At 42.9% G+C, this 115,343-nt stretch carries 111 protein-coding genes and 2 pseudogenes (1 of these 113 cut by a window edge); 73 read left to right on the top strand and 40 right to left on the bottom strand.

All coding sequences use genetic code 11. The annotated features are described in order from the left end of the window. The first annotated feature begins 106 nt into the window (after positions 1 to 106). The 29 genes from gmk (at position 107) to GUY17_RS01785 (ending at position 30,216) form a co-directional block, all read left to right on the top strand. Positions 107 to 730 (top strand): guanylate kinase, encoded by a 624-nt coding sequence (gmk, locus tag GUY17_RS01925; protein ID WP_162022135.1) that lies wholly within the window; start codon positions 107 to 109, stop codon positions 728 to 730. Positions 731 to 790: 60 nt separating this feature from the next. Then, positions 791 to 1,069, top strand: a complete 279-nt coding sequence (rpoZ, locus tag GUY17_RS01920; RefSeq protein ID WP_011635854.1) for a DNA-directed RNA polymerase subunit omega — start codon at positions 791 to 793, stop codon at positions 1,067 to 1,069. A 13-nt stretch (positions 1,070 to 1,082) separates the two neighbouring features. Continuing rightward, positions 1,083 to 3,191, top strand: a complete 2,109-nt coding sequence (gene spoT / locus GUY17_RS01915; RefSeq protein WP_011635853.1) for a bifunctional GTP diphosphokinase/guanosine-3',5'-bis pyrophosphate 3'-pyrophosphohydrolase — start codon at positions 1,083 to 1,085, stop codon at positions 3,189 to 3,191. A 33-nt stretch (positions 3,192 to 3,224) separates the two neighbouring features. Then, a complete protein-coding gene (locus GUY17_RS01910; RefSeq protein WP_011635852.1) occupies positions 3,225 to 3,608 on the top strand; it encodes a RidA family protein in 384 nt (127 codons plus the stop codon). A gap of 231 nt (positions 3,609 to 3,839) precedes the next feature. Continuing rightward, positions 3,840 to 5,495: an AMP-binding protein gene (locus GUY17_RS01905; RefSeq protein WP_101084973.1), complete on the top strand. Its 1,656-nt coding sequence runs from the start codon at positions 3,840 to 3,842 to the stop codon at positions 5,493 to 5,495. A 140-nt stretch (positions 5,496 to 5,635) separates the two neighbouring features. After that, positions 5,636 to 6,565: a calcium/sodium antiporter gene (locus GUY17_RS01900; protein ID WP_101084972.1), complete on the top strand. Its 930-nt coding sequence runs from the start codon at positions 5,636 to 5,638 to the stop codon at positions 6,563 to 6,565. Positions 6,566 to 6,785: 220 nt separating this feature from the next. Next, positions 6,786 to 7,466, top strand: a complete 681-nt coding sequence (locus tag GUY17_RS01895; protein ID WP_162022134.1) for a tetratricopeptide repeat protein — start codon at positions 6,786 to 6,788, stop codon at positions 7,464 to 7,466. 77 nt (positions 7,467 to 7,543) lie between these two features. Then, positions 7,544 to 8,638 (top strand): sensor histidine kinase, encoded by a 1,095-nt coding sequence (locus GUY17_RS01890; protein WP_162022133.1) that lies wholly within the window; start codon positions 7,544 to 7,546, stop codon positions 8,636 to 8,638. After that, complete coding sequence (locus GUY17_RS01885; protein ID WP_162022132.1) at positions 8,635 to 9,243, top strand: DNA-binding response regulator; 609 nt, start codon at positions 8,635 to 8,637, stop codon at positions 9,241 to 9,243. The genes GUY17_RS01890 and GUY17_RS01885 overlap by 4 nt, the downstream gene beginning before the upstream one ends. Positions 9,244 to 9,383: 140 nt before the next feature. Then, positions 9,384 to 11,459 (top strand): ATP-dependent DNA helicase RecG, encoded by a 2,076-nt coding sequence (recG, locus tag GUY17_RS01880; RefSeq protein ID WP_101085354.1) that lies wholly within the window; start codon positions 9,384 to 9,386, stop codon positions 11,457 to 11,459. Positions 11,460 to 11,858: 399 nt separating this feature from the next. Further along, positions 11,859 to 12,746 carry a DUF3014 domain-containing protein gene (locus GUY17_RS01875; protein ID WP_162022131.1) on the top strand — a complete coding sequence of 296 codons (888 nt, stop codon included), beginning with the start codon at positions 11,859 to 11,861 and terminating at the stop codon, positions 12,744 to 12,746. A 248-nt stretch (positions 12,747 to 12,994) separates the two neighbouring features. Beyond that, the gene (locus GUY17_RS01870) at positions 12,995 to 13,774 is read left to right on the top strand and encodes a beta-ketoacyl synthase chain length factor (RefSeq protein WP_162022130.1); all 780 of its coding nucleotides are present in this window, start codon (positions 12,995 to 12,997) and stop codon (positions 13,772 to 13,774) included. Beyond that, entirely contained in the window at positions 13,767 to 14,621 is an 855-nt protein-coding gene (locus tag GUY17_RS01865; RefSeq protein ID WP_162022129.1) for a 1-acyl-sn-glycerol-3-phosphate acyltransferase, read from the top strand. The genes GUY17_RS01870 and GUY17_RS01865 overlap by 8 nt, the downstream gene beginning before the upstream one ends. Before the next feature lie 27 nt (positions 14,622 to 14,648). Next, positions 14,649 to 14,903, top strand: a complete 255-nt coding sequence (locus GUY17_RS01860) for a phosphopantetheine-binding protein (protein ID WP_101084965.1) — start codon at positions 14,649 to 14,651, stop codon at positions 14,901 to 14,903. An 8-nt stretch (positions 14,904 to 14,911) separates the two neighbouring features. Next, positions 14,912 to 15,160: an acyl carrier protein gene (locus GUY17_RS01855; RefSeq protein ID WP_101084964.1), complete on the top strand. Its 249-nt coding sequence runs from the start codon at positions 14,912 to 14,914 to the stop codon at positions 15,158 to 15,160. Then, positions 15,160 to 15,711 carry a hypothetical protein gene (locus GUY17_RS01850; protein ID WP_162022128.1) on the top strand — a complete coding sequence of 184 codons (552 nt, stop codon included), beginning with the start codon at positions 15,160 to 15,162 and terminating at the stop codon, positions 15,709 to 15,711. Before GUY17_RS01855 ends, GUY17_RS01850 begins: the two co-directional genes overlap by 1 nt. Next, positions 15,704 to 17,071 (top strand): AMP-binding protein, encoded by a 1,368-nt coding sequence (locus GUY17_RS01845; RefSeq protein ID WP_162022127.1) that lies wholly within the window; start codon positions 15,704 to 15,706, stop codon positions 17,069 to 17,071. The genes GUY17_RS01850 and GUY17_RS01845 overlap by 8 nt, the downstream gene beginning before the upstream one ends. Then, a complete protein-coding gene (locus GUY17_RS01840) occupies positions 17,064 to 17,456 on the top strand; it encodes a thioester dehydrase (protein ID WP_162022126.1) in 393 nt (130 codons plus the stop codon). The genes GUY17_RS01845 and GUY17_RS01840 overlap by 8 nt, the downstream gene beginning before the upstream one ends. Beyond that, positions 17,453 to 19,273, top strand: coding sequence for a glycosyltransferase (locus GUY17_RS01835; RefSeq protein ID WP_162022125.1), 1,821 nt, complete (start codon positions 17,453 to 17,455; stop codon positions 19,271 to 19,273). The genes GUY17_RS01840 and GUY17_RS01835 overlap by 4 nt, the downstream gene beginning before the upstream one ends. 4 nt (positions 19,274 to 19,277) lie before the next feature. Then, positions 19,278 to 20,840: a histidine ammonia-lyase gene (gene hutH / locus GUY17_RS01830; RefSeq protein WP_162022124.1), complete on the top strand. Its 1,563-nt coding sequence runs from the start codon at positions 19,278 to 19,280 to the stop codon at positions 20,838 to 20,840. Continuing rightward, entirely contained in the window at positions 20,841 to 21,272 is a 432-nt protein-coding gene (locus GUY17_RS01825; RefSeq protein WP_162022123.1) for a thioesterase family protein, read from the top strand. Further along, positions 21,272 to 22,123 carry an outer membrane lipoprotein carrier protein LolA gene (locus tag GUY17_RS01820; protein WP_162022122.1) on the top strand — a complete coding sequence of 284 codons (852 nt, stop codon included), beginning with the start codon at positions 21,272 to 21,274 and terminating at the stop codon, positions 22,121 to 22,123. Before GUY17_RS01825 ends, GUY17_RS01820 begins: the two co-directional genes overlap by 1 nt. Further along, the gene (locus GUY17_RS01815) at positions 22,123 to 24,531 is read left to right on the top strand and encodes an MMPL family transporter (RefSeq protein WP_162022121.1); all 2,409 of its coding nucleotides are present in this window, start codon (positions 22,123 to 22,125) and stop codon (positions 24,529 to 24,531) included. The genes GUY17_RS01820 and GUY17_RS01815 overlap by 1 nt, the downstream gene beginning before the upstream one ends. Next, on the top strand, positions 24,521 to 25,789 hold the full coding sequence (locus GUY17_RS01810; protein ID WP_162022120.1) for an NAD(P)/FAD-dependent oxidoreductase: 1,269 nt from the start codon (positions 24,521 to 24,523) through the stop codon (positions 25,787 to 25,789). The genes GUY17_RS01815 and GUY17_RS01810 overlap by 11 nt, the downstream gene beginning before the upstream one ends. Further along, positions 25,779 to 26,399 (top strand): DUF3261 domain-containing protein, encoded by a 621-nt coding sequence (locus tag GUY17_RS01805; protein ID WP_162022119.1) that lies wholly within the window; start codon positions 25,779 to 25,781, stop codon positions 26,397 to 26,399. Before GUY17_RS01810 ends, GUY17_RS01805 begins: the two co-directional genes overlap by 11 nt. 106 nt (positions 26,400 to 26,505) lie before the next feature. Then, positions 26,506 to 27,708 carry a beta-ketoacyl-[acyl-carrier-protein] synthase family protein gene (locus GUY17_RS01800; protein ID WP_162022118.1) on the top strand — a complete coding sequence of 401 codons (1,203 nt, stop codon included), beginning with the start codon at positions 26,506 to 26,508 and terminating at the stop codon, positions 27,706 to 27,708. Between the two features lie 4 nt (positions 27,709 to 27,712). Next, complete coding sequence (locus tag GUY17_RS01795; protein ID WP_162022117.1) at positions 27,713 to 28,204, top strand: hotdog family protein; 492 nt, start codon at positions 27,713 to 27,715, stop codon at positions 28,202 to 28,204. Between the two features lie 63 nt (positions 28,205 to 28,267). Beyond that, positions 28,268 to 28,993, top strand: a complete 726-nt coding sequence (locus GUY17_RS01790) for a 3-ketoacyl-ACP reductase FabG2 (protein WP_011635828.1) — start codon at positions 28,268 to 28,270, stop codon at positions 28,991 to 28,993. Beyond that, the gene (locus GUY17_RS01785) at positions 28,990 to 30,216 is read left to right on the top strand and encodes a beta-ketoacyl-ACP synthase (protein ID WP_162022116.1); all 1,227 of its coding nucleotides are present in this window, start codon (positions 28,990 to 28,992) and stop codon (positions 30,214 to 30,216) included. Before GUY17_RS01790 ends, GUY17_RS01785 begins: the two co-directional genes overlap by 4 nt. A gap of 67 nt (positions 30,217 to 30,283) precedes the next feature. On the opposite strand, the gene GUY17_RS01780 is transcribed toward GUY17_RS01785, so the two are convergent. From GUY17_RS01780 to GUY17_RS01755, 6 genes are all read right to left on the bottom strand, one after another. Next, a complete protein-coding gene (locus tag GUY17_RS01780) occupies positions 30,284 to 31,786 on the bottom strand; it encodes a methyl-accepting chemotaxis protein (protein WP_101084950.1) in 1,503 nt (500 codons plus the stop codon). An 8-nt stretch (positions 31,787 to 31,794) separates the two neighbouring features. After that, on the bottom strand, positions 31,795 to 32,406 hold the full coding sequence (locus tag GUY17_RS01775; protein ID WP_162022115.1) for an SCO family protein: 612 nt from the start codon (positions 32,404 to 32,406) through the stop codon (positions 31,795 to 31,797). Positions 32,407 to 32,665: 259 nt separating this feature from the next. After that, complete coding sequence (locus GUY17_RS01770; protein WP_101084948.1) at positions 32,666 to 33,259, bottom strand: FMN-dependent NADH-azoreductase; 594 nt, start codon at positions 33,257 to 33,259, stop codon at positions 32,666 to 32,668. 153 nt (positions 33,260 to 33,412) lie between these two features. Further along, the gene (locus GUY17_RS01765; RefSeq protein ID WP_101084947.1) at positions 33,413 to 33,907 is read right to left on the bottom strand and encodes a thioesterase domain-containing protein; all 495 of its coding nucleotides are present in this window, start codon (positions 33,905 to 33,907) and stop codon (positions 33,413 to 33,415) included. A gap of 69 nt (positions 33,908 to 33,976) precedes the next feature. Continuing rightward, positions 33,977 to 34,414 carry a D-aminoacyl-tRNA deacylase gene (gene dtd, locus GUY17_RS01760; RefSeq protein ID WP_101084946.1) on the bottom strand — a complete coding sequence of 146 codons (438 nt, stop codon included), beginning with the start codon at positions 34,412 to 34,414 and terminating at the stop codon, positions 33,977 to 33,979. 150 nt (positions 34,415 to 34,564) lie between these two features. Continuing rightward, positions 34,565 to 35,536 carry a virulence factor BrkB family protein gene (locus GUY17_RS01755; protein WP_162022114.1) on the bottom strand — a complete coding sequence of 324 codons (972 nt, stop codon included), beginning with the start codon at positions 35,534 to 35,536 and terminating at the stop codon, positions 34,565 to 34,567. Positions 35,537 to 35,641: 105 nt separating this feature from the next. Between GUY17_RS01755 and GUY17_RS01750 the strand changes: the two genes are divergently transcribed. After that, on the top strand, positions 35,642 to 35,866 hold the full coding sequence (locus GUY17_RS01750) for a hypothetical protein (RefSeq protein WP_101084944.1): 225 nt from the start codon (positions 35,642 to 35,644) through the stop codon (positions 35,864 to 35,866). Between the two features lie 63 nt (positions 35,867 to 35,929). Continuing rightward, positions 35,930 to 36,577, top strand: coding sequence for a DUF2959 domain-containing protein (locus tag GUY17_RS01745; protein WP_011635819.1), 648 nt, complete (start codon positions 35,930 to 35,932; stop codon positions 36,575 to 36,577). 114 nt (positions 36,578 to 36,691) lie between these two features. Here GUY17_RS01745 and GUY17_RS01740 read toward each other — a convergent pair whose 3' ends face one another. From GUY17_RS01740 to glnA, 4 genes and pseudogenes are all read right to left on the bottom strand, one after another. Continuing rightward, positions 36,692 to 37,162, bottom strand: coding sequence for an Lrp/AsnC family transcriptional regulator (locus tag GUY17_RS01740; protein WP_101084943.1), 471 nt, complete (start codon positions 37,160 to 37,162; stop codon positions 36,692 to 36,694). 192 nt (positions 37,163 to 37,354) lie between these two features. Then, a complete protein-coding gene (locus tag GUY17_RS21260; protein WP_162022113.1) occupies positions 37,355 to 37,903 on the bottom strand; it encodes a type II secretion system protein in 549 nt (182 codons plus the stop codon). 44 nt (positions 37,904 to 37,947) lie between these two features. After that, positions 37,948 to 38,526: pseudogene (locus tag GUY17_RS21135) on the bottom strand (diguanylate cyclase). 104 nt (positions 38,527 to 38,630) lie between these two features. After that, complete coding sequence (gene glnA / locus GUY17_RS01720; RefSeq protein ID WP_101084941.1) at positions 38,631 to 40,040, bottom strand: glutamate--ammonia ligase; 1,410 nt, start codon at positions 40,038 to 40,040, stop codon at positions 38,631 to 38,633. A 480-nt stretch (positions 40,041 to 40,520) separates the two neighbouring features. Here glnA and typA point away from each other — a divergent pair, with 480 nt between their 5' ends. The 6 genes from typA (at position 40,521) to GUY17_RS01690 (ending at position 47,826) form a co-directional block, all read left to right on the top strand. Continuing rightward, positions 40,521 to 42,332, top strand: a complete 1,812-nt coding sequence (typA, locus tag GUY17_RS01715; protein WP_101084940.1) for a translational GTPase TypA — start codon at positions 40,521 to 40,523, stop codon at positions 42,330 to 42,332. Between the two features lie 457 nt (positions 42,333 to 42,789). Continuing rightward, positions 42,790 to 43,101: a pyrimidine/purine nucleoside phosphorylase gene (locus GUY17_RS01710; RefSeq protein WP_011635813.1), complete on the top strand. Its 312-nt coding sequence runs from the start codon at positions 42,790 to 42,792 to the stop codon at positions 43,099 to 43,101. A gap of 130 nt (positions 43,102 to 43,231) precedes the next feature. After that, the gene (locus GUY17_RS01705) at positions 43,232 to 43,756 is read left to right on the top strand and encodes a DUF4124 domain-containing protein (protein ID WP_162022110.1); all 525 of its coding nucleotides are present in this window, start codon (positions 43,232 to 43,234) and stop codon (positions 43,754 to 43,756) included. 139 nt (positions 43,757 to 43,895) lie between these two features. After that, entirely contained in the window at positions 43,896 to 44,933 is a 1,038-nt protein-coding gene (glnL, locus tag GUY17_RS01700) for a nitrogen regulation protein NR(II) (RefSeq protein ID WP_101084938.1), read from the top strand. A gap of 36 nt (positions 44,934 to 44,969) precedes the next feature. Continuing rightward, positions 44,970 to 46,382 carry a nitrogen regulation protein NR(I) gene (glnG, locus tag GUY17_RS01695; RefSeq protein ID WP_101084937.1) on the top strand — a complete coding sequence of 471 codons (1,413 nt, stop codon included), beginning with the start codon at positions 44,970 to 44,972 and terminating at the stop codon, positions 46,380 to 46,382. A 214-nt stretch (positions 46,383 to 46,596) separates the two neighbouring features. Beyond that, entirely contained in the window at positions 46,597 to 47,826 is a 1,230-nt protein-coding gene (locus GUY17_RS01690; RefSeq protein WP_162022109.1) for a sensor domain-containing diguanylate cyclase, read from the top strand. A gap of 115 nt (positions 47,827 to 47,941) precedes the next feature. Here GUY17_RS01690 and GUY17_RS01685 read toward each other — a convergent pair whose 3' ends face one another. Then, complete coding sequence (locus GUY17_RS01685; protein WP_162022108.1) at positions 47,942 to 49,318, bottom strand: GntP family permease; 1,377 nt, start codon at positions 49,316 to 49,318, stop codon at positions 47,942 to 47,944. 139 nt (positions 49,319 to 49,457) lie between these two features. Here GUY17_RS01685 and GUY17_RS01680 point away from each other — a divergent pair, with 139 nt between their 5' ends. After that, positions 49,458 to 49,970: a gluconokinase gene (locus tag GUY17_RS01680; protein ID WP_162022107.1), complete on the top strand. Its 513-nt coding sequence runs from the start codon at positions 49,458 to 49,460 to the stop codon at positions 49,968 to 49,970. A 74-nt stretch (positions 49,971 to 50,044) separates the two neighbouring features. Here the strand turns inward: GUY17_RS01680 and GUY17_RS01675 are convergent, their stop codons facing one another. Continuing rightward, positions 50,045 to 50,914: a cation diffusion facilitator family transporter gene (locus GUY17_RS01675; protein ID WP_101084934.1), complete on the bottom strand. Its 870-nt coding sequence runs from the start codon at positions 50,912 to 50,914 to the stop codon at positions 50,045 to 50,047. Positions 50,915 to 51,115: 201 nt separating this feature from the next. Further along, positions 51,116 to 51,607, bottom strand: a complete 492-nt coding sequence (locus tag GUY17_RS01670) for a Spy/CpxP family protein refolding chaperone (protein ID WP_162022106.1) — start codon at positions 51,605 to 51,607, stop codon at positions 51,116 to 51,118. A gap of 275 nt (positions 51,608 to 51,882) precedes the next feature. On the opposite strand from GUY17_RS01670, the gene GUY17_RS01665 reads away from it, so the two are divergent. The 3 genes from GUY17_RS01665 (at position 51,883) to GUY17_RS01655 (ending at position 55,513) form a co-directional block, all read left to right on the top strand. After that, the gene (locus GUY17_RS01665; RefSeq protein WP_254439852.1) at positions 51,883 to 53,310 is read left to right on the top strand and encodes a thioredoxin family protein; all 1,428 of its coding nucleotides are present in this window, start codon (positions 51,883 to 51,885) and stop codon (positions 53,308 to 53,310) included. Positions 53,311 to 53,426: 116 nt separating this feature from the next. After that, positions 53,427 to 54,113, top strand: a complete 687-nt coding sequence (locus tag GUY17_RS01660; protein ID WP_059745835.1) for a response regulator — start codon at positions 53,427 to 53,429, stop codon at positions 54,111 to 54,113. Further along, positions 54,113 to 55,513, top strand: a complete 1,401-nt coding sequence (locus GUY17_RS01655; protein WP_162022104.1) for an ATP-binding protein — start codon at positions 54,113 to 54,115, stop codon at positions 55,511 to 55,513. Before GUY17_RS01660 ends, GUY17_RS01655 begins: the two co-directional genes overlap by 1 nt. Positions 55,514 to 55,772: 259 nt before the next feature. On the opposite strand, the gene GUY17_RS01650 is transcribed toward GUY17_RS01655, so the two are convergent. After that, entirely contained in the window at positions 55,773 to 55,931 is a 159-nt protein-coding gene (locus tag GUY17_RS01650) for a YqaE/Pmp3 family membrane protein (RefSeq protein WP_011635799.1), read from the bottom strand. 317 nt (positions 55,932 to 56,248) lie between these two features. Here GUY17_RS01650 and GUY17_RS01645 point away from each other — a divergent pair, with 317 nt between their 5' ends. From GUY17_RS01645 to GUY17_RS01635, 3 genes are all read left to right on the top strand, one after another. Next, positions 56,249 to 57,625 (top strand): mechanosensitive ion channel family protein, encoded by a 1,377-nt coding sequence (locus GUY17_RS01645; RefSeq protein ID WP_162022103.1) that lies wholly within the window; start codon positions 56,249 to 56,251, stop codon positions 57,623 to 57,625. Positions 57,626 to 57,875: 250 nt separating this feature from the next. After that, the gene (gene trmL / locus GUY17_RS01640; RefSeq protein ID WP_059745837.1) at positions 57,876 to 58,340 is read left to right on the top strand and encodes a tRNA (uridine(34)/cytosine(34)/5-carboxymethylaminomethyluridine(34)-2'-O)-methyltransferase TrmL; all 465 of its coding nucleotides are present in this window, start codon (positions 57,876 to 57,878) and stop codon (positions 58,338 to 58,340) included. Then, positions 58,340 to 58,678 (top strand): DUF2956 domain-containing protein, encoded by a 339-nt coding sequence (locus GUY17_RS01635; protein ID WP_101084929.1) that lies wholly within the window; start codon positions 58,340 to 58,342, stop codon positions 58,676 to 58,678. Before trmL ends, GUY17_RS01635 begins: the two co-directional genes overlap by 1 nt. A 29-nt stretch (positions 58,679 to 58,707) precedes the next feature. On the opposite strand, the gene GUY17_RS01630 is transcribed toward GUY17_RS01635, so the two are convergent. From GUY17_RS01630 to GUY17_RS01600, 7 genes are all read right to left on the bottom strand, one after another. Next, entirely contained in the window at positions 58,708 to 59,271 is a 564-nt protein-coding gene (locus GUY17_RS01630; RefSeq protein ID WP_162022102.1) for a hypothetical protein, read from the bottom strand. Positions 59,272 to 59,512: 241 nt separating this feature from the next. Next, on the bottom strand, positions 59,513 to 60,964 hold the full coding sequence (locus GUY17_RS01625) for a pitrilysin family protein (protein ID WP_162022101.1): 1,452 nt from the start codon (positions 60,962 to 60,964) through the stop codon (positions 59,513 to 59,515). Then, positions 60,961 to 62,289 (bottom strand): pitrilysin family protein, encoded by a 1,329-nt coding sequence (locus tag GUY17_RS01620; protein WP_162022100.1) that lies wholly within the window; start codon positions 62,287 to 62,289, stop codon positions 60,961 to 60,963. The genes GUY17_RS01625 and GUY17_RS01620 overlap by 4 nt, the downstream gene beginning before the upstream one ends. 86 nt (positions 62,290 to 62,375) lie before the next feature. Next, positions 62,376 to 63,683, bottom strand: coding sequence for an amidohydrolase (locus tag GUY17_RS01615; protein WP_162022099.1), 1,308 nt, complete (start codon positions 63,681 to 63,683; stop codon positions 62,376 to 62,378). 124 nt (positions 63,684 to 63,807) lie between these two features. Further along, positions 63,808 to 64,452, bottom strand: coding sequence for a class I SAM-dependent methyltransferase (locus tag GUY17_RS01610; RefSeq protein ID WP_162022098.1), 645 nt, complete (start codon positions 64,450 to 64,452; stop codon positions 63,808 to 63,810). A 43-nt stretch (positions 64,453 to 64,495) separates the two neighbouring features. After that, complete coding sequence (locus tag GUY17_RS01605) at positions 64,496 to 64,879, bottom strand: hypothetical protein (RefSeq protein ID WP_174839620.1); 384 nt, start codon at positions 64,877 to 64,879, stop codon at positions 64,496 to 64,498. A 5-nt stretch (positions 64,880 to 64,884) separates the two neighbouring features. Beyond that, positions 64,885 to 65,496: a tRNA-uridine aminocarboxypropyltransferase gene (locus GUY17_RS01600; protein WP_162022097.1), complete on the bottom strand. Its 612-nt coding sequence runs from the start codon at positions 65,494 to 65,496 to the stop codon at positions 64,885 to 64,887. A gap of 101 nt (positions 65,497 to 65,597) precedes the next feature. Here GUY17_RS01600 and GUY17_RS01595 point away from each other — a divergent pair, with 101 nt between their 5' ends. After that, positions 65,598 to 66,563, top strand: a complete 966-nt coding sequence (locus GUY17_RS01595) for a putative porin (protein ID WP_162022096.1) — start codon at positions 65,598 to 65,600, stop codon at positions 66,561 to 66,563. A gap of 81 nt (positions 66,564 to 66,644) precedes the next feature. On the opposite strand, the gene GUY17_RS01590 is transcribed toward GUY17_RS01595, so the two are convergent. Continuing rightward, positions 66,645 to 67,850, bottom strand: a complete 1,206-nt coding sequence (locus GUY17_RS01590) for a multidrug effflux MFS transporter (protein WP_101084920.1) — start codon at positions 67,848 to 67,850, stop codon at positions 66,645 to 66,647. A 126-nt stretch (positions 67,851 to 67,976) separates the two neighbouring features. On the opposite strand from GUY17_RS01590, the gene GUY17_RS01585 reads away from it, so the two are divergent. The 4 genes from GUY17_RS01585 to GUY17_RS01570 all read left to right on the top strand — a co-directional run bounded on the left by GUY17_RS01585 (position 67,977) and on the right by GUY17_RS01570 (position 70,930). Further along, positions 67,977 to 68,960 (top strand): LysR family transcriptional regulator, encoded by a 984-nt coding sequence (locus GUY17_RS01585; protein ID WP_101084919.1) that lies wholly within the window; start codon positions 67,977 to 67,979, stop codon positions 68,958 to 68,960. A gap of 121 nt (positions 68,961 to 69,081) precedes the next feature. After that, positions 69,082 to 69,399, top strand: coding sequence for a hypothetical protein (locus GUY17_RS01580; RefSeq protein WP_162022095.1), 318 nt, complete (start codon positions 69,082 to 69,084; stop codon positions 69,397 to 69,399). A gap of 310 nt (positions 69,400 to 69,709) precedes the next feature. Continuing rightward, complete coding sequence (locus GUY17_RS01575; RefSeq protein ID WP_162022094.1) at positions 69,710 to 70,048, top strand: hypothetical protein; 339 nt, start codon at positions 69,710 to 69,712, stop codon at positions 70,046 to 70,048. Between the two features lie 243 nt (positions 70,049 to 70,291). Continuing rightward, entirely contained in the window at positions 70,292 to 70,930 is a 639-nt protein-coding gene (locus tag GUY17_RS01570) for an SDR family oxidoreductase (protein WP_162022093.1), read from the top strand. A gap of 797 nt (positions 70,931 to 71,727) precedes the next feature. Here the strand turns inward: GUY17_RS01570 and GUY17_RS01565 are convergent. The 5 genes from GUY17_RS01565 to GUY17_RS01545 form a co-directional block, all read right to left on the bottom strand. Beyond that, positions 71,728 to 71,961, bottom strand: coding sequence for a hypothetical protein (locus tag GUY17_RS01565; protein WP_162022092.1), 234 nt, complete (start codon positions 71,959 to 71,961; stop codon positions 71,728 to 71,730). Continuing rightward, complete coding sequence (locus tag GUY17_RS01560; protein WP_011635781.1) at positions 71,958 to 72,335, bottom strand: hypothetical protein; 378 nt, start codon at positions 72,333 to 72,335, stop codon at positions 71,958 to 71,960. Before GUY17_RS01560 ends, GUY17_RS01565 begins: the two co-directional genes overlap by 4 nt. Positions 72,336 to 72,716: 381 nt before the next feature. Next, on the bottom strand, positions 72,717 to 74,564 hold the full coding sequence (locus GUY17_RS01555; protein WP_162022091.1) for an SLC13 family permease: 1,848 nt from the start codon (positions 74,562 to 74,564) through the stop codon (positions 72,717 to 72,719). 245 nt (positions 74,565 to 74,809) lie between these two features. Continuing rightward, entirely contained in the window at positions 74,810 to 76,318 is a 1,509-nt protein-coding gene (locus tag GUY17_RS01550) for a tetratricopeptide repeat protein (protein WP_162022090.1), read from the bottom strand. A 32-nt stretch (positions 76,319 to 76,350) separates the two neighbouring features. Next, positions 76,351 to 77,073 (bottom strand): hypothetical protein, encoded by a 723-nt coding sequence (locus tag GUY17_RS01545; RefSeq protein WP_101084911.1) that lies wholly within the window; start codon positions 77,071 to 77,073, stop codon positions 76,351 to 76,353. A gap of 170 nt (positions 77,074 to 77,243) precedes the next feature. Here GUY17_RS01545 and GUY17_RS01540 point away from each other — a divergent pair, with 170 nt between their 5' ends. After that, positions 77,244 to 77,807, top strand: a complete 564-nt coding sequence (locus GUY17_RS01540; RefSeq protein WP_162022089.1) for a DUF2780 domain-containing protein — start codon at positions 77,244 to 77,246, stop codon at positions 77,805 to 77,807. 125 nt (positions 77,808 to 77,932) lie between these two features. Beyond that, positions 77,933 to 78,382 (top strand): TerB family tellurite resistance protein, encoded by a 450-nt coding sequence (locus GUY17_RS01535; protein ID WP_162022088.1) that lies wholly within the window; start codon positions 77,933 to 77,935, stop codon positions 78,380 to 78,382. An 11-nt stretch (positions 78,383 to 78,393) separates the two neighbouring features. Here the strand turns inward: GUY17_RS01535 and yjeH are convergent, their stop codons facing one another. Further along, positions 78,394 to 79,677, bottom strand: a complete 1,284-nt coding sequence (gene yjeH, locus GUY17_RS01530; protein ID WP_101084908.1) for an L-methionine/branched-chain amino acid transporter — start codon at positions 79,675 to 79,677, stop codon at positions 78,394 to 78,396. Positions 79,678 to 79,850: 173 nt separating this feature from the next. On the opposite strand from yjeH, the gene GUY17_RS01525 reads away from it, so the two are divergent. Next, on the top strand, positions 79,851 to 80,279 hold the full coding sequence (locus tag GUY17_RS01525) for an Lrp/AsnC family transcriptional regulator (protein ID WP_101084907.1): 429 nt from the start codon (positions 79,851 to 79,853) through the stop codon (positions 80,277 to 80,279). Between the two features lie 48 nt (positions 80,280 to 80,327). On the opposite strand, the gene GUY17_RS01520 is transcribed toward GUY17_RS01525, so the two are convergent. Next, on the bottom strand, positions 80,328 to 81,161 hold the full coding sequence (locus GUY17_RS01520) for an HDOD domain-containing protein (protein ID WP_162022087.1): 834 nt from the start codon (positions 81,159 to 81,161) through the stop codon (positions 80,328 to 80,330). Between the two features lie 220 nt (positions 81,162 to 81,381). Here GUY17_RS01520 and menD point away from each other — a divergent pair, with 220 nt between their 5' ends. From menD to menE, 4 genes are read left to right on the top strand one after another with little or no spacing between them, the layout of a single operon-like run. Beyond that, positions 81,382 to 83,121, top strand: a complete 1,740-nt coding sequence (menD, locus tag GUY17_RS01515) for a 2-succinyl-5-enolpyruvyl-6-hydroxy-3-cyclohexene-1-carboxylic-acid synthase (RefSeq protein ID WP_162022086.1) — start codon at positions 81,382 to 81,384, stop codon at positions 83,119 to 83,121. Further along, on the top strand, positions 83,121 to 83,933 hold the full coding sequence (menH, locus tag GUY17_RS01510) for a 2-succinyl-6-hydroxy-2,4-cyclohexadiene-1-carboxylate synthase (protein WP_162022085.1): 813 nt from the start codon (positions 83,121 to 83,123) through the stop codon (positions 83,931 to 83,933). The genes menD and menH overlap by 1 nt, the downstream gene beginning before the upstream one ends. A gap of 2 nt (positions 83,934 to 83,935) precedes the next feature. Beyond that, on the top strand, positions 83,936 to 85,030 hold the full coding sequence (gene menC, locus GUY17_RS01505) for an o-succinylbenzoate synthase (protein WP_162022084.1): 1,095 nt from the start codon (positions 83,936 to 83,938) through the stop codon (positions 85,028 to 85,030). Beyond that, positions 85,030 to 86,622, top strand: a complete 1,593-nt coding sequence (menE, locus tag GUY17_RS01500) for an o-succinylbenzoate--CoA ligase (protein ID WP_101084902.1) — start codon at positions 85,030 to 85,032, stop codon at positions 86,620 to 86,622. Before menC ends, menE begins: the two co-directional genes overlap by 1 nt. A gap of 256 nt (positions 86,623 to 86,878) precedes the next feature. Here the strand turns inward: menE and rpoH are convergent, their stop codons facing one another. The 4 genes from rpoH to ftsY all read right to left on the bottom strand — a co-directional run bounded on the left by rpoH (position 86,879) and on the right by ftsY (position 91,414). Beyond that, positions 86,879 to 87,736, bottom strand: a complete 858-nt coding sequence (gene rpoH, locus GUY17_RS01495; protein ID WP_011635768.1) for an RNA polymerase sigma factor RpoH — start codon at positions 87,734 to 87,736, stop codon at positions 86,879 to 86,881. A gap of 244 nt (positions 87,737 to 87,980) precedes the next feature. Continuing rightward, positions 87,981 to 88,946 carry a permease-like cell division protein FtsX gene (gene ftsX, locus GUY17_RS01490; protein WP_101084901.1) on the bottom strand — a complete coding sequence of 322 codons (966 nt, stop codon included), beginning with the start codon at positions 88,944 to 88,946 and terminating at the stop codon, positions 87,981 to 87,983. Further along, on the bottom strand, positions 88,943 to 89,632 hold the full coding sequence (gene ftsE, locus GUY17_RS01485; protein WP_101084900.1) for a cell division ATP-binding protein FtsE: 690 nt from the start codon (positions 89,630 to 89,632) through the stop codon (positions 88,943 to 88,945). The genes ftsX and ftsE overlap by 4 nt, the downstream gene beginning before the upstream one ends. Positions 89,633 to 89,635: 3 nt before the next feature. Beyond that, positions 89,636 to 91,414: a signal recognition particle-docking protein FtsY gene (gene ftsY, locus GUY17_RS01480; RefSeq protein WP_162022083.1), complete on the bottom strand. Its 1,779-nt coding sequence runs from the start codon at positions 91,412 to 91,414 to the stop codon at positions 89,636 to 89,638. Positions 91,415 to 91,595: 181 nt separating this feature from the next. Here ftsY and rsmD point away from each other — a divergent pair, with 181 nt between their 5' ends. Both rsmD and GUY17_RS01470 read left to right on the top strand, forming a co-directional pair. Further along, a complete protein-coding gene (gene rsmD, locus GUY17_RS01475) occupies positions 91,596 to 92,195 on the top strand; it encodes a 16S rRNA (guanine(966)-N(2))-methyltransferase RsmD (RefSeq protein ID WP_162022082.1) in 600 nt (199 codons plus the stop codon). 4 nt (positions 92,196 to 92,199) lie between these two features. Next, positions 92,200 to 92,499 (top strand): DUF1145 domain-containing protein, encoded by a 300-nt coding sequence (locus tag GUY17_RS01470; RefSeq protein ID WP_101084897.1) that lies wholly within the window; start codon positions 92,200 to 92,202, stop codon positions 92,497 to 92,499. Between the two features lie 81 nt (positions 92,500 to 92,580). On the opposite strand, the gene GUY17_RS01465 is transcribed toward GUY17_RS01470, so the two are convergent. Further along, complete coding sequence (locus tag GUY17_RS01465; RefSeq protein ID WP_162022081.1) at positions 92,581 to 93,144, bottom strand: NapC/NirT family cytochrome c; 564 nt, start codon at positions 93,142 to 93,144, stop codon at positions 92,581 to 92,583. A gap of 783 nt (positions 93,145 to 93,927) precedes the next feature. Between GUY17_RS01465 and GUY17_RS01460 the strand changes: the two genes are divergently transcribed. From GUY17_RS01460 to GUY17_RS01435, 6 genes and pseudogenes are all read left to right on the top strand, one after another. Beyond that, entirely contained in the window at positions 93,928 to 94,698 is a 771-nt protein-coding gene (locus tag GUY17_RS01460) for a PepSY domain-containing protein (RefSeq protein ID WP_162022080.1), read from the top strand. Further along, complete coding sequence (locus tag GUY17_RS01455) at positions 94,698 to 95,423, top strand: hypothetical protein (protein WP_162022079.1); 726 nt, start codon at positions 94,698 to 94,700, stop codon at positions 95,421 to 95,423. Before GUY17_RS01460 ends, GUY17_RS01455 begins: the two co-directional genes overlap by 1 nt. A 183-nt stretch (positions 95,424 to 95,606) precedes the next feature. Further along, the gene (locus GUY17_RS01450) at positions 95,607 to 96,053 is read left to right on the top strand and encodes a CopL family metal-binding regulatory protein (protein ID WP_162022078.1); all 447 of its coding nucleotides are present in this window, start codon (positions 95,607 to 95,609) and stop codon (positions 96,051 to 96,053) included. 104 nt (positions 96,054 to 96,157) lie between these two features. Next, a pseudogene (locus GUY17_RS01445) lies at positions 96,158 to 96,373 on the top strand (heavy metal-binding domain-containing protein); the annotation flags it as partial. A 197-nt stretch (positions 96,374 to 96,570) separates the two neighbouring features. After that, positions 96,571 to 98,079 (top strand): efflux RND transporter periplasmic adaptor subunit, encoded by a 1,509-nt coding sequence (locus GUY17_RS01440; RefSeq protein ID WP_162022077.1) that lies wholly within the window; start codon positions 96,571 to 96,573, stop codon positions 98,077 to 98,079. An 11-nt stretch (positions 98,080 to 98,090) separates the two neighbouring features. Beyond that, on the top strand, positions 98,091 to 101,225 hold the full coding sequence (locus GUY17_RS01435) for an efflux RND transporter permease subunit (RefSeq protein ID WP_101084892.1): 3,135 nt from the start codon (positions 98,091 to 98,093) through the stop codon (positions 101,223 to 101,225). Positions 101,226 to 101,313: 88 nt separating this feature from the next. Here the strand turns inward: GUY17_RS01435 and GUY17_RS01430 are convergent, their stop codons facing one another. From GUY17_RS01430 to plsB, 5 genes are all read right to left on the bottom strand, one after another. Then, entirely contained in the window at positions 101,314 to 101,580 is a 267-nt protein-coding gene (locus tag GUY17_RS01430; protein WP_162022076.1) for a hypothetical protein, read from the bottom strand. Continuing rightward, a complete protein-coding gene (locus GUY17_RS01425; RefSeq protein ID WP_059745865.1) occupies positions 101,577 to 101,840 on the bottom strand; it encodes a hypothetical protein in 264 nt (87 codons plus the stop codon). Before GUY17_RS01425 ends, GUY17_RS01430 begins: the two co-directional genes overlap by 4 nt. 231 nt (positions 101,841 to 102,071) lie before the next feature. After that, positions 102,072 to 102,848 carry a VOC family protein gene (locus tag GUY17_RS01420; RefSeq protein WP_162022075.1) on the bottom strand — a complete coding sequence of 259 codons (777 nt, stop codon included), beginning with the start codon at positions 102,846 to 102,848 and terminating at the stop codon, positions 102,072 to 102,074. Positions 102,849 to 102,991: 143 nt separating this feature from the next. Continuing rightward, positions 102,992 to 104,248 carry a tryptophan permease gene (gene mtr, locus GUY17_RS01415; RefSeq protein ID WP_162022074.1) on the bottom strand — a complete coding sequence of 419 codons (1,257 nt, stop codon included), beginning with the start codon at positions 104,246 to 104,248 and terminating at the stop codon, positions 102,992 to 102,994. Then, positions 104,248 to 106,671, bottom strand: a complete 2,424-nt coding sequence (plsB, locus tag GUY17_RS01410; protein ID WP_101085352.1) for a glycerol-3-phosphate 1-O-acyltransferase PlsB — start codon at positions 106,669 to 106,671, stop codon at positions 104,248 to 104,250. Before plsB ends, mtr begins: the two co-directional genes overlap by 1 nt. Positions 106,672 to 106,935: 264 nt before the next feature. On the opposite strand from plsB, the gene lexA reads away from it, so the two are divergent. The 6 genes from lexA (at position 106,936) to GUY17_RS01380 (ending at position 113,076) form a co-directional block, all read left to right on the top strand. Beyond that, positions 106,936 to 107,550: a transcriptional repressor LexA gene (gene lexA, locus GUY17_RS01405; RefSeq protein WP_059745867.1), complete on the top strand. Its 615-nt coding sequence runs from the start codon at positions 106,936 to 106,938 to the stop codon at positions 107,548 to 107,550. Beyond that, a complete protein-coding gene (locus GUY17_RS01400; RefSeq protein ID WP_162022073.1) occupies positions 107,547 to 108,053 on the top strand; it encodes a cell division inhibitor SulA in 507 nt (168 codons plus the stop codon). The genes lexA and GUY17_RS01400 overlap by 4 nt, the downstream gene beginning before the upstream one ends. 394 nt (positions 108,054 to 108,447) lie before the next feature. Beyond that, on the top strand, positions 108,448 to 110,034 hold the full coding sequence (coxB, locus tag GUY17_RS01395; protein ID WP_162022072.1) for a cytochrome c oxidase subunit II: 1,587 nt from the start codon (positions 108,448 to 108,450) through the stop codon (positions 110,032 to 110,034). A gap of 9 nt (positions 110,035 to 110,043) precedes the next feature. Next, positions 110,044 to 111,639, top strand: a complete 1,596-nt coding sequence (gene ctaD, locus GUY17_RS01390) for a cytochrome c oxidase subunit I (protein ID WP_101084886.1) — start codon at positions 110,044 to 110,046, stop codon at positions 111,637 to 111,639. Between the two features lies 1 nt (position 111,640). Next, a complete protein-coding gene (locus GUY17_RS01385; protein ID WP_162022071.1) occupies positions 111,641 to 112,204 on the top strand; it encodes a cytochrome c oxidase assembly protein in 564 nt (187 codons plus the stop codon). Further along, the gene (locus GUY17_RS01380; RefSeq protein ID WP_162022070.1) at positions 112,201 to 113,076 is read left to right on the top strand and encodes a cytochrome c oxidase subunit 3; all 876 of its coding nucleotides are present in this window, start codon (positions 112,201 to 112,203) and stop codon (positions 113,074 to 113,076) included. Before GUY17_RS01385 ends, GUY17_RS01380 begins: the two co-directional genes overlap by 4 nt. 16 nt (positions 113,077 to 113,092) lie before the next feature. On the opposite strand, the gene GUY17_RS01375 is transcribed toward GUY17_RS01380, so the two are convergent. After that, on the bottom strand, positions 113,093 to 113,311 hold the full coding sequence (locus GUY17_RS01375; protein ID WP_041412724.1) for a DUF2909 domain-containing protein: 219 nt from the start codon (positions 113,309 to 113,311) through the stop codon (positions 113,093 to 113,095). On the opposite strand from GUY17_RS01375, the gene GUY17_RS01370 reads away from it, so the two are divergent. The 3 genes in view from GUY17_RS01370 to GUY17_RS01360 are tightly spaced (at most 56 nt apart) and all read left to right on the top strand, a layout consistent with a single transcriptional unit that may run on beyond the window. Then, positions 113,259 to 114,086 carry an SURF1 family protein gene (locus GUY17_RS01370; RefSeq protein ID WP_162022069.1) on the top strand — a complete coding sequence of 276 codons (828 nt, stop codon included), beginning with the start codon at positions 113,259 to 113,261 and terminating at the stop codon, positions 114,084 to 114,086. The genes GUY17_RS01375 and GUY17_RS01370 overlap by 53 nt on opposite strands. Before the next feature lie 56 nt (positions 114,087 to 114,142). Then, on the top strand, positions 114,143 to 114,694 hold the full coding sequence (locus GUY17_RS01365) for a hypothetical protein (RefSeq protein ID WP_162022068.1): 552 nt from the start codon (positions 114,143 to 114,145) through the stop codon (positions 114,692 to 114,694). Further along, positions 114,694 to 115,343: the 5' portion of a heme A synthase gene (locus tag GUY17_RS01360; protein WP_101084880.1), read on the top strand. 331 nt of this gene lie beyond the right edge of the window; only the first 650 of its 981 coding nucleotides appear in the window; it begins with the start codon at positions 114,694 to 114,696; the stop codon falls past the right edge of the window. The genes GUY17_RS01365 and GUY17_RS01360 overlap by 1 nt, the downstream gene beginning before the upstream one ends.

Below are 115,343 nucleotides of genomic sequence, written 5' to 3'. Positions count from 1 at the left end.
ATTTTAGACACAATACCAATATCTATCATTGCGCTAGCATAACCCTACAGTTAACGAGTATAATATTAAGCTTTCTTAATGAATAATCGGATGAGAAACCCTTTTTATGAGCACTCGTGGAAATCTTTTTATTGTGTCAGCCCCTAGTGGCGCAGGTAAATCATCACTTATATCAGCACTATTAAAAGATAAACCCAGCGATAAACAGGTTTCAGTGTCACATACGACCCGCAAACCTCGTCCAGGCGAAGTCGATGGCCAACATTATCATTTTATTACTGTGGAACAATTTAAAGCACTAATTACCCAAAATGCCTTTATTGAATGGGCCGAAGTTTTTGGCAATTTTTATGGCACTTCCAAGCTCGTCATCGAACAAACATTAGATAAAGGCATCGATGTATTTCTTGATATTGATTGGCAGGGCGCAGAACAAGTAAAAAAATTAATGACAACGGCGATTAGAGTGTTTATTTTACCGCCGTCTAAAGCTGAGCTTGAACGTCGTTTAACTGGCCGAGGTCAGGATAGTCAGCAAGTGATTGATTCGCGCATGGCACAAGCCGTTTCGGAAATGTCACATTATGCGCAATACGAATTTATAATTGTAAATGACGATTTCGATAACGCGCTAGCCGATTTAAGCGCCATTATTCGCAGTCAAAGGCTAACCTGTGCTAGTCAGCAGCATGCGCAAAATGATATGATTGTTGATCTCTTGGCAGATTAATTGTCATAGTGTACAATTTTGCGTCATTTTTTCCCATAGATAACACTGGAGTTTCAACACATGGCTCGCGTAACTGTAGAAGACGCCGTAAATAAAATCGGCAACCGTTTTGATATGATCCTGGTTGCAGCGCGTCGTGCACGCCAAATCGCCGTCCAAGGTAAAGAACCTATGGTTGATGAGATGAATGATAAACCAACGGTTGTCGCTTTACGTGAAATCGAATTAGGTTTAGTCACCTCAAACACTTTAGATGCTGATGAGCGCCAAACTGTTCGTGAACGTGAAGCAGCTGAAATTGCCGCTGTCGCAGCCATTGCAGAAGGCCGCGTTTTATAAGGAGTAGCGCCACTTGTATCTGTTTGAAGGTCTAAAAGAGTCAGCATCCAGCTATTTAGAGCCGGATCAAGTAGAATTACTCAAGCAGGCCTATTTGGTTGCGCGTGATGCCCACGAAGGGCAAATGCGCACAAGTGGCGAGCCTTATATTACCCATCCGGTTGCGGTTAGCCGCATCTTGGCAGACATGCGTCTCGATCACGAGTCGCTTATGGCTGCCTTGCTTCATGACACCATCGAAGATACTCCTGTCACCAAAGAAGAACTCACAGAGTTATTTGGTGTGGCGGTTGCAGAACTGGTGGAAGGTGTTTCAAAGCTTGATAAAATCAAGTTTCGTGATAGAAAAGAAGCCCAAGCGGAAAATTTCCGTAAAATGATGATGGCAATGACTCAAGATATTCGAGTTATCCTCATCAAGTTGGCTGACCGAACTCACAACATGCGCACACTGGGCTCACTTCGCCCTGATAAACGTCGTCGTATTGCTCGCGAAACCCTAGAAATCTACGCCCCAATAGCTAACCGATTAGGTATTCACAATATCAAAATCGAACTTGAAGACTTAGGTTTTCAAGCCTATTACCCTATGCGACATAGAGTGATACGTGATGTTGTCAAAGCAGCTCGTGGGAATCGTAAAGAATTAATTAACAGTATTGAAGTGGCCATTGAAACACGCCTTGAAGAAGCTGGGATCCCCACTAAAGTCAAAGGTCGTGAAAAAAACCTCTATTCGATTTATCGAAAAATGCGCAGTAAAGAACTGCAATTTCAAGAGGTCATGGATATCTATGCGTTCCGAGTTATCGTTGACTCTATTGATACCTGCTATCGCGTGCTCGGCGCTATGCACGGATTATACAAGCCGCGACCAGGACGTTTTAAAGATTATATCGCTATTCCCAAAGCCAACGGTTATCAATCATTACACACATCATTATTTGGCCCTCATGCGGTTCCTGTTGAAGTGCAAATTCGCACTGAAGAAATGGATCAAATGGCCGACAAAGGTGTTGCTGCGCATTGGATGTATAAAAACAATACCGATACGGCTCAACAAAGCACTTCTCAAGTTCGTGCTCATAAATGGATGCAAAGTTTGCTTGAGTTACAGCAAAGTGCAAGCAGCTCATTTGAATTTGTTGAAAACGTTAAAACTGAATTATTCCCTGAAGAAATCTACGTTTTTACCCCTGAAGGTCGTATCTTAGAATTGCCGGTCAATGCCACTGCCGTCGATTTTGCCTACGAAGTGCATACTGATGTGGGCAATACCTGTGTTGGCGCACGCGTCAATCGTCAAGCATACCCGCTGAGCCAACCATTAATTTCAGGGCAAACAGTCGAAATCATTACCGCAAAAGGTGCTCGCCCTAATGCTGCATGGTTAAACTTTGTCGTAACGGGTAAAGCTCGTGGTAAAATTCGTCAAGTATTAAAGAGTCTTAAAGGCGATAACGCTATCGCATTAGGTAAGCGTTTACTAAACCATGCCTTAGGTGATACTAAGCTTGAGACCATTCCGGCTGAATTACTTGAGAAAGTGATCAAAGAAACCAAACACACATCTTTAGACTCGCTGCTAGCAGATATTGGCTTAGGCAATGCCATGAGCATTGTGATTGCCCAGCGCTTGGTTGGTGAGCAGTTTGATTCGCAAGATAGCAATAAAGAAAAACCACAAATGCCAATTCGCGGTGCTGAAGGTATGTTGGTCACTTACGCCAATTGTTGTCGCCCAATTCCTGGTGATGCCGTCATCGCCCATGTAAGCCCAGGCAAAGGTCTGGTAGTACATATGGAAAGCTGTGCCAATATTCGCGGCTATCAAGGCGAACCTGATAAGTATATTTCAGTGCATTGGGATAACGTAGAAGGCGCAGAATACCAAGCAAATCTACGGGTTGAAATTGTTAACCATCAAGGTGCATTAGCAAAAATCACTTCTATCATCGCATCTGCTGGATCTAATATTCATAATCTCAGTACCGAAGAACGTGATGGCCGAGTGTATTTGATTAATTTACGTATTTCAGTTAAAGATCGTGTTCACCTTGCAAACGTTATGCGCAGAATACGTGTTTTACCTGAAGTATTACGCACCTCGCGTAACCGCTAGTCACTGATAACTATTAAAGAGAGCACGCACACTATGGCCGAAAAAATTATCATCGCAACCGACAAAGCTCCACAAGCTATTGGCACTTACTCACAAGCAGTTAAAGTCGGCAGTACCGTTTATCTTTCAGGTCAAATTCCGTTAGATCCAAAAACCATGACCATGGTAAGCGATGATTTTGCAGAACAAGTCGTACAAGTGTTCGAAAATTTGACCGCTGTATGTGAAGCAGCAGGTGGAAGAATGAGTGACATCGTTAAGCTCAATATCTTCTTAACCGATTTATCTCATTTTGCCACTGTAAACGAAATTATGAGTCGTTACTTCCAACAACCTTATCCAGCTCGTGCCGCTATTGGCGTCAAAGAGTTACCAAAAGGATCATTGGTAGAAATGGATGGAATAATGGAAATATAAGTACAACTGTATGATATTTTCTTAAGGCGCCTAGGGCGCCTTTTTTATTACCTATGACTTTTTCAAAGTAGAGTATTTGCTCAATATATATTGTTTATTCAGTAGATTCTGCTAACGTGTTTATAGTGTTATCTTGCACACATACTGTGCAATTGTTTGCGCCAGCGCACAAAAATGGCCATACTAAATTTATAGAGACCCACAATAACAATAAAGAACATGGAAGCGTCGATGGAAAATTTAATTAAAACTCCTGTTGAGATGTTGTCTCATTGGGTAGATACGCAAGGTGACAAAGTTTACCTTCGCCAGCCGATTGACGGTAAATATGTTGATTTCACATGGCGTGAAGTTCAGCAAAAGATGCAACAAATTGCAGGTTCACTGCGTCATTTAGGTTTAGAACGTGGCGATAAAATTGCTGTGTTGTCGAAAAACTGTGCCGAGTGGTTTATTGTCGATTTAGCATTAATGTACGGTGGTTACATTAGTGTGCCGGTGTATCCAACTGCTAATGCAGAAACTATTCGTTATGTACTTGAACATAGCGGCGCTAAAGCCATTTTTACCGGTAAACTCGATCATTGGGCTGAACAAGAAGCCGCTGTTGGCGGTGAAATTCTCCGTTTAGCCATGCCATATGACACCATGCCAGCACAATATCATTGGGATCACTTGTTAAAGCTGGGTCAGCCGCTCGTTGACGAGCCGTTCCCAACTGCAGATCAAGTCATGACCCTGATTTACACCTCAGGTTCAACCGGCAAACCCAAAGGCGCGATTCAAAGCTTTACCAGTTATGGCTGGGCGTGCGAAGCGGTGATTCGTGATTTACAAACCAATACTACTGACCGACTATTATCGTACTTACCGCTAGCACACATTACCGAACGTGTGGCTATTGAAGGCTCGTCATTTTATTCAGGGGCAACGGTTTCTTTTGTAGAAAGCCTCGACTCATTTGTTGATGATATTCAACGCTGTCGCCCAACGGTGTTTTTCTCGGTACCGCGTTTATGGACAGTATTCCAATTAAATATCATCAACAAGATTGGTGAGAAAAAACTCAAAACCTTACTCAAACTGCCCATCATTAGCAGTATTGTTAAGCGTAAAATTAAGAAAGGTTTGGGACTCGACCAATCTCGCTTGAACGGCTCAGGCTCAGCACCCATCCCACCATCATTGATTCAATGGTATTACAGCATTGGCATCGATATTTGTGAAGCGTGGGGAATGACCGAAAACTGTGCTTACTCGATAATTAACTTCCCATTCAACGCCAAGAAGATCGGCACGGTTGGCCGGCCAGTTGAAGGCTGCTTAGTACGTCAAACTGAAGAAGGTGAGTTATTAGTTAAAAGCCCAGGCTTGATGAACGGTTATTACTTACAAGAAGAAGCCACCGCCGCAGCATTTACTGAAGATGGCTTTTTCCACACTGGCGATTTGTGCGAAATTGACGCAGACGGTTACATCGACATTACCGGCCGCGTTAAAGACAATTTCAAAACCTCAAAAGGTAAGTATGTTGCTCCAGTGCCGATTGAACGTAAATTAGCTCAGGACACTCATGTAGATTTAATTTGTGTTATCGGTTCAGGCTTACCACATCCGGTCGCGTTAGTGCAGCTTTCAGAAGGTTCAAAACTTCAGCCTCGCGAAGAAGTAAGAACATCGTTAAAAGAGACTCTCGATGGTGTTAATCCACATTTAGAGTCACACGAACATGTTGATGCCATTATCGTTGTTAATGATGAGTGGACCATTGAGAATGACGTGTTAACCCCGACGTTAAAAATTAAACGTCACGTACTTGAAAAAGCGTTTACCGCCAAAGTAGACGGTGTTCGCGGCGCCAAAGTACGTTGGGAAGACGAGTTGTAATAATCAGCTAACGATTATCTATCTTCAAAAAATACACGCAATATGCGTGTATTTTTTTGACATATTCTGTCAATATACCCGCCATTAACTATGCAGCGTTAACAATATCGTTGTACACCATTTATTAGGCAGAAACTCGAATGTTCATTGCGTTATCCATTATCGGCGGTTTTATTATTTTAACCATTGGCGCTGAAGCACTTGTGCGCGGAGCCAGTGCCGTAGCGCTACGTTTGGGCATTGCCCCACTTATTATTGGCTTAACCATTGTGGCATTTGGTACCAGCGCCCCTGAATTAGCCGTTAGTGTTAAATCAGCATTAGCAGGTAATCCAGGTATAGCCTTAGGTAATGTCGTCGGCTCCAACATTGTCAACATTGGTTTAATTCTAGCTATCACCGCTCTTATTCGCCCTATTACAGTGCAATCTCAAATGGTGAAGCGCGACATCCCTATCATGATTGCCGCTTCAGTATTAATGTGGTTTTTGCTGCTTGATGGTGAAGTGAGCTTTATCGACGGTGCCATTTTATTCAGCGCGCTTGTTGGCTATTTAGTTTTTAGTTATGTTAGTGCCAAAAATAACCCAGAAGATCTGGATGTTGATGCCAGCCCACAACACCCTGGCTTATCTATCGCATTAATCATTGTTGGTATCGCGATGTTAGTTGGTGGTGGCATATTATTTGTTGATGGTGCCGTCGATTTAGCCAAACAGTTTGGCATTAGCGAAGTCATCATCGGCTTAACCATTGTGGCTATTGGTACCAGTATGCCAGAGCTTGTCACCTCGGTGATGGCAGCTCTTAAAGGTCAAAGTGACATTGCCATCGGTAATGTTGTTGGATCAAATATTTTCAACGTACTCGGTATTTTAGGCGCAACAGCATTAATCCACCCAGTTTCCGCGGCCGGATTTAACGAAATCGATTTTATCGCCATGTTGATCTTCGCGTTCATGGTATTACCGTTTGCTTGGAGTGGCTTACGTATTGGTCGCCGTGAAGGTAGTGTTCTGTTAGCTGGTTACCTTGGCTACACCAGTTATTTAGTGATGCAAGTGGTTTAAGTTAGCGGAAATATTACTCACAATAAAGACCGAATATTGATTCGGTCTTTTCATAAAAAATGCTAAATATTCACTCATATTTAACAAGCCCTACTGAAAATAAATGACATTTGTCATCTTCAATTGATGACCTTTGTGTCTAAGAATAACCTTCGCCTATCGCCATACTACACCTATCCCAACAACATCTTGATTGGGGGAAACGTAAATGGAGATAGCCATGAAAACCTTACTACTGATCACCAGCTTAACCTTAGTCAGCCACACTAGCTTTGCTTACATTAGCGATATTGATGCTGCAGCAAATACCATGAACATCACTGAACTAAGTCAATACAGTGAACAGGCTATTGATTATGAAAAAGCCTATGCTGATTATCGCCTAGCCATTACAGCCAACATCATCGGCCAACGTCAACTCGCTACAGATTCATTAAACAATGCCCAGCACACATTAGAATCCCTTTTAGTCCAAGATCCATCTGCAGACCAACAAGCTCTACTTGCTGCGGTATACGGAATGCAAATCTCGTTTGATAATAGCAAAGGTGCCGTATTAGGAATGAAAACAGCGCAATTATTACAACAAGCAAGCGATCTCGAACCTAACAATCCGCGAGTCAGCCTAGTGCGAGCAATTAATGCATTTTATACCCCAAGCGTATTTGGTGGCGGCCTCGACAAGTCACAAACATTAGCAACCCAAGCAATTAGTCAATTTGAGCAGCCTTGTAACGAAATCTGTTGGGGACATGCAGAAGCCTATACTTGGCGCGGACTAGCGAAACAGGAACAAGGCGACTTAAAAGGTGCTTTACAAGATTGGCAAACCGCCACTGAGGTTGACCCTCAGTATGGATGGGCAACATATCTGTTAAACCAACAAACAGTAAAGCAGTAATCGACCAGTTAATTATTACTAGCATAGGTTTTAGTTAGCGCGCAGTTACTCTATGATTAACTGCGCTAGGAGGCACAATGACATCATGTTTATCATCTAATAATGAAAAAAGTTACGAGCAAAGAACCGCTTGGGTTTACCTCATAAACTTAGGTTTTTACTTTATCCCCTTGTATTTCATGGGCGGTCAATGGTTAAAGATTACGATTGCGATCGGATTATTAGTGCCCTTTATTATTGGTTATTTCTGGGCTTATAACAGTAGCAAAGAGCAAGCCCTCAAACCCATTGGGTTAATGTTTTTCACAGCAATAGCGTCGTCATTCGTCAGCAGTGGTGCAATATCACTATTCAGTTTTTGCTGCTTCTTTGTTGGTTTTTTCTACTCACTTCGCACTGCTATATTGAGTTTTATCGGACTGAGTATTTTGCTTTTAGTCATCGATATCAGCATGGGTTACTCAGGCTACTTTTTTACTTTTTATGGTATGGGAATTTGCTTAGGTGTCGGAGTGTTTGGTGTGATTGAACAAAATCGCCAACGAATAAAACGCCAGCAACAACAATCAAAAGATGAAGTCGCCAATTTAGCCACCGCATTAGAGCGCGAACGTATTGGCCGCGATTTACATGATGTTATGGGACATCACTTAGCCGCCATCGCCTTAAAAGCAGAACTGGCAGACAAGCTCATTACCTCAGGTAAAATCGACCAAGCGCAACTGCAAATTCATCAAGTTAGCGTGATAACTCGAGACTGTTTAAGCCAAATTCGCCACACGGTATCGGGTTATAAACATCAAGGGTTAACCCAAACGTTAAACACCTTAGCCATCACGTTAAGAGATAACGCTATTGCTGTCAGCATAGAAGGCACATTCCCTAAACTCAGTGAACTCATGGAATCGCAAATCAGCTTGCTACTAACTGAGTTGATTAATAACACCATAAAACACAGCCAAGCGACACATTGCACCTTGTGTATTGAAACAAGCCAAGACTGGCTCAAACTCAACTTTATCGAGAATGTGCCGGTTAAAATCATCACCAAAGGCAACGGATTAACAGGCATTCAAGAGCGAGTAAGCTTGCTACATGGCACAATCGACTATCAATTAATTCCCCATTATAAAGTGAGTATCCAATTGCCACTAAGTGAGCCCGTTAGATGAAAATTCTATTAGCCGAAGATCAAGCGATGGTAAGAGGCGCCCTCGCCGCGTTGCTCACATTAGCGTGTGATAGCTTAAATGAAATAGAGATTGTCGAAGTCGAAGACGGCGATAAAGCGATGCAACAACTTAAAACAGATTCATTTGACCTGTTGCTCACCGACATTGAAATGCCTGGAAAATCAGGTTTAGAGCTGAGCCAATGGTTACAACAACAGCGCAGCCAGACCAAAGTGATTATTTTGACCACCTTTGGTCGAGCAGGTTATATCAAACGCGCATTAGAATACGGTGTCGGTGGTTTTTTATTAAAAGACGCTCCGTCTGATGACTTAATTAATGCGATTAAACAAGTGATGGCGGGTAAACGGGTTATCGATCCAGAATTAGCTTTTACCGCTATTGGTGAAATAGACCCTCTCAACGACAAAGAAAGACGTGCATTGCGCCTGGCAAGCGAAGGCTTATCAACCAGCGATATTGCCAGTCAGTTGTTTATTGCAGAAGGCACAGTACGAAACTATTTATCGGAAGCCATCAGCAAACTCAATGCCAGTAACCGAATTGATGCTGCCAGAATCGCCAAGCAAAAGGGTTGGTTGTAATTAACGGCTTAATATTGCCTTGTATTCAAAGTCTGCTAAGATACCTTAAACATCTGTATATAATTACAGTGATTCGAGATTGATAGCTTGAAATCGCTATGGTTTTTACATATTTGATAATCAATTTAGGTAAGCACAATTTGCTACGACTGGATCTTGTTCCGATCACCGACCTTAAAGGCGTTGCTAAAAAGGTTGCGGAAAAACTGGCTAAGTTAGGTATTAAAACAGTACAAGATGTACTGTTTCATTTACCGCTGCGTTATGAAGACCGTACGCAAATCCATCCTATTGCCGCATTACCTCCTGGCAGTTATGGCACCATCGAAGCAGAAATTCAGTCGACTCAAATCATGCAAGGTCGGCGGCGCATGTTAGTGTGTAATGTCCGTGATCACAGCGGAATGATGAGCCTGCGGTTTTTTAATTTCTCGATGGCGCAACGTAACGCCATGGAAAATGGTGCCAGCATTCGGGCTTACGGTGAAATACGCCGCGGCAATCATCATAAAGAAATTGTTCACCCAGAATATCAAATTATTCATCCTGGTGAATCGGTCACATTAAGCGACACGCTGACGCCTATTTACCCGACAACTGAAGGGGTAAAACAAGCCAGTTGGATAAAATTGACAGAGCAAGCCTTAGCGATGTTAGACCAGGGTGGATTACCCGAGTTGCTTCCCAGTGGATTACAACCAAACAATATTAGCCTGCGTGATGCACTGCATATTTTGCACCGTCCCCATAGCTCGGTGTCCCCTTTTGAATTAGAACAAGGTCAACATCCGGCACAACAAAGATTAATCCAAGAAGAACTGCTGGCGCATAATCTGAGTATGTTACAAATACGCCAGCGCAGTAATCAAGATGCCGCGGTGCCAATGCCTGCTACCGGGCAATTGTTAAGTCCTTTTTTAGCACAACTGCCCTTTAAGCCAACAGGAGCACAGCAACGAGTTGTCGCCGAAATCAACCAAGATCTTCAGCATCCAACACCCATGATGCGTTTAGTTCAAGGCGACGTGGGTTCAGGTAAAACCTTAGTGGCAGCACTGGCGGCATTACAAGCAATTGAAAACGGTTACCAAGTGGCCATGATGGCACCTACTGAGTTATTGGCTGAACAGCACGCAGCTAATTTTGCAACTTGGTTTGAACCACTTGGACTAAAAATCGGCTGGCTGGCGGGTAAACTCAAAGGTAAAGCCAGAACCCAATCCCTTGAAGATATTGCCTCTGGTGCGGCACAAATGGTCATCGGTACTCATGCGATATTTCAACAAGCGGTGGTGTTTAACAAGCTGGCATTGATCATTATTGACGAACAACATCGTTTTGGGGTTCATCAACGCTTAGGATTACGAGAAAAAGGCGTCAGCCAAGGTTTTCATCCACACCAGCTAATCATGACGGCCACTCCGATCCCACGAACTTTAGCCATGACAGCTTATGCAGATTTAGACACCTCAGTAATTGACGAGCTTCCTCCAGGACGCACCCCTGTGACAACGGTTGCGATTGCCGATAGCCGTCGTGAGCAAGTGATTGAGCGAGTCAAACAAGCTGCATTACACGATAATCGCCAAGCTTATTGGGTATGTACGTTAATTGAAGAATCTGAGGTGCTTGAATGCCAAGCTGCAGAAGACACCGCAGCTGAACTCACCATTGCACTACCTGAGCTCAAAATTGGCTTAATCCATGGCCGAATGAAAAGTGCTGAAAAGCAGGCGATTATGGCGCAATTTAAAGCGGGTGAGTTGAACTTATTAGTCGCGACTACCGTCATAGAAGTCGGTGTAGATGTAGCCAATGCCAGTTTAATGATTATCGAAAACCCTGAACGATTAGGCCTAGCACAGTTGCACCAGTTAAGAGGCCGAGTAGGCCGAGGTGCTATTGCTAGCCATTGTGTATTACTTTATAAAGCGCCACTGTCACAAACCGCCACTAAACGTTTAGGTGTGCTGCGCAGCAGTAATGATGGCTTTGTAATTGCTCAAAAAGACTTAGAAATTCGAGGGCCAGGTGAAGTGCTTGGCACCAAACAAACCGGTTTGGCAGATCTTAAAATAGCTGATCTAATACGTGATCAACATTTAATTGCCCCAACCCAAAAATTGGCATCACACGTTTACCAGCAAGTGCCTCAAAACGTAGATGCTATCATTCAACGCTGGATAGGTGATAGACAGCAATATGTCCAAGCTTAAATAGATCTTAATATATTGTTCATTATCATCAGTTATCACTAGACAAGTCTGCTGAATATTGCAGAATGGTATACTAATCGTATTCGTTATCTGGTCGTGCAGCGGGAATTCAAATGGCTGTAATCAGGCGAAGGTTTGAAAGCATAGCCATTTTACGTTGAAAGGCTGCAACGCAGAGTTAAGTAATTAGAAACCCGTCCTTCGGAAGCGTTTCAAGCATTCAAGTACTGCGTTGCATTAACTTAAAAGGGAACAACCATTCCTATATTAATACGCCTTGAATTGAAAATCTTGAGACGCTCTGAACGGTTAAGATAACTGATGTGATTGATATTATGCAGTATTTTTCGACTCCACCAAGATATTTATATCGATTAGCAATAACCCCAAGGAATTGAAATGCAAGTTAATGAAGAAGACCGAATTACCCCACAAGCCGCTGAGAAACCAGGGTCTAACATGCTATTAATCGCTATCGCGGTAATCGCCCTGTTAGGCGCAAGCAGTTATTTCTATTTTACCAGTGATGACACTGAAGAATTTGAACCGGTTGTTATCACTCCAGTTGAGCTGCCAGAGTCAGTTCCAGAGACACCAATAGAACAAACGCCTATTGAAGAACCGCAAAACATTACCACCACAGATGATGTAGTACCCGCAGGAGACTCTGAAACATCTACGGAAGCTGTAGTTGCAGAACCACTTCCTGCATTAGCTGAGTCTGATGATTTTGTTGAAGCAAAAACATTAGCTATAGCCAACGGTATGAAAATAGCGCCGATGATCTTGAAAAAAGATATTGCCCGCCAATTTGTGGTGTTTGTTGATAACCTAGCCCAAGGCGATATTGTGCGTAAAGCTAGCCCGTTAAAAGGCCCTGACACGCAATTTACCGTGAGTGAAATAACCAACAAAACATATCTTAATCCAGACGGTTATCATCGCTATGATTTGTATGCTAATTTTATAGCAGGCTTGAGTGAAAAAGACTTAGTGACTACTTACACTGAGTTAAAACCACTATTTGCCGAAGCCTTTACTGAACTCGGTTACAGTGATATTGATTTTGATAAGCGTATGCAACAGGCTTTTAGCATGATTGCTAGCGCGCCCATTATTGAAGACCCTATTGAGTTATCGTCAATCAGTGTTAACTATAAATATGTCGATCCAAACCTTGAAGCATTACCTAATGCTCAAAAATTGTTGATCCGTATGGGGCCTGACAACACGCGAAAAATTAAAGAAGCTGTCAAAAAATTGCAACAAAGCTTTGCGAACAAATAAGCTTTTACATCAAGCGGTAAAGCTATTTTAGTAAGCTATCTGTTATCAGCGCGACGGTTACCGTCGCGCTTTTTTATTTAATGGTCACTTTGTTGAATTAACAATCAGCTATTAGGCTTTTTCGTCCATACAGCTTCTTATCTACATTAACTTAGGTGTACAATTAGCAAGGTTAACGAATATTCATTATTACATAATTATTGTTAACACTTAGAAAAGGATAGCCAAGCCGTTATAGAGGGAATGTAGTGCATTTAGAATTTGAGCTTCTATCATGGGGCGCATGGTCGCCGGACTTTCAGACACCTGAGAGTTGGCTACAATGGCAGCAGCCTAACAGCAACCCGTCACCTAAGTCTGACTCGCCAGCATTGAAGCATATTCCTGCTATGCAACGTCGTCGCTTTAGTCGCTTAACCAAAATGATGCTTACGGCGGCATACCAATGCCAACCACAGAATAATTGTCGCAGTATTTTTTCATCTCGCCATGGAGAGCTCACGCGCACCTTGGGCTTGCTCAAAGATATCACTCAAAAACAGGCGTTATCGCCAATGGCTTTTAGCCAATCCGTGCACAATACTGCCAGTGGAATTTTTGGTATTGTTAATAACAATACCGCTTCGTCTACATCGATTGCCGCTGGAGAACAAACTCTCACTCAAGCACTCATTGAAGCCTACGCGCAATTAGCGCAATCGCCACAACCAGTATTAGTTGTTTTTGGTGATGATCCGGTTCCACCGGTATACAGTGAGTTTACTCACGAAGTCGAGCTGCCCCTGGCCTTAGGTTTGTACCTCGCGCCATTCAATAGCCGTGCCCAACAAGCTAAAAAACAGCTTGCAGACATCGTTTTACAACCTGCATCAGCTCAGCGAATAACCCTTAGCGTATCTGATCATCCGCTCGACAATCACAACCAAAACAACATCAGCTTGAGCGAATTAATTCACCATATTGCTAGTAAAAAGCATATCCAAGGTAAATTATGCCATTGGTATTGGTCGCTTGAACATCATGCCTAATCAACAACATACAGCACAAGCTGCTGACACTATTGAGCAAAAAAAAGCCTCAGCCCCAAAACTCAGCGGTTTACGTTATATACCTCGCTGGGTTGGTGGTGTGTGTTGTTATATTGCTTTTGGTTTAGGCGGCTTGTTGAGTTCATTAACTATTTTACCGCTATTACGATTTTGGCCGGGCGAGAAAACAGTGCGCGTAGCTCGGGCCCAAAAAGCCGTCAGCTGGATGTTTAAAGCATTTGTTGCCATGCTCAGTTTTGCTGGAGTGATAGCGGTGAGCACCAAAAATATTGAGGCACTACAGCAAACTAAAGGAAAAGTGGTCATCGCTAATCATCCGACATTAGTGGACGTGGTGGTATTGATTAGTCTTATGCCAAATGCGGGCTGTATTGTAAAACAAAGCTTATGGCGTAATCCGTTTATTCGCGGCGTGCTCGCCAGCGCTGGTTACATCCCTAATCGTGGCGCCGATTGGCTATTACATGACTGCCAACAAGTGCTGCGCACCGATACTAATCTGATTATTTTCCCCGAGGGTACCCGAACATTAACCGGTAATATTGTTAACTCCTTTGCGCGTGGCGCCGCCAATATTGCCTTGCGCACTAAAACCGATATTTTACCAGTGGTGTTACGTACTGATGTTGCAGGCTTAACCAAGCAACAATCTTGGTACCAAATTCCACGGCAAACCATCAATATGTCAGTAGAAATTGGCACAAGCATGTCATACCTGCTGTATGATGCTAAACAAGGTAATGAAGCCAAAATGGCTCGACAGCTGACGCGCGACTTACAGCAATTTTACCTTGATACACTTAAACAGCCTATCAAGTCACATTGATAGCCATACTTATAAGAAAGACAAAAAATGAACTTACACAATCAAATAAAACAACTGATCATTGATTGCTTAGATCTAGAAGATGTCACTGTCGATGATATAGAAACCGATGCGGCCTTATTTGGCGAAGGTCTGGGCTTAGACTCGATCGACGCACTTGAATTAGGCTTAGCAATTAAGAAAGAGTTTGATGTCAAAATTGAAGCCAACTCTGATGCGACTAAAGCACACTTTTTCAGTGTTGCTAGCTTAGCTAGCTTTATTGAATCTCAACGTGTTTAGGAGTCAGCATGCAAAATCGTGAACAAATCCTTGAGATGCTAAGTGGCATTTTAATTGATGAATTTGAAATAGAGGCAGCAGATATCACGCTTGAAGCTTCTTTGTATGAAGATCTAGATTTAGACAGCATTGATGCGGTAGATTTGGTGATTAAATTGCAACAGCTGACGGGTAAAAAAATTCAGCCAGAAGCATTTAAAACCGTGCGCACAGTCAATGATGTCGTTGATGCCATAGAAGGCTTAATAAAAAGCTAATGCGGTTAATCCTGCAGATTATTACGACCTTGGTGATTATTGCTTACCCTATTGCGGTGTACTTTGGTTTGCAGTATTTACCACCAGGCACAATCGCTTTGCTGCTGTGTTTGTTATTATTGCTACGGTTTATGGTCACTAAGCAGCAAGTAAAATCCATGACATTGCCAATACTGGTGGGCATAGGATTAACCGCGGCCAGTTTCATTACTCAACGTAACGACTGGTTACTGTTTTATCCGGTGGTGATAAATCTGAGCATGTTGGGATTATTCAGTTATTCACTGATTAATGGTCCAAGCATGATTGAGCGCTTGGCACGTTTAAAAGAGCCGGATTTACCAGACTCAGCTATACCTTACTTACAAACCATCACTAAACTTTGGTGTGGGTTATTTGTTGTTAATGGTGCTGTGGCTGCCTATACCGCCATAGCAACAAGCATTGAAATATGGACGCTTTACAACGGACTGATCGCATACCTGCTTATGGGGTTGCTGCTCAGTGGTGAATGGATTTATCGTCGCTTTTGGTTGAAAAAACATGAATAAGCTTTTACTCAATTGGTTATCAACAGGACCTGCCACGCAGCAGTTAATCAGCTTTGACCATCATGACATCATGACGGGATCGTTGTTTTGCGCGCAAGTGGCCCACTTACATGCTCAGCTGATTCAAAGTGATGCTCAGCGCTGGCTGCTTGCTGCAAAGCACAGTGACTTATTTGCCGCTGGTTTATGCGCAGCCTTGTTAGCCGGTAAACAAGTGATATTGCCTGCCAACACCCAAAGCGGCACCTTGAGTGAGCTCAACCATGAGTTTGATGCCATTATTGCCGACACGCCGTTATGTGAGGTGCGTGAGTATATCGCGCTCAAAAAAGAACTCAGTTTACCCGCAGCAACTTGGCCTAAAACCAAGTCATTAGGTGAATTAGTGTTATTCACCTCGGGCAGTAGCGGCCTGCCTAAAGCGATCAAAAAAACACTGCAACAACTGGATGCAGAAGTCAGTATTCTTGAGCAAACATTTGCCGAACATTTGCCTCATTGTTCAGTGGTATCGACGGTTTCACATCAGCATATCTATGGTTTATTGTTTAAAATTTTGTGGCCTTTGGCCGCGAGTCGAGCATTCTTAAGTGAACAAATCGACTTTCCAGAAACCTTAAGCTACTACTTGGCCATCATGCCAAATTTGTGTTTAATCAGTAGTCCAGCTCAATTGACCCGCTTGCCTGATGCACTCGAAAATCAAAAACAACAACGTATCCCAAGCTTAATTTTCAGCTCTGGTGGTCCGTTAAACTTTGATGCAGCCCAGGCAGTTAAACAATGCTTTAATCAATTACCTATTGAAATATTTGGCAGCACTGAAACCGGCGGTATTGGATATCGACGCCAACAGCAACCCATGCAACCATGGCAAGCATTTATCCAAGTGAATGTCGATATGGACCCGCAAGATGGCGCGCTGATGCTGCAGTCTGTTTATTTAGACAATCCAACTCAATGGTTAAAATGTGATGACAAAATTGAACTGTTAGATGATGGCCAGTTCCGTTTATTGCATCGCCTTGACCGCATTGTAAAAATTGAAGAAAAACGCTTATCGTTAGCGCAAGTGGAGCATTTACTGCAAACTCATCCTTTTGTTAGCGAAGCGGCCGTCACGGTTTTAGAACAACCGCGCACCATGCTAGGTGCTGCAGTCTGTTTAAGTGAATTAGGCCAGCAAACACTCAAAGCGGAAGGGAAATTAGCGGTTAATAATGCCTTAAAAAACCATTTATTGAGCCAGTTTGAACGCATCACCCTACCACGACGCTGGCGTTACCCTGCACACTTGCCACTCAACAGCCAAGGCAAGCGTACCCAAGCAGAAATTGTCGCTTTATTTAGTCATGATTAAGTCAGAATTACCGCATATTGTTAGCCATGAAGGCGGTAACAATCTCTATCAATGGCGTTTATTTGTCAGTGCAGATTTAGCCTTTTTCGATGGCCATTTTCCTCAGCAAGCCGTATTACCAGGTGTCACTCAATTAGATTGGGCGGTCAAACTTGGCTGTGAGGCGTTTGGTTATTCAGCCCAAGTGGCCACATTAGAAGTGCTTAAATTTCAGCAACTCATTTTGCCCGACACCTATGTTGATTTGGTCATTGAACATCAGCCTCAAAAAGCAAAACTGATCTTTAGCTATCGGGATCAAGATAAACGGTTTGCCTCTGGCCGTATTGTGCTTAAGCCAGCAGTAGTGACTACTGCGCCGACAGTCAATGAGATCGCCTCATGAAACTAGCCTTGGTTATTCCCAATTACAATCATCATATTGCCATTGAACAAACCTTAACTGACTTGGCAAAATTCAATCTGCCTTGTTATTTGGTTGATGATGGTAGTCAAGATGAAACCCGTTATATTTTACAAGCCATGGCAGAAAAATTTAGCTGGGTAACGCTCATTAACCATCCTTTTAATCGTGGTAAAGGTGCGGCAGTAACCAGCGGCCTACGCCAAGCTTACCGCGATGGTTTTAGCCATGTATTACAGGTTGATGCTGATGGACAACATAATTTAGACGATATCCCGTTAATGATATCGACTGCAGAACAACAGCCACAGGCATTAATATCTGGCCAACCGATTTATGATGACTCGGTGCCTAAAGGGCGTTTATACGGGCGTTACATCACCCATTTTTGGGTATGGGTTGAAACCTTAAGTTTCGACATTCAAGATTCTATGTGTGGTTTTCGGGTTTATCCATTAGAGGCTACCGAACAGTTATTAAGCCAGCATGCACTGGGTGAGCGGATGGACTTTGATATTGAAATCATGGTCAAACTGCACTGGCAAGGCACTCCAGTGGTTCATGTGCCGACCAAAGTCATCTACCCAGAAGACGGTATTAGCCACTTTCAAGGCTTGCAAGACAATGTACGCATTAGCTGGATGCACACTAAGTTATTTTTTGCTATGTTGACTCGCTTGCCACAAATTCTGAATAAAAAAAGCCCCCATCAACATTGGTCATCAATGGGAGAACGTGGCAGTTATTGGGGCATAAAATTACTGGCAGAATGCTATAGATTAGGCGGCCACTGGTTGTGCCGAGCCATTATGTATCCGGTTATTGGTTATTTTTTTCTAACCGGTGCTTCTGCTCGTCACGCGTCGATGAATTTTCTTACCCGAGTGCAGCAACAAGTTCCAGATCATCCAGATTTACATCAACCCACCCATTGGCGCGACAGTCTAAATCACTTTATTGCTTTTGGTAATGCAGCTCTGGATAGGATCGATGCCTGGTGCGACCGCATCAAACTCAATCAAGTCGATTTTAACGATCGTCATATTCTGGCAAACCAAGTGGCTTCCGGTCGAGGAGCCGTACTAATTGTGTCGCATTTAGGTAATTTAGAGTTATGTCGTGCGATTTCAATCCACCAGCAGAAAGTGAAAGTCAACGTTATGGTGTTGACTCAACACGCCGAAAACTTTAACAAAGTATTACAACAGCTAAACCCACAAAGTAGCCTTAATCTTATTCATGTTAATGAACTTGATCCCAGTACTTCTATGCTGTTACAGCAAAAAATTGATATGGGCGAAATAGTGGTTATTGCAGCCGATCGCACCTCATCAAACAGCCAAGGTCGGGTGGTTTACCTGCCCTTTCTCGGTCATGAAGCGCCGTTTCCCCAAGGACCATTTATTCTTGCTAGCTTGTTAAATTGTCCGGTTTACACCATGTTTTGCATTCGCCAACAAGGCCGTTATAAAGTACATGTCGAACACTTAAGCGATAGCTTAAAAGGCCCGCGAGCAGGGCGCATTGCACGCTTAACTGATGCAATGAAATTGTACAGTCAGCGCTTAGAGTATTTTGCCAAACAGGCACCATTGCAGTGGTTTAATTTTTACGATTTTTGGCATAAAGACGAGTTGATTGATCGTCCACTGTCGCGCTCCGCTACTGCTGTCAATACGGTTACAGCACCTAATACTAGTAGTGCACCTAATACTGGTAGTGCACTTAATACAAGTGCTGCGTCAAATACAAATACTGCACCCGCTAACAGCACCACTTCACCTAGTCAGGATAACTAATTCAATGAGCAACACTTCTTCACCGTCATCAGCCGCCGAAAAAACGGTGCATTTAGGCCAAAGCTACCTAAGTCTTGAACAAGTGGTCGCAGTCGCCAAGGGCGCAACGGTCAAACTGGCGGATGCTGCAGACTATGTTGAATATATTCAAAAAGGCGCCCGTTTCATCGACAGTTTGCTGCATGAAGAAGGCGTGGTATATGGCGTCACAACAGGTTACGGCGACTCCTGCACAGTCAATGTCAGCTTAGACTTAGTCCATGAATTACCACTGCATTTAACCCGTTTTCATGGTTGTGGTTTAGGTGATGTATTCAGCCCAATGCAAGCCCGCGCGATTATGGCTTGCCGCTTAAACTCATTGGCTGTGGGTAAGTCAGGTGTCAGTTATCTGCTACTGCAGCGCATTGAATGGCTACTCAATAATGATATTACCCCGGTAATTCCTCAAGAAGGTTCGGTTGGCGCCAGCGGCGATTTAACCCCGCTATCTTATCTTGCCGCAGTACTTGTTGGCGAACGTGAGGTGATATACCAAGGTAAACGCCAAGCGACCAAAGATGTTTATCTGAAATTCGGCATAATGCCATTAACCCTGCGCCCTAAAGAAGGCCTCGCGTTAATGAATGGCACCGCGGTGATGACAGCACTCGCCTGTTTAGCCTATGACAGATCGCAGTACTTAACTCGCTTATCAAGCCGTATTACTGCCATGGCATCGTTAACGCTTAAAGGCAACGCAAATCATTTTGATGAAATTTTGTTTGCCGCCAAACCCCACCCAGGACAAAACCAGATTGCCAGTTGGATCCGCGAAGACCTAAACCATCATGCGCATCCACGTAATTCTGACCGTTTACAAGACCGCTATTCTATACGCTGTGCACCGCACATCATTGGCGTACTGCAAGATGCTTTACCCTTTATGCGTCAGTTTATTGAAACCGAACTCAATAGCGCTAACGACAATCCGATTGTCGATGCCGAGGGTGAACATATTCTCCATGGCGGTCACTTTTATGGCGGCCACATTGCCTTTGCCATGGATGCGATGAAAAATGCAGTAGCCAATATCGCCGATTTAATTGATCGTCAAATGGCTTTAGTTATGGACCCTAAATTCAACAATGGCTTACCGGCTAATTTATCTGCTGCAGAAGGCGAACGCCGAGCCATTAACCATGGTTTTAAAGCGGTACAAATCGGTGTTTCGGCTTGGACTGCTGAAGCATTAAAAAACACCATGCCTGCCAGTGTGTTTTCTCGCTCAACAGAATGCCACAATCAAGACAAAGTGAGCATGGGCACCATTGCCGCCCGCGATTGTATGCGGATATTGCAACTGACAGAACAAGTCGCTGCCGCCGCATTACTGGCCATGAGCCAAGGTATTCAGCTGCGGGTGATACAGAAAGAATTGGACCCTAATTCGCTAACACCTTCACTTGCCACCACACTGGCTCAAGTCAGTGAAGATTTTGAACTGCTAACCGAAGACCGTCCATTAGAAGCAGTACTACGCCAAACAGTAGACAAAATTCAACTGGGTCTGTGGGAGGTGTGTTAAATGAAAGGTTTATTACTCACAGAAATGGAAATGGTGATCCCGTTTCACGATGTCGACTCGATGGGCATTACTTGGCACGGTAATTACTTACGCTATTTTGAGGTTGTGCGTTGTCAATTACTGGATAAACTCGGTTATAACTATCGCACTATGCAAGAGTCCGGTTATGCATGGCCCATTGTCGATGTGCAAGTAAAGTATGTTAAAAGCAGCACCTTTGACCAAAAAATCAAGGTTATCGCCACCATTGTTGAATGGGAAAACCGCTTACGTATTAACTATCAAATTGTTGATGCCGACACCAACGCGCGCATCACCAAGGGCTATACCATTCAAGCCGCGGTTGAGATTGCTACCCAAGAATTATGCTTTGTTACTCCTGAAGTGTTTCAGCAAAAAATTCGCCCATTACTCGATGCGAGCCAAGTGTAATGAGTGCCCGCAGCAGAGTAATTGTTAGACTTTTTACTAGCCTATTTATTCGCGTATTGGCGCGAGTAAGCAGCATCATTATGCTGTGTTGCCTGTGTATAGCAGCCACCTCGGCTAGCGAACATCCACCAGCAAGCAATAATCAAACACTTACTCCAGAGCTGACACAGCCAAAGCCTCAAGCTCTGACCAAAGGTCAATTAGCAGATATTCAGGCGTTGTATACTCAACCAGCCAGCACAGAAGCCCTCAGCGCGCTAGCGCAGCAACTGAATCTACAACTAGATACTCGTGGTCAGTTTGTTCAATTACGCCATTTACAGGTGCTTAAAAAGCCCTTACTCAGCCAAGGACAGTTTATATTTAGTCCAACGCAAGGATTGGTATGGCAGCAGCAACGTCCGTTCAACACCTTGATGGTGCTTAAAGATCAGCAGTTGATCCAACAAAACAGCCAAGGCAAAATTCAACACTTTAGTTCTGGGGCTAATGGCAACCCGATTGCACAGCAATTACCGCGTTTATTACAAGCCATTATGGCGGGCGATATTGCTGCTTTAAGTGCCGATTTCAACTTATTTATGCCTGCAACTCAGTTAGCAACTCAGCCCGAAACTCAACCCGAAAATAGGTCATGGCAACTGGGCCTGCAAGCTAAAGACCCACAAGTGCAATCGTCTATGGGTAACATTACCCTCAGCGGCGATACGCTTATACGTTCATTAATCATGATCAGTAACCAAGCGGATGTTCGCGACTATACCCAAATTCAATTTACCCAGACCCAACAAGGGCAACTGAGTGAAGCTGAACTGGCGCTTTTTAGTCTTGGAAATGAGTCCGCTAAATAATGCAGCCCATATCGCTAACCGCGTTGTTATCTCCTATTGGGCGTTTTGTCTTATGGGTATTATTGCTACTGACAATGTTAGTCACTGGCTTAATACAATGGCAACAGGGCGCGCATATTCAAACTGATATTTTGGCGATGTTGCCGCATTTACAACAAGACAAACTCACTGAAACAGCATTAAACAGAGTTGAACAGCAACTCGCTAACCAAGTGTATATTGCAATAAAAGCCGATGACGACAACCAAGCTATCAGTGCCGCACAGCAACTGATGGATGCACTAGATAAACAGCCACAACAGCCCTTTATTCACATTCGTAGCGGCGCGGATGATCATCTGCAAGACTTGGCTAAAGTGTATTTCGAACATCGCTTTACCCTACTCACTACCGAGCAAGCTAAAGCGATTGAAACAGATAATTGGCGCCAACTGCTTAACGCGGCCCAAAATCAACTTTATAGCGCATTTGGTTTTGCCAACAGCCAGCTGCTCAGCAATGATCCGTTACTGATGTTTCCAGCCAACTTACTGGCGTTATCACCTAATAGTGCACTGCGTAGCCAACAAGGCATTTTACTCACCGATACTACCGATGGTGTGGCTGCGATTATCATGGCCAAAGGGCGCGACAGTGCTTTTAGCCCGACCGCTCAGCAACAGCAAATTCAAGCATTAGATGCTGCATTTAGCCAAGTGACTCTGCATGTCCCCGATGTCAGTTTCCTTAAAGCTGGTGCGCTTTTTCATGCGATTGCCGCCACCGAATCAGCCAAACAAGAAATCAGCCGAATTGGCTTAATTTCCATGTTAGGGATCATCTTATTAGCCTGGTTGGCCTTTCGGTCGATTATGCCGTTATTTGCCGCACTACTGACGTTAACCACTGGGGTGGTGTTTGCGTTTGTCGCCACCTTAAGTATTTTCGGTGAGTTGCACTTACTCACATTAGTGTTTGGCACCAGCTTAATTGGTGTCGCCATTGATTACAGCTTTCACTTTTATTGTGAAAAACAAGCTCACCCTAATAACAACGCCAGTGACACTTTAAAGCAGATTTTTCCGGCGCTCACTCTCGCACTTGCTACCAGTGCCAGTGCCTTTATCGCCATTGGCTTTACGCCATTCCCGGGAATGCAACAAGTGGCCGTATTTTGTGCTGCTGGGTTAATTGGTGCATACCTAACGTTGTTATTGGTGTTTCCATTACTGGGTAACCATGCGCTTAAACCAACGCCAGGATTAACCCTCGCCCAAGGTTATTTGGCGCTATTACAACGTATTTTCACCCCGAATAAATTGTGGCAAAAAATAGCTATAGCGGCTTTGCTCATTGGTTTGGCAACAATATTGTTTTTCGGTTTGTCACAAACGGATTCTAACGATGATATTCGTCAGCTACAGCAAAGCCCTGAAGCCATCACCACCGAAGAGAACCAACTACGGCAACTGCTCAGCGGCGGCACCGATAACCAATTTATTTTAGTCAGTGGTCCCAATGAACAAGCTTTATTACAAACGTTAGAGCAACTGACACCAGTACTGGATAAAGCCATAACTGATGCTGAGTTAGACCAAGCTATCAGTCTCAGCCGCTTTATGCCCAGCATTGCCAAACAACAACAACACTATCAGTTACAGCAACAGCTTTATGGGCAACATTTAGACGAGATAATCAGTGAAATGGGTCTCGATGACAATATAAACACCAGTCTAATGGCACAACTTAATCAAGCCGAATCACAATGGTTAACCCCAACCATGGTACTAGCCCAAGCCAATGATGATTTACAGACGTTATGGCTTGGCGCGATCACAACAACCGATCAAACCCAGCAATTTGGCGCCATAGTATTACTCGGTGGCATCCACTCATTAGCCTCTCTTGAACAACGATTGACTGAGCATGAATGGCCTTTAGGGCAAGTTCGGTTAATCGATAAGGTCGGTGATATATCCCATTTAATGGGCAAGTATCGCCAACTAACATTACAGCTATTGATGTGGGTATTTGCTTTAGCCAGCCTACTGTTTAGCATTAAATACGGTATTAAGTTGGCATTCGCTATCGTCGCTGTCCCCGCTTTATCAGTACTGCTCACGCTAGCTTGTTTAGGGCTTGTCGGCTCGAGCATTAGCTTGTTTCACGCCTTAGCGCTTATTTTGGTGTTAGGCATTGGTATCGATTACAGCCTATTTTTTGCCGAGGCCAAGCACACCAGTCGCGGAGTGATGATGGCAATCTTTATGTCAGCCTGTTCAACACTATTAGCTTTTGGTTTACTGGCGCTGAGTCAAACCCATGCTATTCACTTTTTCGGTTTAACGCTTCTTTTTGGGATCAGTTTTTCATTTTTACTGGCACCGTTTATTTCATTTATTACTAGGAAAACTGTAAATGCCATCTAGTCATTCACATACAGTCAGCAACATGGACGTTGACGTTGCCATCATTGGTGCAGGCCCTTCTGGCGCCATTGCCGCAAGCCTTTTACGCCAACAAGGTCATCAGGTTGTTGTTATTGAAAAACAGCATTTTCCACGTTTTTCGATTGGCGAAAGTTTACTGCCTTGTTGTATGCAATTTCTCGAACAAGCAGGCATGCTGGACGCCGTTAATCAGGCTGGATTTCAATTTAAAAATGGCGCAGCATTTCAACACCAAGGGCGATACACCACCTTCGACTTTACCGATAAATTTACACCAGGCCCTGGGACTACGTTTCAAGTTCAACGGGCGGATTTTGATAAACTTCTAGCCGACACAGCTATCAGCCAAGGGGTTGAGATCCGTTTTGGTCATCAAGTTGATGCGATTGATTTGACTCATAATCCTCGCTTAACGGTAACGAATGACCGAGGTGCACAATATCAAGTGAATGCTAAATTTGTGCTCGATGCTAGTGGTTTTGGCCGAGTATTACCGCGATTACTGAATTTAGAACAACCATCAAATTTACCGCCACGCAGCGCCATTTTCACCCATATTGAAGACAACATTAGCGATCCCCATTTTGATCGTAATAAGATCTTAATCAGTGTTCATCCTCAACATAAGGATATCTGGTACTGGTTAATCCCTTTTAGCAATAACCGTTGCTCAATTGGCGTGGTGGCTGAGCCACATTTACTCGAGCATTTATCCGGTAGCCTTGAACAACAATTGTTAGCGGTGATTAATGAAGAGCCTGAGCTACAGCAGTTGCTGAGTAATGCCAATATTGTTCAGCCTTGTGCCACGCTCAAAGGTTATTCGGCTAATGTCACCACCTTAGCAACCAATCAGTTTGCTTTACTGGGTAATGCTGGCGAGTTCCTTGACCCAGTATTTTCATCAGGGGTGACAATTGCCATGCAGTCAGCATCAATGGCGGTTGCCAGTTTGAATAAACAACTTAATGGCCAAACAGTTGATTGGGATAGCGAATACTCTGCGCCATTAATGCAAGGAGTTAACACCTTTAGAACCTATGTCCAAGCTTGGTATGACGGACGCTTTCAAGATGTCATTTTCTATCAACAAGCTGACAACAAGATTAAACAAATGATCTGCTCAATTTTAGCAGGTTACGCTTGGGACATGAGCAACCCGTTTGTAAAAGAGTCCGAACGACGCCTCAATACCATTGTTGAATTATGTCAGGAGCCAAAGCCCAATGTTGCTTAATCTGCTGGGGCGTTCTGCGGGGATAATATTGCTTCGCGTGGTGGCGCTATTACTGCTAAGCCTATTAAGTGCTTGCAGCCAACAAATCGAGCGGCAAACTTGTGTCCCACTCGCCAGTGAAGCACAATATTGCCTAAGCTCAGCCTCTGCGCTGTTAACAACGTCACCGCAGCAAGATATCAGCTTAAGCCAAATGGTCAGCTTTACCCATGGGCAAGAAAATCACGAGTTATTAACCCAGCTGGAGCTTAATTCACTACAGATGACGTTAGTGGGATTAGCGCCACTTGGGCAAGCATTATTCACGTTAGTGTTCGATGGCCAAACCCTGCAAAGTCAGCAAAGCCTGTTATTAGGTGAGCAATTTAAAGCAGAGTATTTAATGGCCATAATGCAGTTGATTTACTGGCCAACGGAGCAAGTTAATCAACATTTAACCGGCGGTGAATTAGTCACTATGGCATGTGATATGCCGTTATGTAAGCAACTTATTGATGCCAGTGGAGCCTTAATCACGATAACGTATAGCGATATCGACCCGTGGTTAGCGCAAGTGAATGTAGACATCGATGCCGCCGATATTCATATGCAAATAAACCCAATTGACTAACTAATTGACTAACTAATTAACTAACTAACTGATTGAATAACAGATTGATAAACAAGTGCTCCAGCATAATCCAATAAACCGAGATAAATAGGCCATCAAACTAAACATGAACAGTCGCATAGCAATAACTCACATCGGATTGTGTACACCTCTGGGCAACTCGCCAGAAGAGGTGCTGCCGCGTCTCATTAGCGGTGATATCAGTGCTATGCAATGGCGCGATAATTTATTGTTCGATGCGCCTACATTAGTCGGTTGCGTCGATGACAAACGGTTAATAGAAATTGCCGATCATCTCAGTTTATTTGCTTGCCGTAATAATCGTTTATTAAACACTGCCGCCCAGCAACTTGTGCCCGCAATAGAGCAAGCTAAGCAGCGTTTTGGATCGGAGAGGATAGGGGTGGTATTAGGCACCAGCACCTCTGGCATTTCCAAAGGCGAAGCGGCATTAAAATATCAGCTTGAACATGGCCATTTCCCCCCGAGTTACCATTACTCGCAGCAGGAACTGGGTAGCCCCAGTGATTATTTAAAACAGTTGTTTGAACTGTCAGGCCCTTGTTATACCGTATCTACAGCGTGTTCATCGAGTGCCAAAGTATTTGCCAGTGCCCAGCGGTTACTCAATGCGAATATGTGCGATATGGTAATTGTGGGGGGTGTAGACAGCTTGTGTCAGTTAACCGTTAATGGCTTTGCCGCATTAGAATCGGTATCCAAAGGCCATTGCAATCCGTTTAGTCGCCATCGTGATGGCATTAATATTGGTGAAGGGGCTGCTTTATTTACTTTAGAGCGTGGCCAAAGTGACGTCATGTTGGCGGGGATCGGCGAGTCTGCCGATGCTCATCATATTTCAGCGCCACACCCGCAAGGATTAGGTGCTATTGCCGCTATGCAACAAGCCCTGGCAGAAGCCAACATTGCTGCGGAAAAAATCGATTATCTCAACCTCCACGGTACCGCTACTCCCAAAAATGATGCCATGGAATCGCGTGCGGTCACTGCAGTATTCAGTCATTCATCACCAGCCTGCAGCTCAACCAAGCCGCTCACGGGCCATACTTTAGGCGCAGCTGGCGCGATTGAAGCTGCCTTTTGTTATTTGTTATTAAGCCCACTTAACCATGAAAAGCGTTTGCCGCCGCACATCTGGGATGGGCAGCAAGATACTAATGACCCGAATATCGCTCTCGTTAGTGCCAACAACAATACAGGCCTTAGCCAACTCAACTTTATTATGAGCAATTCATTTGCCTTTGGCGGCAGTAATGCCAGCCTGATTTTTTGTCGAAAGGATGCCTAGTTCCATGTCAATAGTCACTGCAACGCCGGCGATGTTAGCGCAAGATATAAGTACTTTTATTCCGCATCGATCACCGATGATCTTGATTGATAGTGTCTTAGAACATCGCCCAGACTGCTTAATCACCGCAACCCATATTAGCCCTAATAGTGCCTATTTCGACGCTCAACTCAATGGCGTGCCTAATTACGTTGGCATCGAGTATATGGCCCAAAGTATTGCTGCATTAGCGGGTGTTGAAGCCTTACTGTGCGACGATACTATCCGAGTCGGTTTTTTACTCGGCACCCGCAAACTGCAAATGCATATAGACACCTTTACCTTAGGTGAGTCTTATCGCACCCAGGTGACTCGGCTGTACCAGGAAGAGTCTGGATTAGCGGTATTTGACTGCCAAATTTATCATCACCAAACGTTAGTGGCGGCAGCTAATGTCAATGTATTCCAACCACAAGATACCCAGGCTTATATTGATGAAAGCCAAGTCGACGAGTAAGCATGATCAACAAACCTTTTGACACCCCATTGGAGTTCCTCGAATCAATCACGGAGAGACATTTTGAATAATAGAGTATTAGTTACCGGTTCAAGCCGAGGAATAGGCAAAGCCATCGCAATTAAATTAGCCGAGAATGGTTTCGATATTGCGCTGCACTTTCACAGCAATCATGCTGCCGCAGCGCAAGTACAAAAAACCTTATTAGATCTTGGTGTGCAGGTTAGTTTACTGCAATTTGATATTGCCGACCGCCAAGCGGTCAAGCTTGCTATCGAAACGGACATTGCCGAAAATGGTGCCTATTATGGCGTTATTCTTAATGCGGGTATTAATCGCGACACCGCCTTCCCTGCGATGACCGAAGATGAATGGGACAGTGTGATCCACACTAACCTTGATGGTTTTTATAATGTTATCCATCCTACAGTGATGCCAATGGTGCAAGCACGTAAAGGCGGACGTATTATCACCCTAGCCTCAGTGTCAGGCATTGCAGGTAATCGTGGCCAAGTGAACTACAGCGCATCAAAAGCGGGAATTATTGGCGCAACTAAAGCCTTGTCGCTTGAGTTAGCTAAACGAAAAATTACCGTCAATTGTATCGCACCAGGGTTGATTGAAACCGACATGGTCACAGATATTTCAACTGATATTGTCAACCAAATAGTGCCGATGAAACGCATGGGCAAACCCAGTGAAATAGCCGGGCTAGCTAACTTTTTATTATCAGACGATGCAGCCTACATAACTCGTCAAGTGATCTCCGTTAACGGAGGCATGATATGAAGCGTGTAGTCGTTACCGGTATGGGCGGGATTTCCGCATTAGGCCAAGACTGGCAACAAATTAAAGCCAGCCTATTAGCCAAACACAACTGCGTTATTCGTATGGATGAATGGGATCGTTACCCAGGTCTAAATACTCGACTGGCAGCGCCAGTGACTGATTTTTCTTTACCTGCCCATTATTCACGTAAAAAGATCCGCTCTATGGGGCGAGTATCCATGATGGCGACACGAGCCAGTGAATTAGCCCTTGAAGATGCAGGTTTGTTGAACGACCCCATCCTTAATTCCGGTCAAGTTGGCGTTGCTTACGGTTCATCTACAGGCAGTACCGATCCCATTATGGGCTTTGGTGACATGTTAAAAACAGGCGAAATGTCGGGGTTAACCGCCACCAGTTATATCCGCATGATGGCCCACACTACCGCGGTTAATATTGGGGTGTTCTTTGGCCTGCAAGGCCGTATTCACACCACCAGCAGTGCCTGTACCTCTGCCAGTCAAGGCATTGGCTATGCTTATGAAGCGATTAAATATGGCATGCAAACCATTATGCTCGCGGGCGGCGGTGAAGAGCTTTGTCCTACTGAGGCGGTGGTATTTGATACTTTGTATGCCACCAGCACCCAAAATGAAACTCCAGAGCTAACGCCACGCCCATTTGACCAGAGCCGCGATGGTTTGGTTATCGGTGAAGGTGCTTGTACTTTGATATTAGAAGAGCTTGAACATGCTCAAGCCCGTGGTGCAAATATTTATGCTGAGTTGGTTGGTTTTGGCACCAACTCAGATGGCCAACACGTCACTCAACCCAATGCTAATACCATGGAAGTAGCGATTCGTTTAGCCTTAAAAGATGCCCAACTATCGGCACAAGACATCGGTTATATCAGTGCTCATGGCACCGCTACTGATCGCGGTGATATAGCTGAAACTGCCGCGACTCATGCAGTATTTGGCACAGAAACGCCAATATCGTCATTAAAGAGTTATACCGGTCATACCCTAGGAGCCTGTGGTTCATTGGAAGCATGGACTAGTATTAACATGATGAATGAAGGCTGGTTTGCACCAACACTCAATCTTAATCATGTCGACCCAGAATGCGCCCCGCTCGATTACATTAAAGACGATATTCGTCATATCGACACCGACTATATTATGAGTAATAACTTTGCTTTTGGTGGCATTAATACTTCATTGATTTTTAAACGTTGGCGTTAATCATATAAGGGTATAGCTCCTTTGCAGCCATATAATGCAGGCGAAAGCGATGCTTTCGCCTGTGTTTTTACACCTTGTAAGCCGCAGCTTTGGCTTGATAGTCTTGAGTAATCCGTTTCATTTCTACCGCGCCACCAGCCAGCTTTTGAACTTGCGCCGATAAAAGTACAACGGCTTGGGCGTTATCCAAAATCTCCGCACCTATTTGAGTCAATCTATCTGCTTGTTGTTGTGTACCATTTGCCACATTGTGGCTCAAGGTAGCCACTTGACCTATTTGAGCAGAACGTTGCTCAAGCCCTTGAGCAATGCTACTGGTGTGGACTACATTTTGCGTCGTACGTTGCTTGCCTTGATCCATCGACTCAACGGTTTTTAGCATGCTGACATTTAAACGACTCAGTACTTTTTCAATACCATCGGTAGACTGACTGGTACGCTTTGCTAAAGTGCGAACTTCATCTGCCACAACGGCAAAACCACGGCCACTCTCACCCGCTCTAGCCGCTTCAATCGCCGCATTCAACGCAAGTAAGTTAGTTTGATCTGAAATACTGCGAATGGCCTGCAACTGTGTGGTAATAGCACTAACATCAGTGGTTAAATCAGTCATTGATTCAGTTACTTCAGTCATATTGGTTTCTAGCGCCTGCATGTCTTTCATAATGCTTAATGCGTTCTGGCGATCGCCAAGACTTGAGGTTGCCCCCTCTCTTGCTTGATCCGCTGAAATTTGGCTGTCATGAGCCATTTGCTGAAAACTGTCAATAACATGTTGAGTCGATTCGGCAATCAATCGCGCTTGGTTATTTTGCTGTTGTACCGCATGTTGAGCTTGATCGCTCAGGCTCATTAAATTGTCGGAAGTACTTGCCATTTTCACAGCAATATCGCGATAGTCGTTAAACAATTGCGACAACTCTTCCAGCATCAAATTAAAGGACATTTCTGCCTGAGTATCGGCTGAAGGTAACCGAATCGATAAATCTTTATGCTGTGAAATATGTTGAATTGCACCAGCAATACGTTGATTGGCAACTGAGTCTGCACGCATAAATAAGGCAATACGAATTAAAATACCGGTTTCAGTTACGGCAAACAGCGCATGAACAATCATGATGCTCCAGCTGCACTCGCCAGCAAAAATCATCACTGGCGTATCAAATAGTTCAACACCTTGTAATTGGATATAAGTCATTAAGACGTGATGTATCGCCACGGTCAACAAAGCGGCCACTAACGGCTGCCAACGCAGGTAAATAAGAAATATCCCCATGGTAGCAAAGATATGAAAGTGCATTTCAATCATGCCCATTTGGCTTTGAACTAATAGTCCCGATACTGTCATCATAATCACAGCAGCCACAATGCCAAACAACTCAGTACCTTTTAGCAAAACATAACTGAGCTGTGATATTACCAATACTGCTATCGCGGCGGTGATACTAAATGTCAGCATTTTAGCGCCAATAAAACCACTCGCGGCTAGCAGTGGAGCCTGCAGCAACAATAATCGATATATATATGAATCATTTTTTTTAAGCAGTGTCACTGTTTGATTATCATTCATACATATCCCTAGTGTTGAGTTGAAATAATATGGTTTAGGTCGATGAGCATTTTGGATGTTGAAAGCTGCTTAGCAGTGTAAATACGCGCAATTTTTCCGTAAGGATCCAACAAAAATAGATTACCTACATGATTTATAGTTGCGAGTTGTCGATTGATATTGTCAGATAAGCGTAACTCAAGTTGATGTAAATCTGACTCGGACAATGACGCACTGACAAAACGTTTAGAGCGTGCATCGATCACCGCTTGGCGCACGGCTAATGTGTCGTTATCAGGATCGATAGTCACAAACATAAATTGAACCTCAGCTTTATTTATCGAAGCATCCTGCTCTATTCGTTGCTCAAGTTGATCTAATTGCTCAATGCGTATTGGACAAATTTCTGAGCACGACAAAAAACCTAAAAATAAGTAGGTATATGTTCCCGCGGACGCAGGGTACTGGTGAACTTGTTGATTAACGTCTTGCCACCGAAAATGAATCTGCTGGCCGTCATTTCCGGTAATGCCATAAGCCTCTGTATCTGAAGCCCACTGATTGATCAGCATCAATATAGGCATAAGACTCAAAGCGAGCAAGATTAATACTGACGCGATGACAATTTTTCTGAGTTTCATAAAAAATAAATGACAGTATGACGGCTTTTCAACGGTAAACCCGTAGGCTTTTGTTAATGAAACTACATTTTTGAAAAGTAAAATTGGCATCAATCTAGATACTGGTTGTACTAATTATACGCAGTAAATACTTTTTTGGATTAATAAAATAACAACAAAACACAAAATAAAAAAACGCTTAATGAACCTTTAAATGTCAAAGGTTCATTAAGCGTTAACTATACGAATTCGTGGCGTTATCTAAACATCTATAAAATGATTAGAGTGCTATTGCATCAATATCAAGCTTAGCTTGGCTAATACCTGCTTCGGCTGCATCTGGGCCCATATTTAATGATTCAGCATAAATGGTTTCGACGTTGTTAATTCCAATGAAGCCCAACACAGTTGTTAAGTAAGGTACAACATGATCTGTAGACCCGCCTTTATGCGCTCCACCACGAGTCGTCACAATAATGGCACGCTTACCTTTGATTAATCCAACGGGTCCGGTATCGGTGTAAGTAAACGTTACACCGGCACGAGCAATAAAATCGATCCAATTTTTTAACGTTGTCGGTATGCCAAAGTTGTACATCGGCGCTGCGATAACAATGGTGTCATGATCGTTAATTTCAGCGACTAATTCATTCGATAGTGCCACTGCAGATAATTGGCGTTCGGAAAGGTTATCGCCGCCACGTAAACCAGAAGCTAGCTCACCATCTAACATTGGCAAGGTATTTTTACCTAAATCACGCACTGTAATTTGTGCACCTTTACTGCTCCATTGCTGATTTAAATAATCAACTAATGCTGAAGACTGTGAATAACTGCCTAGAATGCTTGATTTTAAAATTAATACTTTTGCCATTGTTAAGTCTCACCCATATGTTTGTTGGGTCATATGCTATGTGCCTGACCAATGCAGCTAGTATATTGACCTATAAAAAAGAATAATAGCGCAATAATTATGCAATTATATTCGATAAAATCGAAATATATTCACTTGTTCAACGCGAATATGTTAATCAACGCGACCATTTTTTGGCGGTAAAGACACAAATTGGCCGGTAAACGTAGCACACATAATGTCATCACAATATAACGCCACTTCTAAGGTGATTTTGACTCGCCGGCCTCGGTTTAATGGGTTCAAATCAGTATAGGGCCAAATAACTTTGGCATAGGGCTGTTTAGTCACCGGTTTTAAATACCTGACTTTTGCATCAGCTAATACAATATCACCATGGGCTTGTGACAATTGCTGCTGTAACCACACCATTCCCCAGCCTGTTAATGTCATTAAGGTATAAATACTGCCAGCAAACATGGTGTGATGTAAGTTAACGTTGGGCTCTAAAGGTGCAGTGACTTGTAGGCTATCTCCATTAAACAACACTGGTTTAATGCCCATAAATTGACTAACAGGAATCGTACTATGCCAAGTTTCACACAAGGTCTGCAGTAAAGCATTGACCTTGGCATCTGATTGCGCTTCTGTGAATGAAATATCAAACATAACGGCATCCCTCCGATGATGACTGGTTAACCTCTACTGACAATAATAGAATGGTAATAAATTAAGGCCTTATACCTGCAGATTAAAGGTCACTGGGCCATCATTGACCAACTCGACCTGCATATCTGCACCAAATTGTCCTGTCTGTGTCATAACCCCTTGTTGGCGACAATATTCGACAAAAGCCAAATAAAGGCGATCGGCTTGTTCAGGAGTTGCAGCGCTCGAAAAACTGGGTCTTAAGCCTTTGCCGGTATCTGCTGCTAAGGTAAATTGCGACACCACCAATAATTGTCCACCGACTTGAGCCAGATTAAGATTCATTTTTCCGTTTTCATCACTAAACACCCGATAATTAATGACTTTTGTAGCTAACTTAACCATTTTATCAATATTATCTTCGCGCTCTATGCCTAGTAATACTAACAAGCCTTGGTCAATTTTGCCGACTATTGTATTGTCGACCGCCACTGACGCGCGTTTAACTCGTTGAATTAATGCAATCATAACTGCCTTAAACTATGCTATTTGATGATGCTTATTGAAGAAAATAAAACAAGGCCAACTGAGAGACCACAGGTAGCAACATAACTTGCTACTTGTGGCCCATACAGACTAGTTGTTACTGAATACATTGGCGTAGAACACCAATGCCACTTAAGATTTATCAGACGACGAAATGGATTTATCGACCACTATAGGATCGTGCACATTATTGAGATTCTGGCTTTTAGTCTCAGTCTCTGTAAAAATTTCAGCTTTAAGATCATCCGCGATGACCGCTAAACTTTCCAGATACTCTGGCAGTGCGGCAGTAATTTCTGCACCGAGTAATACAATCATCCACGATAAATATACCCATACAAATAAAATCGGCACTACTGCCAGTGCACCATAAATGGCTTCATAACTCGGAAATTGGGTCACATAAAACGCAAAACCCTTTTTGCCTGCTTCAAATAATACCGCTGCTACAATAGCTCCCAATAGAGCATGTAAAAAATGGATTTTCTTGTTAGGCACGACCATATACAACAGTAATATAGATGCCACAGAAAACAGCAATGGTAGACGCTCAACAATCCACGGGACTAATCCAGACAACTCACTGCCTGTTACCACCTCTAATGAAACAACATAAGAGGTGGCCACTAGACTTGCACCAATGAGTACAGGACCTAGAGTTAACACCATCCAGTACATCGAAAATGACACCACGTAAGAGCGCTTTTCGGTAATTCGCCAAATGTTATTCAATGCTTTATCGATAGCTGAAATCAGCATAATGGCAACAAACACTAACGCAACAATACCGACAAAGGTGCCTTTAGATGCATTAGCGACAAACTCGTTGATATGCACTTGCACCGTATCACCCGCTGCAGGTATAAAATTATTATATATAAAGCCTTCAATATTGCCGCGAATACCTTTAAACACCGGAAAGGCCGATAACATCGACATGGTGACAGCCAACATAGGCACCAATGACAACAAGGTCACATAGGCCAAATGACCTGCTCGTATATTAATTTGGTCTTCAGCAAGCCGTTGTTTGAGATGGAGTAGAAACTGCCAAATCCCACTAAAAAAAGCCGCAATAGGGCTGTAATCAAACTTTTTGGGCATAATAATCCTTATTTCATACCACGTTAGTGGAGATAACATTTGTATTAAGTCACTAACTTCGTACAATGTTATAACATATTAGTCATCGAATAATGGAGCAAATTGATGTCACAACAAGGTTCGGCGGGTAATATACTCGCAGCTGTCGCGAGCTTATTTTTCCCAGGCCTAGGTCAGCTTTTACAAGGGCGTATATTAGCGGCTTTGTTATTCTTCTGCATTACTGCTGTTTGCTATTTCTTTTTTGTGTTGGTCATCCCAGCCATTATCGGTGGTTTATTCCATTTATGGAGCATCATTGACGCAGCAAAATTTAAATCGGGCAGTTAACTCATAAGGTAGTTAACCTCAACGAGGACACTTTTCGCCTCACACAATAAAAGAGACACATTGATGAAAAAATGGATATCACTGGCACTATTAAGTAGCAGTTTACTGTTGAGCGGTTGTCAAAGCGCCTATTACGGTGCAATGGAAAAAGTCGGCTACCACAAACGCGACATTATGGTCGATAGAGTTCAAGAGGCTAAAGAGTCGCAGGAAGAAGCACAAGAGCAATTTAGCTCTGCATTGGAAGAAATGCAGGCGCTTTTGGCATTTGATGGTGGCGATTTAGAAGATGCTTATAATAAAGCGAAAGATGAATATGAGTCAGCTCAATCTGCAGCAGATGAAGTGAGTCATCGCATCGAGAAAGTCGAAGATGTCGCGGATGCATTATTTGACGAATGGCAAACTGAAATCGAAGAAATCAGTAAAGCCAGTTTACGTCGTAACAGCACCAGCAAGCTCAATGAAACCAAGCGTTCATATAAAACGCTAGTGAGAAGCATGCGTCGTGCAGAAGCAAAAATGCCACCCATTCTAACTGCGATGAAAGATAATATGCTGTATTTAAAACATAACCTAAATGCGCAGGCTATTGGTGCAATTAAAGGTGAGTTTGCCAATTTACAGACTGATATCTCTAGCCTGATTAAAGAAATGAACAAATCGATTGCCGAATCGAACAAGTTTATTGCCTCAATGGAACAAGGTTAAACCTTACCTAACCTATCAACTTAACGCCCTTAGCGGTAACCTATGCTGTCATAGTCTATGACGGCCTAGGTGCTGCTTTTGGGTATTTATATGTGCCTATTTGCGTATTTGTGCTTATTCGATCGGTGACTGGTCCACTGGCAATGCCGTACGGCTAAATATTTGCTTCAAAACTACTGTAGTTTCAATGCTGGCGACAAACTTGAGGTTGCCGAGCGATTTTTTGATAAATTGCTCATAAGAAACCAAATCTTTGGCGACTATTTTGAGCATATAATCATAAGATCCAGTTACCACGGCGCATTCCATCACTTGAGGTAATTGTGCCATGGTTGACTCAAATAACGCTGTCGATTGATCAGTATGTTCCGTTAAGCGTATCGATGTATAAACCACAACATTAAGACCCACTTTAAAAGGGTCAACTTGGGCACCATAGCCTAAAATCACTTTATCTTGTTCAAGCTTTTTGACTCGTCGTAAACAAGGAGTATCCGACATATTAACCTTATCGGCTAATTCAGAAACAGCCATCCGGCCCTGACGTTGTAAAATTTCTAATAGCTTGAGGTCTTTCTTATCCATTGAACAAATCGCTTTTTAGTGAGTGATTAACGGTATAAATATCATATTCCTGAGTGAAATCCTCTACAAATTTACGTTAATCACAAATATTTCAAGCAAATGGGAGCCACAAAACAATAAATGCCATAAAGTTAACATGGCATTTGTCTAAAGAGGGTAATTTGAGGTGATACTCGCGAATAACAAGAGCACTTAACACTCGTCAATATCGACGACAACTAAAGGTGACTCTCCTGCAACTTGTGGCTGAGAGTATCTAATTTCACATTTATTCGCAGCATAATCCGCATTAGGACGAATACGTAACCCGCTTCGATTATTAACATCGTATGTTGTGATGTTAAATTCACCACCGCTACCGTTGTCGGCAATGTTAATCATCCTGATGATACCTGCTGAGGTATGACGCGGATATCCGTAAGCTAGAGTCACTGATTGGCCTTGTACTGTAATACTATTGCCCAAACCATTACTGGCTCCAGGGGCCGTTTCATCGCAACTGGCGCTTATCACGCAAGCTGAATAGACCAAAGTTTTACCGCTGTTAATTGCTGCTGCAACACCCTGCATACTGCTCGCGTAAGCATTACTTTTTAAATCGATAAATTTCGGAGCAACCACGACAGCAAGAATGCCTAAAATAATAATCACTACCACAAGTTCTATTAAGCTAAACCCTTGCGGCTTACGCCACGAAAAACAACCATGATTAAATGAGCATGTATGTATCAATTTAGACATCCTGCAGCCAAATAAAAAATAACATTAATCTCTATTCTAAAATATTAATCAGCCAGTATCACCTGACTTTTGCCGGCATGTTTAGCCTGATACATCGCAACATCAGCACGATGGATTAAGCTATCTGTATCGCTATCAACACCATTATAAATGGCAGCGCCAATACATGCACTAATGATTAAAGAATGTGAGCCTATTTGAAAAGGTTGTTTGATCAGTTTAAGAACACTGTTGGCAGTGGCCATAACAGCGTCACTGTCGATATCATTCGGTAAAAGTAATACAAACTCGTCACCACCATAACGCGCAAGAATTTCACTCGGAAACAAATGCTTACTTACCTGTTAACCAATTTTGACTAGCAAAGCATCGCCAATGCCGTGCCCGTAAGTATCATTAATGACTTTGAATCCATCGAGATCGATAAAAAGGATTGAGAACGGCTGTTTTTTATCCCGTAAACGCTCAGTTGCCTGCCTGTTCGACAACCGATTAGCGAGTCCAGTCACCACATCATGATTGGCTAAATGTAACGCTTTAGTTTTGGCAATAACTAAATCTGCAGTGCGATCTCTGACTCGTTGAGATAACTCTTCACGGCTGTTTATCACCTCTTCTGACATTTGCTGAAAACTATCATTCTCACCTCTTTTGAGCAAAAAAAAACCCGATAATCAATTATCGGGTTTTTTATTGGTTTGCTTGTTTAAGCAATTGTATTCAAGAATTACAAGCTGTAGTACATCTCAAACTCAAGTGGGTGAGTAGTACGTGCAACACGTTCTGCTTCAGCCGTTTTAAGTTGGATATAAGACTGGATAAAGTCTTCGCTGAATACGCCGCCTTTAGTCAAGAACTCATGGTCAGCTTGTAAATGTTCAAGTGCGTTTTCTAATGACGTTGCAACCTGTGGAATTTCAGCAGCTTCTTCAGGAGGTAAGTCATATAAATCTTTATCCATTGCTTCACCTGGGTGGATCTTGTTTTGAATACCATCAAGACCAGCCATAAGTAATGCTGAGAAACCTAAGTATGGGTTTGCATGTGGATCAGGGAAACGCGCTTCGATACGACGGCCTTTAGGGCTTGGTACCACTGGAATACGAATTGAAGCACTGCGGTTACGTGCAGAATATGCAAGCATTACAGGCGCTTCAAAATGTGGCACTAAACGCTTGTAAGAGTTAGTGCTTGGGTTAGTGAACGCATTCAATGCACGAGCATGCTTAATAATGCCGCCAATGTAGTAAAGCGCTAAATCACTCAAACCAGCATACTTATCACCTGCGAATAAGTTTACCCCGTCTTTAGCTAAAGACTGATGCACGTGCATGCCGCTACCGTTGTCACCAACGATTGGTTTTGGCATAAATGTCGCTGTCTTACCATAAGCATGCGCCATGTTATGAACAACGTATTTTAGAATTTGAATTTCATCAGCTTTCTTAGTCAACGTATTGAAACGTGTTGCGATTTCGTTTTGACCCGCTGTTGCTACTTCGTGGTGATGCGCTTCAACTACTTGACCCATTTCTTCAAGTACTAAACACATTGCCGAACGTAAATCTTGTGAAGAATCAACTGGTGCAACTGGGAAATAACCACCTTTCACCATTGGACGGTGACCCGTGTTACCTTCTTCATAGCTCTTAGCTGAGTTCCATGATGCTTCTTTTGCGTCAATCTTAACAAAACAACCTGACATGTCGGTACCAAAACGGACATCGTCAAATAAGAAGAACTCTGGCTCTGGACCAATCAATACTGTGTCAGCAATACCAGTAGAAATTAGGTAAGCTTCAGCTTTTTTAGCAATTGAACGTGGGTCACGATCATAACCTGTCATAGTACCAGGTTCTAAAATATCACAACGAATAAGCGCTGTTGTTTCTTCTGTGAAAGGGTCTAATACGAAAGTGGTTGGATCTGGCATTAGCACCATGTCAGATTCATTAATGCCTTTCCAACCTGTAATTGAAGAGCCATCAAACATTTTACCGTCTTCAAAGAAATCTTCATTTACTTGATGAGAAGGAATAGAAACGTGCTGCTCTTTACCTTTAGTGTCGGTAAAGCGTAAGTCTACAAACTTAACTTCTAACTCTACAAGTTGTTTTAAAACTGATTCAACTGACATTCTCAAGCCTCCGGTAGGGTAAAGGGTTGTCCCTTAAATAATTTTGCTATTCGCCAGATGATGCACCTGGAAAACGAATCTTTTCATAATTATCAGCAATAAAGCGATATTCATGCCAGATCGCTAACTAATTGATTTTATGAAGATGAGAAAGTTTCCAAATCTTCTAAATCATAACCTTGCACCAACCTCGTGCATCACTATGTTTCATCATGGTGCAAAAGTCCATAATGGTGCGTCATGTTAATGTTGCTGTTTTAGCCAATGTCACAGTTTTGTCTTACACCATGGTTATGCTTCATATATATACGTTTTATGCTGTTTATTAATCCATAGCAAGCGATAGATTTACAAGTGTTCAAAAATAATCCTATCTACAAAAGCTGCTGTGAAGTAGAATGGCACGCTTTTTTACAGTAGCTACAATCTATAACTACTGTTAGATCCTTTTTTTTTATTTGCTGGTTTAGAGGTTTATCCGTGCTAGAGAATTTACGTAACATCGCCATTATTGCCCACGTTGACCATGGCAAAACAACCTTGGTTGACAAAATGTTGGCGCAGTCAGGAACCCTTGCATCTCGTGGAGAAGCTACTGAGCGGGTTATGGATTCTAACGATCTTGAAAAAGAACGTGGGATCACCATTCTGGCAAAGAACACTGCCATCCAGTGGAACGACTACCGTATTAATATCGTAGATACTCCTGGCCACGCCGATTTCGGTGGTGAAGTTGAACGCGTTCTATCTATGGTTGACTCAGTATTATTGTTGGTTGATGCAGTTGATGGCCCAATGCCACAAACTCGCTTTGTAACCAAGAAAGCATTCGCTCAAGGCCTTAAGCCAATTGTTGTTATCAACAAAATTGACCGTCCAAGTGCTCGTCCAGATTGGGTTATTGACCAAGTATTCGATTTATTCGTTAACTTAGGTGCCACTGACGAACAACTAGATTTCCCAATCGTTTATGCTTCGGCATTAAATGGTTTTGCAACGTTAGATCCAGATGTAGCAAGCGATGATATGACGCCGCTATTCCAAACTATCGTTGAGAAAGTAGCTTTCCCAGATGCTGATGCAGAAGCTCCATTCCAAATGCAAATTTCTCAAATCGATTATAACTCATACGTGGGTGTTATCGGTATTGGCCGTATTACTCGTGGTAGCGTTAAGACTAACCAACAAGTGACCATTATTGGCGCTGACGGTAAGACACGTAACGGTAAAATGGGCCAAGTATTAGGTTACATGGGTCTTGACCGTACTGAAGTGCCAATTGCAAATGCTGGTGACATCGTTGCTATTACAGGTTTAGGCGAGCTTAAAATCTCTGATACTATCTGTGCAGTGAATGCAGTAGAAGCAATGCCACCGTTAACTGTTGATGAACCAACACTAACGATGACATTCCAAGTAAACACTTCTCCGTTCGCGGGTAAAGAAGGTAAGTATGTTACTTCACGTAACATTCTTGAACGTTTACAGACTGAATTAGTTCACAACGTAGCACTTCGCGTTGAAGAAACAGAAAGTCCAGACCGTTTCCGCGTTTCAGGTCGTGGTGAATTACACTTATCGATTTTAATTGAAAACATGCGTCGTGAAGGTTATGAATTAGCCGTATCTCGTCCAGAAGTTATTCTAAAAACAATCGATGGTGAGCTACATGAACCATACGAAACTGTAACAGTTGACGTTGAAGAAGATCATCAAGGTACCGTAATTGAAAAATTAGGTGTTCGTAAAGGCGAAATGAAAGACATGCAGCTTGATGGTAAAGGTCGTGTACGTATCGACTTCGTTATCCCAAGCCGTGGCTTAATTGGTTTCCAAACCGAATTCTTAACAGCAACATCTGGTACTGGTCTAATTTATCATTCATTTGATCACTACGGTCCACACAAAGGTGGCGATATTGGTCAACGCGCTAACGGCGTATTGATTTCAAACGCAACAGGTAAAGCACTAACATTCGCTCTATTTGCTTTGCAAGACCGTGGTCGTATGTTTATTGGTCACGCTGCTGAAGTGTATGAAGGTCAAGTAGTGGGTATTCATGCTCGCTCTAACGATTTGACAGTAAACTGTTTGAAAGGTAAGCAGCTAACTAACATGCGCGCATCAGGTACTGATGAAGCACAAGTATTGACTACGCCTATCACATTGACTCTTGAGCAAGCTCTTGAATTCATCGATGATGATGAATTAGTTGAAGTAACTCCTAAGAACATCCGTGTTCGTAAGAGATTCTTAACTGAGAATGAGCGTAAGCGTAATAACCGCAGTTAATTACCATCAATGAGTGGCAACGTCTGCCACTCATTGAGACCTAAAAAGCCCAGATGCATGCATCTGGGCTTTTTGTTGTCTAGTCTATACAGGCTAAAAGCGAAAGGCCTAGGACGCTGCGCTGCTAGTACGCTCCGCGGCTAGAGGCTATAAAGTCAACAGCTTAGCAGCAAAGCGACTCTAGCAGTGACGAAGTCACGCCCTAGCAGCGAAGCGACTCAAGCAGTGACGAAGTCACGCCTTAGCAGCGAAGCGACTCTAGCAGTGACGAAGTTACGCCTTAGCAGCGAAGCGACTCTAGCAGGACGCAGTCCGCCCTAGCAGCGAAGCGACTCTAGCAGGACGCAGTCCGCCCTAGCAGCGAAGCGACTCTCGTGATACAACATGAAAACATTTAACTAGATATTTTACGTAAACGCAGATAGATTCAAACCAAGATCATTTTTAGGGAAAATATATGAGTATGTTGCAACAGGTAAGCGTCGCTAAAAAAGCCAATGTGTATTTTAACGGTAAAGTGATAAGCAGAAGCGTAGTATTAGCTGATGGTAGTAAACAAACTTTTGGTGTGGTATTGCCTGGTGAATATGAGTTTTCAACGGCTCAAGGTGAAATAATGCAGGTTATTTCTGGCAAATTTGACGTGTTATTACCGGGTAAAACTGAGTGGGTTGCATATGCTGAAGCAAGCCAGTTTGAGCTTGCACCAAATGTGAGCTTCAGTATCCGAACAGATCAAATTTCAGAATACTGCTGCCAATACATCTAGTGTTGTTGCACCTAAATAAACAATAGCGGTTTAATATTGCCGCTTCGATTCAGCTTAACTAAACAGTTTAAGCTGATTTTTTTTATAAAAACGTCTACTCTATTAAAACTGTCGTTTTATGGAGTGCATTATGCGCCTTATCATACTTATTAGTTTGTTATTATTGAGCGCCCAAAGTGTTGCTACCGTATACCGTTGGGTAGACGAAAATGGCAAAGTTCATTACTCAGATGAACAAAAAAATAATGCCGAAGCTGTTGAATTAAATGAAAACACCCAAAACAACATGACGATTGACACCCCAACAAAAATCAATGTCATCCCAACAACAGAAGCATCAATTAACTACACGATTTCGATTACCTCTCCCCAAGAAGAAGCTACTGTGCGTGACAATAATGGCGCATTTACCGTGTCAGTGAGCGTCACCCCTCAATTACCTCGTGGCGTGCTAATGACATTATTAGTCGATGGTATTATCGCTGCCCCAGCTCAAGCATCGAATATATTCCAATTAACGGGCATTAATAGAGGTGAACACTCGTTGGTTGTTAACGCTGTAACACAAAGCGGCAAAGTCCTTGCATCAAGCTCTCCTAGAAAGATATTCCTTCACCAAGCATCTGTATTTGGACCTGCAAAAAAGTCTAAATGATTAAGATAAAAATCAGTTTATTCATTAGCTTATGAAATTTTGCGTGACTATTTATCTTACAAAGTGCTTGTGTGTTCCGGGTTGTGATATGCACCAAAGTGGTGCATTATAATGGTGCAACCCTATACTAGGACGGCTAATGGACACAAATAACCTTCTCAATCACTTAGTCACCGCAGTGCTTGTTATTAATAACGAGCTCAAGCCGAGCTATGCTAATGCCGCGGCCGCACAATTATTGGGAGTAGGTAACCATAAGCTACTCGAGCAAACGCTTCCTGAGCTTTATCAACTGATGGGGGTTGAGCCACAATTACTACGCGATGCCATTAATGCCGGCCAGGGACTCACGGTCAATACCGCCGCATTAATCACCCTAGACGGCCAACATCACACCATTGATATCACCTTGATGCCAATTGAAAATGACAATAACCTCAGCATTTTAGAATTACGTCAAGTAGACCAACAACGTCGCATTCATCAGCAGCTTAATATGGACGCCCAACAGCAAGCTGCACAGTTTTTGGTACGTAATTTAGCCCATGAAATTAAAAACCCGCTGGGCGGCCTTAGAGGCGCTGCGCAGTTGTTATCGCGAGAGCTCGACTCGCCCGAATTAAAAGAATTTACCAGTCTGATTATCGAACAAGCAGATAGATTACGTAATTTAGTCGACCGTTTACTTGGCCCACAACGACCAACGCAGCATGCTGAACACAATATCCATCAAGTGATTCAAAAAGTGCTTAAGTTAGTCGAAATGGCACTGCCAGACAATATCTGCTTAAAACGAGATTATGATCCATCGATTCCAGATATTCAGATGGATCCAGATCAAATGCAGCAAGCCGTATTGAATATTGTGCAAAATGCGATACAAGCGTTAGAACATTGTGGTGGCGATATTGTCATTCGCACTCGCACTCAACATCAAGTCACCATTGGAACACAGCGCTATAAAGTGGTACTCGCCTTATCCATTATTGATAACGGCCCCGGTATTCCTGCTGAGTTAATGGATACCCTCTTCTACCCTATGGTCACCGGACGTGACGAGGGTTCAGGGTTAGGATTATCCATTGCGCATAACATTGCCCGATTACACGGCGGTCGCATTGATTGTGTTTCGGCACCAGGGCATACCGAATTTATTATTAACCTGCCATTACAATAACTAGCATGCCCTTTGTAGGCAGAATGAGGTAGTAACATGAACATTAGTGAACAAGTTTGGATCCTCGATGATGATAGTTCGATCCGTTGGGTACTCGAAAAAGCCCTTAAAGGCGCATCACTGTCAACGGCTAGCTTTGCTGCTGCAGAATCCTTGTGGCAAGCTTTAGAAGCATCACAACCTCAAGTCATCGTTTCAGACATCCGCATGCCAGGTACTGATGGCTTAACCTTGCTTGATCGCTTACAACTGCATTATCCACATATTCCAGTGATCATCATGACCGCCCACTCAGACTTAGACAGTGCCGTGAGCGCATATCAAGCAGGTGCATTTGAATACCTACCAAAACCATTTGATATTGATGAAGCCATTAATTTAGTTGAACGCGCACTCACACATGCAACAGAGCAAGCACCACAACCCGTTATTGATACCACCATAAAAACCCCTGAAATTATTGGTGAAGCCCCGGCAATGCAAGAAGTGTTTCGTGCCATAGGCCGATTATCTCGCTCATCTATCAGTGTGCTCATCAATGGCCAATCTGGTACTGGTAAAGAATTAGTCGCTGGTGCATTGCACAAACACAGCCCACGTAAGGACAAACCCTTTATTGCATTAAATATGGCTGCCATCCCAAAAGATTTGATTGAATCTGAACTCTTTGGCCATGAAAAAGGCGCCTTTACTGGTGCCGCCAACGTGCGCCAAGGTCGTTTTGAACAAGCCAATGGTGGCACGCTATTTTTAGATGAAATCGGTGACATGCCAATCGATGTGCAAACGCGATTATTACGAGTCCTTGCCGACGGCCAGTTCTATCGTGTCGGCGGTCATCAAGCAGTGCAAGTTGATGTACGTATTATTGCTGCGACGCATCAAAATCTTGAGGTGCAGGTGCAAAAAGGCACCTTCCGCGAAGATTTGTTTCATCGCCTCAATGTGATCAGAGTACACTTACCGCCGTTATCGCAGCGCCGTGAAGACATTGCCCAACTCGCTAATCACTTTTTAAGCACCGCAGCGAAAGAGATTGGCGTTGAACCCAAAATACTCACTAAAGAAACCGCGGTAAAATTGGCTAACCTTCCTTGGCCGGGTAATGTTCGCCAACTTGAGAATACTTGTCGTTGGTTAACCGTAATGGCGTCCGGACAAGAAATTTTACCGCAAGATTTACCACCAGAATTGCTTAAAGACCCAGTAGCAACCCAGCAGAAACAAGCTGGAGCAAGTGACTGGCAAACCGCATTAACTGATTGGATTGATGAAAAGCTGGCTGCAGGTGAAAGTGATTTACTCACTGAAGTGCAACCTGAATTTGAACGTATTTTACTTGAAACAGCACTAAGACATACTCAAGGCCATAAACAAGAAGCCGCTAAACGTCTAGGTTGGGGTCGTAATACCCTAACGCGTAAATTAAAAGAACTGTCGATGGACTAAAAACGAAACGACGCAGGGGAGCCATAATGATGTAATAACATTATGGCAATGACACTTTTATAAAAATGCTATGATCTTAACAACGGTAAGTGCGAAGATGATCTCATATTGCCGAGTTTACACATCACATCAGGGTACAAATAACCAAAAGCGCTAGAATATTTATCGAGTAAAAATGCTACATTAAAATATAACATTCAAACAAGGAACGATTTTGGATTTTGATGCTCATTATGGTGTAGTTATTCATCAAGATTTTATACCACTTTATGCCGATGATAATTATGCAAAAATCTTCGGTTATAATACAGCTCAAGATATTTTAGCGCTAAAGAGTGTTCTAGAGTTAATCGATCCCGAACTACAGGATGTAGCCACACACACTTACTACGCATTAATGAGTGGTATAGAAAAACCTCAGGTACGCAGCTACATTAACCGTAACCGTTTAGGTTTGAAACTCAATATATTAGCTATTGAACACATAGTTGAATGGCAAGGACGATCAGCCCTACAAATCACGATTGTGGATTTAACTGAATCTACAACACTTAAACAAGCTTTAGTACAAAGTGAAAGTCGCTATCAGCAATTAGTCAATGGATCTGTACAAGGCGTATTAGTACATCGCAACTTTAGCCCGCTGTATTGCAATCAGACATTAGCACAACTATTCGGTTACCCTAATACCCAAAGTATTATGTCACTCGCCTCAATTTTGGATGTGATTGAACCAAGCTATCAAGAACAGCGCCTAGACGCTAACGCTGCGTTACTCGCGAATAAAGTTAAACCTCATCCTGTTGAAATCAAATGCCTACACCTTAGCGGTCGTATCATATGGGTGAAATTAATTGAGACGGTGATCAGTTGGGAGCAGCAACCCGCTATTCAAGTTACCATGATCGATGTCACCGAATCTTATTTATTAAAAGACAAACTCGATAAACAAATCTATGTTGATTACCTCACAAAAGCCCTTAATCGACGAGGCTTAATCCATTTTAGTCAGCAATTAATGACCCATAGCACCCTTGTGCATGAACACCTTTATTGTGTCTTAATGGGTATAGATGACTTAAAGCAAATTAACCATTTGTTTGGCCATGATATGGGTGATAAAGCGTTGATTCACTTTGCTCAGCATTGCCAAAGTAAGCTTGCTGAAACTGACTTAATCGCCCGTTGGAGCGGTGATGAATTTATTGCCATCATTCAAGCTAGCAGCAAAAATATTGCACTAAAAATAGCCGAGAGTATTCGTCATAGTATCGAACATACGGAGCTAATCGAACCAGAAAGCGGTAAGCACATTCGCTTTAGTGCCTGTGTCGGGTTATCTAACTGGCAAGCTGACGACACTATCGACCGCCTTATTTTGCGTGCAGATTCAGCGTTAGAACAAGCCCGATCACAAATCACTAGCCAGCTAGTGTTTGCATAACCTAGAGTCATAAATACACTAAATTAAGCCAATATTCTGGCTAACAAAGCCGCTATTGCGGCTTTGTTAGTATTAAAACGTCAATTCGTCACTGTTAATGATAACCGATTGATATTTAAAACAGTATGCTCAAGATACCAACAATGATAAAAGCTATGGTGCCGAGTAAAGTTTCCATCACTGTCCATGTTTTTAACGTGGTTTTCTCGTCCATTTCCATCAAACGCCCTACCAGCCAAAAACCGGAATCATTAAAGTGCGATAACACCGTTGAACCACCAGCAATGGCAATCACAATAAAACATAAATCAGCAGCGCTTAATCCAGCCGTTGCCGCAACCATGGGCGCAATTAATGCAGCTGTAGTGGTTAATGCCACAGTTGCAGAACCTTGCGCCACCCGCAAACAGGTGGCAATAACAAATGCGGCCACAATTAACGGCATACCGGTATCGGATAATGCATCCGCTAACGCTTGGCCTATACCACTGGCACGTAACACACCACCAAACATGCCACCAGCACCCGTGACTAATATCACCGCACAAATTGGCCCTAATGAATCGCCACACAGTTTTTCAAGCGGTTGCATGCCGTAGTCTTTAGCAAAGACCACCAAACACACTAATAAGGTAATCAGCAATGCGATGGGCGTCTTACCCAGCATTCGCAGTAATTGAACTAATGGCAACTTACCATCAATAACTCCTGCTACCGCTAAGGTATTTAATCCCGTATCCATAAAAATGAGTATCACAGGTAACACCAGAATCGACATCACTGTAGCAAACTTGGGGATCTTGTCGACATCGATAATAGGTGCGGTGCTGAAGAAAACTTTCGATACGGGAATATCAAATTTTTTGCCTGCATATAAACCAAATAAGTAAGCGCCGATATACCATGTAGGGATTGCCACCATCATGCCAACAAATAGCAATAAACCAATGTTGGCGCCAAGTAAGTCTGCAGCCGCTACCGGTCCAGGGTGTGGCGGTACAAAAGCATGCATCACCGCAAATGCACCCGCAGACGGTAAAGCATACTTAAGTGGTGAGTCGCCAAAGCGTTTAGCCACGCTAAAAATAATAGGCATCATTACCATTAAGCCAGCATCAAAAAATATTGGAAAACCAAACAACAGCGAAGCGATACCTAACGCTAGCGGCGCTTTATCTTCACCAAAGCGGCTAATCAAGGTATCGGCAAGCACTTTAGCACCGCCAGTGACCTCTAAAATCTTACCTATCATAGCGCCAAGGCCGACTAATAAGGCAACTGAAGCCAAGGTGCCACCAAAACCCGCCATCATAGTCGGCACTACTTGATCACTGCTAATGCCACTTGCCAGTGCAGTGGCCACGCAGACTAATGTTAACGATACAAAAGCATGCAATTTCATTTTAATAATCAGGATCAATAACGCGATAATGGCGAGTGCAGCTATCATCAACAAGTAGGTCGGGTCTGCGATTTGTACCATTGTGTCCATACTATATTCCAAAGTGATTAATGAGAGTGCTCATTCGAATTCACAAACCTTAATGAGATCAGTAAACTCAAGTTATAAACTGAGTTACGAAAAAATAAGCCTTTAATTATATAAGCTTATATTAAGGAATGGTAAGAGAATGACAGGAAAATGCATTATTGTAATGGGTGTGTGCGCATGTGGTAAAAGCAGCGTAGGTGAACTGTTAGCAAAAATGATGAATGCCACTTTTGTAGACGGTGACGATCTTCACGCCCAGGCCAACATAGATAAAATGGCCCGAGGAGAACCTCTAAATGATGCTGATAGAGCACCTTGGTTATCGCGTATTGGTGATCTAGCTTTAGAATTTAACAACCAAAATAAAACCGTGATTATTGGTTGTTCTGCACTAAAAAAATCCTATCGGGATCTAATTCGGCAAGGTAATCAACAGGTCGGTTTTTTATATTTGCAGGGTAGCTATGAATTGATTTTGGCACGCATAATGGCCAGAAAAGGTCACTTTATGAAACAAAACATGGTCGACAGCCAGTTTGCCACATTAGAAGAACCCACTAATGAGCCATTAGTGGTGACTGTCGATATTAACGCCAGTATTACAGACATAGTAAAGCAGGCTTTGGCGCAATTTAACGCTCTGGGATTTTAATCTCTATATCTAACCTGTGTCAGCTTAATCGCACGTATTGCTGAGCTGGCATTTGTCATCCCCATTCATCTCTATCACACCGGGTCTTGGTGAATAATCACTTCAGCATCATCAAACGCCGCTTTAATCGTCATACCCGCTTTATCTGCTATTTCATGAGCATCATGCAAAGACAAGTTACCGGCTAATTCCATGTGCAATTGAATAAATGTGGTTTTACCTGCTTGGCGAGTACGTAAATCGTGAATACCTTGAACCCGAGGGTCTTGCTTGGCCAAGGCTTTAATCTTGTCACGAGTCTCGTTGTCTAACTCGCGGTCAAGTAAACTCTGAATTGAACGATAACCTAAACCGAGTGCTTGATTACCAATAAACAATGCAATAAACACCGCAAACAAACCATCGGCCCACCACCAGCCATATTGCGCTAATATTAGCGCAAACAACACCGCTGCATTCAATAACAAGTCAGACTTATAATGCAATGAATCGGCTTCAACCAAAGAGCTATTGGTTTTTTTCAACGCATGTCGTTGCAGTAAAACGAGTGCAAATGTCAGCACAATGGCAATAATCGACACCACGATGCCACTCATAGCATTGGTGACTGCCACTGGATGAATCAGCTTTTCGCCGCCATACAATAATAATAACGACGCCGAACCTAAAATAAAGGCCGCTTGGGCTAACGTTGCTAATGGTTCAGCTTTGCCATGGCCATAACGATGATCTTTATCTGCGGGAACAATGGCATACCGAATAGCAATAAAGTTAACAATCGAAGCAAGTGCATCTGCAAATGAATCCGTTAATGAGCCCAACATACTGGCCGAGCCAGAGTACAACCAAGCGATTAACTTAATCACAATAAGACACAGCGCAGTAGCCACCGACGCGCGGCTAGCTAATTTGACCCAAAAGTCATATTCAGAAGAGGTACTCATATAAGAATTGTCGGCTCATTTAACTGATGATTTATCTGCTATTACTATAGCAAGTTCATTGCTCGATTAGGATAAAGTTTACTAAAGTCGCTGCTGGTCTTATACAAAGTGTGACCATTAGCAAACTTGCATGAATAAAAAAGCCATTACCCCAAGGTAATGGCTTTTATCTATTTAACCTGATGTTGTATCAGTTAATCATTAACGGCGCGGTTTGTGGCCTTTGCCTAGCTTAAATTTATCTTGAAACGTTTGTTGCTGTTCAGGCGTTAATAATTGATAAATTTCGTTTTGCATTTTCAAATGCGTCAGCATCTTTTGTAAATGCTTTTGTTGCTGTGCTTCAGCCATTGCAGTTGCTTTTGCTTCGTCAAAACCAGCGGTAGTGATTAACGCTAACATTTCTGTACGGTGCTCAGCGCGCTGCTCTTTAGTTGGGCGCTCAGGACGGTTAGCTTGGTACTTATCGAAGATGGCTTTTACTTGAACTTTTTGGGCATCAGTTAAGTCCAGCTTACGAAGCATTTTATGCATGCCACCTTTGTGACCATGATGTCGGTCACCTTTAGCGGCAACATTTTCAGTTTTTACAGTGTTATCAGCTGCATCAACTGCATATAACTGGCCAGCTAATAAAGCCGAACTTGCCACTAAGGCAACTAAACTCGTTTTGATGATTGATGATGTTTTCATTGTTAAGTACCTCGGTATGAATGGGATTTATTTTCTGCCTTAGCAGATTTGATACTCAGTTTACCGAATGCAATGTCAATGAGGGTTAAGACTGAGTAAACCTATGTAAAGAACGTTTTCATAGCACTTTAGCGCCAGTAATTCATGATCAAGTTGGCATATTGAATGATAAAAATCGCAGTAATGCGAGCCAGTTAACGTAATTCAGACTTGATCCTTACAGTATTCATATTAGGGCATAAAATCTAACTATTAGCGCTTTAATGGAATACATTATGAACCGATTGATTGGCCAATTACTGTTACTTCTTTGTGTACTGATATTGGCACCCAGCTCAATAGCCAGTACCGCGGCCTCAACAGACGACTCACTTTGGTATACTCAGCAAAACCAGCAGCCTGTGGTTAAACTGCATTTTTTTTGGTCTAAAACCTGTCCTCATTGTCGTGAAGCGCATCCTTTTATTGATGCTTTAGGCGAACGTTTTGACTGGATAGAATTACACGACTACGCCATTAGCGAACCCGGCAATGTCGACAAACTCATGGAAATGGGCCAACACACTGGTGTTGAACCTAAATCGGTGCCCTACTTTGCCATTTGTGGCGAGGCCGTTGTTGGCTATAACAGCCATGATGTCACAGGGCGTTACATCCTAGAGCGCTTAGTTAACTGCTATCAACGCCAAGGTGGTAAAGCAGATATTGGTAATAAGCTCGATGATTTTTTAGGCGCTACGCCAGTGGTAAGCGCACCATTATTTGAAACCTGTAGTGACACGAGTGACGACCCAGAAGCCGAAGGTTCGTGTGGCATGTCATTTGACCAAGCCAGTGACATTACCCCTATACCAACTGTTCAGCCTGTCGACATTCCACTCATTGGTGCAGTGCACCCTGAAGAAATGTCATTGCCAGTGCTCACCTTAGTACTCGCTGGTGTCGATGCTTTTAATCCTTGCGCATTTTTCGTGTTGCTGTTTTTACTGAGCATCATGGTTAATGCAGGCAGCCGCAAACGTATGTTATTGGTAGGCGGTATTTTTGTATTCTTCTCAGGCTTTATCTACTTTATATTTATGAGCGCCTGGCTTAACTTATTCCAACTACTTGGCGGCGGTGATGGCGGTATCATTATCACTTGTGCGGGGGTATTGGCATTGATTGCGGCCATAGTGAATATAAAAGATTACTTTTACGGCCGTGGCGACGTTAGCCTTTCAATGTCAGTTGAAAATCGTGGCTCGCTTATTAAACGGATGGGCAAATTATCTAAAGCCAGCTCGTTACCAACAATGATTTTAGGCTCAACGATTCTGGCTATTTTAGCTAACACCTATGAACTGCTTTGCACCGCTGGTTTTCCAATGATTTACACCTCAGTGTTGTCGTTATCAGATCTCGATACCATGCAACGTTACTTATACCTCATCGCTTATAATGTGGTTTACGTTATTCCACTTGCCGCTATTGTGATTGTATTCTCAATGACCTTAGGTAAACGCAAACTGACCGAAAAAGAAGGCGAAGTACTTAAACTGATGTCAGGTATTATGATGTTAGGTTTAGGCAGCATGTTAGTGTTTAACCCTAACTCACTGCAAAATGCAGTCTTTTCTGTAGGTCTGATTTTGGGGTCTATTGTACTGACCTTTATTATTGCCAGAATTAAACGCTACATAGTGCAAAATAAAGCAGGATAAATGTAAAACTGTGCAATGTTGATATGATTTAATCTTGGCATAAGATAAGCTTAATTGATCGAAAAATCTGTATGTTAGCTTCAACATACAGATTTTCTTTGTGCCAGAGGAAAGTTATGAATCGTATTTTACTGATCGACGATGATATTGGTTTATCAGATCTACTCAGCCAATTACTTGAGTTGGAAGGCTTTGTATTAACCCAAGCTTATGATGGTGAGCAAGGGCTGATGATGGCGCAACAGCAAGACTTCGATTTAATCCTTCTTGACGTGATGCTGCCTAAACTGAATGGTTTTGAAGTCTTGCGTGCTTTACGCCAACGCAAGCAAACACCGGTATTAATGCTAACCGCTCGCGGTGATGAAATTGACCGGGTTGTCGGCCTTGAAATTGGTGCCGATGACTATTTGCCAAAACCCTTTAATGATCGCGAGTTAGTGGCTCGAATTAGAGCCATATTACGTCGAGCGCAAACCACTCAGCAAGATAGCCAAGCCAATGAAATGATGCAGTTTGGTGATTTACGTCTCGACCCTACCCGCCAAGAAACCTATTGCAATGAGCAACTAATCATTCTCACTGGCACCGAATTTTCACTGCTGTTTCATTTAATCGAAAAGTCAGGCGAACTGGTCACCAAAGAATCATTAAGCGAAAACGTATTAGGCAAAAAGTTAATGCCATTTGATCGTAGCTTAGATATGCATTTGTCTAACTTACGCAAGAAACTACCAGAGCGCCAAGATGGCCGTCCACGCGTCAAAACCCTGCGCGGTAAAGGTTATATTTGGATACCGTAATGCTAAAGAACAATCCATTTAACGGGCTATTTTTTAAATTATTGTTAGGCTTTTGGCTATGCAGTTCATTGATTATTGCACTGGTGTCTTTATTGCCATTACTGCAACAAAATCATGATCGTTCGCCATTACCTGCCAGCCTTGAGCGAGTGCTTAAAAACGTTGCAGAACGGATACAAGAGCAACCTCAATTGCTCGAAGGTAAAAACCTTCAACGTCTGCACCGTAGCCGCAATAAAGAAGGTGATAGAAACCATAATGGCGGCCCATTGCGTTTATATTTAACCGACGGCGAAGGTCAAGTATTAAATACCAAACGAGTCTCGCGTGGATTTAGACGTTTTCAACTCATGGCAGAAGAAGCAGACCAACCGATCAGCCATCAATTTAGAGATGAGCTTATTTTTGGCCCGTATTCTTTTGAGGTCAACAGCAAACCGTATCAATTATTTGGTCGTTTCCCCGATAATCATCCACGGCCGTGGTTCTTCTTCTTTGCCGACAATAAATTACTGACCGCAGGCTTAGCCATATTATTGTCAGGCTTATTATGCGGTTTACTCGCATGGTATTTGGGTAAGCCATTACGTTCGCTAAAACACAGTGCCAATGCCCTCGCTAGAGGTGATTTATCTAGCAGAGTTGATGCAGCTACCGCAAATCGTCGCGATGAAATGGGCCAATTGGCACAGGCTTTCAACGGCATGGCCGATGCCGTACAAACCATGATTAACAATCAGCAAAGATTAATGGGCGACATATCTCATGAACTGCGCACACCGCTCACTAGGCTGCAATTAGCCTTAGCGTTAGGCCGTAAAAAAGGGCAGCAAAGTGAAGAGCTAGAACGTATCGGCTATGAAGCCTTACAACTTGAAGCGCTAATAAGCGAGTTGCTCACTCTATCTCGGGTAAGCTTGGCCAGCCATGAAAATAAAGTCGTACTCGAATTAGCAGAATCTTTAAGCCAAGTGTTAGATGACGCCGAATTTGAAGCCGAGCAGCAAGGCAAACTATTACAAATTGATATACCAGAGGCGCTGCTATTACCTTTTCACCCAAAGACACTCTCGCGCGCCATAGAAAATCTGCTGCGTAATGCGATTTACTATGCCAATAGTCAGATAACCATTAGCGCAGCCCAAGTTGGCAAGCACATATTGATAACGGTGGAAGACGACGGTCCAGGTATAGAGCCACAAGAACTCGAAGCTATATTTAAACCTTTCTATCGCCCCGACACTGCCAGAGATAGGCAAAGCGGCGGTTGGGGTTTAGGGTTGGCTATAACTCAAGCTGCTATTACGTTACACCAAGGCAGTATTGTGGCAGAAAACCTTATCAGCCCAACAGGAAAGCGCGAAGGCCTTAAGCTCAGTATCAGTTTACCGGTTAGCTAGTCGATATAAAAAAGACAAACTTTAACCACTTATATTCTAATCGGACTGAGTAATGGCATTGTCCATAACCGCTGCATACGCAGGGAATAAACGAGTATCAATAAACAGCTAGCTCAGCTTAATAGACGACACAGCGTAAAGCACATTATTGATAAACATGTCATTACTAGGTAAAAATTACCCCTAACTGGCAACATTTTCCGATAAATGTGAGCAGCCTGAGCCGCTTCACCATTAGGGATAATCATCTTGGCAGCCATTAGCGCTTAGCAATCACCCATACCGCGTGCACTATCCCAGGAATGTAGCCTAGCAAGGTTAAAATTATATTTAATAATAAGGTCTTACTTAGCCCCACTTGCAGGAAAACCCCAAGAGGTGGTAGTAAGATTGCGATTAAAATACGTAATAAATCCATGATATTCTCCATTTTGAATGAGCCGAGGTTAGCAATTACCCCAGCGTGTATGAACTGATTTGTATTCACTTTCATAATATACAAAGCAATTACCAGACCACTATTTCTAATGTTGCTGTTCTAGATCTTAATCAGCATCGGTTTTTAAGCAACTACACGACCCCATATATTGACCTATTAGTATGCCTTTAGAAGTGAAAAAAGCCCTTTTTGCATACTCTAAAAACATTAGCAGATAACACTCACAACCTTTGGTGCCTTTGAAGTTTATTTGCTAATATTGAATAATGACAGGCTAATACCTTGCGGATAATCTTATGATTTGTCGATTTTTTTTAAACCGTTTTTCTTGCTGCAATCAGCGATCATCCCCAAGATTAAGTCGATGGATTCTACTATGGAGTTTAGTCACTGTTGGTTGCCTTACCAACTTTGTGTCTACTGATGCCCAGGCTGCGCCTTCGCCCAACACTGTGAAGCAACTGATACAGATTAACGACCCAAGCAGCGCAATAGACATTGAAATACAAGGCTCTGTCGTCAATCTAAACGGCTCTGCCACGGAGCAAGCGAGTAAAGAGCGCATACTGCAAACTATAGCCGCTTTACCTGGTGTAACTCAGGTTGTCGATAATATTCACTTGCAACCTATTGCGCCCTTATCTTTGGCTCCCCTGAAGCAAGATGCTGAGCAATTTTGGGCCAAAGCCTTACTCTATTTACCGCGTTTGGCTTTAGGGTTATCAATTTTCTTACTCCTATTTTGGCTTTCACATCCTTTAGCTCGCTTATTGATTAGTCCCTTAGCTTGGGTGACAAAAAGTGAGTTGATCCGTTTAGTGATGCAGCGCAGCATCAGCATATTAATCATATTGTTAGGGCTGTATATATTCTTGCGTCTCGCGGGCTTAACGCAGTTTGCGGTCGCTATTATTAGCAGCACTGGTGTCATTGGGCTGATTTTAGGTTTTGCCTTTAAAGACATCGCCGAAAACTTTATTTCCAGCTTATTACTCAGTGTGCAGCGTCCGTTCAAATTAGGTGATGTAATCTCCGTCGAAGGGAATTTGGGAGTGGTAAAGCAAGTCACAGCAAGAGCCACCACGTTAGTCGATTACGACGGAAATCATATCCAAATACCCAATGCCACTATCTATAAAAACGTGATTAAAAACCTTACCGCCAACCCGAGAATGCGTGGCAATTTTGTCATTGGCATTGGCTATGATGCAAGTATCCGTAAGGCTCAGGACATCGCTATGGAGATCATGGCCGATCATCACGGCGTACTCGCAGATCCCGAGCCGCAGGTGCTGATAAAAAACCTTGGTTCATCGACGATTAATCTACAAGTGTATTTTTGGGTCAATGCTGAAACTCACAGTGTTCCAAAAGTGGCTTCAATTTTAATGCGCTTGCTGGTGCGCGCTTATGAAGCGAATCAGATAAGCTTGCCTGACGACGCCCGCGAACGTATTTTCCCTCAAGGGATACAATTAGTCACCAATGGACATCAGCAAGGTGAAACACCTCTGAATACGATACAGAGCACTGAGCACAACAGCAACAAAGCCCAAGAGTCATTAGAAGATGCCCATAATGAAACTAGCGATGACATCAGCAGCGATACCGATGATATACGTCAACAAGCGGCACAATCACGAGATCCTGAAAGTGGCGCCAATATTATCTAAGCTCTTATGTTGGTTGAGGAATAAGCATGGAATTTTTATTTCTCGATATGCGAACTATAGCGCGAAGGCATCAATAAAATAGCCAGTATTTTATCAGGTTGTTATTGCCTATGTGTCAGCGCCCAACCAGCAATTATCATCAGGGCTGTATCGCCCATTTTGATAACGTCAGCGTTTATAACGCCTCGCAGTCAAACCTTGGTTAGGGTATAATTTGCCACTCTTTTTATGCTTCGTACCTAAGGTTGCTATGTTTCATATTGCCCTTTATGAACCCGAAATCGCTCCAAATACCGGAAACATCATTCGTCTATGCGCCAACAATGGCTCGCAGTTACATTTGATTGAGCCGTTAGGTTTTGATCTCGAAGAAAAGAAATTACGTCGCGCGGGACTCGATTATTCGGATCTAACCAGTGTGACTCGCCATAAAAACTATGCCGCTTTTTTAGAGGCCATGGCAGGAAAGCGTATTATTGCTTGCACCACTAAAGGTAGCCGTCCTCATACGCAAATTGCTTTCCAAGAAAATGATGTATTATTATTTGGCCCCGAAACCCGTGGGTTACCAATGGATATTATTGATGCGACGCCACTTGCGCAGCGCTTACGTATCCCAATGACCGCCAATAGCCGTAGCTTAAACTTATCCAATTCAGTTGCCATTATTAGTTATGAAGCATGGCGTCAGCTGGGTTTTGCAGGCGCTGAGTAATGAAAAAGACGCTATCACCTGAAACCCAACAAGATGCTTTAGCCATTGCCAAAGCAACCCAAAAACCTGGGCAAGTTAAAGAACAAACCAAGCTGATTGCTGCGGGCGTTGAAAAGGGGATTGCTGAATACAAAAAACGTGAGAAGGCTAAGGCTCGCGAACGAGATAAAGCCCGTAAACAGCAGCAAAAATCTAAAAGCGCGACAAGCTCAAATGATGACGATTCTGATATGTCTTACATTGAACCAGAGAGTCGATTCAACCCTTTAACATGGTCGTTGCTGGGGTTACTGCTATTGAGTTGGGCATTGTTTGCCGCTTATTTGTTTTATCGCTAAGTCACAGTGGGTGTTAAGAAGCACTCATTTTATTCTGTCGGCAGAGTATTCTTTGCCGATGGTTTAAGCAGACTAATGGCTCTAATGACTTGATACTGCTCACTGTCGTCATCCAAATAGTGCGCGCTTTGCTGCCATTGCCATCCTGCTGTTGACGGTTTGGTATCACTCATCATGGGATCGAACTGCAATTGTACTAAGGCCGGACGTTGATTGATTTCCCCCTTGCCTAAAAATGAGTAACTGCCCGCTTGCTCATAAAGCGTTAACTGTTGCGAAATATCATCGGTAATCCCATTGGCATACACCAATAAAATATGATCTTGTTGTTGCCTAAACCACCAAGTTTCACTGTTCGAAAAGCGACTACCACGGCTAACACTAATGTATAAATTACGTTTATCTGCCGAGCACATCACCGAAGTGCTTACCTGCTTCGGCGCAACATTCGGATTGGCTGCACTGCCCTGCCACTCACCCACTAGTTGGCTACAAAACGTATCTAAAGTTACTTTCGCAGCATAAGATGACGTTGAATGTGTCAGTAACAACATCGCCGTTAGCAGTAATATAAATCGGCATGTATGTATCATTAACCATCCTCTTATCGCAATCGCGTTTAACACTTAACGGATCCCAAGCTCAACATAGCCAATGTTGCCTGCACCTATCTTGGCTTAGCGAGCTCATTGAATCACTGAGTGACACCATGATATCTAGCCATAAAAAATGGCCCACTTATGTGAGCCATCATACGATACTACAGTGCAATTAGCTGACTAAGTCATTAATTGAATAAGCCATTAATTGCATAAGCAATTAACCCACTGACAACTACTGACCAAAACCCGTCGCAGTGATATCAACTTTAGTCACTTCACCGTATTGCGCTGCAATATCAGCAATGTTTTCAGCGTTGCCAATCAACACAAACTGTAAGTTTTGTTGTGGGAAATATTGCTTAATCAAACGTTGAGTGTCTGCAAGGGTAAGTCCATCTACTTTAGCTTGAAATTGATTAATAAAATCATCATTAAAGCCATACAGATACATGTCAGACAATAAACCGGCTAACTGTCCACTCGTCTCATACTTAGGTGGGAACTGGCCTTTAACATAGGCTTTGGCAGAATCTAAAGTGGCTTGATCAATGCCCTTTTCCCATAAACGAGCATAGGTTTTTAAGGCTAAATCAATGGCTTCTTTAGTGGTCGATGACTTAGTAAAAGTACTGATTTGGAATACCCCAGATTGAGCATAAGGGCTAAAACCAGAACGGGCACCGTAAGTTAATCCGGCATTGACGCGTAATTCATCATTTAACCATGAAGTAAAACGACCACCTAAAATGGTGTTCACTACGGTTAACCCAACATAATCAGGATTGTCATAACGGATCCCCACGCCACCAATTAAAAAGGTGGTTTCAATTGCGTCAGGCTTGTCGACCAACAGTACGTGAGGTTGGGTTAATGTTGGTAAATGTTGGCTTAAATCTGGCTGAACCACGGTTTCAGTGGTCTGCCAATCGCCAAAGGCTTTATTCAGTTTAGCGGTCATGTCGGCAACATCAAAATCGCCCACCACGTTAATGGTCATGTTGTTTGGTTGATAATAGCCTTTATGAAAAGCACGTAACTCCTCAACAGAAAGTTTATCAATGGTGTCACTATTGCCTGATACCGGATTGGCATAAGGATGATCACCAAAGACTAACTTATTGAAGTAGCGACCAATCACTGCTCGAGGACTTTCTTTTTGCTGTGATAAACCCACAATTTCGCGCTGTTTTAGTTTATCAAATTCAGCGCTATCAAAGTCTGGTTGGCGCAATACGTGGCTAAAAATATCGAGCACGGTATCAACATCTTTGCTCATCATATTGGCACGAATATAACTGCCTTCTAAATCAGCGTTGGTGTCTATGCTGGCACCCATAAAATCTAACTGCTGCTCGATGTCGGCCTTTGATTGACCCGCTGCACCCAACAGTAAACTTTGTGAGGTAATGTAAGCCATACCAGAGGTAATATCATTGACTGCTCCCGCTCTCACTACGGCATCAATGGTCACTAATGGCACTTCTTTTTGCACCATCAGCTTAACCTTTAAGCCATTGTCTAAGGTAACAGATTGGTAGCTTGGCATAACAAAGCTAGCGGTAACAGGGTTGGCGGAATCGGCAGTGGTTTTCTGGGTTGTCGCACAACCACTTATCCCTAAGCTACAGGCCAATGCGATTGCTGATAATGATATTTTAATGCGTGTGTGAGTTACGGTTTTCATTTGTCTGACTCCTCAGTAGCAGCGAGCACACCGACAGTTCGATTCGCTTTAATTAAATAGGTTTGCACCACACGCTGAATATCAGCAGGAGTGACCTTGTTATAGGCTTCTGGGGCGTTAAACAGTTTTGCATAGTCGCCAAAATACAGCTCGTATGTGCCTAAAGTATTGGCTTTACCATTAATGGTTTCCATCGTGCGGTAAAAGTCCATTAACTTAATATTTTTAACTTTTTCAAGTTCTTGCTGAGTCACACCTTGCTCGGAAATTAGATCAATCTGCTCGATGAGAGCTTTTTCTAAAGTCTCGGCACTGACTCCCGCATTCGCTACACCCAAGATATAAAACAAGTTAGGGTCAAACGACATCGGCATGTAAGTGTCGGCAGCGACAGCTAATTGCTTGTCGACTAGCGCTTTATAAAAGCGTGAGCTATTACCTTCGCTTAACATCGACGTTAATAAATCCAATGCATAGTAGTCTGCATGGCTAGTTGCAGGTACATGATAAGCCAACATAATGTTTGGCGTGCTTACCGATTCTTTTTTAACAAATACCCGACGTTCGCCATTTTGTTGCGGTTCAACCGTGCGTACGGCTTTCGGTGGGGCTTGGGCCGGAATTGGCGCAAAATACTGATTAGCCAAGGCTTTCACTTCGGCTAGCTTCACATCACCGGTAATCACCACTAGCGCATTGTTAGGGGCATAGTAGGTTTTATGGTATTGCTGTAAGTCTGCTAATGTCCAAGCTGCAATGTCTGACTCATAACCAATCACCGACCAGCTATATGGATGCGCCGCAAAGGCGACACTTTTAAGCGCTTCTTGAATAGTACGCCAATTGGAGTTTTCAAGCCCTGTAGTGCGCTCTGATTGCACCACGCCGCGCTCACTTTCAACCATTTCAGGATTGATGTCTAAATTGGCGATGCGGTCTGCTTCTAAATCAAAAATAGTTTCTAGACCATTTGCTGGAAACCAGTCGGTATATACCGTTATATCTTCACTGGTATAAGCGTTGTTGGCGCCACCAGCCGCTTCCATCGTACGGTCAAACATTTTAGGGCCAAACTTTTTAGAACCATTAAACATCATGTGTTCAAAAAAGTGCGAAATACCGGTAATACCAGGTACTTCATTGCGCGAACCCACTTTCCAAAAAATGTACATATTGGCATTAGGGATAGAACTATCCTCCAACACCATAATCTTCATGCCATTATCTAAGGTAAAACTATTAATATCTTCAGCTTGTGTCGCTGACACATTAGGCGCACTCAGTACGCCTAATGTCATCAGCAACGCCATTATCTTGCGGGTCATATCTCGCTCCTTTTGAGCTATCGTCCAATGGTTTATTTAAATTGGTTTTTTTAAAATGGATTATTAAAATTGGTTTTTAAATAGGGCTATTGTGCCGCGCTTAATGCGGTTAAGGCAATTTGGGTCATGGTTTGCACGCCAACCTTAAGGGCACTCTCATCAACATAAAATGCCGGAGAGTGATTACTGGCGACATTATTGATATCTTGGTCAGCAGGTGTCACGCCCAAGAAAAAGAACATCCCGGGTGTTTCTAATGCGTAATAAGAAAAGTCTTCCGCACCGGTAATCAGTCCTGGCTCAATCAACATATTGCCACCCACTACAGAGGCGATAACCGGGCGCATTTTGCTGACTAATTCTGGGTTGTTAACCGTAACCGGATAACCAGGTTGGATCACGGTTACTGCAGTGGCGCCAACTGTTTTAGCGGCATTAGCTGCCACTTGGGCCAATTTAACTTTAATGTCGGCGCGCATATCTTGATCGAAAGTACGAATAGTACCAATAAGTTCTACTTCGTCAGGAATAATATTCGATCGAATACCACCATTAATGGCCCCAAAACTCACTACTGCAGGTGCTTTGGTAATATCCACCTGACGACTAATAATGGTTTGCACACTATTAATAATTTGTGCCGAGGCCACGATAGGATCAACACCACTCCAAGGACGTGAGCCATGGGTTTGCTTGCCCATCACTTTAATCGTAAATGAGTCTTCACTCGCCATTGCAGGGCCGGAACGTAGACCAATCATACCTGTAGGCATGCTTGAAGTAACATGCATACCAAACACTTGCTCAGGCTTGCGCTTGGCAAATAAGCCTTGTTTGAGCATTAACTCCGCACCGCCTTGTTCACCTTCTGGCGCGCCTTCTTCGGCTGGCTGAAAGATAAACATTACATCACCGGCTAGGCTGTCTTTTACTTTTACGAGGTTTTCAGCCACGCCCATCAGCATAGCCACATGGGTATCATGACCGCACGCGTGCATCACACCTACTGTTTGATTTCGATAAGTGTCAGTTACTTTAGAGGCAAAAGGTAAATCAACCACTTCGGTAACGGGCAGCGCATCCATATCAGCGCGTAAACCAATTAATGGCCCAGGCTTGCCGCCTTTTAGTATGGCGACCACACCGGTATGAGCAATACCCGTCTGCACTTCAAGTCCGAGAGATTTAAGATGTTTCTCAATCACTTTACTGGTGCGAAATTCGCGATTAGATAATTCAGGGTGTTGATGTAAATCGCGGCGCCATGCAATGACTTTGCTTTCAACTTGAGCGGTTAGTTCTGCAGCATTGGGCACGCTAGCCACGGTAGTCGTGCTGTAAACACTGGTGGCAAATACACTTGAAAGCAGTAAAGCAACAGACGTCAGGCGCATGTTTATTCCATTTATTATAGTAATTAGTGCAACAAAACTACCTTGAAATGACGCTTTTGTTAAATCTTTTACCGCTTTGCTAACAAGTCAATTGTATCTATTTATTAATACCCAACACTCACGACTAAACTGGCGACTTTGGAAGGTGAAAAAACACCACATCGCTGTCGATAATTTCAAGCTGCCAACCTTGCTGTAATGCTAACCATTGAAAGGTTTCTATAGAGTAGAAATTGATATGAGTTGGGTCAATTTTATAGTACCAATTGTTAAACTTATCTAAGCTGGGTACTTGTTTGGTCATTACTGCCAATATGCCGCCAGGCAACAATAATGTACTTAACTGCGTCATCAACGCCTGCGCATTGGCAATGTGCTCTATCACTTCAGTTAAGCAAACAAAATCATATTGCTGAGAGAGTACTTGAGTATCTGGGTGGTAAAATAAATCATAATTAACCACCTTAATGCCTTGCGCTACAGCCATTTGGCTTAATACAGCACCTTCTCCGCAGCCAAAATCTAACCCTATTGCACCGGGTTTAATACGCGCGATTAATGGCGTTAAAGTACGGGATAAAAATTGTTGGTAACCTAGATCGGCAACGTCATTATTGTGACAATCATAATGGGCTTTTTCTGCTATTTGATCCAAATAAAATGCTGCAGGAACCGATACCAAAAAACATTGCGGACAACGGACATAGGGACGACTTTTATCTTGAGAAAAAGCAACTGTTTCATGGTGACACAAAGGACAAGACGACAAAGCGAACTCCAAAATAAACCGAACGGGTCAATCAACAGCAAGACTAATCAGATTGAACTGGCTCTATACTGGTGTCTTTAGGGATTTTACGGGTTTGAGTAGCGGCCTCTTGCGCCTGTTGTAAATACTTTTGCTGACGGGTTAAACGCTCATCCGATTGAGCACGGGCTTTTTCGAGCTGCTGCGCTTCCCAATCGTTTGGCTGCGACTTAGCTAATACTTCTTGCTCACGTTCCGAGGTAGCCTTGGCTGCCTCACGCGCTTTTTGCAATTGCGTTTGCTCAAGTTCAGCCGACTCTTGGCGCGCTTGCTCGCCTTTTTCAGCCAAGGTCATTGTTTTATGTGGCTTATCAGCAGCTACTGTAAAAAACGCCAATGAACTGGCAGTAACGAGCAAAATAAATGAGCCTATTCGCCGATGTTTCATCTTGTCTATCCTTTGATTTTATCGCCGTTATATCGCTCACGAACCACAGCAGGCATAGCCGTTAACTTATGTTGCACCATTGCGTTAAACACTGCAAATATTGGCGCGATTTCAGCAGCGGGATTTAACGCAATCAACGTGTGGGCAACCGCTTCCAGAGTCGACAAGCTGTCGCTACGTTTCGCTTTACGAATGATATATTGCGACTCATCTTCACATTCTAGATGCAATGACGGGTAATTAAGTAACCACGGATTGAGCTGCAACATTCGGTATGCTTTACGCCAAGTACCGTCGACTAAAATAATTATCGCAGCCTCACTCGCTCCAGCCTCGGCTACAGTTTGACTGTGCTCATTTGGATAAACCACATAAATCGGCTTCGTTTGCGCAGCTAAATAATGTTGCAGCTCAATAAAGTCCGCGACAGATTCACCCACGTAAATTTTCATCTGCGGCATCACCAGTTTCAATAACCTCACGGTGTTCTTAGCATGATCCACTTCAGATGGATGCTGCATCACCACAACCTCGGTATTTGACGTCACCGGTGTGAGCGCATGACACACGCAAGCCGACTGTGGGTATTGGCAATGGATACAATAACTTCTGCTCATTTTTTGTCTTATTTTGTTGCAAATCTGTTGTTGCAAATATGTAAAGTTGAGTTCAATATACTTTGCTCTACACCATAATACCTCAAGGAAGAACCATTACTATGACTAGAACAAAGATGTCTGTGGCATTAATGCTCGCATTGGCCACAATCCCTGCATATGCAGCCCAAGATAATACCTATCACCACGAAGCAGAAATCGGTTTTTTAGACTCATCAGGTGAAGCGGATGGCCTAGTTAACGCCAATTATCGCTATTACTTTAAAGCGGTTGAACAAGCAGATAAGCCATACGCATTGGCGGGATTCTTTAATCAAGGCTCAACTGTTTCTGCGCGTTATGCCACCACTGACTTCCAAGATTTATATCACATCTCTGGAGAATACGTTTTTGACTCAAAATGGTTTTTGGGGGCTGGAGTCAACCAGTTAAATGCAGATGATGCTGTATTTGACATCACAACATACGAGATAAGTGCTGGATATTTTTTTAGCGAACACTCAAAGTTATCCTTGAACTACACGACCAACTCAGAATCAGAATCTAACAATGGCGCATATCTAGAATATGAATTTGAATCATATTTTAGCCAAAACATTGATGCTATCACGTTAACTTACGAACATTTTATTCCATTACAATCAACCGCTGGAGTGTTTATAACTGGGGCTGTAGGTTATCAAAACCCACAATATATCAACAACGAAATGCTCACTCAAGTTGATGGCTCAACTCCGACTATAGTGCAAGATTCTAAAATAAACTTTGAAAATGACATTTATACTGTTGCAGTGTTTGCAGATTGGTATATCAATAACGCATGGTCAGTGGGTGCGACTTACTACCGGACAGATGTAAATACTGATTTAAGCAGCAGTAATATTGATGACTCAAATAAAAGTAGCCACAGCAACAACATCACTGAAACGGGTTTAAATACACGTTACTTCTGGCATTTTTCAGATGTATTCTCGGCTAAGTTTTCACTAGAACATTATTTCGATAATGGTGAGTATAATAGTGATTCAGAAACTAATGTTGGCATAGCTATCAACGCCCGCTTTTAAGTCTCACCATATTGAGGCAAAAAAATACCCGCGGAATGTGGTTAGCATTCTGCGGGTTAAAGGTGATATTACTAAAGCTAATTAGTCATGTTGTAACTGTTCTTGATGCAGATGGCTTAAACGGTTCATTGCCATAATGATCAGCAATACTGCACTAAAGCCCCCCATAACAACCGCTATCGCATAAGGTGCTGGTATATCAGTTAGCTGGATCAACGCCGTCAGTATTGATGCCCCACTCATTTGAATGCAACCTAACATCGCCGTCGCGGTACCAGCGCGCTCACCGAAAGCCGACAACGCCATACTGGTTGCTGGGCCAAGCAAAATAGCAAAGCCAATACATAAAATCATCATCGGAGCCATAAAGGCTATTGCGGCGGCTAATCCTTCTTGAGGGCCAGCAAAGTACATCGCGGCTTCGATAACAGCAGCAATCAACATCAACGATAATGCCACTACTACTCCCGGACGGTTACCAATACGCTTAACCAACACTGGGGCAGCAAAACATGCGGCAATATTTACCGCAGCATTAAGGCCAAATAAACCGCTGAAAGTTAATTCTGAAATGCCTAAATGACCAATTAACCATACTGGTGAATAAGACACGTAACATAAAATTGATGCCATCGCGATCATGCAACAACTGGCATAAAACATAAAATGAGGGTCGCCAATAACCGGCTTATAGCGGCTCCAACGGTATAAAGGCCCTGTACTGTCGGTATTTAATGGACGCGTTTCCGGAAAACGGAACCCCACCAAAAACAACACAAAAATGGCATACAAAGCCATAAAAATGAAGGTAGAACGCCAGCCAAACTGTAATGCTAATAAGCCACCAAATGTAGGTGCCAGTGCCGGGACCACACAAATTGCACCATTTAGATAACTGTACATCGACACACTTTCTTTGCGCGAATAGCAGTCACGTACCGCACTAAATACCACAATAGAGGTGGAACAAGCCGCTAAGCCTTGAAACACACGGGCAACCTGCAACCATTCAAACTCAACCGCATAAGCCCCTAATAAACTGCTAATGCCATAAAGTACAATCCCAAATAATGCGACAGGTTTACGGCCAAAACGGTCCGCGAGTGGACCAATTAAAATTTGCCCTACGCCCATCGCAAATAAAAATAACACTAAGGTGGACTGTACTTCACTGTTTGATACACCGTACTCCAATGCCATTGCAGGCATAGACGGTAGATAAATATCAATAGCCAACGGGCTCAAAAGCACCATAAACATTAACAGTGGCAATAAGTTACGACGCATAAACTTCTTTCTCTCAAATTTTTAATGCACAAAGGTCACCCTTAATAGGGCGCTATAATAAGTCAAATGGAGGTATGAATGAAAATGATATAAAATCCGAAGTGAATTTCCATTTGAGAATATCACATGAATTTAGACAACCTTGCTCGAATCGATCTTAATCTATTAGTCATTCTACAAGTATTACTTGAGGAGCAAAGCGTCACTCGGGCTGCCCATCGCTTGCATGTGAGTCAATCTGCTGTCAGTAAAAGCTTAAATCGGTTGCGAGAAACATTAGACGATCCACTGTTTCAACGCACAGCACACGGCTTAAAGCCAACCGCACATGCTGATGCATTAAGACAACAACTGCCGTTAGTATTACAAAACTTGTATCAACTTACGCAACCGCCAACCTTTCATCCGGCGACCAGTAACCGCCAATTTTCATTCTCGATGGTCGAAAGTGCTTATGAAACCTTAATTCCCTATTTTATCGGACCATTATTACAACAGGCACCGTTAATAAAATTAGATTCCTATGTTTGGACCGAAAAATCCATGCAAGACCTACAGCAAGGACAAATAGATTTTGGCATTGCAGGTCGAGATATTCTGCCTCAAACCGACGTCAATATTGACAACGTACCTGAAGGCATTGAATCACAAGTCTTATTTAACGATCATCAAGTTTGCTTAGTGCGTAAAAATCATCCTATTTTACAGGCTGTAAAAGATGGTCGCTGGGATCAAGCTCACTACCTTAACATGTCTCATGTACAGGTAAGATGTGAAGGTAACGATTGGTGGGCACTCGATTACCACTTAGCCAACTTGGGCTTACATCGTAACCTATCGACCACAGTGCCAGATTTTTATGGTGCTGCCAGCGTTTGTGCCAATACCGATTTAATTTTTACCTTGCCCTCTAGCTTTGCTAACCATGCACAAAAACTATATTCGCTGGTGCCCATTCCCTTACCCTTTGAGTTTATGCCTATGGCTTATGTGTTTTTATGGCATGAACGAAATAATCAAGAGCCGGGACATCAATGGTTTCGCAATATTATTTTCAGCAGCGTCGATAAAGCCATCGCGAACCAACATATTAGTAAACACAACGGCTGACATTGAGCCTAAATTGAACTTTTAGCTCGCGCAACACTCAAATAAAACGACTAGATGACAAATAATCCATCAAGCCAACCTGATGGATTATGTAATAGGGTAAACCCTCGGAGATCAGAGGATGTTCAGTTCAATTTACACTCACAAAATAATGCAAAGCCTGCAAAAAATGCGACCATTGGCAGCATTAACAACGGTTGCCACAGTCTTGATCGGCGGCTTGCTATTGTTACCGTTAATATTACTGTTTGTGTTTGTAGGTTTCATCGGTATGACACTGTTAAGACGCCAATACATGCGCCAGCATCGTACTGCATCATCACCCCTTTCAACAGCTAATCCCAAAGATGATATTTATCATGATCATCCAAATATTGAACGAGAAAACTCGAATCAGAAATCTCGTTTGAGTCATGCCAAATCTGCAGGACTATCGTAACTAAAGTTGAAAAATAACAGGTTAGTATTGACTAACTTATTGACCATCATGCAGCCGTTATAACATGACAGCGAAAGTAACCATCACTAAAAGCATTTTATAAACAGTATGCCTAAATCTAGTCTCGATTAACCCTTTGGCATTGTCTGTGTGGGCAATAACTTTCGCTCTCAAACTTAACACATTAACTAGGTTTAACGTGACATATTATGTCAAAACGTTGCAAGCTGTACATTAAGTCATCGTTACTGATTTATAGATAACGTTTTTTAGACACCTATTTTCAGACTAAGCGCATTCAGGAGCCATTATGAAATTTAATCAATCATTCCACACTGCCAATTTAAAAAGTCGATTCTCGGCTATGAACCCCATTTTGGCATTACTGATGTTTTTTAGCATCGCATTAACCACAATTGTGCTATTACCCTTTTTATTGTTACTGGGCTTATTAAGCTTTATTACTTTACAACTATTAGGTAAAAAAATATTGCAGAGAAACCAGTCACAAGCTCAACAAGGTGATATCTACCAAGACCGCGCTGATGTTCAGCGCGAACAAGCAGCGCCTTACGCAGATATGTTTAGCCGACCTAAATCGACTCAAACTCAACACACTGGTCGCACATTTGAGCATCAGGCAGATTAACTAACCGTTAGATGCGTTTAGTGACAACCTTACCGATTCTAGCCATTTGTCCAAATTGGTATTGGCTTTGTTTATTATTTATGTAAAACATAAAGAGCGGCTAAACACTAGTCACCTCTTAGGCATTGAATCGCGCAGATCAAACCCCAATGTTATTAGAAGGCGGGCAAATAGAGTAGCAAACGATGCTGCCACATTTGCCAGTAATATAAGCCAAAAATTCGATACTGAGGAGAAGATAAAATGAACAAGACACTCATTTTAGGCGCAAGCGGACAGATCGGTAACATGGCGACAAAGCAGCTATTAGCAGATGGCCAATCAGTCATAGCGTTAGTGCGAGATAAAAATAAATTGGCTGATATCGCCAGCGATAAGAAGCTAGACATAGTTGAAGCGGATTTAGAACAGGACTTTAGCCAAGCATTTAACGATTGCGATCAGGTCATTTTCAGCGCTGGCTCAGGTGGTAAAACAGGTGCAGACAAAACTATGCTCATTGATTTATGGGCGGCCTGTAAAGCCATTGATTACGCAAAAGCGGCTAATGTGTCACATTTCATTATGGTCAGCTCTATCGGCGCTGACGATCCCGACCAAGGCTCAGAAAAAATGAAGCCTTACTTAGTTGCCAAACACATGGCCGATGAATACTTGATCAGCAGTGGGCTTAACTACACTATATTTAGACCGGGTTCATTAACCGATGATAGTGCCACAGGTAAAGTCCAAACCCAACGGCCGAGCAGCAAAGAAAAAATGACCATTAACAGAGAAGATGTTGCTCGCGCACTGACTTACGCTGTAGGAAAACCACAGCTAGGCGGCAAAGTCTTTGAATTATTTAATGGCAGTAAATCCCTCACTGATGTCCTAAATTAATCCATTCAGTAGGCATTCGCCTAACAACACTATAAACACTGAAATAAAACGGCCAGCACAACGCTGGCCGTTTTATTTTTAGTATTTTTTCATAGTCTTAGATAAAACAAATCAGCTATATTCCGTGGTTAGGTGCACCACTATTTAGCCCTGAACTTTAAGCCTGAAATGACATTTTTAACCATCGTACACTGCTAGATTACCGAACTGACTGGCGATTATCTAGGTGTGGAAGAGTGACCATTGTGCAAATGATAAAAGCTAATACGCTTGCTGATTTTTGGACAAAAGTGTATTTAAGATATGGCCTGCGGCCACTAACGTCGTGGCGCTTCACCCACACCAGATTAACATCGCAAGGTTCCACCTTGCTCGGGCAAAAAAGGGATCAGCAGCGAACACATTGCGACGGAAATTGATCCAGCTTCTGACTGCGTATGTAACCATCTTCGACCCATCTTGTAATAAAAAGTGAAAATGCTAACGCTTTCGATGTTACATCCTGTACCGCGAAAGCTAGCCTGACGTCCTATCAGGCTCACACATTCTTTTATAAAGAGTCTTCAACGGCCACAAGTTCAGAGTTGAATTTATCCATTTTCAAGCAAGGTATTTGACGCATTTATGGACAAAAGTGCGTTAGATTCCTAACTCTAGTTCGTGAGTTTCGGATTAAAATTTCTATGGGTAACGTCCAAAGCACGCGCCAAATACCGGAGCTTTGTTTTTGTGAGAGCATTTTTCGGCACGAAAACGAAGTGAAGAGTATTTGGTCGCAGTGACTTTGTTTGTTAACTTTATAGTAGCTCTCGAGAAAAATTTATTACATTTTCACCAAACTGAGTAATTGCTTGCTTCTTGAGAGGGTTTAACAGCAGCCGAACCTCAATGAGGTCATTTCCAACATCAGCAACCTCATCTTCATCTGCAGAGGTTTCGCAGATGGCAGTCATCTTGGCTTCCATTTCTGTCAGAGCCTCAAGAATAATTTTGGCTTCAGAAACGGTTAAATCGAGTTGAATACTACTCATGCAAATTTGCCTTCTTTTTTGAACACCCGAGTGGCAATCAATGCCATTTCTTCAAGTAATCCTTTGTATTTATCAACAGGCATATTACACGCCGGTGAAATACAATAGTGATGGGGTTTATCCTGAACCATCTTTAAACCAACCGGAGGCCTAGTGTTAGGAGCGAATCGCCACGCCCAACCTGTCATTGGCGATTCGTTGATCCCAACCTTATCAAAGACGCTAATGCCTTTACCGTTTGCGATAATAACCTTAATACCGTTAATTTCGATTATATCTACGTCTCTAGCGCGTACATTGGCAAGCTTTGGACTTGTGGAATTACCTAGTCGGAAGAGCTCTTCAGGGAGGATGTAAAATTCCATTGGAAACATGATGATGTCCTTTCCATGATTAAGAGTTAACGTTTTAGTATTTATGAGTTGCGCTGTTTGCGACGCATAAATCGCTTGTTGGACTTGGTCGAAGCCACATCCAAGTTAACGGGTAACTTTTTTCTTAACGTAAGATGCTATAGGAATTCGCTTTTTAACGGTAGTGGTATTTTGTACAATCTTTTGGCTAATTTCCTGTTCTGATTACACCTTTTAAGGTGGGTTTTGTTAGCTTTCATCTTTTTCGATTATTGCCTTTCCCTGATGTACCTTGCTAACTCACTTTACTGCATAAATGACTTACATAACTAGCTTTGAAGTGGTCAGAACCAACTACGTTAGTGGCCGTAGCCAATAAAGAATAAACAGCCACGTCAAAGATTACCAGCTAAGCGAATACATGACTGGCAGTAATAGCGATAAACTCACCCAAACGATAATCGTTAGTGGGACGCCCACTCGGACAAAATCGGTAAATTTATAGCCGCCAGCATGCATTACCAGTAGGTTAGTCTTATAAGCCATAGGGGTGGCATAACTCATATTGGCACCAAACAGCACCGCAATAACAAAGGGTTCGGGATCAACCTGCAGTTGCTGCGCAATGCTGATAGCAATAGGAGTGCCTATGACTGCAGCAGCATTATTAGACACAATATTGGTCATAATGGCCATTAACAACATCAATCCAGATACAATAACCGCCGGAGAAGCCCCTGCGGTTAACGCGACAAATACTTGTGCTAAATACTCTGCACCACCGGTTTTTAATAATGCCGCCCCCATCGCCAAACTCGCCGCCACAATCAAAATGACCTGAGTGCTTAGCGCCATAGAAGCATGACGCCAGGTTAAGCAGCGTGTGACCAGCATAAGCAGCACACCCCCTACGGCGCTTATCGCAATGGGAACGCCCCCAAATGCCGACACAAGAATAATTGCCGCCATAATCAGTAAAGCCGTTACCGCTTTATCCGTGTACGGAAGATCTGCGGTGGCATCGAGCACTAATAGCTCACCAGCACGTTTGATTTCGCCTATGGTATTTTGATCTCCCTGAACTAAAAGAACATCACCAATGCGCAAACGGGCCTGTGCTATTTTTTCACGCAGCGTCTCTACTGAGTTTCCCTCTCGATGTATTGCCAGCACCATTAATTGATAACGATCATAAAAGTTAAGCTGCCTCAAGGTCATACCAAGCAAAGGTGAACCTTGCATGACGACTATTTCGGCAATCTGCTGTCCCTCACCGGATAATGGATGTTCTTCATCAACAGGCGTATCTCCAACATAGAGCATGGCATCCAGAGCACTTTCCAGTTCCTTCAAATTTTCCGGAGTGTCATTCACCATCAACCGATCCCCAGCCTGAATTTGCGCATCGGGCAACGGTACAACATAGGTTCCAGTGCCCCGCATAATGCGTGATACTTCCAGCAAACCTGAGCTCTTTTCAATCAGTTCGGTCAATGTCTTACCGACTGCAAAACCGTCTTCCAATATAACCAGTTGGGCAGTAAATATTCTTGGGGAGGTATCGCTGAGTATGGCCTTACGAGCAGGCAGTAAGCGTGGCGCAATCAACCATAAATAAACTATAGCAATCGCGGCAACGATTGCTGCCGGTACAAAAAAATCAAACATCTGCAGTCTTCTTAAGCCCATATCTGCAGCAACTGAAACAACTAACAAATTCGTCGAGGTGCCAATACTGGTGCTCATACCGCCCACCAGAGTGGCAAATCCCATTGGCATTAACATCCCCGAAGCTGGCTCTCCGGTTCGCAGCGATACACTGATTAGAATAGGAAGCAGCAGTACGACTATCGGTACATTATTGACAAATGCACTCAGAAAAGCGCCAACCAGCAAGGTCAACAACATACTCAATGCGGGGCTCACAAGCCATAAGCGAGCCAGAATTCGGCCAAGAGGTACTAGCGCTCCGGTGCGCACTAAACCATTTCCGGCAATCATTAAGGCACACACTGCCACCAGCGCTTCATGGCCAAAACCACTGAAAAACTGCAACGCCTCAAGATGTTGCCCCTGCGAATTGATGTAAGGAAAAACAGTAAAACCGATGCTCAGCATTGCCAGAATAAACAGACTCGACGTCTCAATGGCAATAGATTCTCTGGTAAATAGAAACAGGGCAAGCAACACAAGCAATAACACAGCCAGTGCATGCGCATCAGGAAGCGGTGGCAAAGTCGTTATATTCATTGCTGGCACCTGTCGTTAACCTTTTCTATTGGTATGAGCATGGTAAGGCTAGGCTTGCTGTGAAGTTTTTCCACAAAGCGCTTCAAAGCAGGTTGAGATATGTTGAATATATATCAGTTAAATATTAGGCATTGTTTCTAACTAAAGCGAATTGAAGGTACGCGCGACAAACTTATCTGCGGTGAGTCCTTACTGGGCAATACCCCCCCCAAACGTAAAAACAACCATAATAAAGCAAACGTAATTTACGCGAGTAAGCACTTTGCCTGTTGCAAGGTCGCTAACTCATCTTCCGTTGGATTAAGCGCGATAACACTGTCAATTTGCATCAGTAACGACTGCCAAAGCGGTTCGATAACTTGGCGCTGAATCTCGTTGGCGTGCAAATTAGCTTGTTGTAATAAATACGCTGCTTGTACCACATCGATACGGCCTAAAATGCCGTCGGCTAAGGCGACACTCAGTTCAATCATCGCGGTGACATTACGGCCGTATTTAATCACTTCATGTAAATAGTGTTCAGCAATATTAAGTTGCTGTTGGCTAGCACCATCGTCGTGCAAAATATCACTGCCACAACGTAACATCGCATCTAATTGACCTTGCTCGGCGGCTTCTTGCATCCATTGCTGGCTCGTAGCGATATCAACCTGGCAGCCCTCACCTTGTTCAAGCATCAGCGCCAAATGATATTGTGCATGCGGGTAACCGGTTTGCGCGGCTTTATTTACCCATAAGTAAGCTTGTTCAAATTGTTGGTTTTGATAAAACAGCACCCCAAGGTTTGACATTGCTTCAGCATCTTCTGCATTAGCGGCTAATGTCAGCAATGTTTCGGCTTGATTAATATCCACTTCAAATTGATCACTGCCCACCAGATAAAAGAAACCTAATAAGGCCTGCGCATTAACAATACCTTGTGCTGCAGCTTGCGCAATAAACGCCTCGCCCGTCGCAGGATTTGCCGCACCACTATAGCCATGCAGTAAGCTCACGCCATGCTCAAACAATGCCGCTTGATGATGAACTGATGCAATATCAAACCAATGTGCTGCTTGGGCAAATACATCCGCTGACGTTTGCTCAACCGTGGTTGATATAAGGCTTGGAGTGTTTGATTCTGCTGAATTTGAACTTGACGATGTTGAGCGTGATGATGCTGAACTTGAACTTGAATTTGCTAAGAGTGAACCGTCTGTGGTTTGCGCCAACGCACGCTCTTGCTCTTGTAGCATTAATCCTTTGGCTTTAAGTGACATCCCCACTAAATACTGTGCTTCGGGGTCATTCTTCATCACTGCGCGATAACATAAGTCGCGGCCAGCATATGAATCAAATGCTTCAAATTGATAGCGCGGAGCAGCACCTTGATGCAGTGAAGGATATAGCTTTGCAATTATTTGCAGAATTTGATGGATCGACTTTTCTGCGATGCTAACAAGCTGAGTTTGAGTTAAATGATATTTTTCAGGATGCGCACCACGATTACCATCACTGCGCAATCGGTGTAACGCCCGCACTGCAGCAACATCAATAACGCGTCGAAGGTTTAGCTGCTCGATACGATCATACAAGTTTGCCGAGGTAAACGTTACATCATGCTGCACCGCTAATTGAGCGGCGAGTTTATGGGTAAAGCTGCGAATGTAAACTAACGCTTGGGTAGGAATATCGCGTACATAGCTTTTAGCTAAACGGTAATCATCGCTCAACTCAACAGAGAAACCATTAATAAACTCAATATCATTTAACAATAGTTTCTCCTTTTAGCATGTTGATTGAATATTTATCCCTCTGCTTTATCGGCATCCGGTGTTTTACGATTAACCATATACAATCTAAATAACGCAATATTAACAAACAAACCTAAGAACGAAAACGTTGCTTCAACCACCAGCTGCAATGGAAAACCAACTTGCATCGCGACTTGTGAAAACATGCCAGCTAATAGAGACAATGGCACGTACAGCATTAATACCGCAATGGTTTTAATCGTTATAGGGCCGCTAAATTTAAAGCTACTCTTAATCGCTTCTAAAGGTGTTAAACGTTCAACCACCACCATAAAGTTCACATAGGCGAGGCGAGAAAACAAGTACAAGCTCACGATTAAGCCAATCAACCATAGTGGGCCAAACGCAGCAAAGATCATCACCGGCGCTAAAATGGCTAAACCAGAAAATACTCCAGCCAGTAATAATGGCGGTACAAAAGGCAAACTAGCCTTTAATATTTGTGCCGGGGCAAGATCATGGCCTTGAGAGCGTAGCTCTAAATACAAAGTTAATGCGGCAATTAAAAACGAAAATACCAACAATAACACCATCATTGCTGCAGCGTGTACTGCACCGAATTGTGGGTTTTCAGCATCAGCCTGTAGCATTTCATTACCTAGCCAAAGTTGAATAGCGACTTGGATTAACAGTAATGGCAGCGTCAGTACGGCAAGCTGACGGATGTGGTTTCGAAAAAAGTTAAATGCTTCAGTCAAAATTGCAAACAATGACATGTGGGTTCCAGTAATCTATTAACAACGAATATTGCGCTTAGGATACCCAAAAAAAATGCATTTTGCACAAGTCTAATGTGTAAAAATCGCGATCATCTGTCGCATTTATGTAAATCAGGGTAAAATGATGCATAAGTTTAGACATTGAGCCACATCAAAGGACACTTATTATGAAATTAACTTCTGCATTACCGGTACTGTTTACCGTCTTCGTATTCTCAGCACCAGCATCTGCGGGCTGGTTAGACAACGTTGCTGAAATAACTAAAAAACCAGCAACTGAACAAGCCAAAACCATTGCACTGTCTGAAACAATAGAACAATCTGAAACAACTGAGCAATCAAGTGCTTTAGTGGGTAACGTTATGTCTCAACTTGGTTTATCTCAAACCCAAGCTGAAGGCGGGTTAGGCTCACTACTTAGCTTGGCTCAAACCAATTTAGGTGAAAATGATTTTAGCCAATTAAGCGACAGCATCCCAAATGCGGACGGTCTACTGGCTGCAGTTCCTGCTTTATCATCAGGCAATGGCATGTCAGGATTATTGTCACAAGCAGGTGATTTAGGCTCTGCATTACAAGGTAGCGCAATGGTATATGATGCTTTTGAAAAGCTTGGTATCTCAAAAGAATATATTACTCCTATGGTTGATATCGCTAAAAACTATCTCCAACAGAGTGGTGGTGACGGTACGGTTGATTTATTAATGAAAGGCTTAGGTTCAGTCCTATAATCATTATTAAGACGGCTTAAAGCTACCCTAACACCCGCGTTAACATTATTTAATCCCAAGCCATTCGCTTGGGATTAGCATTTTTGCTAGCATAAAAATGAATAGTAACATTGGACAGAATAATTATGATCGCCAAACTAAAGCAATTTCTCCAATCGCATACTCAAGAAAGTAGCCCAGAAGAGAAACAGAAAAACCTCAACCTGGCCGCGGCAACCCTATTGCAAGAGGTTGTGTACGCCGACGAAAATTTGGCTGCTGCTGAAGCTGCTTTACTGCCCGAAGTGCTCATCAGCACTTTAGGCATTAACCCAGAAGAAGCGATAACCCTTATAAAAGAAGCAAATCAAAGCCGTAAAAATGCCACGTCTCTATTTGAGTTTACCGCCGAAATCAATGCTCAATTTAGTATTGATGACAAACAAAAATTACTGCTGTCAATGTGGCAATTAGCTTATGCCGATGGTGAATTGTCGCAATATGAAGACCAAATTATTCGCCGTACAGCTGATTTACTGCATTTAAAGCACAGTGAACTGATTCAAATGCGCAATATCGCCATGGAAACTCGCTAAATAATAGCCAATTAGCCTTGGCTATTATTGAGTAAATACTTACGCGTAAGATGAGCTTTTTGCCACCACATAAAAGGGGCGATAACCAACACCAATACAATGGCGTAAATCATATTACTGCCAAGCGCGATGCCCAAACCAACACAAAACAAACAACCTGCAATCACTAATGGTAGATACCGCTTGCTGAGTAACTTAGCTGCAGACAACATCGCCAATAAGTAAATAATCACAAACACGCCATTACTCCAAGCGATTAAGTCTTCTAATTCTTGAGTGCTATAAAAGGTCACGATGATCACCACCGCCATAGCCCCCAAAATGGCAAACAAGGCTCTAAAGGGCACACCGTGTGGGTTTAATTTATCAAAATAGCGCGGTAAAATGCCTTCTTTACTGAAGCTCCACAATAAACGCGCGGCGCTAGCAGCATACACATTCACGGTTGCTAACCCGCTGGCAATACCTAATACTCCGATGATATACGCGCCATATCCACCCAAAAAGGTGTTTGATAACAAATAATCAAATGCCGATATCATCGCTAAGCCGTCACCCTCGGTTGGTACCATTAGCAATAAAAAAGTACAGGCTAAATAAATAACACCCACTAATACGGTGCCCATCATCATTGCAGGCAGCAAATCTTTTTCGGGTTGGCGAAAGTCGCTGGCAAGATGTGTCATGGCCTCAATGCCTAGAAAACTCCAAAAACCAATACCCATTGCTAGCATCACCCCACTAAACTGCGGATGACTGCCATGCGCAAAGGTTTGTAGCTGATCGACATTTAACCCGCTGGCACCAAATAATATTGCGACTACCGATACAATCAACAAGGTTAACGCAAACTGTAATTTTGCCGACACCTGAATACCTTTAATATTCAGCAGCAATAACACAGCCACAATCAATAACTCTGCGACTAATTGACCTAGCCCAGAAATCGATATTAATGCTTCTAAAAATTGAAAGGTCATTAAAATTGCAGCAGGTGCACCAATGGGGATCACTAATAAAAAAATCAGCCCAATTGTTCGGCCTGCTGTAGCACCAAATGCTTTTTCAATAAAGTAAGCTGGACCCGCTGCATGCGGGAATCGACTCGCTAACAAACCAAATACTAATGCGACTGGAATAATGGCTACCGTTAATAACAACCATGCTAATAGCGAACCTGAGCCTGCTACCTCTATGGTCATTTGCGGTAAAATAAATACCCCAGTGCCTAGCAATGTGGTGGCCATTAAGCCAGCGCCTTGCCAGCGTCCTATTGTTGCGGTCATTTGATTCATTATCTTATTCTTACTGTGATATATTGCGATATTATAAGGCCAAACAGTAAAACATTCTGCGGGTTAATGAGCTCAAGTTGCTTTGCTAAACCGACAATATGACGGATAAAAGGCAACTTTCCGTCATAATGACAGTATGTAGGTGTGACACACAATTATCGGGATATAAATCATTGGATAAATTTGATAAAGCGATTATAAACGAATTACGCCACAATGCTCGACAGAGTATTTCGTTTATTGCTGAGCAAGTGAATTTATCGCGCAGTGCTGTCACCGAGCGAATTAAGAAATTAGAACAAACGGGGGTTATCCGTGGCTATCAGGTTTTACTGAGTGAGTCGCAAAAACAAGGCGTGTCGGCATACTTTGAAATTCAGCATCGTTGCGCCCGTTGCGCCGAAGTCATCCATATTTTCACCACCATACCGGAAGTGATAACTTGCCAAGGCATTACCGGCGACATGGATTTATTGGTTTATGTGCATGCCAATTCTATGCAACGATTACATGAAATCCGCGAATTTATTGATGCTCAAGCTGACATCGTCAAAATTAAAACCCATGTAGTCATGAGCGAATGGATAAACAATCAAGCCTAAAAAAGCTCTGTATAGACAGAGCTTAATGGTTAAGTATGTTAACTGTAACTAAGCTAATTGCTTACCTATTTCTAACCCTTTACCTCTTAACTCGATGAGCTTCTCGGCTAGCCCAGCCATATCCATTTTAATAATGCCCGCTTTGTGGTTAGTTATATCTGCCAACCAAGCGGTAAAAGATTCGTCATCTCGTTGATCATCCCAATGTGCAAACACCTCGTGCGACAAATAGATAACGGCAGCCAGCTTAGATGCAGGCTTAGCATTAAGCGGTGCGCGTTGATGCTCGATCCCTTGCACTAATGAAGGAGTAAATTTCCATGCTTTAGCTAATAGAGCACCAACAGAGGGTGAGTCGAAACCTAATAAGCTCGTTTCAAGCTGTTGCTTATCAGCCCCTTCAGCGACAGCGGCTCTGATTTGTGCTGCGACCGAAGGCTCAACAACGGCAATCAGTAAATCACCAATATTGTGTAAAATTGCGCACGTAAAAGCTTCATCTGGTGCAACGCCACATCGTTTGGCTACTTCTTGTGAATACAGGGCGACTTCAAAAGTCTCACCCCAGAATTGGGCGAGATCAATCCCTTCTGCATTAGGAATTGCACCAATAACCGCAGAAGCAATCACTAACGTCCGCAACGTTTGCATGCCTAATCGAATCACAGCTTCGTCAATAGAACCCACTTCACGACTGCGACCAAAATGAGCTGAATTAGCTAACCTCAATACTCTAGCGCTAATAAGAGGATCTTGAGCCACTTTGGCTGCAATACTCTTTACGGTGGTATTTTCATTATTAACCGCATCTAACAATTCACTAACCGCTTTGGGTAAGCGAGGTAACTCATCAACTCTTTTTAATAATGCAGCAGATTCCATATTCCGAGAGTCCTTGTTATTATTTTTAATACAATAAATAAATCATATTAATAACATTAGCACAACATAAATAAAGCAAGAGAGGATGAGGCTGATATTTGATTGTAGCCTTAACAACTTATTTCGCAGATTTTGGATAAAAATCTGCGCTAAATCTTAGATATAACGCTAACTTGGCGTTACACTAATATTCGTTTATTTATTTGTAATATGAGCCAATATGCAACAACAGACCAGCGCCGATATGAATTTGTTATGGGGTCAATTGATCTTGGAAGAGCTTGCACGCTTAGGGGTTAAGCATGTGTGTATGGCACCAGGTTCTCGCTCAACTCCGCTAACATTGGCCGCTGCTAGTCAAACCCAGCTCACTCGTCATATTCATTTTGACGAGCGTGGTTTAGGGTTTATGGCCCTTGGATTGGCAAAAGCCAGCAATGCGCCAGTCGCCATCATTACCACTTCAGGCACCGCCGTGGCCAATCTTTATCCAGCCATTGTTGAGGCGTGGTTAACCCATGTGCCGCTGATTATTTTATCTGGTGACAGACCACCAGAGCTGATTGATTGTGGTGCGAATCAAGCGATTATTCAGCCAGCTATTTTTGCTCAATATGCTAAACAAGTTAACTTACCAACGCCTGATCTTGGTTATCCGGCTAATGCATTATTGAGTACTATCGATCATGCTGTAGCTAACCAACACCAGCCGGTTCACATAAACTGTATGTACCGTGAGCCGCTATACCCAACAGAATTGGTGACATTGGCTCACGTAAAAAAAACCGCGAGCTTTACAACTGCAACCTATCTTGCACCATTAAACCAGTGGTTTGAAAACACTAAACCACTGACGCGCTATGCTAGCCTAACGACTGCTGAGTTACCCACTACAGACACCTTAATGCGCTTTGTTCACGGTAAAGGCGTGATCGTGGTTGGTACCTTAGCTCCTGAAGATAATCCACAGCAAATCGTCGCGTTAGCACAAAAGCTTGGCTGGCCAGTATTAGTTGATGCACAATCACAGTTGCGTCAGCATCCAGGCGTAATAGGCCACGTTGACCAGTTATTATTAAACCCGAAAGCCAACAAACAACTCGAGCAAGCTGAGCGGATATTAGTCTTTGGTGGGCGTTTTATTTCTAAACGTTTACTTCAATATATTGCCCAACAATCTTGGCATAGCTACTGGCATGTAAGTAAATACGGCGATCGTTTAGACCCGAGCCATCAATCTAAAGAATTTTATCAGGCAAGTGTTCAAGCGGTATGCCAATTACCTTGGCCACGCTCATCACAAGCCAACTGGGCATTACAATTATTACCGCTGAATGAGTCATTGGAGTCCCTGTTTAAACAACAAATCGACAATACAACCTTTGGTGAAGCCCAAGTTGTGCGTGCCATAGCATTGGCTCAAACAGATCAACATATACTGTTTATCGGTAATAGTTTACCTATCAGGCTCTACGATATGTACGCACCAATTGCCACCAATACACCGGCAATTTATACCAACCGAGGGGCATCGGGCATTGATGGATTAATTGCAACCGCTTGTGGCGTAGCCGCAGACAAAAATGCATCTACAACCCTAGTGATGGGCGACCTATCCTGTTTGCATGATTTCAATTCTCTGGCACTGTTAAAACAAATGACTCAACCATTTGTGCTGGTTATTATTAATAATGATGGCGGTAATATTTTTAATCTATTACCTGTACCCAATGAAAGCCTGCGCAATGATTTTTATCGATTAAGCCACGGTTTAGAGTTTGGTTATGGCGCTGCTATGTTTGGTTTAGCCTATCGACAAGCAGATGATATTGAGTCGTTTAATCAAGCGTATCAAGAAGCCTTTGAGTTTAATTGTGCCTCAGTGATTGAAGTCAATGTCAGCCCAACTCAAGCCAGCGACCAAATAGCACAAATCAGTCAATGGGTGAAACAACACTAATGGTAATGATCAGTCGCTTTGGCCAACCACAATTACCAGCATTATTAATGCTGCATGGTTTTTTGGGTAGTAAAGACGACTGGTCTATTTTAATGCCACGTTTAAGCCAATATTTTCATTGTATTTGCATTGATTTACCAGGCCATGGCGCTAACGTAGACACTTTAAACTCACCGGGATTACACCAAGCGGCAGAGCTTATTGTGAGTAAAATGCATAGCATGGGTTATATGCAGTTTCATGTATTGGGTTACTCACTCGGCGGACGGATAGCGCTGCATATTGCAGATGATTATGCTGATTCGCTCTTGAGCTTAACGCTCGAATCCGCTCATCCTGGCTTGCAAGATGCTCAGCAACAAGCCGCGCGAGCTAAAAGCGATAGTATCTGGGCGAAAAAACTCCAGCATATGCCCATAGCGGACTTTCTAAGTCTTTGGTATCAACAAGCAGTTTTTAATGATTTGAGTCAATCTCAAAAGCAGCAACTTATTGCAATACGCCGCAGCAATGATCCACAACGCTTAACCAATTGTTACATGACAACGTCTCTTAGTTTGCAGCAAGACTGCCGCACTGTACTTGAGTCGCTAACGTGTCCATGTCATTTTATGTATGGGGTTGATGACAAAAAATTTGCTCAGGTGGCTATAGATTGGCAGGCGACACTGGCAGAGTCTGGTTTAGGCACTTTGCAGTTACATCCTTTGCACGCCGCAGGACATAATATTCACAGCCTGCATCCTCAATTGTTTACCGACACCTTACTGGGGTTATTGTGCTTAGATCCGTTAACGGATCCAAAGGAGTAACAATGTCATCAGATAACTCAACGATAACCAGCTGTACTCTGTATCAATATCAAATTGAGCTCAACCCTAGTTTACCTGTAGGTATACAACGAATTGATTTTCGTAAAGGGTTAGTGCTTGCTATCCAGCTCAATAATCAACAAGTGGCTTGGGTTGAAATTGCCCCATTATCAGGCATCGATATTGATAGCCAACCAATAACAGGGTTTAGCCAAGAGTCGCTTGATGAGGTGACATCACAACTGTTGTCAATATTACCGAGTTTGATCGATCAACCCTTAGCGATTTTAGCCAATATTGCCGAGCAGATGTCGCTGCCATCATTGGCATTCTCATTGAGCTTATTGGATGCAAAACTAACCCATCGATTGCCTGTTCGCATCGAAAATCCACAGACTCAGTTAGCTGTGGTGCCATTACTTTACGATGGAATGTCAGCACACGTTATTACTCAAAAGTTACAGACACTGAGCAGCATCAACAGCGTAAAAATTAAAGTCGCTCAAACCAGTATGGAAAGCGAAATCAAATTTATTTATCAAGTGCTGGCAATCGCACCTCACGTAACATTACGCTTAGATGCTAATCGTGGTTTTAGTCTTGAACAGGCTATCGACTTTTTAGCGTGTTTACCAAAACACAAAATTGAATATATTGAAGAGCCATGTATTAACCCCAGTGATAATGCCCAAATACACCGGCAATTAGGAATAAAATATGCTTTAGATGAGTCATTAAATTCATCTCAATTTGATCTCGATTTAGCATTACAACAACCCGGTTTAGGCGCATTAATTATCAAACCCATGTTATTGGGTTCGCTGGATAAATTGCAAAACATGATTAGCCAAGCTCATCTTGCTGGTGTGCGCGGTATAGTAAGTTCAAGCTTAGAAGCTGACCTCGGTATCAGCGACTTACGCATAGTGAGCCAGGCACTAACACCAGATGAACCACCAGGCCTTGATACATTAAGCGCCTTTGGCAAACCCTTGCTGTTAGCCACCTCAGGGTTATCTCCACGGCTAAATCATCAAGTGTTGCAATTACTGACTCACATCGGCCAACCACAAGACTCAGGCGAGGCTGATATATAATGATGTCACCTTTGCATCAAGCAGCATTAAATCATCCAGATGCTATTGCTATTGAAAGTAGCCATAAAGCCGTCAATCCGAGCATCACTACTGGTAATAAGACTTGCAACAATACTTGCCCCACGACTCGCGTCAGTTATGCTCAGTTAAGTGGTTTAGTTCACTGCGTAGTGCAACAATTGCAATCACAAGGTGTTAAGCATGGCGATATTGTAGCTTGTGTGTCACACAATAATATTGACATGATTTGCCTATATTGGGCATGCATTGATGCGGGATGGATATTTTTACCTTTGTCACCTCGATTGGCTGATGTGCAGATTAATCAGCTTATCAAACGCTTTGATCTCCAATGGTTATGGACCGATAACGTCAGCAGAAAAACCGCTATTGAGATTGCCTACTGGCTCGATATTGAACTGCCTCAAAAAGTAGATCAACTAAGCAACCAAGCTGTTGAGGTATCACCGCATCAAGCTTCCAATATTATTCTCACATCTGGTTCAAGTGGAACACCCAAAGCTGCGGTACATTGCTTAACTAACCATTTGAGCAGCGCCAAAGGGGCTGCAACGTTTATTGCTTTAGCGCCGTCTGACGCTTGGCTATTATCGTTACCACTGTTTCATATTGGTGGGTTGGCCATTATTCATCGTTGCACTTTGGCTGGAGCCTGCATTGTATTGCGAGATCCCGCATTGACACTGGCCGAACAGCTAACAAGTAGCCATATCACCCATGTGTCATTAGTGCCAACCCAAGCGATACAGATACTCCAGCAACATCCCGCGGCGTTTACCAATGTAAGCGCATTACTGTTGGGCGGCGGAGCCATAGAACCGGCTCTTATTGATGCACTACAACACCTGCACATTAACGCTTACACCAGCTATGGTATGACAGAGATGAGCTCGCAAATTACCACCGCTAAAGCCAATTTATTAGGCCATCATGGTTGTCCTTTGCCTTCAAGACAACTGAGGTTGAAAGACGGGGTAATTTGGGTAAAAGGTGAGTGTTTATTTTTAGGCTATTTAACCGACCAGGGGTTAAGCTTGCCATTAGATGATCAAGGTTGGTTTTGTACCCACGACAAAGGACTGTTAGATCCAGAGGGACAACTGAGTATTTTAGGCCGCATGGATAACATGTTTATTTGTGGCGGTGAGAACATTCATCCAGAACAACTTGAAGCAGTATTATTAACTCATCCCAATGTCGCGCAAGCGATTGTATTTGCCCTAGACGATACAATTTTTGGCCACTTACCTGCTGCCATTATTGATTATTGTGTCGCAGACAATAGTACTAATGCAATTGAACTCGAAACCGTTAATGCCAATCCAGTTGATTTCGAGACCGTTAACATGGAGGCTGTTGACTTAAAGACTGTTGATTTAAGAGCCATTGATGTCGACAACATTAACCTGCAGCTGAGTCAGTTAGTTGAATCAACACTGGCGCGTTTCAAGCGGCCTAGACAATTTTTTGGTTGGCCAAAAGACGTCGTCACCAGTGGTTTAAAAGTGCCAAGAAAAAGCATCATCAACGCCATTCAAACCCAGATAGACGCAGCAAAAATAGCACCATAATAATATTGATTGCTCAACAACGCTTAACCATCGGTGGCTTCGGCCTATTTGATGGCACTAAATTCGCTTATTCGAAATTTACCTATACGACACTGGCTAACTCTAAAGTGAATGGGTCTACATTGGATTGATCTCAGTTCAACATCAATTAATGCTGATAAAGCTTCGCAGCCAAATTATCAAATTATCAAATTCCAGCCATAAAAAAACCTGCCGTAGCAGGTTTTAATCTATCAAAATCGAATACGCTGGAGTGTTACTCCATACAAGATTTAAGCTTGTTCATGGCATTCTTTTCTAACTGTCTGATTCGCTCAGCAGAGACTTCATAAGTCGATGCAAGTTCCTGCAAAGTCACTTTAGTATCATCTAACCAACGCGCACGTAATATATGCTGACTACGTTCGTCTAAGGTTTTAATGGCTGATAATAAACGTGTTTGAGAGTCTGCTTCCCAATTGGCATGCTCAACCTGATCCGCCACATCTGAAGAATGATCTTCTAAATATAATGCTGGGGCAAAATCATGATGATCGTCATCGCTGTCATTGGTTAAGTCGAAGGCCGGATCTTGGGCTGCCATCCGTGATTCCATTTCGGTCACATCAGCTTTCGATACACCTAAATTCTCTGCAACCATGGTCACTTCAGCGTCACTAAACCAACCTAAACGCTTTTTAGACTTACGAATATTAAAGAATAATTTACGCTGTGCTTTCGTGGTCGCTACTTTCACGATACGCCAGTTTTTCAACACGTATTCATGAATTTCAGCTTTAATCCAATGCACCGCAAAAGACACAAGGCGAACACCAACATCTGGGTCGAAGCGTTTAACCGCTTTCATCAAGCCAATGTTACCTTCTTGAATAAGATCTGCCTGTGGTAAACCGTATCCTGAATAACCTTTCGCAACATGCACAACAAAACGAAGATGCGACATAATTAATTGCTTTGCCGCTTGTAGGTCGCCATTTTCTTGTAAACGCTTGGCGATGTCGTACTCTGTATCGGCGTCCAGCATATTGATGCTGGTCACAGACTGGATGTACGCTTCTAGGCTACTAGCATTATGCGGAACCGCCAGCGCCATTGATTGCGTTTGATAAGTCATTCGCTCTCCTACTACATTCAAAAATATATTTCAGCTAACTCGGTACGATGATTCTGTACGATGAATAAGGTCTCTTGGTTCACAACACAAGAGAGCTAACTCGATTTAGCCGATAAACTATCAACTATATGACATCATATGTCAAATAAGGTTCTACTAGATGAACATTTTTACCGCAAGGCTATCGCAATGCAAGTGAACAAACGTTCATTATTAAGGCTTAAGCTTCATTATACGCCTGCAATTATGACGGTTCAATGCTACGTAAGTGTTGTCGTACAGATAAATATGAGCCAAACCAGCCTAAGAATGATGCCAATAACACCAGTTTAATCAACTCTGAAAATGTTAATGACTGGATGGTTAATTCACTGCCATATAATCCCAGTAACTCTGCTAAGGCACCATCGAGATACCACACTAACACATTAATAATGAGCCAAGCCAAAATGCCACCGATGACCCCATACCAAATTCCAGTATATAAAAACGGACGTTGAATAAAGGCTTCGGTTGCACCCACTAGCTTCATTACTTCAATTTCGGTTCGACGGTTCATAATCGCAAGCCGAATGGTATTGCCAATAACTAACACCACCGCAAGAACCAGCAAGGCAGCAATGGCCAACACTGTTTTTTCAAGTAATTTAAGTAATGCCTGCAGACGCTCTAACCATTCAATATCTAAACGACCAAAGTTAACTTCGGATTCACGTTCTAATTTTACCAGTAACTCACGCGCCCCTGTGGGACTAGAATACTTAAGCGAAGGCGTTACCGTAACGACTGCAGGTAGTGGGTTTTCATCTAAATATGACAACGCCTCACCAAAACCAGATAAACGTTGAAACTCTTCTAATGCTTGATCGCGACTAATATAAGTGACCGATTCAACCTCGCGGAATGCTTTGATACGCGACAACAAACTTTGAATGGATTGCTCACTGCGGCCTTTATTAATAAATAACGAAATTTCAGCGGCACTGTTCCAAGATTGAGTGATGTTTTCAGCATTTTTTACCAGTACCTGCAATGCCGCCGGTAAACTTAAACTCACGCCCAATACTGCCATGGTCATAATGGATGAAACAGGGCTGCGCCAAAGTTCTCCCATACTCGACATGCCTTGTTGCACATGGCGAATAAAAAACATCACAATACGACCGCTTAAAGGTAATTTACTCTGAGTAATATTCACTTTTTTACTCATCGTATTGTCTCCCCACCAGCAGTAGAACGTTCTCCACCGAGCATACGTCCTTCACGCAGAGTAAAAGTGCGATATTTCATGCGCGCAATAAGGCCTAAATCATGGGTGGCAATTAGCACGCTAGTACCCGAGTCATTAAAGGCTTCGAATAAGCGTAAAATATCCATCGATAATTTAGGGTCTAAGTTACCCGTAGGTTCATCGGCCAACAACAGTGGTGGCTTGTTAACAATAGCGCGGGCAATGCCGACTCGTTGTTGTTCACCACCCGACAGCATTATCGGCAAATGCCGTTCTTTGCCATATAAACCCACCATGTCGAGTGCGCCAGCAACACGCTTACGAATTTCGCCATGGGTGAAACCTTCGATCACTAACGGCAAGGCAATATTGTCAAATACGGTTTTATCCATCAACAAGTGATGATTTTGGAAGATCACCCCAATATTGCGACGTAAATAGGGCACATGTTTTGGCCCTACATTGGCAATGTTATGCCCATTAATAGACACCTTACCTGCCGTAGCACGTTCAATAACCGTAATAAGTTTGAGCAAGGTACTTTTACCCGCACCAGAATGGCCGGTTAAAAAAGCCATTTCACCTTGTCGAAGGTGAAAGTTGACATCCATAAGGGCCTTTTGGCCTCCAGCATAGATTTTACTGACCTGCTCAAATTGGATCATAAATTATTGGTCCGTTTTATCCTGGCTAAATAATGCTTCAATAAAGTCATTGGAGTTAAAAGTACGCAAATCATCAATTTGCTCACCGACACCAATATGACGAATAGGAATAGAAAACTTATCGGCAATCGCAAAAATCACCCCACCTTTGGCGGTACCATCTAATTTACTGATGGTAATCCCCGTCACGCCAACCGCCTCTTTAAACAACTGTGCTTGGCTAATAGCATTCTGACCAGTGCTGGCATCTAACGTTAGCATGACTTCATGGGGCGAATCTGGGTCGAGTTTTTTCATCACTCGCACGACCTTCTTCAACTCTTCCATTAAGTGACTTTTGTTTTGCAAACGTCCTGCTGTATCAGCAATTAATACGTCTACTTTACGCGCTTTAGCGGCTTGCAAGGCATCAAATATGACTGAAGCACTGTCTGCGCCAGTATGTTGGGCCACGACCGGAATATTATTGCGTTGTCCCCACACTTGTAACTGCTCAACGGCTGCTGCGCGGAAGGTATCACCGGCTGCTAACATGACAGATTTACCTTGGCTTTGGTACTGTTTAGCCAGTTTACCAATTGTGGTGGTTTTACCCACACCATTGACACCAATCATAAGAATGACAAACGGGCCATTGGCGTTATCGGGAACTAAAGGAATGGCTACCGGATCGAGCATTTTTTGCATTTCTTCACGCATTAAATCATAAAGTGCTTCTGCATCTTTAAGTTGCTTACGTGATGCATGCTCGGTCAGGCTTTTAATTAATTTATTGGTGGTTTCGACACCCACATCAGCGATTAACAATTGTTCTTCGAGTTCTTCAAATAACTCATCATTAATTTTTTTACCGCGAAATAAGCCAATGAAGCCAGAACCAATATTCTCACTGGTGCGCATTAAGCCACGTTTTAAGCGGGCAAACATACCCTCTTTTTGTGGTTTAGCTTGCGGTTCATCTTGTTGTGCTAACTCAATAGACTCTATCGGTGCTTGTTGCTCGGCTGCCTGTTGTTCTGCTAATTGCTGCTCTGCTAATTGCTGTGCGGCTAGTTCTGTAGCTAAAGCTTCGGTTGCTAAGGCTTCAGCTGCTAACGTTTCTGCAGCAATACGTTCAGCATCGACACGGGCTTGTTCTGCTCGTTCATTGTCGATATGCTCTTGCTCAAGACGCTTCGTTTCTAGATGAAGCTGTTCAAGACGAATCTGTTCAGCACGTTCGGCTTCTAAACGTTCAGTTTCTAAACGCTGAATCTCTTGTGCTTGCTTTTGTTGCTCAGCCTGCTCAGCGACTAGCTTTTCTGCAGCAATACGCTCAGCATCGATACGGGCTTGTTCTACTCGTTCACTGTCGACACGCTCTTGCTCAAGACGCTTATTTTCTAGATCAAGCTGTTCAAGACGAAGTTGTTCAATACGTTCGGCTTCTAAGCGTTCAGTTTCTAAACGCTGAGTCTCTTGTGCTTGCTTTTGTTTCTCTGCCTGCTCAACGGCTAGCTTTTCTGAAGTTAAAACATCAGCAGCTAACTTATCCGCGGCAATACGCCCAGTGTCGATATGCGCTTGTTCTGCGCGTTCGCTTTCGAGACGTTCTTGCTCAAAACGCTCAACATCTAGACGCGCTGTTGCTTCAGTTTGCTTTTGCAGCTCAGCTTGTTGGGTTTGGTCAGCAGACTCTGTTGCAACTTCATTTTCCGCATCAATATCGAGTTGTTGCTGTTCTTCAACTTCAGGGACGGGCTTATCTTTACGAAACCAGGAAAAAAAACCTTTCTTTGCCATGTTTGCTACCAGTATTTATATGCTTAAAAATTCAGTTGAAGCCGTTTGTTGCATCTCTAACCAGTAAAATGATGAATACTCACATTTAATCACAAGTTTGATATAAAATAACGGCGGTTCAGATTGTGGCATAGTCTACCACTTTCTATTTTCTTTGTTCAGGCAAAATCACGAGGGTGAGATGGCTAAAAAAAATACCAGCAGCGGTCAGGTGCGGATTATTTCAGGTCAATGGCGATCTCGTAAGCTACCGATCCATGATCTTGAAGGTTTACGCCCAACAACTGATCGCGTCCGCGAGACCTTATTTAATTGGCTTGCCAACGATATCCGTGGTGCCAGAGTACTCGATTGCTTTGCCGGCAGCGGTGCTTTATGCCTTGAAGCTTTATCCCGTTATGCCAGTTTTGCTACCATAATTGAACTGCAAAAAAATGCTGCTAATCAGTTGAAACAAAACCTTGCCACCCTGCAATGTCAAAATGCACAGGTTATTAATGCCGACAGTTTACAAGTGCTTGCTAAAGGCACACCCAGTGGTTTTGATATTGTGTTTATCGATCCACCATTTCGTAAAGATTTAGTAAACAAAACCATTGAGTTATTGATGCAACATCAATGGTTAAACCCCAATGCACAAATTTATCTCGAAACCGAATCAGAATTAACCTCAGTCAATGTGCCAGCAACCTGGGTTGCCTTAAAAGAAAAAAAGGCAGGTCAAGTATGTTATCGACTGTACCAATATCAGTCGAACAATACCGAATTATCGGCAGATTAAGTTAATGCCTATATCAATACACGATATTATACTAATTGGTAAAACGGCCACTTTGTCGATGTGGTGTTTGGTGGCTTACGGCTTGTTTATTTTCAGCCCTGATGTATCGCTGTTTATTAATACGTTTGCCTTTATAACCGCGGCAATGCACATGTTATTTGTGCTACTCACACGCTTAAAAAATTTCCGAAACAGTATACCTGCGGCACATTATCGGGCGATTTTGCTGTGGGGAGTATTTGCACTATTTGAGCAACATCATTCACAGTACGCTAGCCCGCTTGTTAACCGCAGCAACAAATAATAAAAATGACGATTATCTGAGACATTGGCATAAAAAAACCTCGTTATTTAACGAGGTTTTTTAGTTAACAACATCGGCACATTACTTTTTAGGGTAAGGATGCGCGACACCTTTATGACAATCGACACAGGTCTTTCTGTCTTCTGGTGCTTTTTTAAAGTTCATACTGTGCATTCTTACGGCCATTTTCTTCATCGTATCAGGCTGATCTTCATAAATACGAGTGTGGCAATGCTGACAGTTAGCCGAATCATTACTGCGGAAGTATTCTAATGCTAAATCAGCTTGTTCTTTACGGTTTTCATCTAACCATTCTTGCGTCATAAAGCCATCAATGGTCATCAAGCCAATAATGTCCTTAGAAACAATGATTTTTTTAACTAAATAATCAAATGGGCCATGTGGTAAGTGACAATCTTGACATTGTACTGTGACACCTGCTCTACCACCACCATGGGCTGACGCCATAACCTCTTCTCTTAACGAGTGGTCACGGTGACATGTCATACAAAAAGCATCGCTACTTGTTGCATGTAAAGTTTGTTGTGTTGCGAAATAACCTACGACACCCACAATTACACCAACCACAATAAGGGCAATAATCGAGTACTTCGCGCTTGGTTTAAATAGTGCACGCCAGTTCATTGTTCAATCTCCGTAATAGCAAAAAAGGAATTTCTAATATTTATAAGTCTAGTTTAGGATTATTCGAAATTATAAAATTGATTTTAGTCGCCATTTTGAGAATTGTTTATCTAAAATATGTCTAAAATGCGAGCTAGATCTCGACTTTTGCACATGCCGTACCGAAATAATGATCAATTACTGGATCAGGTCAACGAAGTGGCCAATAAAGATAACGTTGAGTAAAAGAGTGAACTTGTCAGTGTCCAAATTTGTTTTTGATTTTAAATTTGATTTTAAATTTGATTTTAAATTTGATTTTAAATTTGATTTTAAATTTGATTTTAAATTTGATTTTAAATTTGATTTTGAATTTAAGTATTAGCCTTCGCCCTTCACTAGTAGCGAATAACACTGAAGAGCAAAAATTAACAACAGCGGTGGTAGATAAATGCAGGAGATAACATTTATCTCCTGCCAAATATTAGTGAAACAATCACTCACTGCACGCTAATTGATTCGGCGTTAGCGCTGACGACTAATGTTGAGTGTGATGCGACTCCATTGCAGGCATCGCATTGTTAGCCACTAATTGCAGCTAGTGATGCTATTAATGCTAGTAATGCTATTGGCGTCCGTTGACAGCTCTTCTTTAACTTCACGATTAACATAAATTGCTGCAAACTATGAGTCACTTAACAGATAATGGTATCTCGATGTTCATTTATAGCTTGATTTACTAGCCTAAAACACTTTCTAACTAAACCAATAATAAAAATAATAAAAATAATAAGGTTAATTTGAATGCATAAAACCGCAAGAACACTCCATAAATGGTTGATGCTGTTTCTCGGGCTACAGTTTGTGATTTGGTCAGTAACTGGAACATATATGGTGTTTATGCATATTGACTATATTCATGGGGATTCGCTCATCAGTAACCCCCAAACAAAAATCAATCCCGATAAAATGCAGTATTCATTGGCAAAACTGTTACAAACTTATCCTGAAGCAGAGCAAATAAGTGTCGGTAAACTGATGCAACAAGACGTATACCGCTTCTCTATCCCGGCCATAAATACGACTATAAATGCGACCATAAAATCGACTCAGCAGGTACTGCTAAATGCGCAAACAGGTGAACGTTTATCGCCACTTAATCAAACGGCAGCCATAGCATTAGCGCAATATTATTACCTTGGTAATGAGCCCATTACCAAGGTGAGTTTACTGACCGATAACCCACCTTTTGAACTCAGTGCTCGTCACTTACCGGCGTGGCGAATTAATTTCGACCACTTTTCCGCACCATCACTTTATATCTCAGCTGACAGTGGATTAGTAGTAGGCAAGCGCCATGCATTTTGGCGTTTATTCGACTGGGTGTTTCGTTTTCATGTGATGGATTATGGCGATGCTGAAGAAATCGATAATCAATTATTATTCTGGATAGCATTGTCCTCAACTTTAGCTACCGTTAGCGGGTTAATATTAGTGTATTTCAGAGTATTACGTCGTACTAAAAACAAACGCAAACCTATGTTCAGCAAGCGTAAACACGGTGGGGTTACCTAATGTTTTGGGTCAGAAAACTGCATAAATGGGCATCAGTCATTGTAGGGGTTCAGTTACTCCTTTGGTTAATCAGCGGGCTGTATTTTAATCTTATGGATCACAATAAAGCCCAAGGACTTACCCACCTTAACGACACTCACACTGAAGTGGTAATAGAGACTCATCGTTTGCGTGAACCTAGCACTATTCTGGCCGCCTTTAAACCTAGCGTATCGCTTAACATCATTACTTTATTAGATAAACCTTACTACCTATTAACCCATGAAAAAGGCTTATACAATCATCTTAACAATGACTACACCTTGGTTGATGCTTATGACGGTAACCAAGTAATAATTAATACCACAATGGCGCAACGGTTGGCCAAAGCATCTTACTCTGGAGAGGCTGTAATAAGTTCAACTCTCTTACTCACTCCGCCATTGGACGACTTTCCAAAACAGCGCAATGACACTTGGCAGATAAATTTCGCCGATAATATTGGCACCAGTGTTTATATTGAAGCACAGTCGGGTCGACTCGTCGGCCACAGTGATGAACATACACGTTTAGCCGATATATTTTTTATGTTGCACTTTATGGATTACACCAGTGAAGGCAGCTTTAATAACATCCCTATCAAGATTTTTGCGTTTATAACGTTATGGTTAACCTTTAGTGGATTAATTTGGGTGATTGATATGCTTAAGCGCAACAGGTATCGGCCCAAACTAAAGCGCAAATAATGGCGATTTAAACGTAAGTTGACCCTAAATTAATGAAATGGAATGTGTATCACACGATACTGATCATAAAAGCGTTATCATCATTTTCAGATTAATAAATTTAATCTGTTATTACTTGAAAGATTTTTACTTAAGTAAAGGTCTGTTAAGCTAACCCCTAATAAACGACTTGGTTAAGGCTAAATGAGAGCAAAGCAGTCAAACTATTGGATCATCGTAATCACTTTGTTCGCACTTGTCGGACAGGGGTTGCTGACTAATGACAGTTTGATGGTGCCAATGGCCCATGCAGAAATGGCTCAAGCAATGTCCGCTCAAACCGACAAAACAACCAACACCACATCAGCCATGTCGCATAAGGCAATGAAGAATTGCCACGATAATATGCAAAATATCGTCAATGATATGGATGAACCTATTGCCGCAAAGTTACCGCAAACCAGCTGTTGTAATGGTTCCGGATTTTGCAGCTTGGATTGTAACCACTGTTTGACTATTTCGTTTACTGCCAACCTAATTGATATTCCATTGGCAACGACCAGTATTCCCGTTTACTCTGCACCGCTTGCGATGGTTGTTAACCATGTGTCAATCGCATTCCCTCCTGCGTTTCGCCCTCCTATCGCTTAATTCAATTGATCATTCTTGTGCATTAAGCACATTCAATACTATTGTTTTTAGCGTTTATCATCATGCCGATTATCAGTATTGTCATGATGAATATCGAGGTTATTATGAAAAAATTGCCATTTTTTAATGTGCTATTAAGCGCATTCGTTGGGGTCATCATCCCCGCAGCTCTGACATCAACGGTTGCTTATGGCGCAGAGCACGATCATGCCCAGCATCAGTCGCAAGCCAGTAAAACCTATACCTGCCCGATGCACCCTGAAGTGATCAGCGATAAAGAGGGGCGCTGTCCCGTCTGTAATATGTTTCTCGTCGTCAAAGATGAGCAACAAGAGTCCAGTGCTGGCGACACTCAACATCCGATGGCTAACATGCATGGCGCTATTCCAAAAGAACCAAGCCTAGCAGACAAGTTTAATTGATCATTCTTGTGTGTTGAGCACATTCAACATTATTGTTTTTAGCGTTTATCATCATGGCAATCGTCAGTATTGTCATGATGAATATCGAGGTTGTTATGAAAAAATTCCCACTTTCTAGTGTGCTATTAGGCGCGTTTGTTGGGGTAATGATCCCCGCGGCTTTCACATCACCTGTCGCTTATGGCGCAGAGCACGATCATGCTCAGCATCAGTCACAAGCCAGTAAAACCTATACTTGCCCGATGCACCCTGAAGTGATCAGTGATAAAGAGGGAACCTGCCCCATCTGTAATATGTTTCTCGTCGTCAAAGAGGAGGAAGAAGAGTCCACCGTTGACGGCACTCAAGATCCAATGGCAAACATGCAAAGTGCGACTCCTGTAAAACAAAGCCAAGCAGATAAGGTGTTTAGCCAACCTAAACCTACATTAGTGCCGACAGCAAATCAGAGCGATAGCACCAATGTAAAATATGTCTGTCCAATGCATCCACATGTAGTGTCCGATGCTCCTGGTACCTGCCCTATTTGCGGGATGAACCTAGAGAAAGTCACCGTTACCGATGCAAGCCAAGAAATTGTTGTCGGTGTTTCTGGCGGGATGCAACAAGCTTTGGGTATGCGAAGCCATGTAGTTGAAAAAACCAATTTGTCGCGCCAAGTGAATACCATAGGCACAGTGCAATATAATGAAAATGCGATTGGCCATGTGCATACACGCGCAACCGGATGGATCGAAACGCTCACGGTAAATAACGTGGGACAACAGATAAAAAAGGGCCAACTTTTATATGAGCTTTACTCGCCCGAACTCGTCAATGCCCAAGACGACTATTCCCAAGCTCAAGACTACCTTTTGCAAGATAAAAAACGAGGTAGCAGTTTATTACTTAAAGCACGTAAACGCTTAGAGTTGCTTGGCGTCGATACCTCGATAATTGATCGTTTAGAAAAAACCGGTGAAACCATTTTTAAAGTGCCTTTTTATGCCCCACAAGATGGCTTTATCAGTAAGCTAACCGTGCGTGATGGCATGTATATTCAGCCTGGAGATACCTTGTTTGAAATCGTTAATTTAGACAGTGTATGGGTCATTGCTGATGTATTTGAAAATGAACAAAGCTGGCTACAACAAGGCCGTAAAGTCACTGTTAGCGCTGCAGCACAAGGGCTGTTTGATATTGACTCGACAATTGACTATATCTACCCAGAATTAGACCCTGTCACCCGAGCGATGCGGGTGCGGATCAAGCTTAACAATCATAACGACAAACTCAGACCAGGCAGTTTAGTTGATGTGACCTTATTTGGTCTGCCTAAGAATAATGTGCTCACTGTACCAACTGAAGCATTGATCCTTACCGGACGTGAAAACCGTGTGGTGGTGCAACGCAGTGATACCAGCTTTGCTTCCGTGCCAGTCAAAATTGGTATGATGGCAGACGGTAGAGCCGAAATCTTAGAAGGACTGAATGAACATGACAAAGTGGTTATTTCAGGGCAGTTCTTATTGGACTCAGAAGCCAGTATTCAAGGCAGTTTACAGCGTTTAAGTAATGCGCCAACGACCAAAGAATCAACCACTACCGATGCTCACCAGCACTAAGGAGCACGACAATGTTAGCAAAAATTATCAGTGCTTCAATAAAGCAACGCGTTATGGTGTTGATACTCACGGCCGTTATCGCGTTAGTGGGTTATCAAGCCATGCGCATGACCCCACTGGACGCGCTACCTGATTTATCAGACGTACAAGTTATTGTAAAAACCTCTTACCCAGGCCAGGCACCGCAATTAGTTGAAGACCAAATTACCTATCCATTGTCATCGGCCATGCTGGCCGTGCCGGGAGCCAAAACAGTACGTGGCTTTTCAATGTTTGGTGACTCGTTTGTGTATGTCATTTTTGAAGATGGCACCGATATCTATTGGGCGCGTTCACGGGTGCTTGAATATTTATCGCAAACACAAGACCAACTGCCAGCCGGTGTTACACCCAGTATTGGCCCAGATGCATCGGGAGTGGGTTGGATTTTCCAATATGCCTTAGTCGATCGCAATGGACAGTATGATTTAGCCCAACTGCGTTCATTACAAGATTGGTTTTTAAAACTAGAATTACAAAGTGTTGCCGGAGTATCAGAAGTTGCCACCGTTGGCGGGATGGAACAAACATATCAAGTGGTCGTCGACCCACATAAGCTAGCACTGTATAAAATCGACTTAATGACCATTAAAAACGCCTTAGATAATTCCAATAGCTCGACAGGCGGCTCGGTGATTGAAATGGCCGAAGCAGAATACATGATCACTTCAAGTGGTTATCGCCAAACCATTGCCGACTTTGCTGAAATCCCACTGGGCATTTTATCTGAAACTGGCACACCAGTATTAATGAAAGACGTTGCCCAACTACGAACTGGCCCTGCGGCGCGTCGTGGTATTGCTGAACTCGATGGCAAAGGCGAAGTTGTCGGCGGTATTGTGGTGATGCGCTATGGTGAAAATGCTCTTGAAACCATTAATAATGTTAAGCAAAAACTCAAGGAGATCAGTAATGGATTACCTGATGGGGTCGAATTAGTCACCACTTATGATCGCTCAGAGTTAATCTTACGCTCAGTCGATAACCTTAAGCATAAAGTGCTAGAAGAAATGCTGGTTGTCGGACTTATTTGCCTACTATTTTTACTGCATGCACGCTCAACGTTAGTCGCGATAATCACCTTACCTATTTCGATTTTAGTCAGCTTTATCGCCATGAATATCATTGGAGTCAATGCCAATATTATGAGCTTAGGCGGCATTGCCATTGCCATAGGAGCGGTGGTTGATGCGTCAATTGTGATGGTCGAAAATACCCATAAACATTTGGAACATTATCGCCAAAAACACGGTAAAGCTCCTGAGGGAGAAGACCATTGGCAACTCGTCAGAGAAGCCTCTATCGAGGTCGGCCCTGCATTATTTTTCAGCTTGTTGATTATCACTTTAAGCTTTACGCCGGTATTTGCCCTTGAAGCGCAAGAAGGGCGTTTATTCCACCCGCTAGCCTTTACCAAAACCTTTGCTATGGCGGCATCTGCCATTTTAGCAATCACCTTAATTCCGGTGTTAATGGGTTATTTTGTCCGCGGAAAAATCCCTGATGAGCGTAAGAACCCCATTAGCCGAGTATTAATTGCCATATACCAACCATTGTTAAAATGGGTACTGCATTTTCCTAAAATCACCATCGGATTAGCCATCATTGTGCTATTCAGTGCTTACTACCCATTAAGCCAAATGGGCTCAGAGTTTATGCCCACCTTAGAAGAAGGTGACCTACTTTATATGCCCACCACGCTACCCAGTGTAAGTGCAGGCAAAGCAGCAGAAATATTGCAACAAACTGACCGACTGATAAAAACAGTACCCGAAGTGAAACGAGTATTTGGCAAAGTGGGCCGGGCCATGACAGCAACAGACCCTGCGCCGCTAACAATGCTAGAAACCACCATCATGCTCAAACCGCCTGGCGAATGGCGTGAAGGCGTAACCTTAGAGAGCATTATTGCTGAACTGCAAAAAACCGTGCGTATACCAGGGATGACCAATGCTTGGGTGCAACCGATTAAAACCCGTATCGATATGCTATCTACCGGCGTGAGAACCCCTGTCGGCATAAAAATATCGGGCGCAAATGTTGAAGAACTACAACGTATTGGTGCAGAAATAGAAGCGGTAGTAAACCAATTACCGGGAACTGAGTCGGCATTTTCACAGCGCAGTAGCGGCGGCCGCTATATTGATATCACACCAGACCTTAAAAATGCTGCACGTTATGGCATGACCTTAAAAGATATCCAAGATGTGGTAAAAATTGCCATTGGCGGCATGACCGTTGGTGAATCAATACAAGGTCAAGAACGCTATCCAATCAATATCCGTTACCCGCGAGAGCTACGTGACAACATCGAGAAGCTCAGAAATTTACCAGTTCTGACTAAAACGGGTAAGTACTTACCGTTAAGTTATTTAGCCGAACTGAAAATCACCGATGGCGCCCCCATGCTAGCCAGTGAAAATGGTCGCCTTATCTCGTGGGTGTTTGTCGATCTAAAAGACATTTCTATCGGTGAATATATCGTTGCAGCAGAAAAGGCACTTAAACAACAAATCACTCTTCCTCCACGCTACAACTATAGTTTTGCTGGACAATACGAGTATATGCAACGCGTAGACGCCAAAATGAAAATGGTGATCCCATTAATGATCGCGGTGATTTTTATGTTGCTGATGATGACTTTCAATTCAGTAATACAAGCATCGGTGATCATGTTAAGTTTACCTTTCTCATTGGTGGGTAGTGCATGGTTACTTTATGGGCTGGACTTTAATTTTTCAGTTGCCGTATCTGTCGGCATGATTGCCTTAGCTGGGGTTGCCGCAGAGTTTGGCGTAGTGATGCAGGTGTACCTTAATAATAGTATTAAGGCCTATAAAGAAGCCGACAACTACCACAGTAAAGCGGATTTAACGGCTGCATTAGTGGAAGGGGCAGTGATGCGAATTCGCCCTAAAGCCATGACCGTCGCTACCATATTTTTTGGTTTACTGCCGATCATGTGGGGCAGCGGTACGGGTAATGAAGTGATGCAAAAAATTGCTGCACCAATGGTCGGCGGTATGGTCACGGCGCCGCTACTGTCGCTATTTGTTATCCCAGCAATTTACTTACTCATATACGGCCGCAAGTTGCCCAAGCAATAATTCACTTAAATTTATTTACTTTTTATCTCTATAAATAAAAAATCCCAAACGATTAATCGCTTGGGATTTTTATATGCTAATCACAATGTTATTTACGCTTAAGTGATTCATTAAGTTGGTCGGCTTCATCTTGTTTCTTTTTACGGCAAGCCGCAATATCGTCAGGATGCCCATATTTGCATGGATCGCTGGCTAAAATTGCCCTAGGGACATTCAGTATCATGTAATCTGTGTCATTTTTATTGTCATCTGCATTGCCAATATTATTACCAATATTGATGATATCGGTACCACGGCATCCCGTAAGTATCACTAAGCTAGATAACAAGCTTAATTGGATTATCCGTTTTTTCATTGTTGTAATATTCCTTGTTTTTGACGCGCAAGCAGCATCATGCGGATAATCCCCCATAGCATAATAATCGCACCGATAATCAACATAATAATAATGATCAAAGGGTTGGCTAACATAGGCAAGAAATCTTGGTCAAACCCTACAAGGATACCGTAGAGCCCAAGACCAAATAATATCGTGCCAGGAAAATCGATCAGTGCCACTAACAACATACTGCGATGAATACTGGCTAATGTGATTTGGGTGTTTTCCTGTGTCATTCACTCATCCTTGTTTAAATACACTAACTCTTACCAACAACTAATAGTAACACTCTACTAACAGTAACATTTTTCCAACAACTCAATATGACATCACTTAATAATCAAGGTTCAATCGCCCTTCTATCTTAAATCGGCACTCTACATTAAATGATACTCTAGCTTTAATCGGCAACACACGAATATAAATAATCAACATTCATTATGTAAAAATATAATTTTCAAATTTATTTATTCCGCAGCAAATAACGCAATAATTGAAAAAACCCCACCTTGTGGATCATTGAGTACTGAAAAACGGCCTACGTTAGGAATATTGGTTGCTGGCACACAAACAGTAGCTCCCAAGGTTTGTGCTTTAGTCACTGATACATCACAGTCATCAACGGCAAAGTAACTCATCCAGTGGGCAAGAGTATCACCCCATTCTGCAGTCATTTCCATCATTCCGCCAATGGCTTGTTCATCCGCATACCATTCGGTGTATTCAAAATCAGCCACATCATTAAGCTGAGTTTGGTAACCTAATACTTGGCTATAAAACTGTTTCGCCGCAGCGGTATCACGACAAGCAAGCTCAACCCAACATAGGGTATTTGATTCTTGCGATCGCTTAATGCCAATATGGTCTTGGCCTTGCCATAATGCAAATCGACAGCCTTCTGGATCTGTGCATAGCGCCATACGGCCAGCATCTCCAACAGAATGTGGCCCAGCAATAATCTCACCTCCAGCTTGAGTCACAACCTTAGAGGTAGCATCAACATCATCGACCGCAAAATAAATTGTCCAATGAGTCGGTAAGGCTTCCATTTCTGCTGGCATTGGGTACATTGCCGCAATGTCATCACCGTCGATTTGCAGCATAGTATAATGCCCTTCTGGCATAGGCATATCATCTGCTCCCCAGCCAAATAGCGCCTGATAAAATGCTTTACCTGCCGCCCAATCATGAGTTGCTAATTCAATCCAGCAAGGCTGTCCTTGTTGATACTGTTGTACCTGCATTATCTTAATCCTCTATAAAATAGTTGCCTTGATATGGCCAACATAAAACTTGTCTCATAAGTTAAGTCGATATCAGCAGAAAAGCAAAAAGCCTTCAAACGAAGGCTTTTAGGCTAAAAGTTGTTTCACCGGAATTTTTGCGTCTATTTAAACACCGGCAATATATCGGCCATGGCCAGCAAATGACATGTAGCAGTGATAACCCCAAACAACACCACAATAGCAATTAACGGGGTTCCACCAGGGACTTTAAATCCCTTTGAGTCAGGATATTGTTGTCTTACTTTATAGGCTAATAACGCTGGTACAATAACAGCCCAAATAGTGGCAGCTAGCGCAGCAAAACCAATCGCTAAAATAAATCCATTCGGAAATAACAAACCAAGGATTGTTGGCGGTACAAACGTGACCGTTGCCGTTTTAATTCGTCCTGAGCGCGAGTCGTCAAACCCAAATAAATCAGCAAGGTAATCGAACAAGCCTAGTGTCACACCTAAAAATGATGAGGCGACGGCAAGATTAGCAAATAGGGTTAACATGTTATCCAGCCATTGGCTGGCAATAACCCCAGACAACGCACCCACTAACACACCTATATTGCCACCTTGAGCAATAATATCGGCAAACTGGCTTCGTTGAATATTACCCATCGTTGCCACTAACCAACATATATAAATCACCAATGCGATAGTGGTTCCGGTAATAATCGCCTTAACGATGGTTTTGGCATCTTTACCATAATATTTGACTAAACTTGGCACATTACCGTGATAACCAAAACTGGCCAATCCAAAAGGGATAGCGGCAAGTAAATAAGGCAGGTAACGCGATTCACCATCAGGCGATACTAGCTTTATGGTATCAATGTCGATTAGTAAGTTACCGATAGCCAAAAAGAAAGTAATCACCATGCCACCAAGCATGATTGTGGTGATACGGTCGACCGCTTTAGTACTAATAAATACCACCAAAGCCAAGACTACCGCAAACACCAATCCGGCCACACTCTGGGGTAGGCTCACGCCCAATGCTGACAGACTGTGATTCACAATCGAACCACCACCACTTATGTAAGCATAGGTTAAAATATATAACACAAACGCAATCGAAACGCCGTTAATCACCCGCCAGAACTGCCCAAGAGTCACCCGAGTTAAGGTGTCAAAACTGTCGCCTGGTTCAAAATGCAAATTGGCTTCTAATAACAATAAACCCGACATTAGCATGCAAAACCAAACGCCGAGCAACATCGCGATAGAATAGCCAAACCACATTCCAGCACCAACAACGGGTAACGAAAACATGCCCGCACCCACAGTGGTTCCGGCAATAATCATCGCCCCACCCAATACAGATTTACCGCTGGTACGATGCTTGGCAGCATTCATATGATTAGCCATTATTGTCCGTGCTCCGCTTCCACACTATCAACAATGGTTTGTCTTACTAAAGAGCTGAGTAATTTATTAGCGTTATCACGAATTCTGATCACTTCAGCACGATGTTCGTCGCTGCATAAATAACCCAATTCTTTCAGTTTCACACTCAGGGTATTATATAATTTTTTGTCATAAAATTCTGGTGCGGTAATGCCATGCAGCGCGCCTAATCGTTGGGCTAACAAATGGCTATCGCGTTCCAGTTCTGAGCGCTCAAGATCAGGTTTTATTGCGAGTAAATTGAAGATAATCGCATAACGTTGCAACGTTTCACTGATAGTTTCAGCAAGCAGTAACACTTGGGTAATATGACGAGGCGTTATCTCAAACTGATCGCTACCGGTCAGTAAACCTTGTTCAACCATGAAATCTAAAATGCTATCCACATGTTGAGGCACATCATCAATGCTCATAAATAGCTCAGCTTTAAGTAATGGATAAAAGTCCATTACAATGCCATGAATTCGCTGGCGATCGCACACGTCATAATGCACTAAACAACTGGCAATTAATGACGGCAACGCCATCAAATGAATAATATTATTACGGTAATAACTCATGGTGATGGCAATTTTTTCATCAACTGAAATAATTTCACCAATAAGGTCTTTGGTACTAACAAACTTATTTAACGACAGACAGTGATCAATAATTGACTTGCCATTACCTTCGGCCACAGAGGTATAATCGGTATAAGGCACTGTTTTAAGTAAGGCTAAATACAAATCAAGCTGACGTTCTAACTGGCTTCTTTCTAACGCATTTTGCTCTGACGCTAATAACACTAAACTAGTCAATGTTACTGAACTGGCTGCGGCCGCTCCATTAATATTAGTCATTACGCGGTTAGCTAACAAATTAACTGAGGGCGTAAACCAAGATGGTTTTTGGTCAGGATCTTTAGCTAGCTCATCACGCCACTCTGGCGCCTGCTGATTTAAGAACTGTTGTAAATTAATCGGCTCACCAAAATTCACATAACCTTGGCCAAAATTGCCTAACTTACGAATAGCACCAAATACCTGCCATACAGATTCTTTTTTCTTTTTCTTACCGCTTAATTCTTTGTGGTACGTCGCCACTTCCATCACATGGTCATAACCTAAATACACGGGTACTAAGGTTACTGGGCGCTCTATCCCACGTAGCACACTGTTAATTGTCATAGCCAACATACCGGTTTTAGGCGCTAGCAAACGTCCTGTACGCGAACGACCTCCTTCAGTGAAATACTCGACCGCATAACCCTTAGCAAATAACTGATCTAAATATTCACGAAATACTGCGGTATAAAGTTTATTACCATTAAAACTACGACGGATAAAGAATGCCCCACCACGGCGGAACATCGGCCCTGCTGGCCAAAAATTAAGGTTAATACCGGCAGCAATGTGCGGCGGAACCATGCCCTGATAATACAAAATATACGACAGTAGCAAGTAATCCATATGGCTACGATGGCAAGGAACGTAAACAATTTCATGGCCATCATGATGTAACTGTCTTACTTGCTCGGCACCTTTGATATTGATGCCACTGTATAATTTGTTCCATAACCAAGTCAGGAAACGTTCGGCAATACGCACCAAACTATCAGAATAGTCGGCGGCAATTTCATCAAGGTATTCAATGGCGGTTTCACGTGCTTTCTCGACTGTTACTTTCTTATTTGCAGACTCTTCTTCAATGGCTTTTTTGATAGATTCTGATTTTAATAAAGAGGCAAACAACGCTTGTCGATTCGGTAATTGTGGCCCCGTCATCACTTTGCGTTGACGGCGGAAATGCACACGGGCGACTCGGGTTAATTTGTGAGCAATTCTTTTATCAGTACCATGTTCATCGGCCATATGACGAAGCGATAATGCATTAGAAAACTGGACGAAATTATGGCGTCCTAAAAATAAAATCATTAACCATTTACGTAACCACGTAGGGTTTTCACGTTCAAATACAGCAGCTTTCATGCTGTCTTCTTCTTTACCTGGGGTACGTCCCCAATAAAGGCAAACAGGAACCAACTGTATATCTAATTCAGGGCTCTCACTATGAAGTGACAATAAACTGGTAAAATAATTAAGGAATTTGTCACCACTTTCACGTTTACCAAATAGTGGCTTGCGGCCCTCTAAACAGACCACACGAGGCACGGTTAAGCCATCAAGCTGTAATGGCTCATAAGGACTGGGCAGACCAAAGCCCTCGGTGATTTCGCTCAACGCGGCAATATCGCTAATAGATTCCGTTTTCATTAAATAAACCAAAGGTTTAGTTGGATCTATATTGAGGTCATCAAAAGGATCGTGAGGGACCACAATGGTCTGTACCATCCACTTTTGAATCCATCTTAATGCTCGTAAAAATATTGAATCTGGTTTTGACATGGTTATTTTCGCAACATAAGCCACTGTAATATTGTCGTATAGGATACCAGAAACCACCCTGCTTACACTATCAGACCGATCTATCTTTACGTTTAAGCTCTCACTATCAGAAATAACATAAGACAGAACATTAGTAATAGTTAATTAAAACATATTGTTGAGTGATACTTAATCAACAAAATACAAAAAATAGTTGGTTAATACTTGCGCGAACACAAACACTGTATATAATGACAGTCACTGTATAAAAAGACAGGAATCATCATGAGACCGTTAACGCCGCGCCAAGCAGAAATTTTAGACTTAATTAAAAACAATATCGCCGAAACAGGTATGCCACCCACTCGTGCTGAAATTGCGAATCGTCTTGGCTTTAAAAGTGCTAATGCCGCCGAAGAGCATTTAAAAGCATTAGCCAAAAAAGGCTTTATCGAGATCATGCCTGGTACTTCAAGAGGCATTCGTTTACCTCATGAAGAACAGGTTGAAACCGGTCTGCCACTCATTGGGCAGGTTGCTGCTGGTGAACCAATTTTGGCTCAAGAGCATGTAGAGCAATACTATCAAGTCGATCCAAACATGTTTAAGCCCGCCGCAGATTTTTTATTGCGAGTGCGTGGTGACAGCATGAAAAACATCGGCATTTTAGAAGGCGACTTACTCGCTGTACATAAAATGCAGCAAGCACGTAATGGCCAGGTTGTTGTGGCACGTGTTGATGATGACGTCACCGTAAAACGATTTGAACAAAAAGGTAATGTGATTTATCTGCATGCCGAAAATGAAGATTACAATCCAATAAAAGTAGATTTAAGTTGCCAAAGCCTAACCATCGAAGGGCTTGCCGTTGGCGTTATCCGTAATGGAGATTGGTTATGAACAAACTAATGGGCATCGCGCCACGCCACCCGGGCTTATGGGTAGATTTAACTGAAACAGAACTGCATGGCACCCAAACCATTCAAACATTACAAACTGTCACTCAAGGTGAGGCTGAACTGAGCCAATTGTGCAGCAAGTTAGCGATATTGAGCCAGCAAGGCAGATGGATTGTGTTAATTAGTCCGCCCCATATTGGCTATAAACATATGCTGGCAAGTGCTGGTGTAAGAATGGATCGCATTTTACTGGTGCACACCAAAGATGAAGTCGAAACATTATGGGCCATGGAGAAAGCGCTCACTAGCGGTACATCGAGCGCAGTAGTAACTTGGACAAGCTCACTTGATGCTCGCGATAGTCGCCGTTTAGAAATTGTCGCCAAAAGTGCACGTGCATTAGGGGTGGTAATTGAAGATGTGAATGCTCACTTACCTCACAAACATCAACTTGTTAGCCCTACTTTAACAAATGGAACAAGTAATTTTTGCTCATTTCACTAAGCACGAACCCTTCATTACCAAGCCCTGTATTGAATTCAGGGTTTTTTTTCATCTTTTTTCAGCCTATTAGCCAACAAAGTGATCTTGATCAATGTTTAATCTACAAGTAATGTGGTTAACAAGGATGAAACATTTTTATCTTTAATTGGACGTGAATGGCAGTAATCAAGATTACTTTCAGACAAATGAGCCAAATCAAAATTGATAAGTTCAGTAGTAGGTACAAGCGTGGTGCACAGCTAACAATAAAACCGTAGACCGTCTGTTTACAGCCACCAAAGTACTTTGAGGTCATCAAACTTTTTTCGGGAACCGAAGAGTTTGCATAGAGCAGAGAATTACTGTGTGACTCTTCTTTGTAGTTGCTATTTGCAATTAGCAGAGGAGTAGTCTTGTGAAGCAATGGTTGTATTGTTTACTGGTGGTGTTTGTAGCACTTCCGCTTGGGGCATCAGAAATGCCCCTCAACATGACTCAAGGCGTGACAGATATCAGTGGCAAGGTTTATGACCTCCACATGACGATTCTTTACATCTGTTGTGCAATTGGGTTAGTGGTGTTTGGGATCATGATTTACTCAATGATTTATCACCGCAAATCAAAAGGCGCTGTCGCGGCCAATTTTCACGAAAGTACCAAAGTGGAAATTGCTTGGACCGTCATCCCTTTCATCATCTTAATCGGCATGGCTATTCCAGCCACCAAAACCTTGATTGCTATGGAAGATCCCAGTGATGCTGATCTCACCATAAAAATTACCGGGTCGCAGTGGAAGTGGCATTACAGCTATTTTGATAAAGACATCGAATTTTACAGCACATTATCCACTCCCAGAGCACAAATTGATGGCAGTGAGGCCAAAGGCGAGCATTACCTCCTTGAAGTCGATAAGCCATTAGTACTGCCCATTAACCAAAAAGTGCGCTTCTTGATGACATCTGATGATGTTATCCATTCATGGTGGGTGCCCGCGTTTGCCGTTAAAAAAGATGCCAATCCAGGCTTTATCAACGAAGCCTGGACTCGTATTGATAAGCCTGGAACGTATCGCGGCCAATGTGCCGAGCTATGCGGTAAAGACCATGGTTTCATGCCGATTGTGGTGCAAGCATTATCGGAGGCCGATTTTGATAATTGGTTAGTAGAGCAAAAAAAACTAGCAAGCAATGCAGCTACAGCCGCTGCGGCATCAATGTCTAAAACCTTGTCTCTTGAGGAGCTAACCTCACAAGGTGAGCAAATCTATATTGCTAGGTGCGCCGCTTGTCATCAACCCAATGGTGCGGGTCTTCCTGGTGTATTCCCATCATTAATTGGCAGCCCTATCATAAAAGGCCCTGTTAACGATCACCTGAATATCGTCTTAAACGGTAAACCAGGTACTGCAATGCAAGCCTTTGCAAAGCAACTTAGCGCCCTAGAAATTGCCGCAGTAATTACCTTTGAGCGTAATGCGTGGGGCAATAATAGCGGTGATGTTGTTCAAGCTGCTGATATAGGAAACTTTTTAGGCAGTAACGAGGCAAGCACCGAACCAAGTAAAGCAGTAACCGATGCAGCAAATACTATTGCAGCAACGACAACTGACATTACCGATGCGGTTACCGACAAAGCCAATCAAGCTGTCGAAGCCGTAGCAGAAGCTGTTGTACCAGAGGATCTGCCCACGTTAACCTTGGAGCAATTAATTGCTGAAGGTGAGCAGGTTTATGCTACGACATGTGCTGCATGTCACCAAGCCACTGGCGCTGGTTTACCAGGCGCTTTCCCTTCACTTATTGGCAGCCCTGTTGTTACTGGACCGGTTAGCGGACATATCGATATCGTTATGCACGGAAAACCAGGTACCGCAATGCAGGCATTTAGTAGTCAACTTAGCCCGCAAAAGATGGCGGCTGTGATTACTTATGAGCGCAATGCGTGGGGCAATAATTCTGGCGAAGCGGTGCAACCTGCCGATGTCGCTAGCCATGGACAGTAGGGGAAAACAATGAGCACAACAACGCACGATACACTGGCTACCGCTCATGATGATCATCATCACGGCGCTCCGAAGGGGCTAATGCGCTGGCTACTCACCACTAACCATAAAGATATCGGCTCGCTGTATTTATGGTTTAGTTTCATTATGTTTCTTACTGGCGGTGCGATGGCAATGGTGATTCGAGCTGAATTATTTCAGCCTGGATTACAGCTAGTAGAACCTAACTTTTTTAATCAGATGACCACAGTTCATGGCCTCATCATGGTGTTTGGGGCGGTGATGCCCGCTTTTACCGGGTTAGCAAACTGGTTAATTCCAATGATGATTGGTGCCCCAGATATGGCACTACCGCGAATGAACAACTGGAGTTTTTGGATTTTACCCTTCGCCTTTACCATTTTATTAGGTTCACTCTTTATGGAAGGCGGCGGCCCTAACTTTGGCTGGACATTCTATGCTCCGCTCTCAACCACCTATAGTCCTGACAGTACCGCCCTATTTGTTTTCTCCATTCACATAATGGGAATAAGTTCGATAATGGGCGCAATTAACGTCATTGTAACCATTGTAAACTTGCGAGCTCCTGGCATGACCTGGATGAAGTTACCTTTGTTTGTGTGGACTTGGCTCATTACCGCATTTTTACTGATTGCAGTAATGCCGGTGCTCGCAGGTGCGGTCACCATGGTATTAACCGATAAGTTTTTTGGTACTAGCTTTTTTGATGCTGCAGGTGGTGGCGATCCGGTGATGTTCCAGCATATTTTCTGGTTCTTTGGCCATCCCGAAGTTTACATCATGATTTTACCGTCCTTCGGTATTATCTCCGCGATAGTACCAACCTTTAGCCGTAAAAAGCTGTTTGGTTACTCCTCGATGGTTTACGCCACTGCCAGTATTGCCATTCTGTCATTTTTGGTATGGGCACATCACATGTTTACTACTGGTATGCCTGTTTTTGCCGAATTGTTTTTCATGTATTGCACCATGTTGATTGCCATTCCAACCGGGGTGAAAGTGTTTAATTGGGTCGCCACTATGTGGCGCGGTTCAATGACATTTGAAACTCCAATGCTGTTTGCAGTGGCATTTATCATCCTGTTTACTATTGGTGGCTTTTCGGGCTTGATGCTGGCAATTACCCCTGCTGATTTCCAATACCACGACACTTACTTTGTCGTGGCTCACTTCCATTATGTACTGGTGACTGGGGCGATATTCTCCATTATGGCGGCGGCTTACTATTGGCTGCCTAAATGGACCGGCCATATGTATAACGAAACTTTAGGTAAGTGGCACTTTTGGTGTTCGGTAATATCCGTCAACGTGTTGTTTTTCCCAATGCACTTTCTAGGCTTAGCGGGTATGCCGCGCCGGGTCCCCGACTACGCGGTACAGTTTGCCGATGTGAATCAAATTGTGTCGATTGGTGGCTTTGCATTTGGTTTATCTCAGCTAATTTTCCTTGTTGTAGTTCTCAAATGTATCAAGGGTGGCAAACCCGCTGGAGATAATCCTTGGGAAGCAGCCGAAGGCTTGGAATGGTCGATTGCCAGCCCTGCGCCATATCACTCGTTTACCACTCCACCGGAGATTAAATGAGATGACACAGCCAACAAAATCAAATCGTAAGCTATTAATCATCCTGATTGCCGGGTCAATTGGTATGTTTGGGTTTGGTTTTGCGCTGGTACCGCTTTATGACGTGCTCTGCGATACATTGGGGATTAATGGCAAACCCCAAAATAGCGCCAGTAGTTATGAAGCGGTGGTGGTTGATAAAAACCGGACCGTAACCATTGAATTTGTGACTCAAGTTCAATCAGGTATGCCATGGGAATTTAGCCCTAAAGTTAACCAAATAAGCGTACATCCTGGGGAGCTCACTCATGCACAATTTTTGGTTAAAAACCTATCGACACGTGACACTGTAGGCCAAGCAATCCCTTCGGTATCGCCAGGGCAAGGGGCTGCATACTTCAATAAAACGGAATGTTTTTGCTTTAATCAACAACCTTTGGCTGCAGCAGCAACAGCAGAACTACCACTGATTTTTTACGTGGACCCTGATTTACCAGCGTCCATTAACACATTGACTCTCTCTTATACCCTTTATGACATCACCGATAGACAGGCGATCGTCATAGAGCAAGGAGCAGCAAAATGACAACAAAGTATCAAACTTATTATGTGCCAACCCAAAGTGCTTGGCCAATAATCGGTGCTATCGGTTTATTTTTAATTGCGTTTGGCGCAGGTAATTATGTACAACAATTAACCACTGAAAAAACCTCTGGCGGTTACATTTTAATAACCGGCTTGGCCGTGATTATCTTTATGATTTTTGGCTGGTTTAAGACCGTTATTGATGAATCCATGGCTGGACTGTATTCACCGCAAATGGATCGTTCATTTAGGCAGGGAATGAGTTGGTTTATTTTTTCAGAGATTATGTTTTTTGGGGCATTTTTCGGCGCGCTATTTTATGCCCGCATGATTTCAGTACCTTGGCTTGGTGGCGCATCTAACAATGCCATGACCCATGAAGTGTTGTGGCCTGCATTTGAAGCTATGTGGCCATTGGTTAAAACACCTGATGGCACCGCAACAGAAGCCATGCCATGGACGGGTTTGCCGTTAATTAACACTATTATACTGCTAACCTCGTCGGTTACCTTGCACTTTGCTCATACCAATCTCGAAAAAGCCAATCGTAAACCTTTGATAATCTGGTTAGCGTTGACGGTAATTCTGGGTATTGCGTTTCTCAGTTTACAGGTTGAAGAATATAGCCATGCATACCAAGAAATGGGGCTTACGCTCTCTTCTGGTGTCTACGGCAACACCTTCTTTTTGTTAACCGGTTTTCACGGCATGCACGTAACGATTGGCACCCTGTTCTTGATTATTTTATTACTCAGAATTGTAAAGGGCCACTTTAGCCCCGACAAGCATTTCGCTTTTCAAGCTGGGAGTTGGTATTGGCACTTCGTTGATGTGGTGTGGTTATGTTTATTCATTTTCGTATACGTACTATAAAACCACGTATTAACGACTAATAAGGTCTGGGGTTAGGTTGAATGTAACCAAGCCCCAAAGCCACCAGCAATACCATTATAACGACAACAGAAAACAATACGCGCCGGCCGAGAAAACGACTCATTGATTGTTGATGCTCGCCCTTAACCATAATAAATAAGGCCCTACCTAAGTTAAATAATATGAATACAAGCAACGAGACTAAAACTAACTTAACGATGAAAGGTGTTGTCACAGGCAATCCTTTTAAAAGTGTGGGGGTGTCTCGGGTATTATTCGTAATCATTACTTTGGTCGTGTTTAGCTTGTTGGTCAAGTTAGGATTATGGCAGTTATCACGAGCAACCTTTAAACAAGAGTGGCAAAGCACACTACTTCAGCGTCAACAGCAACAAGCTGTCACTTATGAGGAAATGTTGGCAATAGTTGAATTGTCAGCAGCATCAACAAGCTCTCAGCCGGAGACGAAATTACTCACGGGTTACCGTCTATCGATATCAGCTAAACCAATTAACAACATGATGCTGTTATTAGACAATCAAGTGTATCAAGGCCAGGTGGGATATTTAGCGTATCAAATTTTTGAAATAACCCCTGAACAACCTTGGATATTGGTCGAGTTAGGCTTTGTACCTGCAAACAAGGACCGCCGAATTTTACCTGAACTAACCCCGTTAAAAACAAATTACTACACGCTGGTTGGCCGAGTTTATCAAAAACAACCCAACCCATTAAGTGACCGACTCGATGCAGAGCAATTAACCGATACTCATGCTCCAGTACGTTTTCAAAATATCAATATACCCGCACTCACTGACATGCTTGGCCATACGCTGACGCCTGTGGTGCTGCAACCCGACAATGTTCCAAATTATCACCTGCCTCAACCTTGGATACCCATTCCATTGTCGGCACAAAAACATCAAGGGTATGCCTTGCAATGGTTCACCATGGCAGCAGTATTTTTAGGACTAATGAGTTGGATAGTATTTCGACAATTTCGACGCTAAGCACCGTCGTTCATAATTAACTTAACAATAATATCAAATGATAAAGAGGAGATGGAATGAACTCCCTACCGAAAAAAAGCAATAAAGCACTACTGGTCTTACTGCTGGTATTTATTTTACCGGTTGCCTTAGCCAAATTAGTGTTAAGCCTAGAGCTGTATAACGGAGCAGCAACCAACAAAGGGGCGCTGATCGCTCCCGACATAAACTACACCAACTTAGCCATGGAAAACCCTAAACCTCATGCATGGCAAGTACTGTTTTTTTTACCCGAAACCTGCAATGAGCAATGCCAAGAACGGCTGTATATTTTACACCAGAGCTATATTGCCCTCGGCAAAGATAGGGATCGTGTTACCCCAATCATTGTAGTAAACAGCCACAGTGACACCAAAATTCTCAAGCAATTAAATATCTCATTTGACCAAGCAAACGCCAATGACGCACTTGCTGCACTACTGACCAATCAACAGCTTATTATTGTCGACCCTCTCGGTAGCTTAGTCATGCAATATGACAACGTAATAGGTCACGACGCCAATATTGCTCAGGGCAAAGCCATGATTGCCGATTTACGCAAAATGCTTAAGTTGTCGAGGGTTGGCTAATGGCAATACAGCGATTAATCAAATTCACATTAGTGTTTACCTTGGCGGTTATTCTAATGGGCGCCTATACGCGCCTGTCTGATGCTGGATTAGGTTGTCCTGACTGGCCAGGCTGTTACGGCCATTTAGCGGTGCCGAGTGCAAGCCATGACTTAGCCAATATTGAAAGTCGATTTCCTGATGCTCAAATTGAGCCAGAAAAAGCTTGGCTTGAAATGATCCATCGCTATATTGCTGGTACTTTAGGGTTAATGGTTTTAGCCATTCTAATTATGTGTCTTAAACAGCCGCAAGCACCCAAAAAACTGCCCGTTTTTATTGCGGTACTCATTGTGTTTCAAGCCGCATTGGGAATGTGGACTGTCACCATGAAATTAATGCCTGTTGTAGTAATGGCGCACCTTATAGGCGGTTTTAGTTTATTCGCCTTGTTACTACTGTTATATCTGCGGCTTAAACCATTAAGGATCCCCGGAGGTGATACCTATGCGCGTAAGCTCATTCCGTTAGCACTAGTCAGTTTTGGTGTATTAGTCATTCAAATTATACTCGGTGGCTGGACCTCATCAAATTACGCCGCGCTTGCCTGTACCACCCTGCCCATATGTGAAGGTAATTGGGTCGATAATTTACGTTTAGCCGATGCTTT

The sequence above is a fragment of the Shewanella sp. Arc9-LZ genome (genome assembly GCF_010092445.1).
Taxonomy (GTDB): domain Bacteria; phylum Pseudomonadota; class Gammaproteobacteria; order Enterobacterales; family Shewanellaceae; genus Shewanella.
This window is presented reverse-complemented; position numbering and strand designations above follow the sequence as displayed.

Coding starts and splice junctions, on each gene's coding strand:
- GUY17_RS01450 (WP_162022078.1), top strand. CDS start 95,607: ATGAGAGCAAAGCAGTCAAACTATTGGATCATCGTAATCACTTTGTTC.
- GUY17_RS01910 (WP_011635852.1), top strand. CDS start 3,225: ATGGCCGAAAAAATTATCATCGCAACCGACAAAGCTCCACAAGCTATT.
- GUY17_RS01590 (WP_101084920.1), bottom strand. CDS start 67,850: ATGCGTCGTAACTTATTGCCACTGTTAATGTTTATGGTGCTTTTGAGC.
- GUY17_RS01585 (WP_101084919.1), top strand. CDS start 67,977: ATGAATTTAGACAACCTTGCTCGAATCGATCTTAATCTATTAGTCATT.
- GUY17_RS01455 (WP_162022079.1), top strand. CDS start 94,698: ATGTTTTGGGTCAGAAAACTGCATAAATGGGCATCAGTCATTGTAGGG.
- GUY17_RS01660 (WP_059745835.1), top strand. CDS start 53,427: ATGAATCGTATTTTACTGATCGACGATGATATTGGTTTATCAGATCTA.
- GUY17_RS01615 (WP_162022099.1), bottom strand. CDS start 63,683: ATGCGCCTGACGTCTGTTGCTTTACTGCTTTCAAGTGTATTTGCCACC.
- GUY17_RS01855 (WP_101084964.1), top strand. CDS start 14,912: ATGCAAAATCGTGAACAAATCCTTGAGATGCTAAGTGGCATTTTAATT.
- GUY17_RS01905 (WP_101084973.1), top strand. CDS start 3,840: ATGGAAAATTTAATTAAAACTCCTGTTGAGATGTTGTCTCATTGGGTA.
- GUY17_RS01625 (WP_162022101.1), bottom strand. CDS start 60,964: ATGAAAACCGTAACTCACACACGCATTAAAATATCATTATCAGCAATC.
- GUY17_RS01765 (WP_101084947.1), bottom strand. CDS start 33,907: ATGTTTGATATTTCATTCACAGAAGCGCAATCAGATGCCAAGGTCAAT.
- GUY17_RS01865 (WP_162022129.1), top strand. CDS start 13,767: ATGCCTAATCAACAACATACAGCACAAGCTGCTGACACTATTGAGCAA.
- glnA (WP_101084941.1), bottom strand. CDS start 40,040: ATGTCAGTTGAATCAGTTTTAAAACAACTTGTAGAGTTAGAAGTTAAG.
- GUY17_RS01795 (WP_162022117.1), top strand. CDS start 27,713: ATGTCAATAGTCACTGCAACGCCGGCGATGTTAGCGCAAGATATAAGT.
- GUY17_RS01365 (WP_162022068.1), top strand. CDS start 114,143: ATGAACTCCCTACCGAAAAAAAGCAATAAAGCACTACTGGTCTTACTG.
- ctaD (WP_101084886.1), top strand. CDS start 110,044: ATGAGCACAACAACGCACGATACACTGGCTACCGCTCATGATGATCAT.
- GUY17_RS01745 (WP_011635819.1), top strand. CDS start 35,930: ATGAAAAAATGGATATCACTGGCACTATTAAGTAGCAGTTTACTGTTG.
- GUY17_RS01420 (WP_162022075.1), bottom strand. CDS start 102,848: ATGCAGGTACAACAGTATCAACAAGGACAGCCTTGCTGGATTGAATTA.
- dtd (WP_101084946.1), bottom strand. CDS start 34,414: ATGATTGCATTAATTCAACGAGTTAAACGCGCGTCAGTGGCGGTCGAC.
- GUY17_RS01770 (WP_101084948.1), bottom strand. CDS start 33,259: ATGGCAAAAGTATTAATTTTAAAATCAAGCATTCTAGGCAGTTATTCA.
- GUY17_RS01460 (WP_162022080.1), top strand. CDS start 93,928: ATGCATAAAACCGCAAGAACACTCCATAAATGGTTGATGCTGTTTCTC.
- GUY17_RS01540 (WP_162022089.1), top strand. CDS start 77,244: ATGAAATTAACTTCTGCATTACCGGTACTGTTTACCGTCTTCGTATTC.
- glnG (WP_101084937.1), top strand. CDS start 44,970: ATGAACATTAGTGAACAAGTTTGGATCCTCGATGATGATAGTTCGATC.
- rsmD (WP_162022082.1), top strand. CDS start 91,596: ATGGCTAAAAAAAATACCAGCAGCGGTCAGGTGCGGATTATTTCAGGT.
- GUY17_RS01470 (WP_101084897.1), top strand. CDS start 92,200: ATGCCTATATCAATACACGATATTATACTAATTGGTAAAACGGCCACT.
- GUY17_RS01840 (WP_162022126.1), top strand. CDS start 17,064: ATGATTAAGTCAGAATTACCGCATATTGTTAGCCATGAAGGCGGTAAC.
- GUY17_RS01580 (WP_162022095.1), top strand. CDS start 69,082: ATGTTCAGTTCAATTTACACTCACAAAATAATGCAAAGCCTGCAAAAA.
- GUY17_RS01630 (WP_162022102.1), bottom strand. CDS start 59,271: ATGATACATACATGCCGATTTATATTACTGCTAACGGCGATGTTGTTA.
- GUY17_RS01810 (WP_162022120.1), top strand. CDS start 24,521: ATGCCATCTAGTCATTCACATACAGTCAGCAACATGGACGTTGACGTT.
- GUY17_RS01755 (WP_162022114.1), bottom strand. CDS start 35,536: ATGCCCAAAAAGTTTGATTACAGCCCTATTGCGGCTTTTTTTAGTGGG.
- GUY17_RS01595 (WP_162022096.1), top strand. CDS start 65,598: ATGACTAGAACAAAGATGTCTGTGGCATTAATGCTCGCATTGGCCACA.
- GUY17_RS01555 (WP_162022091.1), bottom strand. CDS start 74,564: ATGAATATAACGACTTTGCCACCGCTTCCTGATGCGCATGCACTGGCT.
- GUY17_RS01535 (WP_162022088.1), top strand. CDS start 77,933: ATGATCGCCAAACTAAAGCAATTTCTCCAATCGCATACTCAAGAAAGT.
- GUY17_RS01670 (WP_162022106.1), bottom strand. CDS start 51,607: ATGAAAACATCATCAATCATCAAAACGAGTTTAGTTGCCTTAGTGGCA.
- GUY17_RS01685 (WP_162022108.1), bottom strand. CDS start 49,318: ATGGACACAATGGTACAAATCGCAGACCCGACCTACTTGTTGATGATA.
- GUY17_RS01875 (WP_162022131.1), top strand. CDS start 11,859: ATGCAAGTTAATGAAGAAGACCGAATTACCCCACAAGCCGCTGAGAAA.
- menD (WP_162022086.1), top strand. CDS start 81,382: ATGCAACAACAGACCAGCGCCGATATGAATTTGTTATGGGGTCAATTG.
- GUY17_RS01825 (WP_162022123.1), top strand. CDS start 20,841: ATGAAAGGTTTATTACTCACAGAAATGGAAATGGTGATCCCGTTTCAC.
- trmL (WP_059745837.1), top strand. CDS start 57,876: ATGTTTCATATTGCCCTTTATGAACCCGAAATCGCTCCAAATACCGGA.
- menH (WP_162022085.1), top strand. CDS start 83,121: ATGGTAATGATCAGTCGCTTTGGCCAACCACAATTACCAGCATTATTA.
- GUY17_RS01430 (WP_162022076.1), bottom strand. CDS start 101,580: ATGAAAAAACGGATAATCCAATTAAGCTTGTTATCTAGCTTAGTGATA.
- GUY17_RS01600 (WP_162022097.1), bottom strand. CDS start 65,496: ATGAGCAGAAGTTATTGTATCCATTGCCAATACCCACAGTCGGCTTGC.
- GUY17_RS01895 (WP_162022134.1), top strand. CDS start 6,786: ATGAAAACCTTACTACTGATCACCAGCTTAACCTTAGTCAGCCACACT.
- GUY17_RS01565 (WP_162022092.1), bottom strand. CDS start 71,961: ATGAGTAGTATTCAACTCGATTTAACCGTTTCTGAAGCCAAAATTATT.
- GUY17_RS01740 (WP_101084943.1), bottom strand. CDS start 37,162: ATGGATAAGAAAGACCTCAAGCTATTAGAAATTTTACAACGTCAGGGC.
- GUY17_RS01675 (WP_101084934.1), bottom strand. CDS start 50,914: ATGAGTACCTCTTCTGAATATGACTTTTGGGTCAAATTAGCTAGCCGC.
- GUY17_RS01370 (WP_162022069.1), top strand. CDS start 113,259: ATGAATACAAGCAACGAGACTAAAACTAACTTAACGATGAAAGGTGTT.
- rpoZ (WP_011635854.1), top strand. CDS start 791: ATGGCTCGCGTAACTGTAGAAGACGCCGTAAATAAAATCGGCAACCGT.
- GUY17_RS01655 (WP_162022104.1), top strand. CDS start 54,113: ATGCTAAAGAACAATCCATTTAACGGGCTATTTTTTAAATTATTGTTA.
- GUY17_RS01775 (WP_162022115.1), bottom strand. CDS start 32,406: ATGAAACTCAGAAAAATTGTCATCGCGTCAGTATTAATCTTGCTCGCT.
- ftsY (WP_162022083.1), bottom strand. CDS start 91,414: ATGGCAAAGAAAGGTTTTTTTTCCTGGTTTCGTAAAGATAAGCCCGTC.
- GUY17_RS01380 (WP_162022070.1), top strand. CDS start 112,201: ATGACAACAAAGTATCAAACTTATTATGTGCCAACCCAAAGTGCTTGG.
- GUY17_RS01400 (WP_162022073.1), top strand. CDS start 107,547: ATGAACAAACTAATGGGCATCGCGCCACGCCACCCGGGCTTATGGGTA.
- plsB (WP_101085352.1), bottom strand. CDS start 106,671: ATGTCAAAACCAGATTCAATATTTTTACGAGCATTAAGATGGATTCAA.
- GUY17_RS01710 (WP_011635813.1), top strand. CDS start 42,790: ATGAGTATGTTGCAACAGGTAAGCGTCGCTAAAAAAGCCAATGTGTAT.
- GUY17_RS01650 (WP_011635799.1), bottom strand. CDS start 55,931: ATGGATTTATTACGTATTTTAATCGCAATCTTACTACCACCTCTTGGG.
- GUY17_RS01815 (WP_162022121.1), top strand. CDS start 22,123: ATGCAGCCCATATCGCTAACCGCGTTGTTATCTCCTATTGGGCGTTTT.
- rpoH (WP_011635768.1), bottom strand. CDS start 87,736: ATGACTTATCAAACGCAATCAATGGCGCTGGCGGTTCCGCATAATGCT.
- GUY17_RS01850 (WP_162022128.1), top strand. CDS start 15,160: ATGCGGTTAATCCTGCAGATTATTACGACCTTGGTGATTATTGCTTAC.
- GUY17_RS01705 (WP_162022110.1), top strand. CDS start 43,232: ATGCGCCTTATCATACTTATTAGTTTGTTATTATTGAGCGCCCAAAGT.
- GUY17_RS01465 (WP_162022081.1), bottom strand. CDS start 93,144: ATGAACTGGCGTGCACTATTTAAACCAAGCGCGAAGTACTCGATTATT.
- GUY17_RS01635 (WP_101084929.1), top strand. CDS start 58,340: ATGAAAAAGACGCTATCACCTGAAACCCAACAAGATGCTTTAGCCATT.
- GUY17_RS01665 (WP_254439852.1), top strand. CDS start 51,883: ATGAACCGATTGATTGGCCAATTACTGTTACTTCTTTGTGTACTGATA.
- GUY17_RS01425 (WP_059745865.1), bottom strand. CDS start 101,840: ATGACACAGGAAAACACCCAAATCACATTAGCCAGTATTCATCGCAGT.
- yjeH (WP_101084908.1), bottom strand. CDS start 79,677: ATGAATCAAATGACCGCAACAATAGGACGCTGGCAAGGCGCTGGCTTA.
- GUY17_RS01385 (WP_162022071.1), top strand. CDS start 111,641: ATGACACAGCCAACAAAATCAAATCGTAAGCTATTAATCATCCTGATT.
- ftsE (WP_101084900.1), bottom strand. CDS start 89,632: ATGATCCAATTTGAGCAGGTCAGTAAAATCTATGCTGGAGGCCAAAAG.
- mtr (WP_162022074.1), bottom strand. CDS start 104,248: ATGGCTAATCATATGAATGCTGCCAAGCATCGTACCAGCGGTAAATCT.
- lexA (WP_059745867.1), top strand. CDS start 106,936: ATGAGACCGTTAACGCCGCGCCAAGCAGAAATTTTAGACTTAATTAAA.
- GUY17_RS01890 (WP_162022133.1), top strand. CDS start 7,544: ATGACATCATGTTTATCATCTAATAATGAAAAAAGTTACGAGCAAAGA.
- GUY17_RS01750 (WP_101084944.1), top strand. CDS start 35,642: ATGTCACAACAAGGTTCGGCGGGTAATATACTCGCAGCTGTCGCGAGC.
- GUY17_RS01435 (WP_101084892.1), top strand. CDS start 98,091: ATGTTAGCAAAAATTATCAGTGCTTCAATAAAGCAACGCGTTATGGTG.
- GUY17_RS01785 (WP_162022116.1), top strand. CDS start 28,990: ATGAAGCGTGTAGTCGTTACCGGTATGGGCGGGATTTCCGCATTAGGC.
- GUY17_RS01520 (WP_162022087.1), bottom strand. CDS start 81,161: ATGGAATCTGCTGCATTATTAAAAAGAGTTGATGAGTTACCTCGCTTA.
- menC (WP_162022084.1), top strand. CDS start 83,936: ATGTCATCAGATAACTCAACGATAACCAGCTGTACTCTGTATCAATAT.
- menE (WP_101084902.1), top strand. CDS start 85,030: ATGATGTCACCTTTGCATCAAGCAGCATTAAATCATCCAGATGCTATT.
- GUY17_RS21260 (WP_162022113.1), bottom strand. CDS start 37,903: ATGTCTAAATTGATACATACATGCTCATTTAATCATGGTTGTTTTTCG.
- GUY17_RS01820 (WP_162022122.1), top strand. CDS start 21,272: ATGAGTGCCCGCAGCAGAGTAATTGTTAGACTTTTTACTAGCCTATTT.
- GUY17_RS01845 (WP_162022127.1), top strand. CDS start 15,704: ATGAATAAGCTTTTACTCAATTGGTTATCAACAGGACCTGCCACGCAG.
- GUY17_RS01860 (WP_101084965.1), top strand. CDS start 14,649: ATGAACTTACACAATCAAATAAAACAACTGATCATTGATTGCTTAGAT.
- gmk (WP_162022135.1), top strand. CDS start 107: ATGAGCACTCGTGGAAATCTTTTTATTGTGTCAGCCCCTAGTGGCGCA.
- hutH (WP_162022124.1), top strand. CDS start 19,278: ATGAGCAACACTTCTTCACCGTCATCAGCCGCCGAAAAAACGGTGCAT.
- GUY17_RS01570 (WP_162022093.1), top strand. CDS start 70,292: ATGAACAAGACACTCATTTTAGGCGCAAGCGGACAGATCGGTAACATG.
- ftsX (WP_101084901.1), bottom strand. CDS start 88,946: ATGAGTAAAAAAGTGAATATTACTCAGAGTAAATTACCTTTAAGCGGT.
- GUY17_RS01620 (WP_162022100.1), bottom strand. CDS start 62,289: ATGACCCGCAAGATAATGGCGTTGCTGATGACATTAGGCGTACTGAGT.
- GUY17_RS01680 (WP_162022107.1), top strand. CDS start 49,458: ATGACAGGAAAATGCATTATTGTAATGGGTGTGTGCGCATGTGGTAAA.
- glnL (WP_101084938.1), top strand. CDS start 43,896: ATGGACACAAATAACCTTCTCAATCACTTAGTCACCGCAGTGCTTGTT.
- GUY17_RS01835 (WP_162022125.1), top strand. CDS start 17,453: ATGAAACTAGCCTTGGTTATTCCCAATTACAATCATCATATTGCCATT.
- GUY17_RS01560 (WP_011635781.1), bottom strand. CDS start 72,335: ATGTTTCCAATGGAATTTTACATCCTCCCTGAAGAGCTCTTCCGACTA.
- GUY17_RS01575 (WP_162022094.1), top strand. CDS start 69,710: ATGAAATTTAATCAATCATTCCACACTGCCAATTTAAAAAGTCGATTC.
- GUY17_RS01885 (WP_162022132.1), top strand. CDS start 8,635: ATGAAAATTCTATTAGCCGAAGATCAAGCGATGGTAAGAGGCGCCCTC.
- GUY17_RS01605 (WP_174839620.1), bottom strand. CDS start 64,879: ATGAAACATCGGCGAATAGGCTCATTTATTTTGCTCGTTACTGCCAGT.
- GUY17_RS01780 (WP_101084950.1), bottom strand. CDS start 31,786: ATGAATGATAATCAAACAGTGACACTGCTTAAAAAAAATGATTCATAT.
- GUY17_RS01805 (WP_162022119.1), top strand. CDS start 25,779: ATGTTGCTTAATCTGCTGGGGCGTTCTGCGGGGATAATATTGCTTCGC.
- GUY17_RS01645 (WP_162022103.1), top strand. CDS start 56,249: ATGATTTGTCGATTTTTTTTAAACCGTTTTTCTTGCTGCAATCAGCGA.
- GUY17_RS01900 (WP_101084972.1), top strand. CDS start 5,636: ATGTTCATTGCGTTATCCATTATCGGCGGTTTTATTATTTTAACCATT.
- GUY17_RS01545 (WP_101084911.1), bottom strand. CDS start 77,073: ATGTCATTGTTTGCAATTTTGACTGAAGCATTTAACTTTTTTCGAAAC.
- GUY17_RS01440 (WP_162022077.1), top strand. CDS start 96,571: ATGAAAAAATTCCCACTTTCTAGTGTGCTATTAGGCGCGTTTGTTGGG.
- GUY17_RS01800 (WP_162022118.1), top strand. CDS start 26,506: ATGAACAGTCGCATAGCAATAACTCACATCGGATTGTGTACACCTCTG.